This is a genomic window from Thalassospira sp. TSL5-1, assembly GCF_001907695.1.
Classification (GTDB): Bacteria; Pseudomonadota; Alphaproteobacteria; order Rhodospirillales; family Thalassospiraceae; genus Thalassospira.
Map to the genome: position 1 here is coordinate 402,701 of NZ_KV880637.1, position 115,343 is coordinate 518,043.

The 115,343-nt window shown below is 54.0% G+C and carries 98 protein-coding genes and 1 CRISPR repeat array; of the genes, 41 read left to right on the forward strand and 57 right to left on the reverse strand.

What is annotated here, in order from left to right; translation table 11 throughout:
* Nucleotides 1-301: 301 nt before the first annotated feature.
* The 6 genes from LF95_RS22890 to purD form a co-directional block, all read right to left on the reverse strand.
* The gene (locus tag LF95_RS22890) at nucleotides 302-475 is read right to left on the reverse strand and encodes a hypothetical protein (protein WP_168173642.1); all 174 of its coding nucleotides are present in this window, start codon (nucleotides 473-475) and stop codon (nucleotides 302-304) included.
* A 38-nt stretch (nucleotides 476-513) separates the two neighbouring features.
* A complete protein-coding gene (locus tag LF95_RS01940) occupies nucleotides 514-981 on the reverse strand; it encodes a hypothetical protein (protein ID WP_073953433.1) in 468 nt (155 codons plus the stop codon).
* 498 nt (nucleotides 982-1,479) lie between these two features.
* Complete coding sequence (locus tag LF95_RS01945; RefSeq protein WP_073953434.1) at nucleotides 1,480-1,944, reverse strand: hypothetical protein; 465 nt, start codon at nucleotides 1,942-1,944, stop codon at nucleotides 1,480-1,482.
* A gap of 281 nt (nucleotides 1,945-2,225) precedes the next feature.
* On the reverse strand, nucleotides 2,226-3,665 hold the full coding sequence (locus tag LF95_RS01955) for a sigma-54-dependent transcriptional regulator (RefSeq protein WP_073953436.1): 1,440 nt from the start codon (nucleotides 3,663-3,665) through the stop codon (nucleotides 2,226-2,228).
* Nucleotides 3,666-5,123, reverse strand: a complete 1,458-nt coding sequence (locus LF95_RS01960; protein ID WP_073953437.1) for a sensor histidine kinase — start codon at nucleotides 5,121-5,123, stop codon at nucleotides 3,666-3,668.
* Nucleotides 5,124-5,242: 119 nt separating this feature from the next.
* Nucleotides 5,243-6,526, reverse strand: coding sequence for a phosphoribosylamine--glycine ligase (purD, locus tag LF95_RS01965; protein WP_073953438.1), 1,284 nt, complete (start codon nucleotides 6,524-6,526; stop codon nucleotides 5,243-5,245).
* A 122-nt stretch (nucleotides 6,527-6,648) separates the two neighbouring features.
* Here purD and xseA point away from each other — a divergent pair, with 122 nt between their 5' ends.
* Genes xseA through LF95_RS01980 form a run of 3 tightly spaced genes read left to right on the forward strand, consistent with a single transcriptional unit; the run spans nucleotide 6,649 to nucleotide 10,735 of the window.
* The gene (xseA, locus tag LF95_RS01970; protein WP_073953439.1) at nucleotides 6,649-8,346 is read left to right on the forward strand and encodes an exodeoxyribonuclease VII large subunit; all 1,698 of its coding nucleotides are present in this window, start codon (nucleotides 6,649-6,651) and stop codon (nucleotides 8,344-8,346) included.
* Nucleotides 8,346-9,200, forward strand: coding sequence for a M23 family metallopeptidase (locus LF95_RS01975; RefSeq protein ID WP_073953440.1), 855 nt, complete (start codon nucleotides 8,346-8,348; stop codon nucleotides 9,198-9,200). The genes xseA and LF95_RS01975 overlap by 1 nt, the downstream gene beginning before the upstream one ends.
* Entirely contained in the window at nucleotides 9,197-10,735 is a 1,539-nt protein-coding gene (locus LF95_RS01980) for a gamma-glutamyltransferase family protein (RefSeq protein ID WP_073953441.1), read from the forward strand. The genes LF95_RS01975 and LF95_RS01980 overlap by 4 nt, the downstream gene beginning before the upstream one ends.
* 15 nt (nucleotides 10,736-10,750) lie before the next feature.
* Here the strand turns inward: LF95_RS01980 and LF95_RS01985 are convergent, their stop codons facing one another.
* The 7 genes from LF95_RS01985 to LF95_RS02015 form a co-directional block, all read right to left on the reverse strand.
* On the reverse strand, nucleotides 10,751-11,239 hold the full coding sequence (locus LF95_RS01985) for a MarR family winged helix-turn-helix transcriptional regulator (protein ID WP_073953442.1): 489 nt from the start codon (nucleotides 11,237-11,239) through the stop codon (nucleotides 10,751-10,753).
* A gap of 121 nt (nucleotides 11,240-11,360) precedes the next feature.
* Nucleotides 11,361-11,930: a hypothetical protein gene (locus LF95_RS01990; RefSeq protein WP_143181914.1), complete on the reverse strand. Its 570-nt coding sequence runs from the start codon at nucleotides 11,928-11,930 to the stop codon at nucleotides 11,361-11,363.
* A gap of 95 nt (nucleotides 11,931-12,025) precedes the next feature.
* Nucleotides 12,026-12,925 (reverse strand): lysophospholipid acyltransferase family protein, encoded by a 900-nt coding sequence (locus LF95_RS01995; protein WP_073953444.1) that lies wholly within the window; start codon nucleotides 12,923-12,925, stop codon nucleotides 12,026-12,028.
* A complete protein-coding gene (gene lpxK, locus LF95_RS02000) occupies nucleotides 12,915-13,889 on the reverse strand; it encodes a tetraacyldisaccharide 4'-kinase (protein WP_073953445.1) in 975 nt (324 codons plus the stop codon). Before lpxK ends, LF95_RS01995 begins: the two co-directional genes overlap by 11 nt.
* Nucleotides 13,876-15,165, reverse strand: coding sequence for a 3-deoxy-D-manno-octulosonic acid transferase (locus LF95_RS02005; protein WP_073953446.1), 1,290 nt, complete (start codon nucleotides 15,163-15,165; stop codon nucleotides 13,876-13,878). Before LF95_RS02005 ends, lpxK begins: the two co-directional genes overlap by 14 nt.
* Complete coding sequence (locus LF95_RS02010) at nucleotides 15,165-15,809, reverse strand: lysophospholipid acyltransferase family protein (RefSeq protein ID WP_252509628.1); 645 nt, start codon at nucleotides 15,807-15,809, stop codon at nucleotides 15,165-15,167. Before LF95_RS02010 ends, LF95_RS02005 begins: the two co-directional genes overlap by 1 nt.
* Before the next feature lie 124 nt (nucleotides 15,810-15,933).
* Nucleotides 15,934-17,748 (reverse strand): ABC transporter ATP-binding protein, encoded by a 1,815-nt coding sequence (locus LF95_RS02015; RefSeq protein ID WP_252509629.1) that lies wholly within the window; start codon nucleotides 17,746-17,748, stop codon nucleotides 15,934-15,936.
* 246 nt (nucleotides 17,749-17,994) lie between these two features.
* Here LF95_RS02015 and LF95_RS02020 point away from each other — a divergent pair, with 246 nt between their 5' ends.
* Nucleotides 17,995-18,822 carry a BUD32 family EKC/KEOPS complex subunit gene (locus tag LF95_RS02020; protein WP_073953448.1) on the forward strand — a complete coding sequence of 276 codons (828 nt, stop codon included), beginning with the start codon at nucleotides 17,995-17,997 and terminating at the stop codon, nucleotides 18,820-18,822.
* Between the two features lie 62 nt (nucleotides 18,823-18,884).
* Here LF95_RS02020 and LF95_RS02025 read toward each other — a convergent pair whose 3' ends face one another.
* Both LF95_RS02025 and LF95_RS02030 read right to left on the reverse strand, forming a co-directional pair.
* Entirely contained in the window at nucleotides 18,885-20,036 is a 1,152-nt protein-coding gene (locus tag LF95_RS02025) for a glycosyltransferase family 4 protein (RefSeq protein ID WP_083607459.1), read from the reverse strand.
* A complete protein-coding gene (locus LF95_RS02030; protein WP_073953449.1) occupies nucleotides 20,033-20,965 on the reverse strand; it encodes a UDP-2,3-diacylglucosamine diphosphatase in 933 nt (310 codons plus the stop codon). Before LF95_RS02030 ends, LF95_RS02025 begins: the two co-directional genes overlap by 4 nt.
* 205 nt (nucleotides 20,966-21,170) lie before the next feature.
* On the opposite strand from LF95_RS02030, the gene LF95_RS02035 reads away from it, so the two are divergent.
* Entirely contained in the window at nucleotides 21,171-22,139 is a 969-nt protein-coding gene (locus tag LF95_RS02035; RefSeq protein ID WP_073953450.1) for a diacylglycerol/lipid kinase family protein, read from the forward strand.
* Nucleotides 22,140-22,268: 129 nt separating this feature from the next.
* Here the strand turns inward: LF95_RS02035 and LF95_RS02040 are convergent, their stop codons facing one another.
* Both LF95_RS02040 and LF95_RS02045 read right to left on the reverse strand, forming a co-directional pair.
* Entirely contained in the window at nucleotides 22,269-23,975 is a 1,707-nt protein-coding gene (locus LF95_RS02040; protein WP_073953451.1) for a methyl-accepting chemotaxis protein, read from the reverse strand.
* A 299-nt stretch (nucleotides 23,976-24,274) separates the two neighbouring features.
* On the reverse strand, nucleotides 24,275-26,254 hold the full coding sequence (locus LF95_RS02045) for a BCCT family transporter (RefSeq protein ID WP_073953452.1): 1,980 nt from the start codon (nucleotides 26,252-26,254) through the stop codon (nucleotides 24,275-24,277).
* Nucleotides 26,255-26,754: 500 nt separating this feature from the next.
* Between LF95_RS02045 and LF95_RS02050 the strand changes: the two genes are divergently transcribed.
* Nucleotides 26,755-28,761, forward strand: coding sequence for a HAMP domain-containing methyl-accepting chemotaxis protein (locus LF95_RS02050; RefSeq protein WP_073953453.1), 2,007 nt, complete (start codon nucleotides 26,755-26,757; stop codon nucleotides 28,759-28,761).
* Nucleotides 28,762-28,854: 93 nt separating this feature from the next.
* Here the strand turns inward: LF95_RS02050 and LF95_RS02055 are convergent, their stop codons facing one another.
* Nucleotides 28,855-30,204, reverse strand: a complete 1,350-nt coding sequence (locus LF95_RS02055; protein WP_073953454.1) for a TldD/PmbA family protein — start codon at nucleotides 30,202-30,204, stop codon at nucleotides 28,855-28,857.
* A gap of 141 nt (nucleotides 30,205-30,345) precedes the next feature.
* On the opposite strand from LF95_RS02055, the gene LF95_RS02060 reads away from it, so the two are divergent.
* On the forward strand, nucleotides 30,346-30,588 hold the full coding sequence (locus LF95_RS02060; RefSeq protein ID WP_073953455.1) for a hypothetical protein: 243 nt from the start codon (nucleotides 30,346-30,348) through the stop codon (nucleotides 30,586-30,588).
* Here LF95_RS02060 and LF95_RS02065 read toward each other — a convergent pair.
* The gene (locus LF95_RS02065; protein WP_073953456.1) at nucleotides 30,585-31,478 is read right to left on the reverse strand and encodes an AraC family transcriptional regulator; all 894 of its coding nucleotides are present in this window, start codon (nucleotides 31,476-31,478) and stop codon (nucleotides 30,585-30,587) included. The genes LF95_RS02060 and LF95_RS02065 overlap by 4 nt on opposite strands.
* A gap of 215 nt (nucleotides 31,479-31,693) precedes the next feature.
* Between LF95_RS02065 and LF95_RS02070 the strand changes: the two genes are divergently transcribed.
* Both LF95_RS02070 and LF95_RS02075 read left to right on the forward strand, forming a co-directional pair.
* A complete protein-coding gene (locus LF95_RS02070) occupies nucleotides 31,694-32,239 on the forward strand; it encodes a hypothetical protein (RefSeq protein ID WP_143181915.1) in 546 nt (181 codons plus the stop codon).
* A gap of 61 nt (nucleotides 32,240-32,300) precedes the next feature.
* The gene (locus tag LF95_RS02075) at nucleotides 32,301-33,122 is read left to right on the forward strand and encodes a hypothetical protein (RefSeq protein WP_073953458.1); all 822 of its coding nucleotides are present in this window, start codon (nucleotides 32,301-32,303) and stop codon (nucleotides 33,120-33,122) included.
* A 13-nt stretch (nucleotides 33,123-33,135) separates the two neighbouring features.
* Here LF95_RS02075 and LF95_RS02080 read toward each other — a convergent pair whose 3' ends face one another.
* Both LF95_RS02080 and LF95_RS02085 read right to left on the reverse strand, forming a co-directional pair.
* Nucleotides 33,136-34,659 carry a UbiD family decarboxylase gene (locus tag LF95_RS02080; protein ID WP_073953459.1) on the reverse strand — a complete coding sequence of 508 codons (1,524 nt, stop codon included), beginning with the start codon at nucleotides 34,657-34,659 and terminating at the stop codon, nucleotides 33,136-33,138.
* A 204-nt stretch (nucleotides 34,660-34,863) separates the two neighbouring features.
* Nucleotides 34,864-35,334 (reverse strand): hypothetical protein, encoded by a 471-nt coding sequence (locus tag LF95_RS02085; RefSeq protein WP_073953460.1) that lies wholly within the window; start codon nucleotides 35,332-35,334, stop codon nucleotides 34,864-34,866.
* Nucleotides 35,335-35,580: 246 nt separating this feature from the next.
* Here LF95_RS02085 and LF95_RS02090 point away from each other — a divergent pair, with 246 nt between their 5' ends.
* Nucleotides 35,581-35,937, forward strand: coding sequence for a DUF4170 domain-containing protein (locus tag LF95_RS02090; RefSeq protein ID WP_073953461.1), 357 nt, complete (start codon nucleotides 35,581-35,583; stop codon nucleotides 35,935-35,937).
* A gap of 12 nt (nucleotides 35,938-35,949) precedes the next feature.
* Complete coding sequence (locus LF95_RS02095) at nucleotides 35,950-36,708, forward strand: hypothetical protein (protein ID WP_073953462.1); 759 nt, start codon at nucleotides 35,950-35,952, stop codon at nucleotides 36,706-36,708.
* 44 nt (nucleotides 36,709-36,752) lie between these two features.
* Here the strand turns inward: LF95_RS02095 and LF95_RS02100 are convergent, their stop codons facing one another.
* Both LF95_RS02100 and ubiA read right to left on the reverse strand, forming a co-directional pair.
* Nucleotides 36,753-37,460 carry a class I SAM-dependent methyltransferase gene (locus LF95_RS02100; protein ID WP_083607460.1) on the reverse strand — a complete coding sequence of 236 codons (708 nt, stop codon included), beginning with the start codon at nucleotides 37,458-37,460 and terminating at the stop codon, nucleotides 36,753-36,755.
* A gap of 109 nt (nucleotides 37,461-37,569) precedes the next feature.
* The gene (gene ubiA / locus LF95_RS02105) at nucleotides 37,570-38,514 is read right to left on the reverse strand and encodes a 4-hydroxybenzoate octaprenyltransferase (protein ID WP_073953463.1); all 945 of its coding nucleotides are present in this window, start codon (nucleotides 38,512-38,514) and stop codon (nucleotides 37,570-37,572) included.
* Nucleotides 38,515-38,572: 58 nt separating this feature from the next.
* Here ubiA and LF95_RS02110 point away from each other — a divergent pair, with 58 nt between their 5' ends.
* The 4 genes from LF95_RS02110 (at nucleotide 38,573) to fumC (ending at nucleotide 42,679) form a co-directional block, all read left to right on the forward strand.
* Nucleotides 38,573-39,373 carry a 16S rRNA (uracil(1498)-N(3))-methyltransferase gene (locus LF95_RS02110; RefSeq protein WP_073953464.1) on the forward strand — a complete coding sequence of 267 codons (801 nt, stop codon included), beginning with the start codon at nucleotides 38,573-38,575 and terminating at the stop codon, nucleotides 39,371-39,373.
* A gap of 11 nt (nucleotides 39,374-39,384) precedes the next feature.
* Nucleotides 39,385-40,755, forward strand: coding sequence for a glutamate--cysteine ligase (locus LF95_RS02115; RefSeq protein WP_073953465.1), 1,371 nt, complete (start codon nucleotides 39,385-39,387; stop codon nucleotides 40,753-40,755).
* A gap of 107 nt (nucleotides 40,756-40,862) precedes the next feature.
* Nucleotides 40,863-41,165 carry a chorismate mutase gene (locus LF95_RS02120; protein ID WP_073953466.1) on the forward strand — a complete coding sequence of 101 codons (303 nt, stop codon included), beginning with the start codon at nucleotides 40,863-40,865 and terminating at the stop codon, nucleotides 41,163-41,165.
* Between the two features lie 122 nt (nucleotides 41,166-41,287).
* Nucleotides 41,288-42,679 carry a class II fumarate hydratase gene (gene fumC / locus LF95_RS02125; RefSeq protein WP_073954773.1) on the forward strand — a complete coding sequence of 464 codons (1,392 nt, stop codon included), beginning with the start codon at nucleotides 41,288-41,290 and terminating at the stop codon, nucleotides 42,677-42,679.
* Between the two features lie 75 nt (nucleotides 42,680-42,754).
* Here the strand turns inward: fumC and LF95_RS02130 are convergent, their stop codons facing one another.
* A complete protein-coding gene (locus tag LF95_RS02130) occupies nucleotides 42,755-43,231 on the reverse strand; it encodes a DUF2867 domain-containing protein (protein WP_083607462.1) in 477 nt (158 codons plus the stop codon).
* Nucleotides 43,232-43,482: 251 nt separating this feature from the next.
* On the opposite strand from LF95_RS02130, the gene LF95_RS02135 reads away from it, so the two are divergent.
* The 4 genes from LF95_RS02135 to LF95_RS02150 all read left to right on the forward strand — a co-directional run bounded on the left by LF95_RS02135 (nucleotide 43,483) and on the right by LF95_RS02150 (nucleotide 45,880).
* Nucleotides 43,483-44,004 (forward strand): DUF2946 family protein, encoded by a 522-nt coding sequence (locus LF95_RS02135; RefSeq protein WP_143181916.1) that lies wholly within the window; start codon nucleotides 43,483-43,485, stop codon nucleotides 44,002-44,004.
* A gap of 40 nt (nucleotides 44,005-44,044) precedes the next feature.
* Entirely contained in the window at nucleotides 44,045-44,581 is a 537-nt protein-coding gene (locus tag LF95_RS02140; protein ID WP_073953468.1) for a copper chaperone PCu(A)C, read from the forward strand.
* 111 nt (nucleotides 44,582-44,692) lie between these two features.
* Nucleotides 44,693-45,187, forward strand: coding sequence for a cupin domain-containing protein (locus LF95_RS02145; RefSeq protein WP_073953469.1), 495 nt, complete (start codon nucleotides 44,693-44,695; stop codon nucleotides 45,185-45,187).
* A 48-nt stretch (nucleotides 45,188-45,235) separates the two neighbouring features.
* A complete protein-coding gene (locus LF95_RS02150) occupies nucleotides 45,236-45,880 on the forward strand; it encodes a LysE family translocator (protein ID WP_073953470.1) in 645 nt (214 codons plus the stop codon).
* A 124-nt stretch (nucleotides 45,881-46,004) separates the two neighbouring features.
* Here LF95_RS02150 and LF95_RS02155 read toward each other — a convergent pair whose 3' ends face one another.
* The 13 genes from LF95_RS02155 to tldD all read right to left on the reverse strand — a co-directional run bounded on the left by LF95_RS02155 (nucleotide 46,005) and on the right by tldD (nucleotide 64,120).
* Nucleotides 46,005-46,355, reverse strand: a complete 351-nt coding sequence (locus LF95_RS02155; protein ID WP_083607463.1) for a hypothetical protein — start codon at nucleotides 46,353-46,355, stop codon at nucleotides 46,005-46,007.
* 191 nt (nucleotides 46,356-46,546) lie between these two features.
* Nucleotides 46,547-48,448 (reverse strand): flavin monoamine oxidase family protein, encoded by a 1,902-nt coding sequence (locus LF95_RS02160; RefSeq protein ID WP_083607464.1) that lies wholly within the window; start codon nucleotides 48,446-48,448, stop codon nucleotides 46,547-46,549.
* Between the two features lie 286 nt (nucleotides 48,449-48,734).
* Nucleotides 48,735-49,730: a peptide ABC transporter ATP-binding protein gene (locus LF95_RS02165; RefSeq protein WP_073953473.1), complete on the reverse strand. Its 996-nt coding sequence runs from the start codon at nucleotides 49,728-49,730 to the stop codon at nucleotides 48,735-48,737.
* Nucleotides 49,730-50,719 (reverse strand): dipeptide ABC transporter ATP-binding protein, encoded by a 990-nt coding sequence (gene dppD / locus LF95_RS02170; RefSeq protein ID WP_073953474.1) that lies wholly within the window; start codon nucleotides 50,717-50,719, stop codon nucleotides 49,730-49,732. Before dppD ends, LF95_RS02165 begins: the two co-directional genes overlap by 1 nt.
* A 6-nt stretch (nucleotides 50,720-50,725) precedes the next feature.
* Nucleotides 50,726-51,670 carry an ABC transporter permease subunit gene (locus LF95_RS02175; RefSeq protein ID WP_073953475.1) on the reverse strand — a complete coding sequence of 315 codons (945 nt, stop codon included), beginning with the start codon at nucleotides 51,668-51,670 and terminating at the stop codon, nucleotides 50,726-50,728.
* Nucleotides 51,671-51,684: 14 nt separating this feature from the next.
* The gene (locus LF95_RS02180; RefSeq protein WP_073953476.1) at nucleotides 51,685-52,695 is read right to left on the reverse strand and encodes an ABC transporter permease subunit; all 1,011 of its coding nucleotides are present in this window, start codon (nucleotides 52,693-52,695) and stop codon (nucleotides 51,685-51,687) included.
* A 129-nt stretch (nucleotides 52,696-52,824) separates the two neighbouring features.
* On the reverse strand, nucleotides 52,825-54,432 hold the full coding sequence (locus tag LF95_RS02185; RefSeq protein WP_073953477.1) for an ABC transporter substrate-binding protein: 1,608 nt from the start codon (nucleotides 54,430-54,432) through the stop codon (nucleotides 52,825-52,827).
* A gap of 392 nt (nucleotides 54,433-54,824) precedes the next feature.
* Nucleotides 54,825-55,850, reverse strand: coding sequence for a threonine aldolase family protein (locus LF95_RS02190; RefSeq protein WP_073953478.1), 1,026 nt, complete (start codon nucleotides 55,848-55,850; stop codon nucleotides 54,825-54,827).
* Nucleotides 55,851-55,909: 59 nt separating this feature from the next.
* Nucleotides 55,910-56,926 carry a threonine aldolase family protein gene (locus tag LF95_RS02195; protein ID WP_073953479.1) on the reverse strand — a complete coding sequence of 339 codons (1,017 nt, stop codon included), beginning with the start codon at nucleotides 56,924-56,926 and terminating at the stop codon, nucleotides 55,910-55,912.
* A gap of 123 nt (nucleotides 56,927-57,049) precedes the next feature.
* The gene (locus LF95_RS02200; protein ID WP_073953480.1) at nucleotides 57,050-59,317 is read right to left on the reverse strand and encodes a CHASE2 domain-containing protein; all 2,268 of its coding nucleotides are present in this window, start codon (nucleotides 59,315-59,317) and stop codon (nucleotides 57,050-57,052) included.
* Between the two features lie 26 nt (nucleotides 59,318-59,343).
* On the reverse strand, nucleotides 59,344-60,936 hold the full coding sequence (locus LF95_RS02205) for a FecR family protein (protein WP_073953481.1): 1,593 nt from the start codon (nucleotides 60,934-60,936) through the stop codon (nucleotides 59,344-59,346).
* A gap of 13 nt (nucleotides 60,937-60,949) precedes the next feature.
* A complete protein-coding gene (locus tag LF95_RS02210; protein WP_073954775.1) occupies nucleotides 60,950-62,425 on the reverse strand; it encodes a tetratricopeptide repeat protein in 1,476 nt (491 codons plus the stop codon).
* Nucleotides 62,426-62,686: 261 nt separating this feature from the next.
* Nucleotides 62,687-64,120 carry a metalloprotease TldD gene (gene tldD, locus LF95_RS02215; protein WP_073953482.1) on the reverse strand — a complete coding sequence of 478 codons (1,434 nt, stop codon included), beginning with the start codon at nucleotides 64,118-64,120 and terminating at the stop codon, nucleotides 62,687-62,689.
* Nucleotides 64,121-64,305: 185 nt separating this feature from the next.
* Between tldD and LF95_RS02220 the strand changes: the two genes are divergently transcribed.
* Nucleotides 64,306-65,580, forward strand: coding sequence for a DUF3422 family protein (locus tag LF95_RS02220; protein ID WP_073953483.1), 1,275 nt, complete (start codon nucleotides 64,306-64,308; stop codon nucleotides 65,578-65,580).
* A gap of 22 nt (nucleotides 65,581-65,602) precedes the next feature.
* On the opposite strand, the gene LF95_RS02225 is transcribed toward LF95_RS02220, so the two are convergent.
* On the reverse strand, nucleotides 65,603-66,670 hold the full coding sequence (locus LF95_RS02225) for a COX15/CtaA family protein (RefSeq protein ID WP_073953484.1): 1,068 nt from the start codon (nucleotides 66,668-66,670) through the stop codon (nucleotides 65,603-65,605).
* 277 nt (nucleotides 66,671-66,947) lie between these two features.
* Between LF95_RS02225 and LF95_RS02230 the strand changes: the two genes are divergently transcribed.
* Both LF95_RS02230 and LF95_RS02235 read left to right on the forward strand, forming a co-directional pair.
* The gene (locus LF95_RS02230) at nucleotides 66,948-67,505 is read left to right on the forward strand and encodes a precorrin-2 dehydrogenase/sirohydrochlorin ferrochelatase family protein (RefSeq protein WP_073953485.1); all 558 of its coding nucleotides are present in this window, start codon (nucleotides 66,948-66,950) and stop codon (nucleotides 67,503-67,505) included.
* Nucleotides 67,505-68,248, forward strand: a complete 744-nt coding sequence (locus tag LF95_RS02235; RefSeq protein ID WP_083607466.1) for a phosphoadenylyl-sulfate reductase — start codon at nucleotides 67,505-67,507, stop codon at nucleotides 68,246-68,248. Before LF95_RS02230 ends, LF95_RS02235 begins: the two co-directional genes overlap by 1 nt.
* Nucleotides 68,249-68,387: 139 nt before the next feature.
* On the opposite strand, the gene LF95_RS02240 is transcribed toward LF95_RS02235, so the two are convergent.
* From LF95_RS02240 to LF95_RS02270, 7 genes are all read right to left on the reverse strand, one after another.
* Nucleotides 68,388-70,424 carry an amidohydrolase gene (locus tag LF95_RS02240; protein WP_073953486.1) on the reverse strand — a complete coding sequence of 679 codons (2,037 nt, stop codon included), beginning with the start codon at nucleotides 70,422-70,424 and terminating at the stop codon, nucleotides 68,388-68,390.
* Nucleotides 70,425-70,666: 242 nt separating this feature from the next.
* Entirely contained in the window at nucleotides 70,667-71,782 is a 1,116-nt protein-coding gene (locus tag LF95_RS02245; RefSeq protein WP_073953487.1) for a restriction endonuclease, read from the reverse strand.
* Nucleotides 71,763-72,668: an adenine-specific DNA-methyltransferase gene (gene yhdJ, locus LF95_RS02250; protein ID WP_073953488.1), complete on the reverse strand. Its 906-nt coding sequence runs from the start codon at nucleotides 72,666-72,668 to the stop codon at nucleotides 71,763-71,765. The genes LF95_RS02245 and yhdJ overlap by 20 nt, the downstream gene beginning before the upstream one ends.
* A 116-nt stretch (nucleotides 72,669-72,784) precedes the next feature.
* Nucleotides 72,785-72,940, reverse strand: coding sequence for a DUF2256 domain-containing protein (locus LF95_RS02255; protein ID WP_073953489.1), 156 nt, complete (start codon nucleotides 72,938-72,940; stop codon nucleotides 72,785-72,787).
* Entirely contained in the window at nucleotides 72,937-74,460 is a 1,524-nt protein-coding gene (locus tag LF95_RS02260; protein WP_073953490.1) for a cryptochrome/photolyase family protein, read from the reverse strand. Before LF95_RS02260 ends, LF95_RS02255 begins: the two co-directional genes overlap by 4 nt.
* Before the next feature lie 63 nt (nucleotides 74,461-74,523).
* On the reverse strand, nucleotides 74,524-75,963 hold the full coding sequence (locus tag LF95_RS02265) for a deoxyguanosinetriphosphate triphosphohydrolase (protein WP_073953491.1): 1,440 nt from the start codon (nucleotides 75,961-75,963) through the stop codon (nucleotides 74,524-74,526).
* A 127-nt stretch (nucleotides 75,964-76,090) separates the two neighbouring features.
* Nucleotides 76,091-76,522, reverse strand: a complete 432-nt coding sequence (locus LF95_RS02270) for a DUF4870 family protein (RefSeq protein WP_073953492.1) — start codon at nucleotides 76,520-76,522, stop codon at nucleotides 76,091-76,093.
* Between the two features lie 191 nt (nucleotides 76,523-76,713).
* Between LF95_RS02270 and gor the strand changes: the two genes are divergently transcribed.
* Together gor and LF95_RS02280 are read left to right on the forward strand one after the other, a co-directional pair.
* The gene (gor, locus tag LF95_RS02275) at nucleotides 76,714-78,075 is read left to right on the forward strand and encodes a glutathione-disulfide reductase (RefSeq protein WP_073953493.1); all 1,362 of its coding nucleotides are present in this window, start codon (nucleotides 76,714-76,716) and stop codon (nucleotides 78,073-78,075) included.
* A gap of 135 nt (nucleotides 78,076-78,210) precedes the next feature.
* Nucleotides 78,211-80,142 carry an ATP-binding protein gene (locus LF95_RS02280; RefSeq protein WP_073953494.1) on the forward strand — a complete coding sequence of 644 codons (1,932 nt, stop codon included), beginning with the start codon at nucleotides 78,211-78,213 and terminating at the stop codon, nucleotides 80,140-80,142.
* Between the two features lie 13 nt (nucleotides 80,143-80,155).
* On the opposite strand, the gene LF95_RS02285 is transcribed toward LF95_RS02280, so the two are convergent.
* A complete protein-coding gene (locus LF95_RS02285; protein WP_073953495.1) occupies nucleotides 80,156-80,620 on the reverse strand; it encodes an Lrp/AsnC family transcriptional regulator in 465 nt (154 codons plus the stop codon).
* A gap of 170 nt (nucleotides 80,621-80,790) precedes the next feature.
* Between LF95_RS02285 and LF95_RS02290 the strand changes: the two genes are divergently transcribed.
* The 3 genes from LF95_RS02290 (at nucleotide 80,791) to pbpC (ending at nucleotide 89,269) form a co-directional block, all read left to right on the forward strand.
* Nucleotides 80,791-81,807 (forward strand): 1-aminocyclopropane-1-carboxylate deaminase, encoded by a 1,017-nt coding sequence (locus LF95_RS02290; protein ID WP_073954777.1) that lies wholly within the window; start codon nucleotides 80,791-80,793, stop codon nucleotides 81,805-81,807.
* Between the two features lie 244 nt (nucleotides 81,808-82,051).
* Nucleotides 82,052-87,076, forward strand: coding sequence for an MG2 domain-containing protein (locus LF95_RS02295; RefSeq protein WP_168173644.1), 5,025 nt, complete (start codon nucleotides 82,052-82,054; stop codon nucleotides 87,074-87,076).
* A gap of 12 nt (nucleotides 87,077-87,088) precedes the next feature.
* Nucleotides 87,089-89,269, forward strand: a complete 2,181-nt coding sequence (gene pbpC / locus LF95_RS02300; protein ID WP_073953497.1) for a penicillin-binding protein 1C — start codon at nucleotides 87,089-87,091, stop codon at nucleotides 89,267-89,269.
* Between the two features lie 164 nt (nucleotides 89,270-89,433).
* Nucleotides 89,434-89,668: a CRISPR direct-repeat array (repeat unit 37 nt; unit sequence TATTGTAGCAGGTTCGATTTTAGAGGGTAGCTACAAC).
* A gap of 53 nt (nucleotides 89,669-89,721) precedes the next feature.
* On the opposite strand, the gene LF95_RS22895 is transcribed toward pbpC, so the two are convergent.
* The 6 genes from LF95_RS22895 to LF95_RS02325 form a co-directional block, all read right to left on the reverse strand.
* Entirely contained in the window at nucleotides 89,722-89,886 is a 165-nt protein-coding gene (locus tag LF95_RS22895; protein ID WP_168173645.1) for a hypothetical protein, read from the reverse strand.
* On the reverse strand, nucleotides 89,883-90,119 hold the full coding sequence (locus tag LF95_RS02305) for a type II toxin-antitoxin system Phd/YefM family antitoxin (RefSeq protein WP_073953498.1): 237 nt from the start codon (nucleotides 90,117-90,119) through the stop codon (nucleotides 89,883-89,885). The genes LF95_RS22895 and LF95_RS02305 overlap by 4 nt, the downstream gene beginning before the upstream one ends.
* Nucleotides 90,120-90,310: 191 nt before the next feature.
* Nucleotides 90,311-91,621, reverse strand: a complete 1,311-nt coding sequence (locus LF95_RS02310) for a TRAP transporter large permease (RefSeq protein ID WP_073953499.1) — start codon at nucleotides 91,619-91,621, stop codon at nucleotides 90,311-90,313.
* A gap of 50 nt (nucleotides 91,622-91,671) precedes the next feature.
* The gene (locus LF95_RS02315) at nucleotides 91,672-92,301 is read right to left on the reverse strand and encodes a TRAP transporter small permease subunit (RefSeq protein WP_083607467.1); all 630 of its coding nucleotides are present in this window, start codon (nucleotides 92,299-92,301) and stop codon (nucleotides 91,672-91,674) included.
* Nucleotides 92,302-92,441: 140 nt separating this feature from the next.
* Nucleotides 92,442-93,473, reverse strand: a complete 1,032-nt coding sequence (locus tag LF95_RS02320) for a TRAP transporter substrate-binding protein (RefSeq protein ID WP_073953500.1) — start codon at nucleotides 93,471-93,473, stop codon at nucleotides 92,442-92,444.
* 2 nt (nucleotides 93,474-93,475) lie between these two features.
* Complete coding sequence (locus LF95_RS02325) at nucleotides 93,476-94,090, reverse strand: gluconokinase (protein ID WP_073953501.1); 615 nt, start codon at nucleotides 94,088-94,090, stop codon at nucleotides 93,476-93,478.
* Between the two features lie 346 nt (nucleotides 94,091-94,436).
* On the opposite strand from LF95_RS02325, the gene LF95_RS02330 reads away from it, so the two are divergent.
* Together LF95_RS02330 and LF95_RS02335 are read left to right on the forward strand one after the other, a co-directional pair.
* Complete coding sequence (locus LF95_RS02330) at nucleotides 94,437-95,090, forward strand: SGNH/GDSL hydrolase family protein (RefSeq protein ID WP_073953502.1); 654 nt, start codon at nucleotides 94,437-94,439, stop codon at nucleotides 95,088-95,090.
* 22 nt (nucleotides 95,091-95,112) lie between these two features.
* A complete protein-coding gene (locus LF95_RS02335; protein WP_073954779.1) occupies nucleotides 95,113-96,153 on the forward strand; it encodes an HTH-type transcriptional regulator GntR in 1,041 nt (346 codons plus the stop codon).
* 21 nt (nucleotides 96,154-96,174) lie between these two features.
* On the opposite strand, the gene LF95_RS02340 is transcribed toward LF95_RS02335, so the two are convergent.
* Nucleotides 96,175-96,795 carry an IMPACT family protein gene (locus LF95_RS02340; protein WP_073953503.1) on the reverse strand — a complete coding sequence of 207 codons (621 nt, stop codon included), beginning with the start codon at nucleotides 96,793-96,795 and terminating at the stop codon, nucleotides 96,175-96,177.
* A gap of 38 nt (nucleotides 96,796-96,833) precedes the next feature.
* A complete protein-coding gene (locus LF95_RS02345) occupies nucleotides 96,834-97,577 on the reverse strand; it encodes a sulfite exporter TauE/SafE family protein (RefSeq protein ID WP_073953504.1) in 744 nt (247 codons plus the stop codon).
* Between the two features lie 112 nt (nucleotides 97,578-97,689).
* On the opposite strand from LF95_RS02345, the gene LF95_RS02350 reads away from it, so the two are divergent.
* The 8 genes from LF95_RS02350 to LF95_RS02385 all read left to right on the forward strand — a co-directional run bounded on the left by LF95_RS02350 (nucleotide 97,690) and on the right by LF95_RS02385 (nucleotide 107,122).
* Complete coding sequence (locus tag LF95_RS02350; protein ID WP_083607468.1) at nucleotides 97,690-98,226, forward strand: GFA family protein; 537 nt, start codon at nucleotides 97,690-97,692, stop codon at nucleotides 98,224-98,226.
* A gap of 289 nt (nucleotides 98,227-98,515) precedes the next feature.
* Nucleotides 98,516-99,898 carry a class II 3-deoxy-7-phosphoheptulonate synthase gene (locus LF95_RS02355; RefSeq protein ID WP_073953505.1) on the forward strand — a complete coding sequence of 461 codons (1,383 nt, stop codon included), beginning with the start codon at nucleotides 98,516-98,518 and terminating at the stop codon, nucleotides 99,896-99,898.
* A gap of 241 nt (nucleotides 99,899-100,139) precedes the next feature.
* A complete protein-coding gene (locus LF95_RS02360) occupies nucleotides 100,140-100,625 on the forward strand; it encodes a hypothetical protein (protein ID WP_073953506.1) in 486 nt (161 codons plus the stop codon).
* 114 nt (nucleotides 100,626-100,739) lie between these two features.
* Nucleotides 100,740-102,416, forward strand: a complete 1,677-nt coding sequence (locus tag LF95_RS02365) for an NAD+ synthase (RefSeq protein WP_073953507.1) — start codon at nucleotides 100,740-100,742, stop codon at nucleotides 102,414-102,416.
* 27 nt (nucleotides 102,417-102,443) lie between these two features.
* The gene (gene gltX, locus LF95_RS02370; protein WP_073954781.1) at nucleotides 102,444-103,796 is read left to right on the forward strand and encodes a glutamate--tRNA ligase; all 1,353 of its coding nucleotides are present in this window, start codon (nucleotides 102,444-102,446) and stop codon (nucleotides 103,794-103,796) included.
* A 71-nt stretch (nucleotides 103,797-103,867) separates the two neighbouring features.
* Nucleotides 103,868-105,253, forward strand: coding sequence for a cysteine--tRNA ligase (gene cysS, locus LF95_RS02375; protein WP_073953508.1), 1,386 nt, complete (start codon nucleotides 103,868-103,870; stop codon nucleotides 105,251-105,253).
* A 163-nt stretch (nucleotides 105,254-105,416) separates the two neighbouring features.
* On the forward strand, nucleotides 105,417-106,391 hold the full coding sequence (locus LF95_RS02380; RefSeq protein ID WP_073953509.1) for an aldo/keto reductase: 975 nt from the start codon (nucleotides 105,417-105,419) through the stop codon (nucleotides 106,389-106,391).
* Nucleotides 106,388-107,122 (forward strand): DUF6064 family protein, encoded by a 735-nt coding sequence (locus tag LF95_RS02385; RefSeq protein WP_073953510.1) that lies wholly within the window; start codon nucleotides 106,388-106,390, stop codon nucleotides 107,120-107,122. Before LF95_RS02380 ends, LF95_RS02385 begins: the two co-directional genes overlap by 4 nt.
* Here the strand turns inward: LF95_RS02385 and LF95_RS02390 are convergent.
* The 3 genes from LF95_RS02390 to LF95_RS02400 form a co-directional block, all read right to left on the reverse strand.
* Nucleotides 107,119-107,757 carry a LysE family translocator gene (locus tag LF95_RS02390; protein ID WP_073953511.1) on the reverse strand — a complete coding sequence of 213 codons (639 nt, stop codon included), beginning with the start codon at nucleotides 107,755-107,757 and terminating at the stop codon, nucleotides 107,119-107,121. The two genes, LF95_RS02385 and LF95_RS02390, sit on opposite strands and share 4 nt — an antisense overlap.
* Nucleotides 107,758-107,951: 194 nt before the next feature.
* Nucleotides 107,952-108,614: a DsbA family oxidoreductase gene (locus LF95_RS02395; protein ID WP_073953512.1), complete on the reverse strand. Its 663-nt coding sequence runs from the start codon at nucleotides 108,612-108,614 to the stop codon at nucleotides 107,952-107,954.
* Nucleotides 108,615-108,799: 185 nt separating this feature from the next.
* Nucleotides 108,800-109,057, reverse strand: a complete 258-nt coding sequence (locus LF95_RS02400) for a hypothetical protein (RefSeq protein ID WP_073953513.1) — start codon at nucleotides 109,055-109,057, stop codon at nucleotides 108,800-108,802.
* 327 nt (nucleotides 109,058-109,384) lie between these two features.
* On the opposite strand from LF95_RS02400, the gene cimA reads away from it, so the two are divergent.
* The 4 genes from cimA to LF95_RS02420 all read left to right on the forward strand — a co-directional run bounded on the left by cimA (nucleotide 109,385) and on the right by LF95_RS02420 (nucleotide 115,230).
* Nucleotides 109,385-110,998 carry a citramalate synthase gene (gene cimA, locus LF95_RS02405; RefSeq protein WP_073953514.1) on the forward strand — a complete coding sequence of 538 codons (1,614 nt, stop codon included), beginning with the start codon at nucleotides 109,385-109,387 and terminating at the stop codon, nucleotides 110,996-110,998.
* A gap of 287 nt (nucleotides 110,999-111,285) precedes the next feature.
* Nucleotides 111,286-112,989, forward strand: coding sequence for an Hsp70 family protein (locus LF95_RS02410; protein ID WP_073953515.1), 1,704 nt, complete (start codon nucleotides 111,286-111,288; stop codon nucleotides 112,987-112,989).
* Nucleotides 112,970-114,271: a hypothetical protein gene (locus LF95_RS02415; protein WP_143181917.1), complete on the forward strand. Its 1,302-nt coding sequence runs from the start codon at nucleotides 112,970-112,972 to the stop codon at nucleotides 114,269-114,271. Before LF95_RS02410 ends, LF95_RS02415 begins: the two co-directional genes overlap by 20 nt.
* A 173-nt stretch (nucleotides 114,272-114,444) precedes the next feature.
* The gene (locus LF95_RS02420; RefSeq protein ID WP_073953517.1) at nucleotides 114,445-115,230 is read left to right on the forward strand and encodes an RNA methyltransferase; all 786 of its coding nucleotides are present in this window, start codon (nucleotides 114,445-114,447) and stop codon (nucleotides 115,228-115,230) included.
* The last annotated feature ends 113 nt before the right edge of the window (nucleotides 115,231-115,343 follow it).

A 115,343-nucleotide genomic window follows, 5' to 3' on the forward strand; every position in this document is an offset into this window, starting at 1 on the left:
GACATCTGCTAAAGGAATTGCATATGCCGTGCCAAAAATTAAGTTATTGAAAAATAATGATTTTGTTTGATGTTGGCACAATGTCATCCGCAAGTTGGTGGTTATTTCCACCATTTGGCAGGTGTTTTGCGGGGAAGGGTGGTTCTTTTCACCCATCTGTTTGCGATCAAGGGGAAATGTTTCGCCCTGCCGGGCAGAAAATTTTGGTTTGGCGCATTTCTTTGGGAATGAAGGTAGCGTTAAACGCCATAAGGGCAATCTGTTTGCTGCCTTGATTTTCCCCAGGCATCTTTTTTTATTTTCAGTCCATGAAAACAAATGCCGGGCGCATAATGCGCCCGGCATGGAAGGGGTAAAATGAATGGCGGAGAATAAACAGGCTGGAATTGGCGAGGCGGAAAAGCACGAAGGTATGTGACAGCAGGTTCCGGGAGCGGGCGGGGATGACACGGCTGCCACGGGAAGGAGCACCCATGCCAGGTAGAACCTGCTGCAATACCATTCTATTTGGTTTTAATAATTACCAGTATTGGTCTGGCTGTTGGAATTTGACTGTGCCGAAGCGGCCTGTTTTGCCAGCCAGATGTCATGTTCCTTACGGGCACCGTTCGGGCCGGCATGGTTGTTCGGGACCACTTCATTGCTGACTTGCGCGGCGGTGTTGGGGTTGTAGGGCGTTTCCGGATGGCTTGCGAGCCAGATATCATGTTCCTTGCGGCCGCCATGTGCACCGGCCGTATTGTTCGGTACAATTTCATGACTGACCTGCGGGGCGGCATTTTGGTTGCTGGCGGTTTCAGGGTTTTGAGACAGCCAGATATCATGTTCTTTGCGCGCACCGTGCGGGCCAGCATGGTTGTTCGGAACAATTGCCGAATAGGTGCTGTTTTCGGCTGCACTGGCAATCGCAGGCGTCATGGCGAGACCGGAAACACCAAAGGCCAAAGCAACGATGGCAATATTACGCGACAGGGTTTTCATGATCATAGTCCTTTGCAATAACCCGATTGACTGAATGAACAGGCGGCCCGAGACGGGGTGATGGTCGGTGGGCCCTACTGCTTGTCGTTAATGCGACATCTGCCAAAGGAATTGCATATGCCATGCCAAAACGTAATGTATTGAAAAATAATGATTTTATTTAAAATTGGCATGTCGGTTTTGCCGAATTGGTGGTTATTTCCACCAATTGGTGGCGGATGGTTATTTTAACGCGGGGAAATGGAAAATTCTTTGTCTGTCGCGTTGGAAGTTTTTGTCCAAGGCATCATTTTTACGGTCAAGCCCGGTTTTTCCAAAAATCGTCATTACCCGCCGCAAAACAAATGCCGGGCGCATATTGCGCCCGGCATCCAAACGGTTTTACAGGATGTGATCAGATAAAATATCGGGTGTTTTTGATAGATGCTGTCTTAACACCGGAACCCTGTTTGATCAGTAACAGGAAGGGCGACTTGCCCGAAACGGGGCATTGTCTGTTTAGTTGTTGCCTGCTGCTGCGCTATCAGAGTTTGATTGTGTTTTGGCAGCCTGTTTTGACAGCCAAATGTCGTGTTCTTTGCTTGCACCATTTGGACCGGCATGGTTATTCGGAACCACTTCGACGTCCGCTTGTGGCGCAGTATTCGGGTTGTAGGCCGCGTCCGGGTGCTTTGCCAGCCACATATCATGTTCCTTGCTTGCGCCATTCGGACCAGCATCGTTATTCGGGACGACTTCATGGCTGACTTCCGGGGCGGCATTCTGGGCCGGGGCAGTTTCAGGGTGCGTTGACAGCCAGATATCATGTTCCTTGCTCGCCCCGTTCGGACCGGCATGGTTGTTGGGTACAATGGCTGGATAGGTGCTGTTGTCGGCGGCACTTGCGATGGCGGGTGTCATGGCGAGAGCGGAAACACCAAAAGCCAGAGCAACGATGGCAACATTACGAGACAGCGATTTCATGACGGTCGTCCTTTGCAATAACCCGATTGATCAAATGAACAGCTGGTCCAAGACAGGGTGTGGGTTGGTGAGGCCCTGCTGTTTGTCGTTGAAAACGACTTCTGCCAATGGAATTGCAGTTACTGTGCCAGAGTTTAATGTTTTGAAAATAATAGATTTTATTTGATTCTGGCATCCCGTCATATCGCCGATGGTGGTTATTTCCACCATCGTGAGCGGCGCTGCGGGTGAAGATGGTTCTTTTCACCCGCACTGGGTGTGAGATAGGCGAGGGTGCGGTGTTAGTCCGTTTGGCCAGACGGATCTTCCAGGCCGTATTTACGAATGCGATAGCGCAGGGTTTCGCGGGTGGTGCCAAGGGCGCGCACGGTTGCCATCACATTATAGTCATTCAGCTCCAGTGCCCGGCGAATGATTTTTTCTTCCATTTCTTCAAGCGATACCGACCCGTCAAGCGGTAGGGTGATGGCGTGAGACGGCGAAGACTGATCCTGGGTGAGAGCTTCGGATGCGGCGACGACATCGTTGGTTTGTGTGCCTATCGAGGGGGAAGAATGAATACCCAGCCATTCGCCCGGAAGATCAGGACCATTTGCCAACATGACGGATCGTTCAATCACATTGCGCAATTCCCGCACATTGCCCGGCCAGCTATAGGATTGCAGAATGTTCAATACGGATGCAGGCACCCGCTTTACCTGTTTTCCCGAACGTGCATTAAATTCGATAATCAGGCTTTCGACGATAGGAGCGATGTCTTCGCTGCGGCTTCGCAGGGCGGGCAGGGACAGTTCAAACACCGAAATGCGGTGATAAAGGTCGAGGCGGAAATTACCCTTGGCGGATTCAGCGCGCAAATCACGGTTCGAGGCCGCAACCAGCTGAATATCAACCGTTATTTTCTCTTCACCCCCCACCCGGCGAAAGCTTTGTTCCTCGATCGAGGTTAAAAGTTTGGATTGCAGGCCAATATCCATTTCACCGATTTCATCCAGGAATAGGGTGCCGCCATCGGCCTGTTCCATCAGGCCGCGATGGCGGCCCTTGGCCCCGGTAAAGGCACCCGATTCATGGCCGAAAAGTTCGGATTCCAGCATGTCCTTGGGGATGGCCGCACAGTTGAGGTCAATAAAAGGCCCTTCCTTGCGTCGCCCCGAATAATGCAGAATTTTTGCCACCAGTCCCTTGCCCGTCCCGGTTTCCCCGCCAATCAGAATGCTGGTAATGGGTACATCGCCAAGCTGTACCAGCATATTGCGGACTTGCTCTGCCGCATCGCTGGGACCGATAAAGCTTTGCGGGCTAAATTTTGAAACCGCCTGTTGGGTGGTGTCGTTAATGCGCTGGCGGGCCTGTGCGCCACGGGTGGCGGTGGCAATGGTCAGGTCTAGCTTGTGAAAGTCCAGTGGCTTTGCCAGAAAATCCAGTGCGCCCAAATCAGCCGCACGTTCAATATCCGTGCGCGTTCCATAGCCGGAAAGGAAAATCCATTCCGATTGCACATTTTGGGCCCGTGCCTCTTCCAGAAAATCCAGGCCATTGCCGTCGGGCAAATTCATATCGGACAGGACGATGGCCGGGGCAAAACCCAGCTCAATAAAAAGCCGCCTTGCATCCTCGATCCGCGGCGAGAGGGTGACGCGCCAGCCTTCACGCTCGAACCGGCGTTTCAGTTCGTTTCCCAAAAGTCTTTCATCTTCGATGATGGCAATGGTTTTCATTTATTTGCCCTCGCATGGCAGAATGATTGTTGTTTGCGCACCGCCCAGCTCGCTTTTATCCAGGCGCATTTCACCGCCGTGACTACGGACCAAATGGTCGATAATGGATAAACCAAGCCCGGCACCGTTGGGTTTGGCTGATTGCAGGGGGCGCACCCCTTTACCCAGTAAAGCTGCGGGATAACCGGGGCCGGAATCAGACAGGATCAATTGTGCATTTTTGTCATCCGTAACAAAACGAATGACGATTTTGCCTGCATTATCTCCCATAGCCTCGCAGGCATTTTTCAAGAGATTCAGCAAAATCTGGCGGACTGTATCACGCGGCAGGAAAACATCACCCGCCTCGATTTCCGATGTCATGGTGATATGTTCGGGCAGGCGATAGCCAAACAGTTTAATCACATCGCCAATCAATTGTTCCGCCGGGATCGTTACGGCTTCTTCATGCAGGAAGGGGCGGCTTTGCAGCAATGAATTTAGCAGCCGTGTGATGCGGTCCATTTCTTCGGTAATCAGGGTGATGCGTTCCTTGTGGTCGGCATCTTCTATTTCGATTTCCAGATTATGCAGCGCCATTGATATGCCGGAAATGGGGTTGCGCAGCTCATGGGCCAGCCGGGCGGAAAACTCGCCAATGGCTGCAAGCCTCGCACCATTTTCCAGTTCGTCCTGCTGGCGTAACAGGGTTTCGGCAGCGGCACGCACCTGTGCCTGCAATTGTTCGGTATATTCGCTTTGCTGTTTGGCCGCATCGCGCAGGCGCGTGGTCATATCGTTATAGTGGGCGTAAATCGGTGTTAGCGGATCATTGTCTGACAGCGGGCGAATATTGGAAAATTCCAGATTGCCGACATTATCAAGCAATTCGGACAGCCGGTTGACTGCGCGAAAGGACCGCCGCTGAAACCATACGATCAGGGCAAGTGAAAAAAGTGGAATGATCGCCAGGGCCACCAGCGCCACGGTCATTTCCTGATTGGCCGACTGGCGTGCATTTTTGACGGTTTGCTGTTGCAGGCGGCTTTCTTCGGCATTGATTTCGCGGATCAGCGATAATGCACCCACCAGATTGCTGCGCGGATTGTCGATTGGCGGTTTCAGATAGTCATCTGCGGCTTGCAGGTTTTGTGGTGTTGCTTCCGATAGTGCGCCACTTGCTGTTTGTAACTGTTCAATATTGCTACGAATACTTTGCAGTTCGGACGGGTCCGGCGGAACCTGGTTGCCAAGATGCTGCACCAGCAATTTGCTGATCCCCACATCAATTTGCTGAAGCTTGTGAAGGTAATGGATGTGATGTTCCAGCGGGTCAAGCCGACTTGCCGATCGCCACGCCGAAAAGGCCAGAAAGGCTAGCGAAATCATCAGTCCGATAGTGGCAAGCGTGATCGAAACTTTTAACGGACGCAGCAGTGTTTTTCGCGCCGATGCGTGACTTGCGCTGGGAGTTTTCATACAGGCTGTTCCTGAATAAGGCGGAAGTGCCGTGATCCGTTATGGTTAACGGATCACGGTAAAGGCAGGAACAGACTGTACTAAAAAAAGATTACGGCAAACAGATGATTGCCATCAGGTCAGTTCTTTTCGCGCGCAACAGCCCGCCAGCCAATATCACGGCGGCAAAAACCCTCCGGCCAGTCGATTTTGTCTACCGCTTCATAGGCGCGTTTTTGCGCTTCGCTAACACTGTTGCCCCGTGCGGTAACACCTAAAACACGGCCACCGGTGGCGGTCAGGCGGTCGCCATCCATTTTGGTGCCCGCATGCAGGATTTTAACCTTATCGAGCGCATCGGCTGCCGCAACATTGCGAATTTCCGTGCCTTTTTCATAGGATCCGGGATACCCCTTGGCGGCCATCACCACCACCATCGCGGTTTCGTCAAACCATTCGGGTTTTACCTGGTCCAGCGTGCCGTTGGCGGCCCCGTCGAGAATATCCAAAACATCCGACTTCAGGCGGCTCATCAAAACCTGGCATTCAGGGTCGCCAAAGCGGATGTTATATTCGATCAGCTTGGGGTTTTCGTTTTCATCAATCATCAAACCGGCAAACAGCACACCCTTGAACGGATGGCCCTCGGCGGCCATGCCTTTGACGGTCGGTACGATGATGTCACGCATCACACGTTCTTCAACGGTGGCGGTGAAAACCGGGGCGGGGCTATAGGCGCCCATGCCGCCGGTATTGGGGCCTGTATCGCCCTCGCCAACGGCTTTGTGGTCCTGGGCTGCGACCAGCGGAATAACATTTTTGCCATCACACACGGCAAAGAAGGAGGCTTCCTCGCCGGTCATAAATTCCTCGATCACGATTTCCGCACCGGCATCGCCAAATTTGCCGCCGACCATGCACTCGTCAATGGCAGCGTTGGCTTCTTCAACCGTCTGGCAAATTGTCACACCCTTGCCAGCAGCAAGGCCATCGGTTTTCACCACAATCGGTGCGCCCTGTTTTTCAACAAAGGCCTTGGCATCGGCAGGGGTGGTAAAGCGGCCATAGGCAGCAGTCGGCACGCCGAATTTGGCCACCATATCCTTCATGAAACCCTTGGAGCCTTCAAGCTGTGCGGCTGCCTTGGAACAGCCAAAGGATTTGATCCCGGCGTCATCCAGGGCATCCACTAGGCCCGCCACCAGCGGGGCCTCGGGCCCGACAACCACCAGATCAACGCCATTGTCGCGGGCGAAAGTGACCAGGCCAGGAATATCGCCATCGGAAATGGCGACACATTGTGCGGAATCGGCAATGCCGGCATTGCCCGGTGCACACCACAGTTTGGTTAAACGCGGGCTACGCGCAATGGCCCAACATAATGCGTGTTCCCGTCCACCGCCGCCAACGACCAGAACTTTCATGACTTTTACCCCGACTGCTTGATGGTCCAGATATGATCCTTTAGGCTTCACATCTTCAGTGCGTAACAAATTACGCAACCGCGTTAATAATTCACGCGGGCTTTTAGCATAAAGTAGCCTTGATGACGCAAGATTTGTTCGACCCATACGCCCCGCAACCGCAACAATCCGGCAACCTGCCGGAATTTTCGGTATCCGACCTGTCCAACGCGCTTAAACGCACGGTCGAGGATGCCTTTTCGTTTGTTCGGGTGCGCGGCGAAATTTCCGGTTTCAAACGTGCCTCCAGCGGCCATCTTTATTTGGCCCTCAAGGATGACAATGCCGTGCTGGATGCCGTTTGCTGGCGCGGAGTTGCCAGCAAACTTGGCATTTCCCCCGAAGATGGCATGGAAGTGATCGTCACCGGGCGCTTAACGACCTTTCCGGGCCGGTCCAAATATCAGATCGTGATCGACAGCATGGAAGTTGCTGGCGAAGGCGCACTTCTGAAATTGCTGGAAGATCGCAAAAAGAAACTGGCCGCCGAAGGCCTGTTTGATGCGGACCGCAAACGTCCCATTCCGTTTTTGCCCGAGGTGATTGGTATTGTCACTTCGCCTACGGGTGCCGTGATTCGCGATATCATGCACCGCCTGCGCGAACGGTTCCCGCGTCGCGTTCTGTTATGGCCCGTGCTGGTGCAGGGCAAAGGGGCAGCAGAGCAGGTGGCCCACGCCGTGCGCGGTTTTAACGAATTGCTGCCTTATGGCGATATTCCGCGCCCCGATGTGTTGATTGTTGCACGCGGTGGCGGCTCGCTGGAAGATTTATGGTCCTTTAACGAGGAAATTGTTGCCCGTGCGGTGGCGGAATCTACCATTCCCGTCATTTCGGCAGTCGGCCATGAAACCGATACCACCCTGATCGATTTTGTATCTGATCTGCGGGCACCGACACCCACCGGGGCCGCCGAAAAGGCCGTACCTGTGCGGCTGGATTTGCTGGCCCAGGTTAATGACGACGGCCAGCGCCTGATTGGTGCGGTGCGCCGATCGGCGGGTGATAAACGCATGGGGCTGGAAAGTGCCGCCCGTGCGCTGGGCGACCCGCGCCGTATGCTTGAAGATCGGGCACAAAGCCTGGATAACTGGTCGGACCGATTGCCACGTGCCACGCAATCTGTTTTGCAGCAGGCACGCGCACGGCTGAACGAAACCGCATCGCGCCTTGCAAGCCCGCGCGAACAGCTGTCGGAAAAACGCAACCGGCTGGGAAATGCCGGGCTGAAACTGCAAGCCGTGATTGACCGGCAGGTGCAGCAGCAAAAATCCCGCCTGGATCGCGCATCGGCAGGCTTGCGCCCCAACGATGCCAAAAACGATATTCGCCGTAATAACCGCCAGATCCAGGATTTAAGCGAGCGTTTGAAACGTGCCATGCAAAATACCCTTGTGCGGGAACGCGAAGGATTGGCACGGTATGACCGTTTGCTGGAAAGCTTTTCCTATCGCAATGTTTTAAAACGCGGGTTTGCCGTGGTGCGCGATGCCGATGGCAAATTGATCGATCATGCCGCCATGTTGGCAATGGGGCAACATTACCGCCTGGAAATGCAGGATGGCAGCGCGGATATGCAGCTTGCCGGGGATACATCGGCTGTAAACAGCCCTGCAACTGGTACCCCCGCGCCGCAGGTTGAAAAACCTTCGCAACCGGCGGCATCCGCCCCACAGGCGGAAGCCGCGGCCACCAGTCCTGCTGCGGAAAAGCCCAAAAAGCCGCGCCGTAAAAAAGACCCCACCCCCAAAGAAGATGACCGCCAAGGGAGCCTGCTATAATGCGTTCTAAATATGTTGCCGTTGCCTTAACCCTGATGGGGATTGTGGGTGCCATGCCGCTTATGGCGCAGGCGGCAGAACCCGTCTTTAAAGGCAGCTTTATCCAGGGCGGGATCGTCTTTGGCGAAACAACGCCCGGTACGGCGGTAGAACTGGACGGCGAAAAAATTGATACCATTGCGCCCGATGGCAATTTTGTGCTGGGTTTTTCGCGCGATTATGAAGGCCCGGCCACGGTGACGCTGCTGCACAAGGATGGCAGCACCGAACAGTTTTCCTATCCCGTCACCCATCGCACCTTTGACATTCAGCGCATTGATGGCCTGCCCAAAAAAATGGTTACACCTGACCCAGCCGTGATGGACCGCATCCATGATGATTCCCGTCAGGCCCGCGAAGCCAGGGTCGCTAGGTATGATCAGGAATATTATAAATCCGGGTTTATCTGGCCCGCGACCGGGCCGATTAGCGGTGTTTATGGTTCCCAGCGTATTTTGAACGGCGAACCGCGTGCCCCGCATTGGGGGGTGGATGTTGCCGTGCCCAGTGGCACGCCGATTGTTGCCCCGGCGGATGGCGTGGTCACTCTGGCTCATCCCGATATGTATTTTTCCGGGGCAACCCTGTTTGTCGATCATGGGTTGGGGGTTGTGTCGGCCTTTTTGCATCTGTCGAAAATTGATGTCAAAGTAGGTGATGTGGTCCATCAGGGCGAGGTGATTGCCCATTCGGGTGCCAGTGGCCGGGCGACCGGCCCGCATTTGGATTGGCGGGTCAATGTGGGCGCCACCCGCATTGATGCGGCCCTGCTGGTGCCGCCCATGAAACAGGTTTTGGCAGGGGCGAAGAAATGAAAACACGGGGTGCGGTGGCGGCAGGACATATTGAAACGGCCCGTGCCGCGCGCGACGTGCTGGAAGCTGGCGGCACGGCCTTTGATGCCGTTATTGCCGCCATGTGGGCCGCCTGTGTTGCCGAACCGGTTTTGGCCTCCCTGGGTGGGGGCGGTTTTTTAATGGCCCGCCCGGCAGGCAAACCGCCCCGTCTTTATGATTTTTTTGTTGAAACACCGCTGGCAAAACGCCCGGCAGAACAACTGGAATTTAAAAGCTGCATTGCCACCTTTGCCGGTGGCGTGGAGCAGGAATTTCACGGTGGTTATGGTGCGGTGGCAACACCGGGCGTTGTGGCGGGCCTGTTTGCCGTTCATCGCGATTTGGCCGGTATGCCAATGGCGGATTTGGCCGCCCCGGCGCGCAGCCTTGCGCGTGATGGTGTGCGAATTGACCCGTTCCAGCATTATGTGATGAATATCGTTACCCCGCTTTTGGGTTTTTGCGCGGAAACCCGCAAAACATATGGTGCACCTCAAAAAGACGACGATGATTTCAAGGTGATTGCGACCAATACCCGCCATCAGCAACCCGAACTGGCAGCATCAATTGATGAACTGGTGCAAAACGGAGCGGATAGTTTTTATCGGGGCGATTTGGCAACGGCGCTGATTGCGGCCTGTGCGCAATCGGGTGGGTATTTGACGGCAGATGATTTGGCGAAATACCGGGTTTTGCTGCGTGACCCGCTGCTGGTGCGCGGGCGGCAGGGCAAGTTTGTGCTTAATCCACCCCCGGCATCGGGTGGGGTTTTGGCGGGCTTTGGCCTTAAACTGGCACGTGACCTGGATTTGGGTTCGTTTGGTGATGCCCGCCATCTCGATATGGTTTCGGCCATTCTCAAAACGACATCGGTTGTGCGCGGCGAATTTGGCGCTGCCCCCTCCATTCTGGGCGATGAATTTTGCGAAGGATACCGCACGCTGATTGGCGACCGCCCCTTAACCCAAAATGGCACCACCCATATTTCCGTGGTCGATGATTTGGGCAATCTGGCGTCTGTCACCCTGTCAAACGGGTCAACATCCGGGCGCATGATTCCGGGCAGTGGCATTTTGCTTAATAACATGCTGGGCGAGGCCGATTTATCGCCTGAAGGCTTTCACGACTGGCCGTGTGGCGTGCGCATGACATCGATGATGACGCCCGCCCTGTACCTTGCCAATGACGGGGCGTTGGTGGCGCTGGGGTCGGGCGGGTCCAACCGCATTCGGTCCACCATGATGCAGGTTTTGCTGAACCTTGATGTGTTTGGCATGTCGCTGGAAGACGCGATTGTTGCCCCGCGCATGCACTTTGACGACAACCTGCTCTCGATTGAACCCGGTTTTGATGCCGGTCTTCTCGACCGGTTGCATTTAAACGAACAACATCGTTGGCAGGAAAGCGACATGTTCTTTGGCGGTGTTCACGCAGCATCCTTTAACAGTTTCGCCAATCGGCTTGATGCGGTGGGTGATGCGCGGCGTAACGGGCAAGGTTTTATTATCGACTGATCCTTGGTCCCGGCCTTAGTCCTGTGGCACAACGGCACCAACATCAAGCAAGGGGGCGGCATCAATCTTTTCCGCATTCATCATTGCAGCAACCCGTTGCAAAGATGACAGCATCTGGGTTTTTTCCCAGACGGGCAATTCTTCAAACTGGCGAATGAATTCTTCCTGCAGCAGGTCGGGGGCATTGGCGATGATGTCGCGCCCGGCCTGGGTCAGGTCGGTATTGACCACACGCTTGTCAGTTTGGGACCGTCGCCGTTCCATCAAACCGCGCTGTTCCAGGCGGTTTAGAATGGTTGTTACCGTAGCCTGGCTTAGCGATACATGGTTGGAAATGCGTTTGACTGTGACATTTTGCAATTCGTCAATCGCGCGCAAGACCATGATTTGCGGAATGGTCAGCCCGTAAATTTTCATGATGCGTTTGGAATGCAGGTCCGTCGCCCGGATAATCTGTCGTAGGGTGACAAGAACTTCCTGCCAATAGGGATGCTGCTGGTCCATTGGTTATTCTTTTATACTACATGTTTGGGGCACGGTTATCGAATAGGGTTTTGGGGCCCGATGCTGTGTTATCGGTTAACGGTGTTTGATCCGGGAATCAAAGAAAAAAAGGTAAAAAGTGTTAGCCGCGAAACCGGCGCAGATAAAAATACAGCATGCCAAAAACTGCGCATAAAACGGCAAACCCGCTGACAAAAACGACGATTTTTTCCCGCCATAATGAACCGGACCGGCGATCTTGCATATATGCCAGTACGCGCTTGCGCAGGTCGTCCATATCGGGTGTCAAATTTCGTGCTGGCACAAAAAGCGGCGCGCCTGCACGCGATAACAGGTCGTTGGCAGCATTGACCCGATCCGTATAAATCGCAAACCGTTCTTCTACCTTATCAAGGTCTTGCAAGGGGCTGTGTGGGGCCGGGGTGGACTGGGCCGGGGCCTTGCTAATGGTGATGGGAATTTGCATCAGGTTGTGATACGGCCCCTTAAGGCATTCCAGTAAGGTTCGGGGTTTTGATTTGCAGTCTATGACCTGATCGGGGGTGGTGTTGATGGCATCGCGCAGGCTGTGTTGTAAATTTTGCTCGAACCGGGCAATGGTCAGGCGTAATTCAACAGCCCGGTTCCGAATGCCGCTTTGTTCGGATGCGTGCACAGGCATGATAAAGGGTGCCATGAGCAACGGTGTCATAATCATAAGCAGGCCGCTCAGCAGGTATCGCAGGTGCACGGCAGGGTCCTTTCGGGCATATCGAGACCACGAAATATGCCGTTTGTGCCGCTGTCTTAATCGGGCCAGCGGCGATGTACCCACAGCCATTGTGCCGGGCGCTCGCGGATCCAACCTTCGATAATGGCGTTTACGTCCGTCATGATTTTCCGCATGTCAGCATGGCGATCATCTGTTTGAACGATATCGAGTTGCGGGTAAAACGTCATGCGGAAATATGCCCCTTGCAGGCGTTCAAGCCGGACCGGGACCGCAGGAGCATCGTATTTCAGAACAAATTGTGCCAATGCGGGGGCGGTCATGGCATCGCGTCCGAAAAAGGGCACGGCAATGCCGTCATTCATTTTCTGGTCCACCAGCATGGCAATGTGGCCGCCTTTGCGTAAAAAGGCTGTCAATTTGCGTGCACCCTCGGGTCCCTTGCGCACCAGTTCGCCTTTAAATCCGCGTCTGGCTTTGGTGAAAACACTGTCGACCCACGGATTATCCGGGGCGCGGTAGACACACATCATTTCCAAATCCATCGCGCGTGCCAGCAGCATGGCGACTTCCCAGTTCCCGGCATGGGCGGTGAAAAACTGCCCTGCCTTGCCGTCATTTTTGAGCGCTAGGCCATTTTCCAGGCCCACAACCTCCAGCCGGTCTGATCCGGGCTGGATTTTATGAATATGGGGCACTTCCGCGACACTGCGGCCCAGGTTTTCCCACATATCCCCCAGCATGGTTTCAATCTCTTCAGGGGATTTGTCGGGGAAGGCGCGTTCCATGTTGCGGCGCGCGCGGCGTGTTACTTTAATTTTTTTGCCAATTTTACGCCCGATCCAGCCGCCAATAGCCGATGCCGTATCAATGGGCATCATGGCAAAAAGCCAGTAAAACAGGTTCGTTACGAAGCCTTGCAGCGGGTAGCTGACGTAATATTGAAACGTGCTGATATTCGGGTTTTTACGCGCCATTGGCAAATACTGTTTCGATCAATTGGGTTATGCCCGGCAAATCATCAAATTCCAGGGCGATGCGCAGTGTCTTTATGCCGTGCCGATCGCCCAAGGGCAAGCGCATCAGATCTTTTTCCGTTGTGACCAGCAGGGCACCAGCCCGTGCGGCATCTGCGCGCAGGGCGATCAGTTCGTCAGGGCTGTAAAAATGGTGGTCGGCGAAATCGCGGGCAATGGCAACCTCCGCCCCACAATCGCGCAAGGATTTATAAAACTTCCCGGGGCGCCCGATGCCAGCAAAGGCGAGGACTTTTTGATCGGTAAAATCGCTCGGGTTTTCTGGCCGGACATTGGCGCTAAACACGGAAACATGTTTTGGCATGCGCTGGGCCAGGCCGGTTTTATCCTCGCCAATGATAATGGCGGCGCGGACCCGCGAAAACCCGCTTTTCAGGGTTTCGCGCAGGGGGCCTGCGGGCAGCACCCTTTCATTGCCAAACCCGGTGGCACCATCAACAACGACAATGCCCAAATCCTTGATCAGGGACGGATTTTGCAAGCCGTCATCCATAATGATCACATCGGCACCGGCCACGGCAATGGCGTCGGCCCCCGCCGCGCGGTTCCGTGAAACCCAAGCCGGGCCTTTCTGGCTTAGCAAAAGGGGTTCATCCCCGACATCGTGCGCGGTATCGGATGTCGGGTCTACCCGGTGGGGACCCTTCCGGGTGCCGCCATATCCCCGGCTTAGGAAATGCGGCTGATGACCAAGGCTTGTGAGAATATCATATATCGCCTGTGCCGACGGGGTTTTGCCCGCCCCGCCAACGGTAAAATTGCCCAGACAAATAACGGGGCACCCCGGATGCAAGGCCGTTGTGGTGGCATTACGCCAAGCTGCCCCGGCCCGCCACAGCCAGGATGCGGGCGAGAGGGCACGGGCAATCATATTATCGGTTTGCCAAAAATCAGGGGCGTGCATGTGGCCCCCGACTTGCCACCATCAAATCGTTAATCGCCGACATGGTTCTTTCCAGAACCTCGGCTTTGCTATTGGCGTAATTGCGTGCCGCATCGGTCAGGGCATCACGGGCGGGCTGGTTGGTCAAAAGCTGGTCAAGCTGGCGTTCAAGGTCGGCTTCATCGGTGCAGGGTCGTGCAGCCTGTTCCGATAGCATTTCCTGGCTGATTTCGGCAAAATTGCTCATATCCGGGCCATGCAGGATGGCGCATCCCAGGCGGGCGGGTTCTAGCGGGTTTTGCCCGCCGCCCACACACAGGGTTTTGCCGATAAAGCAAATCGGTGCCAGCCGGTAATAAAGGCCCATTTCGCCAATAGTGTCGCCCAAAAACACATCGGTATCGCGTGATATAATATGGTCCATGCTGCGCCGGGCCACACGCAGGCCTTTGCCCATCAGGGTGGCTTCCACGCCGGTTGCGCGGTTGGGGTGGCGTGGCACGATGATGGTTAAAAGGTTGCGGTGTTTTTCGCGCAGACGCGCATGGATGGAGGCGGCAATGCTTTCTTCCCCTTCAAAGGTGCTTGATGCCAGCCATACCGGGCGATCACCAATCTGGTCGCGATATTTACGCAGTATTTTATCTTCGACCGGCAAGGGCAGGGCGGCAAATTTCAAATTGCCGGTTGTGATCACATTTGGGGCACCCAGTTCGATAAAACGGGCGGCTTCCGTGTCGGTTTGCGCCAGAACAACGCTAAAACAGGCCATCACCGGGCGAATAAAAGACGGGAACCGGCGATAGCTTTTAAAGCTGCCTTCGGAAATCCGGCCATTGAGCAGAGCGATTTTGGTGCCTGCCTTGCGTGCACGGGTCAGGATATTGGGCCACAGGTCACTTTCCAGCCACAGTGCGACATCGGGTCGCCAGTGATGCAAAAAGCGGGCGACATAAACCTGCCGGTCCACCGGAATAAACTGGTGAATGACATTTTGGGGCAGGCGTTCGTGCATCATGCGGGCCGATGTAACCGTGCCCGTCGTTACCAAAATGGCAAATTCCGGATAGTCCCTTTGTAACCGGTCAATCACCGGCAGGGCCGAAAGGGATTCGCCCACACTGGCACCGTGAATCCAGACAAGCGGGCCGTCAGGGCGGCGATGGCCGGGATGGCCAAATCGTTCGCCAATGCGGCCCGGGTCTTCCTTGCCGCGGTTTTTACGCCGGTGCAAATACAGGCCCACAATCGGGCCCAGTATCCGTGTTGCTGCACGATAGGCGTAAAACAGGGGCATTATTCGCTCTCTCCGGCATCGCGTGCAGCGCGTTTCTTTTTAACTGGCTCGTCTGGTCCTGCCGGTTCGATCACCTCAAGGCCATAATACCGGTCATGTTCCTGGGTCAGCTTGATCATGCTGTTTTCCAGTTCCAGGCGCTTGGCTTCCAGGCCGTCATTATCCATGTCGGTGGGTACATAAATGGGCTCGCCCCAGCAAAATACACCGCGCGAAAACGGCAGTGGTAGCACAAAACGGTCCCAACTGCGCATGACCCGGCGTTTCGATGTGGAAAAAGTCAGCGGAAAAATGGGAACACCGCTCAGGCGGGCGGCCGATATAATACCGCTTGAGGCGTGCATGCGTGGCCCGCGTGGCCCATCCGGCGTCATGCCAATGACATGCCCGGCCTTGAGCGATTTTAAAATGGCGCGCAGGGCATTTGCCCCGCCTTTTCCCTTGCCGGTGGACCCGGCAATGGTGTGTATTCCGAAATGCCCGATGGTGCGTGAAATGATTTCGCCGTCACGGTGTGATGAAATCAGCATGTTAAAGGGGGTATCCCCGCCAACCACCCGCCAGGTATAGGGCATCATCAACAGGCGCTGGTGCCAGAAGGCCACAATAAAAGGTTTGCCCTCAAGCAGCATCTCGCGGGGCAAATCGGTTCCTTTTTGTTCCCACCTTCCGGTGTGCCGAATAACCCGAATATAAAAGGCAGCCAGGCGGCATAAAGTGGCCCGTGCCTGACTGCTTTTGACAATTCCCTTATACCACTTCACGCTTTTAGTCCTGATCTTTCACCAGATGGGTGTGTTTGCCCGGTTCTTCGGAAAACTGCAGGTTATAAAGGTTGGCATAGGCGCCGCCAAGTGCAAGTAATTCTTCGTGTTTTCCTTCTTCAATCAACTTGCCACGATGAATGACGCAAATTTTGTCTGCATCGATAATCGTGGAAAGTCGATGGGCAATCACCAGTGTGGTGCGGTCCTTCATCAGCCGGGCAAGGGCGGTTTGGATGTGGCGTTCGGATTCCGTATCCAGGGCCGATGTTGCCTCGTCCAACAGCAGGATCGGGGCGTTTTTCAGCATCGCGCGTGCAATCGCAATACGCTGGCGCTGCCCGCCCGAAAGCTTCACCCCATGTTCACCAACAATGGTGTCATAGCCATGTTCAAGTTCCATGATGAAATCGTGGGCTGCCGCATTGCGGGCGGCTTCCATAATTTCTTCCTCGCTGGCACCGTCACGTCCATAGGCGATATTGGCGCGCACGGTATCATCAAACAGCGATACTTCCTGACTGACGAGCGCGGCTGCACTGCGCAGGGTCGCCAACTGCACATCGCGAATATCCTGGCCGTCAATCGAAATGCTGCCATTATTGATGTCGTAAAACCGGGGAATCAGGTTCAGGATGGTTGATTTCCCGGCACCAGACTGCCCGACAAGGGCCACCGTCTGCCCGGCGGCAATGTCGATATTGATGTCGGTAAGGGCGCTGATATCGTCATCGCTGTTATAGGCAAAATCAACATTCTTGAACTTAATGCTGCCGCCCGAAACCTTTAATGGTTTGGCATCGGGCTTGTCTTTAATGTCGGGCTCTAGGTCCAGAATGGTGAAAACGCGCTGTGATGCGGCAAGGCCAGCCTGCAAATTCATATTGATATTGGCAAGGCGTTTAACCGGTTCATAGGCCATCAAAAGGGCGGTGATAAAGGCGAAAAAGCCGCCTGCATCGTTGCCCCCTTCAATCACGCGATAGCCGCCATAAACAATGATCACGGTCACGGCAACGCCGCCCAGTGTTTCCATGATGGGCGATGACCGGGCGCGGACCTTTTGCGCCTTGAAATTCAGGCGGAAAATATAATCAACCAGTTTGCCAACCCTGGAGCATTCATATTCTTCCATGCCATAGGCCTTGACGTGGCGCACGCCATGAAAGGTTTGCTCCAGCAAGGTGGCAAATTCGCCGATTTGCTGCTGGGTATTGGCCGAAACCTTGCGCATCCGGCGGCCCAGCTTGGCAATGGGCATAATGGCAAGCGGGAAGACAAAAATCGCGATAAAGGCCAGTTGCCAGTCTTTGGAAAACATCACCCCGATCAGGAAAATCGCCGACATCAGGTCTTTGCCAAAGCCGGTCAGGCTTTCGGACACGGCCGAGCGCATGGCGCCAACGTCGCTGGTAAAGCGCGCAATCAGCTTGCCGGTATTCGTGCCGTGGAAAAAGTCGATATCCAGGCTCATGACCTGTTTATACAACTTGTTCTGGATATCGGTCAGAATGCGCCCGCCAACATAGCTCATCATCACCGATTGGCCGTAATTGCCAAAACCCTTAAGGGCAAAGGTAATCAGCACGGCGGCACCAACGGGAAGCAGCATGGCACCGTTTTTATTGATGAAAATCTCGTTGATGACCGGGTCCATCAGCCATGCCGATGCACCGGTTGTCGCGGCAACAACAACCATAAAAAACAGGGCCAGAACAATTTTGCCGATATAGGGGCGGACCGCTTCGCGAACGATCCGTTTGACCATCGGCCAGGTGTCCCAGTGATCGGCGGTATGATCGATATTCTGTTTGGACAAAAAGATATTCCTGACTTTTGTGCACAAGGTGATAACCAGCGCCGACAAAGGCTGTCGGGGTGCCTCGATTTTGCCTTTTATCAAGGCCTGATTATGCCTGATTTTACGTGCAGTTTGCTATCATGCTGATGGCGTTACGGCAAGCATCCGTATATTGAAAGATATTCATCAAAATGTCACAATAGAATATGGGAACGCTCGCGTTAAACGCGAGTTCCATTGAATATGGTTGATTAAAAAATTAAAATGAGCAAACAACTTAAGTCCGAAATTGAATGCACCCTGTCAACGGGCGCTAAGGGGCGTGTATTCCCATTGCACTGGCAAGGCCAGGATTTATGGGTCAAACAGGCTGTCGTGTCCAAGCATAAAGTCTGGCACCGTGTGCAGCGTTTTGCCGCGGGTTTGCTGGTTATTCCCATGTTGCGCCCCACCGTTTCACCCGGGGGTAAATCCGGGCTGGATGAAGAAGCCAGCCATCTTTTGCGGATGCGTGAACATGGTGTGCAGGTTCCCGAACTGGTCATGACCGGGGAGTCCTGGATCGTTCTGGGCGACAATGGCAGTATCCTTAAGGATCATGTTAAAACCGCCCTTGCCGATGGCGAAGATGGCAAAGCCCGCGACCTGATTGAAAAGGCAGCCCGTGGCCTGGCTGATTTGCATTTGCGCGGTTGTGCGCATGGCGCGCCGCTTTTGCGCAATATGACCCTGCGCCACGACGGCAGTATCGGTTTTATTGATTTCGAGGAAGATCCCGAAGGATGTATGCCGGCCGCCGATGCGCAGGCGCGTGATGTTTTGCTGTTTTTGTTTTCCATTCAGCGCGAAATTAAAAAACGGCCCGACCTTTTGCATGTGGGCTGGGAAGCCTACCTTGACCATGCAGGGGAACAGGCTGATGCCCTGCGGCCTTTATCAACGGTGTTGCGCCGGATTTTCCCGGTTTACCTGGTGCTGATGTTGTTCCGCCGCTGGCTGGGAACGGATGCCTTGAACGCCGTGCAGACATATCAGATCCTGTGCCGCGATATCGACCCGCGCCAGTTAATGCGCAAGCAGCGGGCTGCCTGATTTTGGTGTGGATTTTCACAGGCAAGGTTATCTGATCGATTTTTTGCGACAGTGGGTTTGCCTTATTGTGCCGGTTGAGGGTGCGGGGTGCCGATATTTTGATCACCGGTTTTGGGGCCACCTGATGACATATCTTGCTGTTCAGATATCTCGGCAGTGGCCGCAACGCCTTCCCTGACGGAGATGCGTGTTGCGCTTTCGCCGTTATATCCGCCTGAAAACGGGGCAAGATTATACAAAAACTGCTGGGCTGAATTATGCCAGCTATAGTGCTCGGCCAGCGCGCGGGCGTCCTTGCGGTCCAGTTTCAGGGCATCAAGGGCGGCTTGGCGCAAGTCATTGTTAATGGCACCCGCCTTGGTGTCGCGCACAATATCGGCCGGGCCCTGCACCGGGAAAACGGCAACCGGTGTGCCCGAGGCCAGGGCCTCGAGAATGACCAGGCCAAAGGTATCGGTCTTGCTGGGAAATACAAAAACATCGGCCGAGGCAAAGGCAACCGCCAAGTCTTCGCCGGTCTTTTTGCCGAGAAATTGTGCCTTGGGATATTTCTGTTTTAAATCATTTAACTGCGGGCCATCGCCGACGACAAATTTGGTGCCGGGCAGGTCAAGATCCAGAAAATGGCCGATATTTTTTTCCACCGCGACCCGGCCGACAAACAGCCAGTGGGGTTTGGGAAAATCGCCAAAGCTGGCATCTTCACGCGGATGAAACAGCGACAGATCCACCCCGCGTGACCAGATATGCAGATTTTCAAAGCCCCAGTTTTTCAACTCGTCGCGCAATGATTCGGTCGCGACCATGACCGATTGTGATTTGCCGTGAAAACGGCGCATCCCGCGATAGGAAATTGATAGCGGCAATTTGGTGCGCGCATGAAGATATTCGGGAAAGCGGGTGTGATAGGCGGTGGAAAAAGGCAGTTTGCGCTTCAGGCAATAGGCGCGTGCGGCCTGGCCCAGCGGCCCTTCGGTGGCGATGTGAATGGCAACAGGCTGCATCGCGTCAATCATGCGCGATAATTTGCGCTTGGCAAAAATCGCCAGCCGGATTTCCGGATAGGTGGGGCAGGGAATGGTTTTAAACTGGTCGGGCGAAATGATGCGAACATCATGACCCTGTGCAATCAGTTCAGCACGAACCGTTTCCAGCGTTCTGACAACACCATTGATCTGCGGGCGCCAGGCATCGCTGACAATCAGTATTCTCATGCTGTTTTACCAATCGCATTATTGTTTTGGGGGCTGTTTGTCATGACGCGGGCATTGGCGGCCGACGGCGCATTGTCCGGGGTGGTGGCGCTGCGAAACAGCGACATCAAACGACCCAGGCCCGCACTTGCCGGGCTGCTGGCGGAATTGCCACCAATATAGGTCATCGCCATATTGCGCATATCGGCCCAGTGCAGCAGTTCCAGCTCGCCATCCTTGTGTTCGACAAGGGCCGTACAGCTTTCAACCCAGTCACCGTCATTGCAATACAGCACATTGCCGATCATGCGTTTTTCGGCATGGTGGATATGGCCGCACACAACCCCGTCCACCTTGCGTTTGGTGGCGGCATGGGCCACGGCATTTTCAAAATCGCAAATGAACTGAACCGCGTTTTTAACCCGGTTTTTCAGATAGGCCGACAGCGACCAGTACCCGTATCCCAACTTGCGCCGGGCGGCGTTGAAATACCGGTTGAGCATGATGGCAAAGTTGTAGGCGGTATCGCCGAGATAGGCCAGCCAGCGGGCATATTTGACAACCCCGTCAAATTCGTCGCCGTGAATGACCAAAAGGCGTTTGCCATCGGCGGTGGTGTGAATGTCGTTCATCCGCACATCGACATGGCCGAATGTCATATCCACAAATTCGCGGGCAAATTCGTCATGGTTGCCGGGCACAAAAATCACCTTGGCGCCGTTTCTGGCTTTTTCCATGATATTTGTGATCACGGCATGGTGGCTTTCGGGCCAATACCAGCTTTTCTTCAGGCGCCAGCCGTCTATGATGTCGCCCACCAGATAATAGGTGTCCGCCGTGACTTCGTTGAGGAAATCTACCAGCAGTTCCGCCTGGCAGCCGCGTGTGCCCAGATGCACATCTGAAATCCATACCGTGCGGTAGTGGGGTTTCGTGTTCATTGCTGTCATCGTCGCCCTCCAGGTCCCCATGCAAAGGATGGTCAGGCACCTTAATTATTGGGCTCGACCAATATCTGAATAAAACAAAAGGCGCGAATATATAACCCGTTCACAGAAATTTATCAGTGTTGAAAGGATTTTGTTACATAATTACTTTTCTATGGGATGTTGATCGAAAGTATTTTTCAGTTTTATTACAGGTAATATTTGTTTCATGGTCAATGACGGCATTACCATTATTTTTAATCCGCGTGCCGGGGGCAACAAGCAGCGTTTCCTGTCGGCTATCCTGCAACGTGCGGGGGTAAAGGCAGAATTATTACAGACCACCCATCCCGGTCATGCCCGTGAATTGGCGCGGCGGGTGCGGGCCGGGCGCAGGCTGTATGTGGCCGGGGGCGACGGGTCGCTGAACGAAGCCCTGAATGGTTTGCTGGATGCCCAGATCGACGGGCACGAGGTGCCGCCTCTTGGCATTATTCCGCTTGGAACGGCCAATGTTCTGGCTGTCGAGGTCGGATTGGGGGTGAATACCCGTGCTGTTGCCAGCTACATCAATGATCCGGTTTATGTCTGGGTGCGGCCGGGATTGCTGAACGGTCGGGCATTTTTTCTGATGGTGGGCATTGGGGCTGATGCCGATACGGTTGCCAATGTATCGCTAAGGTTGAAACGCCTGATAGGCAAAGGGGCCTATGTGCTTGAGGGCCTGCGCAACATCGCCTTTCCCCGCCATCGCGATTTCGAGGTGCATATCGGCCGGGAGCAATACCGTGTTGCCGGGGTTGTGGCTACCCATGCCAGCCATTATGGCGGCAAATTTATCATTTCACCCGATGCGTCGCTGACGGATAATAAACTTGATGTCGTGATGATGCCCGCCAGCGGCAGCCTGGCAACGGCACGCTATGGCCTGGCCTTGACGATGAACCGCCTGTTTCGCCAGTCCGATGTCAGTGTCGTGCGGACCGAACGGTTAACGATCACCAGTCATTGCGGGCCCGCGCCGGTGCAAATTGATGGTGAAAATGCCGGAGCCTTGCCCTGTGAAATCAGTTTGTCGCCCTATCCGGTTCGGCTGCTGGTTCCGCGCGCCTATTTCGAGGCAACAAACAGTCGGGCGGGGGGCGAACTGGGGGGCGAACCATCCGAACCTTTGCGCCTTTCCAATCGCGAAACATGACGAATGGTGCGTTGGTAACGTTTCAAAGGCGACCGGGAGATGATTAACCCTGTCGCCTTTGTCGTGTTAGAAGATACGGTGCTTTGTCCCATTCCGGGAATTTGCGCCTTTGGGATTTTTCACGAAACTTTATCCGGCACGGACTTTGGCGATAAACGTGTCTACTTCGCGTCGCAGGTTTTCCGCCGATGTTGAAAGTTCCCGTGCGCTTGACAGAACCTGTTCTGCGGCGGCGCCGCCTTCATTGGCGGCTTCGCTAACCTGGGTAATTGCACTGGAGACTTCCTGTGTCCCGGCGGAGGCCTGGGCGACATTCTGGGCGATTTCCTGGGTGGCGGTGTTTTGCTCCTCCACGGCAGACGAAATGGACGAGGCCGTTTCGCGGGTGCGCGAAATTACTTCGGAAATATCGCGAATGGCATCCACAGTGGTGTGGGTGACTTCCTGCACTTCGGCAATGTGATTGGTGATGCTTTCGGTGGCTTTTGCCGTCTGGGTTGCAAGGTTTTTGACTTCCGACGCAACAACGGCAAAGCCTTTGCCGGCTTCGCCCGCGCGGGCCGCCTCGATGGTGGCGTTCAGGGCCAGCAGGTTGGTTTGGGCGGCAATGTCCTGGATAAGGTTCACGACCTCGCCAATTTTTTGCACCGATTCAACAAGCCCTTCGGCCGTGCGTTGGGTTTCGGCCCCTTTTTCCACCGCAATTTGCGTGACATCGGATGAATGTACAACCTGTTCACCAATCTGGCGCACGGATGCGGCCAGTTCTTCGCAGGCGGTGGCAACGGTTTCAACATTGCTGCTGGCCTGTGTTGCCGCAGCCGAAACGGTGCTGGATTGTGTATTTGTTTCATTGAGCGAACTGGTCAGGGTTTGGGCGGCTGTTTCCAGTTCGGTCGCGGTCGAGGCGACAATCGTCACGATGGCACCAACAGTCTGGTCAAACTGGTTGGCAAGCTCGTTCATGGCGCGTTTCTTGTCTTCAATCGCCTTTTGTTCCGCACGCTCGGCGGCTTCTTCCATTTCGCGGTTGCGGATCATATTGGTTTTGAAAACTTCCATTGCACTGGAAATTTCACCAATTTCATCGCGCCGGTCGGTGCCATAAACATCGACATCCAGTTTGTTATTTGCCAGGGCATTCAAGGCACCAACAATTTTGCGAATTGGCTTCACAATGCCGTATTGCGCAATGATAATCCCCAATCCGATGCCAAGTGCCAGGCCAACAATGGCGACAATGATCATCACCGACATGCTGTTGGCAAAGGTGTTATTGGCGGCCACGACGGCATTTGACAATCTGTCCTGGGCATAGCTGACATAGGTGCGAATACTGTTATTGAGGTCTCGTGCCTCTTCGCGGTTGTCGCGGGCCTGTGCAAGAAGGCTGCGGGCAAGAGTTTGGCTGTCGGTACTGGCATCCCGGGCATTGGCGATGGACAGAAGCTTGTCAATGCTGTGTTCATAAATTTCGTAACGTTGTTTTACATCATTTAACAGTTCAAGTCGCCTTGGACCTGCCGTTTTTGATGTTTCCTCAATTATGGCCTCAAACTCGGCGGTTTCGCGGGAAATGGTATTGTTAAGGTCCGCAATGGTGTCTGGTGAAGGGTCTGCTGCAATACGAAATTCGGCACGGTTTAACGAAGTGATCAACCTGGTCAGGCGCAAGCCATCCATGGCCTCGTTTGCGGCAGTCTCCTGTGTTTGGGAAGACTGGTTCATGGAATTCAAACCATGATAACCGTTAGCGGATACGGCGATTATCGCAATCGCCAAAACCGTGATAATGGCAAATATTTTGGTGGCGATGCCGAATTTTCCAAGTTGCATGTGTCGTCTCCCGGTTAAAGAAAAACGTAACCGGTTTTAGCCGGTTCTCCAGATTATGGATTATCGATGCCATCCCTATTTAAGGTATATGTTTATACTATACATTCAGCCATAAATTGATGCTGTGGGAAAGCAAAAAAAACGACCCAGAGATGTATCCGGATCTTTTTGCAACCGGGGAAATAACGGGAGACTGCCTTATTTTTGCGTTCTGGATTGCCAAAACGCAAAATAGCTGTAACTGCCCCAAACAAAAACACCCCGGCCAGTGTGTGGCCGGGGTGTTATTTTGTGGGATGTTAAGAGGTGGAAAGCAGGAAGTGACGATGCTTTTCGTAGTGGTTCAGCACATCGGCAATAACCTGTTCCTTGTTATAGCCGTAAATGTCGTAATCCTGCCCGCCATCAAGTAAAAACACCTCGGCGCGATAATATTTGGAGGATTTTTCCGGTGATTTGAACTCGGGAAAGGCGAATTCAGGCATGGTGTAGCCCCGCAGGCGAACGCCATAGACAAAGTCCTGAACATCCCCATGCGAGATTTCCAGCCGTACTTCGGTATCGCTATGGGTGACATCTACCTGAAGTTCCGTTTCGCGCAATTCGTTTGCCACACCTTCAAGCGCCGGGATAGCGGTTTGGGTTAGAAACATTTTGCATTTATCCAGGCGTGGATAGCTGACAATGGTTTGCAGGCGGGATTTCCAGGGGACATGTGCACCGTGAACCGCTGTCGATGTTGCCATCCCCATGCTGTATTTTTTCCGCTTTTCCAGGCGCAAGCCTTTTAGCAGGCCATAACAGACAAACAGCATGACGGCCGAAAACGGCAGGGCGGCTGTTAGCGATGCGGTTTGCAGGGCTTTCAGCCCGCCCATGACCAGCAAGACTGCGGCCACAACGCCTTCGGTAATCGCCCAGAATACCCGTTGCCATACCGGCGGGTCTTCCTGGCCACCTGATGTGATAATATCGATCACCAGCGACCCTGAATCCGACGATGTGACAAAGAAGGTAATCACCAGAAGTGTCGCGATCAGCGATGAAACACTGGCGAACGGGAAGTTTTCCAGGAATTTGAACAGGGCGGTTGAAATATCGGCCCCGACGGCATCCGATATGGCACCTGCAGCAGGGCCCATATCCAGCCACATGGCAGCATTGCCAAAGAAAGTGAGCCAGATAAAGGTGAAGCCGACCGGCACAAACAGAACGCCAATCACAAACTCGCGAATGGTACGACCGCGCGAGACGCGCGCGATGAACATGCCAACAAATGGCGACCACGCAATCCACCAGGCCCAGTAAAACAGGGTCCAGCCACCAATCCAGTCATTGGGTTCATAGGCAAACAGGTTAAAGGTCTTGTTGACCACTTCGCTAAGATAAAGGCCGACATTTTGAACCAGTGTTTGCAGTAGATAAACCGTCGGCCCGACCAGCAGCACAAACAGCAGCAGGGCAAGTGCCAGAAACAGGTTCAGTTCCGAAAGACGTTTAATGCCGCTATCCAGACCGGCAACAACCGACAGGGTGGCACAACCGGTAATGACAGCGATCAGAACAAGCTGGGTGATTTCGGATTGCGGAATATCAAAAAGGTAATTCAGCCCGGAATTAACCTGTAACACGCCCAGCCCCAGCGAGGTTGCCACACCAAACATGGTGCCAAGAACGGCAAAAATATCCACGGTGTGACCAATCGGGCCGCGAATGCGTTCGCCAATCAGCGGATAAAGCGCGGACCTGATGGTGAGCGGCAGGTTATGACGGAAACTGAAATAGGCCAGCGACATGCCAATAACGGCATAAATCGCCCAGGCATGGATGCCCCAGTGAAAGAATGTCGTCGACATGGCCTCGCGTGCAGCATCCATTGTGCCACCCGCGCCTATCGGCGGGTTGTCAAAATGCAGGATCGGTTCTGCAACGCCGTAAAACATCAGGCCGATACCCATACCGGCACTAAACAGCATGGCAAACCAGGATGTGTAGCTGTAATCGGGTTCGGAATCATCCGGTCCCAGCTTGATTTCCCCATAGGAGCTAAAGGCCAGCCCCAACGAAAAAATCAGGAAAACAGCAACACTTAGCATGTAAAACCAGCCAAAATTACTGGTTAGCCAGGCTTGTACGGTATTAAAAGTTGTGTTGGCGGTTTCTGGCATGACGATGGTAAAAAGAACCACCAGAAAAATTAAAATCGCAGAGCCAAAAAACACTGGCGGTGAAAGCTGCGACTTTGTTTTTTCAGCCACGCCGTTTTCTGACGTTGACATAAAATTTGCTCCAGATAATCGGTTTTCTCGACAGGTTCCGCGTTCGGAACCAGCGTGTTTCGCCGTTTCGGGAGTGCATCGTTGCGACAGTGACAGAATAAAAAAGTCCCGTCACGTTTAGGCATTGTCGGGCTGCGGCCCGACTGCCAAAGCAGTCGCGGATCGAAACATTGCCTCTGACGCAACTGTCCGCGTGGCGCAGTTTATGCGCTATCCACCGGTCAGAAATTTATAGTCAGATGCTCCCTGAATATGCCAACGCAGGCCACGTGCTGATTGTTCCAGTTCAAACAGGCAGAACCGAATGAAGACGCGATAAAGCGGTGGGCGTTGATGTTTTGTCTCAAAATCCGTCATATCGCGTGGCGCGCATTTTCCTCCCCAAATGTGGATATTTTGACCTGAGAGGACGAGCTAGGCTGGCTGCACGAAAAACTGTGGTCAACTGGCAATGGTAAAAAATTGTTGCCGGTATCAGGGCCTGATTTGGAAAATATGTCATGTCTGATTTGAAGATCCGGACCAAAATCTTGTTGGGGTTTGCCGTTGTCCTGGCAGTTTTACTCTCTGCGTTGGCGTTTTCTGGCTACAGTTTTTTGCATGTTTCGAAAAATGTCGATAAATTTGCCCTGAGCGTAGAGGAAGCTTCGCTGATTTCCCAGATCGAGACCCGTTTTGTGAATCTACGTCTTCGCGCCAGAGAGTTTGCCTATAGCGGTGCCGAAAAAGATTCTGACGCGGTGCATGCCATTGCCGCAGAGCTAAAACCCTTGCTGGAAAAGGCTCAGCAACTGGTTGTGGATGCGAAATATATTCGTAGCCTCAAAGTCATGGAAGAGCATCTCAGCCTTTACCTGACCGATTTCACCAAAGCTGAAAAGCTCAGCAATGAATATCGCACTGCTATTCTCGAACAGCTTGAACCCAGTGGCGAAAAAATGGTTTCCAATCTCGACCGTATTGTTGAAATGGCGGAAAAGCAGGGGGATATTGGCAGCCTGATGAATGCAACTGGTGCGCGCGAACATGCGCTTTTATCCCGTCTTTACGCCAATATCCTGATTGGCCGAAAGGATGACAGTTTTGGCGAGCGGGTGATAAATGAGTTTTCGTCCCTGAATGAAACCCTGGCACTGCTTGAGAAAGCAGACCTTTCGACAGAACAGCGTGTGATCTTGGAGCAGTCACGCCAGGTGTTTTACGAATACCGGCAGGCCTTTGACCTGATCTTGCGCGACGAACAGCAGATTATCGCCCTTGTTGATGGCGAAATGGCACAGGCTGCCCAGGAAATCGTTGCTTATGCCGAAGCTCTTTTGCATGATTTTCAACAGATCGAACATGCCATTCTCGCCGAAACGACCGATACCATTGCCACGACCATGACCGAAATCATTATTGCCGGTTTGGTGGGGGTTGTTCTTGGCATTGCGATCGCCCTGATCCTGGGAGTGCGGCTGTCACGTCCGGTGATGAAAATCGCCGATATCATGCATCGCCTGGCCGCAAATGATTTTGATGTGGTTATTCCCGCAACACGGCAGAAAGACGAAATAGGTAGTATGGCGCGCTCGGTCGAAGTGTTTCGCGAAAACACCTTGCGTGCCCGTGCTCTGGAGCAGAAAGCCGAAGAACAGGAGCGCCGCAATGCCGAAGAACGCCGTGAAATGATGCGTCGTACCGCGGAAAACTTTGATCAAAATGTGGGGGAAATCCTGCATATCGTGGCAGCGGCATCAACCGAATTGCAATCAACCTCGGCAAGCATGCTTGGGTTGGTTAACCAGGCTGGCAGCCAATCAACCACTGTGGCAAGTGCCACCGAAGAGGCCAGCGCCAATGTTAGCTCGGTTGCAGCAGCCACCGAACAGCTGAACGTATCGATTAACGAAATTAACCGTCAGGTGGCCTTGTCTACTGCGGTGATGCATGATGCCGTAGATCAGGCCAGCAACAGTCAGCTTACCATGGAAGAGTTGTCGGCCGCAGCCGAAGGTATTGCATCCGTTCTGGAATTGATTACCGATATTGCCGAACAAACCAACCTTTTGGCGCTGAATGCGACAATCGAAGCGGCCCGCGCCGGCGAAATGGGCAAGGGGTTTGCAGTGGTTGCCTCCGAGGTCAAAAGCCTTGCCAGCGAAACAGCAAAGGCAACCAAGGAAATTACCGAGCAAATTGCCAATGTGCAGAAAAAAACCGGCGACGCCGTGGAGATGGTTTCGGCGGTTAGAAAATCGGTTGGGAAGATGGAAGGTATTTCGTCGTCAATTGCTGCCGCCATCGAAGAACAAAACGTCGCAACCAAGGAAATTGCCTATAATATTTCCCAGGCAGCCGAGGGGACCCGCGTGGTTAGCGAAAGTATTGGTAATGTAAACGAGGCCGTGGGCGAAGTGGGCGCTGCCTCAGAAGCGGTGCAGGTCGCCACCGAAAGCCTGTCGCGCAACTTTGCCAGTTTGCAACAGGCGACCCGCAAATTTGTGTCGGTTATCCAGGCAGCTTAAACAGCAAAGTCATTTTAAAGTGCCCCGCATCCTGTTTGGATTGCGGGGCGTTTTAACTTTTGGCTGACGAAATGTTTTGCTGCCAATAATTGGTTACTGGCCAGCCACCGTCATGCCATCAATGCGCAGGGTCGGGGCGTTGGTGCCATATTTGAAGGTCAGGTCATTGGCCGGGCTGACGGCCTTGAACATTTCCTTGAGGTTGCCAGCCACCGTGATTTCGGAAACCGGATAGGCCAGTTCGCCATTTTCAATCCAGTAACCCGATGCGCCGCGCGAATAATCACCCGTAATGCCATTCACGCTGCTGCCGATCATTTCCGTAATATACAGGCCCTGCTTGACATCAGCGATCATGTCCTGCGGCGAAATAAGGCCCGGTTCCATATAAAGGTTGGTGGTGGATGGCCCCGGCAGGCTGCCTGCCCCGCGCGAGGCATTGCCGGTTGATTTCAAACCAAGCTGGCGGGCAGAGCGCAAATCAAGGATCCATCCCTTGAGGATCCCATTTTCAACCAGGTTGCGCTTGGCGTTGGCCACACCCTCGGCATCAAATGGTTTGGAGCGCAGGCCGCGTTTGCGGTGCGGGTCATCGACAATGGTGATGTTGGGGGCGAAAATTTCCTTTTCCATCATGTCGATCAGGAAACTGGTGCCGCGCGCAATGCCGGAGCCATTAATTGCACCGGCCAAATGCCCGACGATGGAGGCCGATACCCGCGGATCCATGATAATCGGCACTTGTGTGCTTTTCACCTTGCGCGGATTCAGGCGGCGAAGTGTTTTTTCGGCAGCCATGCGGCCAATGTCGGCCGGGTCGCGCAGGTCGGTTGAAAAAACCGCGCTGTCATAATCATAATCGCGTTCCATTGCCGTGCCTGTCCCGGCCAGGACCGAAACCGAAATATGGCTGCCACTACCAGCATAGCTGTTGGCAAAGCCGTTGGTGGCCGCCAGGGTGATTTGGTGACGGCCCCAACCAGCATCCGACCCTTCGGAATTGGTGATGCCCTCAACCGAACGGGCGGCTTCCTCGCAGGCACTGGCCCAGGCGATCAGTTTGTCCTGGTCCACTTCGCCTGGTTCGCACAGTTCTAACCCGTCAATATCAAAGGTTTCGGCCAGCTCGGATGGGTCGGCAATGCCACAAAACGGGTCTTCTGGCGCATTTTTTGCCATCGCAACACAGCGTTCCACAAGTTCATCAAGCGCGGCATCACTGGTATCGGATGATGAAACAACCGCCTGCTTTTTGCCAATCAGCACCCGCAGGCCCAGATCGGCCCCTTCGGATCGTTCCAGTTTTTCAAGCTTGCCCAATCGTTGCGACACCGAAAGCGAGGTGCCTTCGACGTAAACGGCATCCGCGTCGTCTGCGCCCGCCTTTTTGGCGCGGTTCAGAAGGTCATTGATGCGATCAAGCGTCATGTCAGTTTTGGGCATTGATATTCCTTTTCACACAAAGTGTCTTACCACCGTTATAGGTAGCCAAAGGCCAATGCGCAAAGGGGAACCGCCTAATTTACCGGTTTCACGGCAAATTTATCGGCTTGCTGGCGGTAAAAACAATTTTTCGGGGGAAAAATGAAAGGCACCATTTTGGAAAATGCCGGGTGGGCGAAACTGTATCAGGCGCCCTTTGTTCATGCCGTGATCGACGATGCCCTGGACCCGGCCCTGTTTGCGCAGTTAAAGGCCAGCCGCCCGACAATAGCCGGCCAAATGGCGCACGCGCAGTCAAAGGGAACACATCCGCCGCCCGGCAGAACTGCAATGGATTTGATCCTTAAACCGGGCGACGGATTTTGGCGGACGGAATTGGTTTAGGCCGCCTTTTCAACAGGTATCCAGATTTCAACCGTACCATTACCGGTTTCGGGGTCAAATTCCCGGCCATAACATTCAAATTCGGGGGCAGACAGGGGTTTTAGGTTCGATTTGGGTAAATAATCGTTCCAGATGGTGTAAGTCGTGGCGCGAATGCCTGAAATATGCCCGCGATGGGTGAAAACCGCGTAGGTTTGCGGGGCAATCTCAATGATGGTTAATTCAGGGGCACTGATGTCCGTCTGGCCGGAGATGGCAACACCACAAATATAGTCAAAACACATGGCGTTGTCGTTCTGATCCGATGCGGAGGTGTCGTTTGTGATGTTGCTGCAAACGCCATAGGTTTCATACCCGATTTGCCCATCTATGTTGCCAATCCAGGGAATGAATTGCTGCCATTGTGCGGGGATGGCAGTGCTGCTTTCCACACTATAGCTGCGTTTTAGCCCTGCGATGCGCAAATGGTCGCGTTTTTCAAAGCGCGGTTCTTCAATTTTCACAATCATATGGTCCGACATGCGTAAACACTCCTGCAAAACAAGGGGGTCAAGATGTCCACGACGGCGCAGTTCTTCGGGGGTTATCGCGAAATAGTCCCGAAAGGCCCGGCTGAAAGCCTCGTGCGAGGTATAACCGGCTTCAAGGGCAATGGTCAGAATGTTTCGCCTGGCAAAATCCGGATGCACCAGTTTTTGCGCTGCGTGCGATAATTTGCGTGCCCGTGCATAACGCATCACCGACATGCCCGTGGCAATCGCAAAGGCCCGCATCAGATGCCGCGCCGAGATGCTGCATTTTTCGGCCAGTTCGGTTAAATCCGGGCTGGTTTCGGCATCGGCCTCGATATGCGTTTCAATCAGCCAAACGGCCTTTTCTGCCGGTGTCATGCAACCTCCGTCGTGGATACGTGTCTGCTATAACGGATCTTCAAAATGCCGATTTGATCAAAAGCGACGCTTGCCATGCTTTTGCCAGCCTTTTTTAACTTTACCCTGTAATAGTCCTGCCAAAGCCCAATCCAGCATCCGAATGAAGATCCCTGACGGAGAGCGCAATGTCCAAATTTGCACCCTTATTTCTTTTATGTGCCTGTGCCGGAAGCATGACCACATCTGCCCCGGCACAGGCACAGGCGACAAAGGATGCAACATCGTTTGCAAGCCAACAGGTAAAAGAACCGGAAACAAAACCGGCAACGGGGCCAGTGACGGATACTGACCTTTACCGCGAAATGCGCCTTCAGGCCGGGCAGCATGCCGCGCAAAACCGCCACCAAATTTTGGTGGGGGACTTTACCTGTGACGGGCAGACCGACCGTATCGCGGGATGGGTGGACCACGATAATCCCGACGGACCGTTTTTTGATGTCCTGTTTGTCACCCAGGATGGCGGAACGTTAAGTTCGGAATTAAAGCACATACCCTTTGCCCAGGATAAACAGTTCGCCCTGTGCGTGGCCGATGATACCGCCCCGCCGCCCATGAGCTGGCAGCAGGTGGAACCCGATTATGTGCGTGAGGTTGTTGGAAATGCTGGTCTGTGCACCACGGCAGTCCGGATCGAGGATTTCATGTGTGATGCCCCGCAATTTTACTGGAACAAAACAGCGGATAAAAACGGCGATCACTGGGTTTTTTATCGTAACTAACTCTATAGATTGTTATTGTTCCCAATGTTCTATGTTTAATTGATTATTGGAGTTCTGGTCGATGTTGAATATTGCCACCGTTTCTATGATGCGGTGTTACGGGGTGAATCGTGCCAGTAAGAAAGCAAGAATTGAGGTTCTTCTGCAGATTCTGGAATCATCAGATGCTCCGGATCTTATCGTCTGTGCAAGTGATTATTTCAGTTCAAAGAAACACTTGGAAGAGTTTTCTAATATTATAAAAGACACTGGCGGTCGATCCACTCATATCGTTACAACGGTTGGTAGTTCGAGAAAAGGCAAGGAATACCAAAAGAAATTTTCCGCGAAATATAAAAGAAACGATCAAGTGTATGTCATTTTCCCGGATGGCACCTACCGGCAGCTGGCGCAGCAGTGTTTTTCAACCCGCGAAAATTACAGGGTCGGTGAAGCTGCGTTTATAAATAGTTTGGAAAACCGAACTTTCAAATTGCCTATTGGTGAGAAAAATCTTTCTTGTTCTGTTCTGTCCTGCGGAGAAATCAACGCATTTCACGGAAGGGATCATGTGGTGCCGATACATTCCGAGATCGGTAAATATTTTAATCACATCGATATCATTTGTAATCCGACGCATGACCGAATGGGGAATGACGGCACGTTGCATGCCAAAAGGTTATATCTGTCGAGGAAAATAGGCACACGCCACAGATGTTATATTGGTGTGTCAAATTGGGAAGTTGGCAGTAAATCACAGGCAAAAGATGCCGAGACATTGCACAGTATTTATTCTTCCAAATTTGGCAAGGGATATGGGCGTCGTAACGAGACAGCTGAGCGGCAATCTGTTGAGGGTTTTGACGAAATTTTTGAGTATCGCCGCTCTACTGTTTCTTTTTGATGGTGCTTAGGCCTTACTTCCAGATTTTGCGACCGCTGCCGGGCAGGCCGTAGCGGTCCCATTTTTCATCAACGCGGTCGATGATGTCATCGGGCATATAAAGCTTTTCGCCCCATTCACGGTGGGTTTCCGGGGGCAGCTTGTTGGTGGCATCCATGCCCAGTTTGCCGCCCAGCCCGCTTTCGGGTGATGCGAAATCCAGATAGTCAATTGGGGTGTCGGTGATGGTGGTAATGTCGCGCACCGGGTCCATGCGGGTGGATATTGCCCACATCACGTCTTTCCAGTCGCGCACATTGATGTCGTCATCCACCACAATGACGAATTTGGTATACATAAATTGCCGCAGGAACGACCAAACCCCCATCATCACGCGCTTGGCATGGCCGGGATAGGCCTTTTTCATTGATACAACGGCAATCCGGTAGCTACATCCTTCCGGCGGCAGCCAGAAATCGACGATTTCGGTAAATTGCTGTTGCAGTAACGGCACAAAAACATCGTTCAAGGCTTCGCCTAAAACCGACGGTTCATCTGGCGGGCGGCCGGTGAAGGTTGAAAGATAAATCGGCTTTTTGCGCATGGTGATGGCGGTAATGGTGAAAACCGGGAAGCTTTCGACCGAATTATAATACCCGGTATGGTCGCCATAAGGGCCTTCGGGCGCATATTCGTCCAGCGAGACATGCCCTTCCAGTACGATCTCGGCGGTGGCGGGGACTTTTAACGGAATGGTTTTGCATTCCACCAGTTCCACCTTTTCGCCGCGCAAAAGCCCGGCAAACTGATATTCCGACAGGGTATCGGGCACGGGGGTGACGGCGGCGAGAATGGTGCCGGGGTCGGCCCCCAGAACAACCGCACAGGGCAGGGGCTCCTGTTTGCTGTTTTTCCAGCGGGCGTGATGCTGCGCACCGCCGCGATGCTTGAGCCAGCGCATGATCGCCTTGTCCCTGCCCAGCACCTGCATGCGATAAATGCCCAGATTGAACACATCGCGTTTGTCACCGCCCTTTTCGCCCACAGACGGCCCCTGCGTTACCACCAGCGGCCAGGTAATCAGCGGTGCGGGTTCGCCGGGCCAGCATCCCTGAATGGGCAATTTGCCAAGGTCGATGTCATCGCCGGTCAGCACAATTTCCTGGCACGGGGCCTTGGAAACCGTTTTGGGCTTCATCGCCATTACGGTTTTTGCCAATGGCAGCATCGAAAAGGCTTCGCGCAAGCTTCCCGGGGGTTCAGGCTGTTTCAGGAAGGCCAGGGTTTCGCCAACCTCGCGCAGTTCTTCGGTCTTGCGGTTCATGCCCGCTGCCACACGTTCAACCGTGCCAAACAGGTTGACCAGAACCGGCATGTCATATTTGCGGCCATTGTCATCAACGACATTTTCAAAAATAACCGCCGGTCCCCCTTCGGCCAGAAGGCGGGTCTGGATTTCGGTCATTTCCAGATGGGGCGAAACCGGTTCGCTCACACGAACAAGCTGGCCTTTTTTCTCAAGGTCTTCAATGAAATCGCGCAAAGACTGATAGGGCATGGCACCGCAATCTTGTGGGGCGGGCGATGTGCCGCCCGCGTTTCAAAACATGGTCACAGGTGGTAATACGATGCGCAGGACTTGTCCAGTATGTGGCGCTTTTGCCAGGATAGATAAAATCCCGTGCAAACACCTGTCTGCACGGGAATGGATTTGGGGGCTGTTGCCTGATAGAGCGGGTTTAACGCGCGGTATCGAGCGAAATTAGGACCCGGTCATATAATGAATGTCGCCATCGTTATCGACGGTGGCAAGCTGGCCTGCCTTGCTAAAGACCGTGGCGCATTCATCTTCCTCGCTGCGGTCCCACAGGCACAGATATTTGCTTTGCTCAACGCTCCACAAACGCTTTTTCATGCCGCGATCGCCGTCATCATCGTTCCAGGTTAGCGAGGCAACGCCATTTTCAAAATAGGTGATGTTGACATTGGCATCGTTCTCGCCATCCCGATAGGAGAAGGTGTGATTGGCGATTTCCGAGGCTAACGATGTGCCTGTTACGGGCTGATAGCCCTGATTGACCAGCACGGTGCCTGCTTCGGTCATGTCATCGCTGTCAACGTCGATATCGGTGCTGTTGACGGTGGTCGTAGACCCACAGGCGGAAAGGGCAAGGGCCGCCCCAAAGGAAATGACGCCAACCATACCGAATTTTTTAATCTGCTTTGCTCGCATTATTCTTCTCCTTGTTCTGTCGTCCGAAACAAGTTCTGGGGTGGTTTGCCGTGCAAACGCGCCGTAAGTGAAAGATTTGCCCGCAAACTTGTCGATTCCGCGACGGTCATGCGACACTTGCATGGCAATATTATTGAAATTGTCGGTTTTGGTTCTTATCTCGATTGGTTATACAGTGGTCAGAATCGATCGCATTTCCCACAGATGCGGTATTTCACATCATCAAGACAACGTAAGGACGCACAGATGGCCAATTATTGGGTTATCGGGGGCACCTATCAGGATACCGGTTTTGAAAAGCCGATTGGCGAAGAAACCAAAGTAGGCCCGTTCGGAACATTTGAAGACGCCGAAAAAGAATGGTCAAAGCTGGCCTGGCAGTCGGTTGACGATGCCAATTCGCGTTATCGCATCGAACGGCTTGACGAATACTGGGTCGTCGGCGGTGAATATGAAGATACCAGCTTTGAAAAGCCGGTTGGCGGTTCGGAAGAACGCCACGGTCCGTTCGGCACGTTCGAGCAGGCCGAAAAGGAATGGTCGAAACTGGCCTGGCAGCATGTCGACGACTGCAATTACCGTTATCGCGTCGTTGAAGGCTGATGACCTTTAAAAATGTTTGCGGTTTCCGACACGCATTTGCTTGAAGACGAACATCTTCGCCAGCAGGTCGAAGGCCATCCGCGCGCGCAGGAACTTCTGCGCGCGCTTTTATATCCTTATGCGGCACCGGATCATGACTATATTTTGCGCAACCGGGCCGTAACCCCGCTTTATACGCGCAACAAGTTTGACCATATCGATCGTTTGCTTGGTGGGCGTGTTCCGGTGATTGCGGCGGGCTCAAACCGCTCGCCCCGGCAATTGGCGCGCAAATTTTCCCGCTTTTCCGAAGCCGTTGAAATACCGGTCACGATGGGCTGGATGCAAAATTACGATATCGTTTATTGCGCCCATCTCACCAGTTATGGCGCGGTGCCGGCAACGATCCTGCAATCGCCCGGTACTGTGGTTCGGGTGGCCATAAACTGGTTGTTGCCCGACCAGCTTCATCATATGCACGCCACCGAAAGCCTGGGCGATCATTACGATTACCGGCAAATTCCCTCGGCGGGCATCACCCTGGATTGCGGGCTGACGGTGCAGCGAGCCGGGGCCTATATTGCACGTTACGGGGTTGAGTTTTCGACAGGCGATATTTTCACCCTTGCCGATATCAAGGCCGAAAACCGCCGCCTTCCCGAACGCAATCAATGGCAAATGCTGCAATATGTCGCCCGCCGCGCCGGACTGGTCGCCCACCCCGATTTTATCCTGCGCATCATTGACGACGAAAAATTCCGCCGCGCGCAGAACGGCAGGCGACCGGCCTGATAATGCGGTGCCCCGGGCGGTGAAGCCCTGTTATTATCGCCCTGTTAAAAGCCACGATCCGGCAGTAATTGCCATACGCGGGTGAATTTAGTTTCTTTATCCTCGACCGCAACATCAACCGGCACGTCATAAGTTTCCAGCTCGTCGATATTGCGCGTCGGGGCATAGGTGCGGCCGGGGTCAGCTAGGATAACCCGTGTGCCCAGCAACGCTTCGCCCATCAGCCATTTTAAAACCGCATCGGCCATGTCCTGCTGGTAACAGACATCACCGGCAAAAATCACATCCCAGCGTTTTTCCGGCCCGTTTTCACCCACAAGGTTATCGGTCACGGTGGCAAAGCTGACATTGTTGCGTGCCGCATTCAGCCGGGTGGCGGTAATGGCAACCGGGTCAATGTCGTTTGCGGTCACGTCGGCGGCTCCCATCATGGTCGCGGCAATGGCCTGCATCCCGCCGCCACAGGCAAAATCCAGCACCTTTTTGCCGCGAACCAGTTCGGGGTTATCCAGGATATAGCGGGTAATGGCCTGCCCGCCGGGCCAGGCAAAGGCCCAAAAAGGTGGGGGAATATCGAGCACACCCAAAATATCCTCGGTCGCCTGCCATAGCGGCGTGATGTGGGTTGCCAGATACATTTCAATTTCTGGCGCCAGCGGCACACGCGCCGGCACGGTAAAGGTGGCAATCAGCTCGGCAAATTGCGGATCATCCACCTGGGGGACCAGCGCATCGGCAAAGACATTTTCCATTGTGCGCGTTTTCCTGTGTTACCGCGATAAGGCTGCGCCCACTTACGTGTTTTGTACCTATCATGCAACAGCCATGATAGGGGCATGATAGGGGAACGAGGAGGGGACGTTAAAATGCCCCGCTATGGCCGACCACGTTGGCAATGATGATGGCAGCCGTAATCATCAGGGCAAAATCGCGGTTGGACTTAAACCGTTTCAGGCAATTGGCGGCATCGTTTAGATCCACCGTTTTGACCTGCCAGACCAGATGCAGGCAGCTTGCGGCCAGAAGCGGGAAATAAATCCAGTGCAGCCCGGCAAGGCCCCCTGCAACCGCCAGCATCGAAGCTGTAACGCAATAAAACCCCAATGCCCATTGTGGTGTGGTATCACCTAGGCGGAGTGCGAGCGATTTGACGCCGATTTTAATGTCGTCATCCTTGTCCTGGTGGGCATAGATGGTGTCGTAACCCAGCGTCCAGAAAATGCCGCCAATATACATGGCAACGGCGGCCGGCGCGATGGTGCCGGTGACGGCAGCCCAACCGACAAACGCGCCCCAGTTAAAGGTCAGCCCCAAAAACGCCTGCGGCCAATAGGTGATGCGTTTCATAAACGGATAGGTAAAGACCAGCGGCAGCGAACAGATGCCAACAATTATCGCTTCGATACGAAACTGGACCAGCACAGCAAGGCCGATCAGCAATAACAGGCATAAAAAGGCAAAAGCCTGCCAGATTTTAACCTGGCCCGAGGGTATGGGGCGGGTCGCGGTGCGTTCCACCTTGCCATCATAATTGCGATCCGCCAGGTCATTTACCACACAGCCTGCCCCGCGCATGACAAGGGCACCAATGGCAAACAGCACAAACATCAACCAGTTCGGCGCGCCGTCGGATGCCATCGCGGTGGACCACCAACAGGGCAGTAAGACAAGCCATGTGCCAATCGGCCGGTCCATGCGCGCCAGCTTCAGATAGGGCCGCATGGGGGCGGGCATGTATTTATCAACCCAGCCATCGGTCGGCATATCGTTTTTCGTCCGATTTAACGGTTGGTTGACCTGTGCCATAATAACCCTAAACCTTGTAAGATGTTTGCCAGTTTCAAATCTGTTCCGGGAAGGCCCGATGCACCAAGATACACCACGCGCCCGCCAAAGACTGTTCGTTTCCGATGCCATCACCGCCGGGGCGGAAATGGCATTGTCGCCCGAACAGTCTCATTACCTTGAACATGTCATGCGCCTCAAGCCCGGAACGCCGGTAAAAATATTTAATGGGGCCGATGGCGAATGGCTGGCCACCATTTCCGAACTGCGCAAAAAGAAGGGCGCTGTTACGGTTGAAAGCCGCTTGCGTGACCAGCAAAACAGCACAGGGCCAGCCTTGGCCTTTGCGCCGATCAAAAAACAGCGCCTGGATTTCCTGATTGAAAAATCGGTTGAACTGGGTGTGACGCGCCTGATGCCCATTATCACCGCGCACAGCATTACCGACAAGGTACGGCTGGATCGCCTGCAGGCCCAGGTGATCGAGGCCGCCGAACAAAGCGAACGCCTTGATGTGCCCGAAATTGATGCGCCGGTAAAATTATATGACTGGCTGGCAAATTGGCCGGAAAACAGCCACTTGCTGTTTTGTGATGAAACTGGCTCGGGATCACCGATTGGTGAATATCTGACAGAATCCTTGGCAAAACCTGCTGGCTCGGTTATCGACAACAACAATGTTGTTAACCATACACTCGTGATAGGACCCGAAGGCGGCTTTGCCCCAGACGAAATAGACCGGATCAGAAAACAGTCCTTTGCCACGGCTGTCAGCCTTGGCCCGCGCATTTTGCGGGCCGAGACGGCAGCCATTGCCGCATTGGCAGTTTATCAGGACCGGATCGGCGACTGGTCAACCCGCCCCGTCACGAGAGATTAAGGAAGACCCTTATGAGTGTCAGTGCCGCTACCGGGGACAGCCCGGAAATTGAAAGCCGGGCGCAGCTTGTGGAATGGTTCGAGTCCGGGTGTAAACCCAAACGTGACTGGGCCATTGGAACCGAGCACGAAAAATTTGCCTTCACCCGCGAAGATTTGCGCCCGATCCCCTATGAAGGGGAACGCGGTGTCAAAGCCCTGTTGACCGCCCTTGCCGAGCGTTTTGACTGGGACCCGATCCTTGAAAATGGCAACGTGATTGCACTTTCCAAGGAAAAATGTTCCGTCTCGCTGGAGCCGGGCGGGCAGATTGAACTTTCCGGCGCGCCGCTTAAAAATATTCACCAGACCTGTGGTGAAGTGCACCAGCACCTGCATGAAATTCGCGAAGTTTGTGCCGGGCTGGATATTGATATGCTCGGTGTCGGACATAACCCAAAATGGGCGCGCGATGACATCCCCTGGATGCCCAAGGGGCGGTATGACATCATGGGCAAATACATGCCCAAGGTGGGCACGCTGGGCCTGGATATGATGCTGCGCACCTCGACCATTCAGGTCAATCTGGATTTCGACTCCGAATCCGACATGGCGCAGAAATTCCGCACGTCCCTGGCATTGCAGCCGGTGGCAACCGCCCTGTTTGCCGCATCGCCCTTTGTTGATGGCAAACCCAGCGGGTATCTGTCGTCACGGTCCCATGTCTGGACCGATACCGACCCGGACCGTTGCGGCATGCTGCCTTTCGTGTTCGAGGATGGTTTCGGCTTTGAACGCTATGTCGAATATATGCTCGATGTACCGATGTATTTTGTTTATCGCGATGGCAAATATATCGATGCGTCTGGCAAGTCGTTCCGCGATTTCATGGCTGGCAAGCTTGATGTGCTGCCCGGTGAACGCCCGACCATGAATGACTGGTCGGACCATATGACAACCGCGTTTCCCGAAGTGCGCCTGAAAAAGTTCCTTGAAATGCGCGGGGCCGATGGCGGGCCGTGGCGGCGTATTTGTGCCTTGCCGGCCCTGTGGGTTGGCCTGCTTTATGACAGTGCCAGCCTGGATGCGGCCTGGGATCTGGTCAAGGATCTGAGCGTTGCCGAACGCGAAGCACTGCGTAATGACGTGCCGCGTCTTGGTATGCAGACACCGTTTAAAAACGGGACTGTTCAGGATTTGGCAAAGGATGTTTTGGCGATTTCCAAACAGGGCCTGAAAAACCGGGCCAAGCTGGATGGCTATGGCGATGATGAAAGCCATTTTCTGGAAAGCCTGGAGGATGTCGCCGAGAGTGGTCGCACGCTTGCCGATGAATTTCTTGATCTTTACGAAACCCGTTGGGAAGGGTCGGTTGATCCGCTGTTTCGTGAATACGCCTATTGATTTGAAGGCTGTATTAAAATGCTTCAAGGGCGGTGGTAAATCCACCGCCCTTGTTGTATCAGGCTGTAAATCCAATCTGTTTGCCCACCGAAAAAGGATGCCGGGTTATGAAAGCTGTGCCGTGTGAAACCATGCAGGAAGTCCGCGAGAATGTGGACCGTCTTGATCGGGTTTTGGTGGGCTTGCTTGCTGAACGGCTGGGCTATATCGAACAGGCGGCCCGCATCAAACAGTCCCGCGATGCCGTGCGTGATGAAGACCGTATCGAGGACGTAATTGCCAAGGTCAAAGCCCAGTGCAAAATTGACGGGCTGGATGAAAACATTGCCGAACGCCTGTGGCGCTTCATGATGGAAGATTACATCGCCCATGAGTTTGTTAAATGGGACGAAATCCGCAAAGACGGCTAAATCGCGGATCATAAACAACAAAATCCTGCCTGCCGCTGGCGCTTGAAAAACCCGGTACTATATCTGGCGCAATGCCGGGTTCCCGCCCCGGTCAGTATGTTCTGACACGGAGGATTTTTATTGTGACCAATCAAACCAGCACCCGTACTGAAAAGGATACGATGGGCGAAATCGAGGTTCCGTCGGATCGGTATTGGGGCGCGCAGACCCAGCGTTCAAGCGAGAATTTCCGCATTGGCGGCGAAAAGATGCCCGAAGCCCTGATCCGCGCCTTTGGCCTGCAAAAGCTGGCAGCGGCACGGGCCAACCTGGCCTTGGGTAATTTGGAACCAAAAATTGCCGATGTTATTCAGGCTGCCGCCCGCGAGGTGGCCGATGGCAAACTGTCGGATCATTTCCCGCTGGTGGTATGGCAAACCGGCAGTGGCACGCAAACCAACATGAATGCCAACGAGGTGATTGCCAATCGCGCCTGTGAATATCTGGGCGCACCAATGGGGCAGCGTGAACCGGTCCACCCCAATGACCATGTCAATCGCGGGCAATCCTCGAATGACAGTTTCCCAACCGCCATGCACATTGCCGCGGTGATCGAGATCGAGGAACGTTTAAAACCAGCCCTGCGTCATTTGCGCGAAACGCTGGAGGCCAAAAGCAACGCCTTTGCGAAAATCGTCAAAATTGGCCGCACCCATATGCAGGATGCCGTACCGGTAACTTTGGGCCAGGAATTTTCCGGTTACGCCGCCCAAATCGAACTGGGCCTGGATCGTATCGAAGATGCCCTGAAACGCCTGACCAAACTGGCCCAGGGCGGCACAGCACTTGGCACCGGCCTCAATGCGCCCGAAGGGTTTGACGAACAGTTCGCCCAGGAAATCAGCAGCCTGACTGGTCTGAAGTTCGAGACCGCAGCCAACAAGTTTGAGGCCCTGGCGGCCCATGATGCCTGTGTTGAAATGTCGGGTGTGATGAATGTGCTGGCCGCATCCCTGATGAAAATTGGCAATGACATTCGCCTGCTGGGCTCTGGTCCGCGTTGCGGGCTGGGTGAATTGATTTTGCCCGCCAATGAACCGGGGTCGTCGATTATGCCGGGCAAGGTCAACCCGACCCAGGCCGAAGCCCTGACAATGGTTTGTGCCCAGGTGATGGGCAACCATGTTACCGTGTCGGTGGCGGGCTCCAATGGGCACTTGGACCTGAATGTATTCAAGCCGGTGATCATTTATAACCTGCTGCAATCCATCCGTTTGATTGCCGATGCGTCGGTCAGCTTTGCCGATCATTGCATTGCCGGGATCGAAGCGGACGAAGAAAAGATTAAAATCTATGTCGAACAAAGCCTGATGCTGGTCACCGCCCTTGCCCCGCATATTGGCTATGATAATGCCGCCGCCGTTGCCAAAAAGGCGCATAAGGACCGGTCCAGCCTGAAGGAAGCCGCCGTGGCGCTGGGGCATTTGGATGCCGAAAAATTTGATGAACTGGTGCGCGCCGAAGACATGATCTGACCTGGCTTTATCCAGGCCGTGATACGGCAATGATTTTAGCTTTTATTTGGCCGGGTTGTTAACGCCCGGCCATTTTTATTGCGGAAACGCCGCCTTAAGCATGGTGGGAACAATGACCCGGTGAAACGGCATGATGGTTGCCAGATAGGCACGGCCAAACATGTTGTGGCGCTTTGTCAGTGTTGTGGTTCGGATCAGGGTTTGGTCGGGGCTGTCATGTTGAACTTCCACCACCAGCCTGAAATCAAGGTGCTTGTCATCCAGGCCCAGCGTGATGGAGTTTTCTGATCGCGCCATGATGGGAAAAATGCCGATAATATTTGGGTCTGTGCTGTCCCTTGCCCCCGATTTCAAGCCAAACGGACGAACGACCAGATCGCGAAACCGCATTAAATGCACAACCCAGTCTGGTCTGTTCGACATGATTTTGTGAGCAGCCATTTCGGGCGTGATGGCGTGGCTTGATGTGCGAATGGCAAAGGCATCGGCCCAGTCGGCATTTGGCATGGCAACATGCGGCAGGGAGACCGGAACAAAAGAGGGTTGGGCCACTTGGCAATCCTTTTTGGATGAGGCGATGCGGCACTAAAGAACTGTCGCATCAAGTGGCAAAACCATATCGATAAAATGCTGATTTGTCTGGTTTTATGCGGTTTTTCCCGGTTTTTGTGTGATGGCACATGCAAAAATCCCTGAAAAATTGCGCTGATTAGAATTTAATAGCGCCGAATTGATATAGGATATTGCCGGGAAACCATCGATTGGGCATATCTTTTCTCATGACAGCAGGAATTTCAGCATGTTTGTCGTTTCCTGCCACAATGCCCCTGGCAATGCTGGCACGGTTACGACGCACCCTGGACGGTGTTCAATGCTCCCCGCAACATGGTCTGCGGGTGTGGGGGCTGATTCTTGTTGTCTTGCTGGCCTCCCTGACACAGGCGGGTGTCCCGCTTGCCCTGCATGGGGCAGATGGCAGCGGGCCAGGCTCCCGGCAGGCTGCTTCGGATATTATTTATATCTGTACCGGCAGCGGCATACAGCCTGTTCGTCTTTCGTCAATTGGGGATGGTCAAACGGGTATTCCCGCCACACTGGCGAGTGATGGTGACGATACCCGATCTGGCGGCAAACCCGCCGCGTCACATGCCTTTTGTGCCCATTGTGCCTTTTGTCATGTGCTGCCGGTTGTGATGACCGGTTTTTGGTGGTCGCATCCTGTTGGGCAAATCCGCTTTGTGGTTTTCCCGGTGGGGGTTGATGCGCGCTATATCATGGCGTCTTATGGTTTTGATGCTAGGGGGCCGCCTGTCGTTCCTGCCTGAACTTCCCTTACATTATTTACATTCAGACAGGTAGAGCATCATGCGTAAATCATTCTTCGCCGGGGCCACAATTGCCGCAGCTTTGCTGGCATCGTTTCCGGCTTTTGCCAATGACATTTCCATTTCAAATGCCTGGAGCAAAGAATCCATTGGCCGTGTGCCCAATGGGGCCGTGTTTTTCAATATTGAAAATGCCGGTGCCGAGGACCGGGTTATTGGCGCAACATCCGATCTGGCGGACAGAACCGAGCTGCATACCCACATCATGGACGGGAATGTGATGAAGATGCGCCAGGTGAAAGACGGTGTGGCGGTACCCGCCCACGGGGCCGTGGCCTTTAAGCCGGGCAGTTATCATGTGATGTTATTGGGCCTGCATGATCCGCTCAAGGCGGGGCAGCATATTGCCTTGACCCTGCAATTTGAAAAGGCAGGCGATGTTCCGGTGGATGCCAAAGTTCTCACCCTTGATGACGCCTCCAAAATGGCGGTGCCTGGTACCATGAACATGAATGCGAAACAGGGCATGAAAGGTGCGATGGATCCTTCCGGTGGCATGGGCAAAATGAAAAACTGACGGCTGTAATGAACGGCAGTTGACAGATAGTGAAAAAAGGGGAGGCGGATTGAACTGCCTCCCTTTTGCCGTCATGATCGATTTTTGTTTTCTGATCAGGACGATGCCCCGATGCCCACAATTGACGAACTGATTGCCCGGCTGAACCTGGTGCCGCATCCCGAAGGCGGTTATTTCGCCGAAACATTTCGTGCCAGCGAAACCACCAATCCCGCCGGGCGCTATCCGGCGGCGCGCGCGACGGGCACGGCGATATATTATCTTTTAACCCCTGATACCTTTTCGGGGATGCACATCCTGACCTCCGACGAGATTTTTCATTTCTATATGGGCGACGCGGTGGAGCAACTTCAGCTTTTTGCCGATGGCCGCCACGCCCTTGTTGAAATTGGCACCGACATTACCGCCGGGCAGCGCCCGCAAAGGGTGGTGCCAAAAAATGTCTGGCAGGGTGCGCGTTTAAAACCGGGCGGCACATTTGCCCTGCTGGGCTGTACCGTGGCCCCGGGATTTGACTTTGCCGATTTTTCGATGGGCAAACGCGCCGACCTTGTGGCCCGCTGGCCCGCGGCGCGCGATATGATAACGGCCTTGACCCGGGACTGATTTTAAGGCGCAATTATCAGAATAACTTTGTGGCGGATCGGGGGGAAGATGTCGTTAGATACATGGCTGGTTTTTATGGGCGCGGCCTTTGCGCTGTCCATCGCGCCAGGGCCCAATAACCTGATGGCAATGTTTAATGGCGCACGTTATGGCGTTGGGGCCTCTGCCTTTGGCGGTATTGGCCGTTTGATTGCATTTGCCCTGATGATTGCCATTACCGCAACCGGGCTTGGCGTGGTGCTGGCAACCAGCGAACTTGCCTTTGTCGTCATCAAATGGGCCGGGGCAGCCTATCTGGTTTATCTGGGCATCAAAACCTGGCGCAGCACTGTTGCATCGGCAAATACGGACGATGCGGCCCCCGCCGAAGACGCGGTTTTGGGGCGGCGTCCGCGCGCCATTGACCTGGCCCGGCGGGAATTTTTAACCGCAATGGGGAATCCCAAGGCGATCCTTATTTTCACGGCATTTTTCCCGCAATTTTTGAATGCACAGCATTCCTACGGCCTGCAATTTGCCATTATGGGCGTGACGTTCCTGGCAATGGAGGCCTGCGTATTAATGGCCTATGGTTTGGTGGGCGGGCAGGTAAAGGGCTTTGTGCGCTCTGCCCGGCATTTGCGCATTTTAAACCGTGTGAGTGGCGGTGTGCTCATTGGTGCGGGGGCGATGCTGGCTGCCGCGCGTCGCTAATTGGTTTGTGTTGCAAGCGGGCTGAAGTTGAAAATGTAACATTGCTGGCGATGTCTGGCGATGTCTGGTGATGGCAGGTAAAAAACGGGCTGTCGGTCTTGGCAGCCCGTTTTGTTTGGATAAATTAAGTGCTGCTGCCAAAGAGGCTCATCAGGCAGGTGACGAATAGAACCAGTGTTAAAATGGCTAAAATATAGGCCCAATACCGTACCTTGATGAAAAAGATGCTATCACCGCGTTTAAGCAACACCAATTCCCCGGTTTTTTCGTCGCGCAATTCGCGGCCCTTGTCGGAACGTTCCAGCCAGCGCACGGTTTGGAACGCGGCCAGTGTTGCGCCCAGCGCGACAATTGCGGGGAATATTTGTTGGGGAACAAATTGTTCCAGCAGTGCGCAGGCAAACATGGCAATCATCGCGCCAATCAATGCGCCCAAGGGCAGTAAAATGCCCCATCCTCTCCAGATTATAAACATGTAATCCTCTGTGTTTGCTGTTTTTATTTTTAAGCTCGATGCAGGGGATATATGACTCAGGATTGTTTTTCTGGAAACATGAAAGTGCAGGGGACAGGATAAATTTCACATTGCGGAGAAAAGGGACGCATTGGTGTGATGCGTCCCCTGGTGTCCTTTGGTGAAAATTGGTTTGTTTGCTGGTGGCAGGTTTAATTGCTACCGGTAAAACAGGCGCTGACGGCAAAGGCATTATTGGCCGGGTCCATTGCATGGGCGATGGCGTTTATGGCGCAATAGGCAGATGCCACCGACCCTTCCTGCCAGCCGGGCAGATAACTCCAGGTGTCGCCCGCGCAATAAAACCGGCTGTTTTTGGCAAAGGTCGTGATTTGTTTGTACACATCCGGGGTTTCGGTTGCCGTATCCGATGCCCAGCCGCCAACCTGGTGGGGCATATATTGCCAGGCAATCGACATGCCGTGACCCACCTTGTCCTCATTGCCCGGATGCAGCAGCGCCAATCCTTTTCGGGCTGTATCCAGGCGTTGCTGATTATTCATTTGCGCGTATTCCGCTGCGTTTTCGCCCCGGTTATAGGCCCCCGTCAGGATGCCGGTATGGGCGGTAAAATCTTCGGACGGATACCAGATCTGGCCGATTTTATTGGTGGTCCAGGAAATGCCGCCATAAATTTCATCTTCGGTTTCCCAGAACCGTTCCATGCCTTGCCAGCCGACCTTGATGGCAGGTGTCCAGAGGTTGGGGGTAGGGTCGCTATTGCCCCAGCTTCCGGTTTCTGAAAATGCTTGCAGGCCTCTGATAAACGGTCTGGGTGCGGCGGGATAATCCAGTACCTTTTGCAGCAAGGACGGTGCCATTGTAGAAATGCAGAAGTCAAATTTGACACCAATCCAGTTTTTTTCATTTTTAGGTGTGTAGCGAACTTGAATACTGTCTTCTCTGACGATGATATCCTGTGTCGGACTGTTCAGTGAAACAAGGTCGCCCACACGTGGGTCGGAACTGGCATTTTCCCGGTTACCATTAACGCGGGAATCAATTGCGCTGGCCGGAATTTTTTGCAGTAAAAGCTGCTGCCAGATCCGGTCCATGCCGCCGATGGGCTGCATCAGGGTGGGCTGCCAGTCGATATTGAAACTGTTAAACAGGAACGAGCCTGGTGAAAGTTCGGGGTTGGCATCGGCATCGCCAATGAATTGCGATTTTAAAATGTCATCCAGGCTTATTTGCGCCCGGCGTTTGCCACCATCGCGCCAGCCGCCGGGCATTTTATCGTACCCGGACCGGGGGGACCCGTTGAAGCGTCCTGCCTTGTCAAGGTCGCCAAACAGACGCGCGAGGTTTTCAAGCTGCTTTTTATCCGCATCGGAAAGGCTTTTACCCTGCAACATGCAGCCTTCACGAATGGCGCCATACATCATTTCGGCCATTTCACCATACAGGTTGTAGGTGACGTCGCCTATCGCTGCGGGGTTGCCATTATTATAGGTCGGGCTTTGCATCAGGTTGGACATGGACTGGAAAATATAGGTTTCCAGATCAACACCGATTTCCTGGCACAGGGCAATTAAATTAACATGGTTGGAGGGAATACGCCCCGGCCCCGCATTAAGAAACAACTCAACCGGGTCGCCCTGATAGCCAGCTTTTTGCCATTTATTATCCATGAAGCTACAGGTTTGTACTTCCGGTGCCGGGCTTTCTCGCCGTTCCTGATAGCGATCTGCATACATGGCGGGAAACAGATGGGCATCCTTGTGGTTTTTAAACCACCAGTCCTTATAATGCGTGTCGCTGGGGCGCGCTGTCAGGCTGCGGCCGCCGTAACGGCTGTCCGCCTCGAACACGGCAACCTTGAAACCGGCATTTGCCAGCCGATACGCCGCGGTTAACCCTGCAACCCCGGCACCAATGATGGCAACCGATTTGCCTTTGCCAAATCCCGGCGGCAAATCCGGCATTGTTGTTGGATAAGCCGCCTGGGCATTCCGAAAACCGGTTAAAAGTGACGGTGCGGCATAGGCCCCGGCCAGGGCTGTCAGCCCCTTTAAAATTGTGCGGCGCGAATAAGTGTGCTGAGACTTTGACATTGCTTTTCCCCATCCTGTTGCAGCGGCGATCCAGGTTAAAAATCCCGTATATATTTCAACTTTAAATCGAGAAAAATAATAGCGGCTATTAAGATTGGGTCTTCTCGATTGGATAGACTGGTTGACGCATCAACCTGAAATACGTGACGTTTTTGCAGTCTGTTTTTGGGGAAAACAAAAATTCAGACAGGAATGGATTACAAAAACCCAAGGGCGCAGTCAGTTAAACTGCGCCCTTGGGGGTGTTTTATGTTTGATCCGGCTGACCGGATCATACTGCGTCGTCTTAGCTAATTTCCTCGACCCGGTGGCAGGCCACCTCGCGGCCTTCAATCATGCGCAGTTCCGGGCGGACCTGGGCGCAATGCTCGGTCGCAAACGGGCAGCGTTTATGAAAGGCACAGCCTGAGGGCGGATTGATCGGCGAGGGGAGTTCGCCGGTCAGCGGTTCCGATTTGACGCGGTGAGCCGGGTCAATTTTCGGGGCTGATGCCAAAAGGGCGCGGGTGTATGGATGCAGCGGTCGGTTAAACAGATCTTCGGTCGGGCCTTTTTCGGCAACCCGGCCCAGATACATCACCATCACATCATCGGCAATGTGCCGGACCACCGACAGGTCATGCGAAATGAAAACATAGGCGACATTCATTTCATCCTGCAGGTCCATCATCAGGTTTAAAACCTGGGCCTGCACCGAAACGTCGAGGGCCGAAACCGGCTCGTCCGCCACAATCACCTTGGGTTCCAGGATCAGTGCGCGGGCAATGGCAATACGCTGTCGTTGCCCGCCTGAAAACATGTGCGGGTACCGCCCGTAAAATTCCGGGCGCAGGCCCACCTTTGCCATTGTGTCCCGTACACGTTCCTGCCGTTCCTTGCTGCCCAGCTTTTCCATGTTCAGCAGAACCGGTTCTTCCAGAATTTGCCCGACCTTTTTACGCGGATTAAGCGACCCGTAAGGGTTCTGGAAAATCATTTGCACGGTGCGACGAAACAGCTTGGCATCCTTTTCCGAAAGGTTGCCCACTGCATCACCATTGATTTTAAGCGCGCCCGATGACGGCTTTTCAATCAGGGTCAATTGACGACCCAGGGTGGATTTGCCGCAGCCCGATTCACCGACCACCGCCAGGGTTTTACGGGATTCAAGCGAAAATGATACCCCGTCCAGCGCCTTGACCGTGGCGGTCTGTTTGCCCAGACCACCACCGACCGAATAATGCCGCGCCAGATTGTCGCATTCCATCAGGGCAACACCGGGTTTTGACTCAAGAAAGCTCATTATGCGATCCTCCCGGTCGGCTGGCCGTTATCATCAAGCGGATAGAAGCACCGCACATCGCGGCCATAATAATCACTTACCGCCGGCTGCTGGTTGATACACTTATCGGTGGCATAGCGGCACCGTGGTGCCAGCAGGCAGCCATCCGGGCGGTCATGGGCGCCGGGAACCACGCCGGGAATGGTGCGCAGGCGATCATGGCCTTCGGACCGTTCCGGCAGGGCTTCCAGCAATGCCTGGGTATAGGGGTGGCGCGGGGCGGCAAACAGGCCGTCCGCCGGGCCACTTTCAAATAATTGCCCCGCATACATCACCTGAATGCGGTCTGCCGCCTCCGAAACCAGGGCAAGGTCATGGGTGATCAGGATCAGGGCCATGTCGCTGTCGGCCTGCAATTTCAACAGCAAATCAATGATCTGGGCCTGAATGGTCACGTCAAGCGCGGTGGTCGGTTCGTCGGCCACCAGCAGGCGCGGGTTACAGGCAATGGCCATTGCAATCACGATACGCTGGCTCATCCCGCCCGAAAGCTGGTGCGGGTAGGCCGTCATGCGCGATTTCGGGTCAGGAATGCCCACCTGGTTCAAAAGGTCCAGTGTGCGTTCACGGCGCTGGCGTTTGTTCCCGCCTTCATGCACCTTCAGGGCTTCCATGATTTGCGCTTCAACCGTGTAACACGGGTTTAAGGCCGACATCGGGTCCTGAAAGATCATGGCAATGTCCTTGCCAGTGATTTTGCGGCGTTGGCGCGCGGGCATGCGCAACAAATCCTGCCCGTCAAAGGTCAGGCTGTCGGCGGTGACGCGGCCGGGATAGTCGATCAGTCCCATCAGGGCGAGCGAGCTTACGGACTTGCCCGAGCCCGATTCACCAACGATGCCCAGAACTTCCCCACGATCGACCGAATAGCTGACAGAATCAACAGCCCGAAACGGATTGTTTTCCGAGCCAAATTCGACCGACAGGTTTTTTACTTCTAACAATGCCATGACGATTTACCGCTTCATCTTGGGATCAAGGGCATCGCGCAGGCCATCCCCCATCAGGTTGAAGGCGAGCACGGTGATCAGGATGCACAGCCCGGGCAAGGTCACGATCCACCAGGCCGAACCCACGAATTCGCGGGCATTTGCCAGCATCGACCCCCATTCCGGCGTCGGTGCCTGGGCCCCCAGGCCCAGAAAGCCAAGGGCGGCTGCATCCAGAATGGCATTGGAAATGCCCAATGTGCCCTGCACGATCAGCGGGGCGGCACAGTTGGGCAGGATGTTGACAAACATCTGGCGCAGCGCACCGGCACCGGCAATTTGGGACGCAGTGACATATTCCTTGTTGAGCTCTGAAATCACCGAGGCACGGGTAAGGCGCACATAATGCGGCAACTGGACAATGGCGATGGCCAGCATCGCATTGGTCAGGCTGGGCCCAAGAATGGTGACAATCGCGAGCGCCAGAACCAGGCTGGGAATGGACAGCATGATGTCCATCACCCGCATGATGCCAACTTCAACCCAGCCCCGGAAATACCCGGCTGAAAGACCCAGGGTCACGCCAAAGACAACGGAAATGACAACAACGAACAGGCCGATAAAGACCGAAAGTTGCGCGCCATAAATCAGGCGCGACACCATGTCGCGGCCGACGGCATCCGTGCCCAGCAAATATTGTGCATTGCCGCCATCCTGCCAGGCTGGGGGCATCTGAATGGCAGAGCGATCCTGGGCAATGGGATCATGCGGGGCAACAACCTGGGCGAAAACGGCCAGAAAAACAACGATTGCCACGACAATCAGGCCTGCAAGCGCGCCCCGGTTCTGCCGGAAATAATGCCAGAATTCGGCCAGCGGCGAGGGCGGCTTTGCCACGATGCTCGCTTCAAGCTCCTGCAGGGCGGCATCATCCTGATCGGTCGATGTGGCGGGATTTGTGGGTGTATTCATAACTTTGCCATCCCTTAGCGCGTGTGACGAATGCGGGGATTGATCACGCTGTAGGTCAGATCCACCATAAGATTGACCATCATGATCATCATCGCGATCAGAAGAATACCGCCCTGAATGGTCGGATAATCACGACGGCTGACGGCTTCAACGATCCATTTGCCGATACCCGGCCAGGAAAAGATCGTTTCGGTCAAAATGGCACCTGCGACCAGCACGCTCACCTGAAGGCCAATCACGGTGACAACCGGGATCAGCGCATTGCGCAGGGCATGCACGATCACGACCTTGGCGGGGCTTAGCCCCTTGGCACGGGCGACACGGATATATTCCTCGCGCAGAACTTCCAGCATTGAAGAACGGGTCATGCGGGCAATGACAGCCATCGGAATGGTGCCCAGCGCGATGGCGGGCAAAATCAGATGCTCCACCGCATCAATAAATGCGCCCTTCTGGTCGCTCAGAAGCGTATCAATCAGCATGAAGCCGGTGGTCGGTTCGATAAAATACAGCACCGACAGGCGGCCTGAAACCGGTGTCCATCCCAGAAAGACGGAAAAGAACATGATCAGCATCGTCGCCCACCAGAAAATTGGCATCGAATAGCCAGCAAGCGAGATGGTCATGGTGGTATAATCAAAAATGCCGCCCCGGCGGACCGCGGCAATCACACCCAGCGGCAGGCCAACGACAAGCGCAAACAGGATCGCAACAACGCCAAGTTCAACCGTGGCCGGGAACAGCGTTATGAATTCTTCAAGGACGGGTTTTTTCGTCACAAACGATTTGCCAAGATCCCCCTGGAAAACGTCCAGAAGGTAATGGAAATATTGCATGATCAGAGGCTGATCAAAGCCGTATTGTGTCTTTAACTGCGCATAGCGCGCCGCATCAATACCGCGTTCACCGGCCATCATCAGGATGGGGTCGCCGGGAATCAGGCGGATCAGGAAGAAGACCAACAGGGTAACGCCGAGAAATGTCGGGACGATATCACCCAGTCTGCGGAAAAAGAATCCTAGCATGCCTTGGGGCCTTTTTGCTCATTCAGGCACGCAATGATTGTGCGCCCTTGAACGTTCTCTCTCTTGTTTTGTCCAGGAATGCGAAGAGGCCCGGAGAAAACCGGGCCTCTCGACATTATGATGGTGCGATTATTCCTTGATATCGACACCGTAGAAGATGTGACCGCCAAACGGGTCAATCTTGTAGTTTTCGACTTTAGAGCTGATCGGCTCGAACACGATCGAGTGTGCAATGGTTGCCCACGGGTCCTGTTCTTTGAACACAACCTGTGCCTGTTCATACAGGCGGGTACGTTCCAGAACGTCCGAGGTGGTCTTTGCCTGCTGAATCAGGTCGTCGAATTCCTTGTTGCACCAGCGCGAACGGTTGGACGACCCAACAGCATCACAACCCAGCAGAACGGCCAGGAAGTTGTCGGGGTCGCCGTTGTCACCGGTCCAGCCCATCAGGAAGGTGCCCTGTTCGCCCTTCTTGGTGCGTTCCAGATACTCGCCCCATTCATAGGAAACGATTTTCGCCTTGACGCCAATCTTGGCCCAGTCCGCCTGGATCATTTCGGCCATACGGCGTGCATTCGGGTTATAGGGGCGCTGTACCGGCATCGCCCAGATATCGGTTTCAAAACCGTCCGGGAAACCGGCATCGGCCAGCATCTTTTTGGCGGCTTCAGGGTCATAGGGGTCATCAACAACGTCGTTGTTATAAGACCAGATCGTCGGCGGAATCGGGTTTTTCGCCTTGGTACCGGCACCCTGATAGATGGCTTCGATGATGGCATCCCTGTTAATCGCCATCGTCAGCGCCTTGCGGACTTCGGTTTTGTCCAGCGGTGCTTTTTCGGTGTTGTAACCAAGATAGCCGATATTCAGGCCTTCCTGGCTCATCAGGTTGATCGACGGATCGGCATCCATCGCCTTGAGGTCGGCCGGGTTCGGATAGGGCACAACCTGGCATTCGCCCGCCTTGAGCTTCTGGAAGCGCACCGTGGCGTCCGGCGTGATGGCAAAGATCAGGTTGTCAATCGGTGCCTTGCCTTCCCAGTAGTCCGGGTTGGCTTTGTAACGGATCACGGCGTCTTTCTGATACTGAACAAACTGGAACGGGCCGGTGCCGACGGGCTGCAGGTCAACCTGTTCCGGGGTACCGGCTTCCATCATTTTATCGGCATATTCGGCCGACAGGATGGAGGCAAAGTCCATTGCCATATTGGCAATAAACGGTGCTTCCGGGCGGTTCAGAACGAATTTCACGGTGTAATCGTCAACTTTGACGATGTCCTTGATCAGTTCGGGCATCGACATGGCGTTGAAATATTCGTACGAGCCGCCGCTGACGCCATGATAGGGATTTTCTTTGTCCCACATGCGGTCAAAGGAATACATCACGTCGTCGGCGTTGAAATCGCGGGTCGGCGTGAAGAAGCTGGTGGTCTGAAACTTCACACCTTTGCGCAGATGGAAGGTGTATTCCATGCCGTCAGCCGAAACATCCCAGTTGGTGGCCAGGCCCGGAACGATGGTGGTCGTGCCACGCTTGAACTGGACCAGACGGTTAAAGATGTTCTTTGACGTCGCATCAAAGGTGGTACCCGTGGTGTAAAGCTGCGGGTTGAAGCCTTCCGGGCTTGCTTCCGAGCAATAAACCAGGGTTTTTGCCGAAGCGGCGCTCGGTGCGGCCCAGGCCGTCGTCGCAACAAGGGCCGCGCCCAAAGTCGCTTTGACCAAAGTCGATTTCATTTATATGCCTCCCTCAAGGCTGGTCCGAACCTGTTACCATCGCATGCAGTCTCACCCGCTGCCGGGATGGTGGCACATGTCCGGGCTGGTTAACCCGATCCAACACGAATGCTGGTCATCGTCGTGCGAAAATAATCAGGGTTTTTGCGTACCGTCAACGGTTCCTGAGGGATTTTACGTATCTTAAAATGCCGCTTAACTCATGAATTTATGTCAAGTGTTTGTTATTTTTATGAAATTATCCGCAATTTTTTTCGTTGGCAGCTATGCGTTTTTTTCGCGGCAGCTTGTGCCGTGACGTAAAAATGCGCCTCCGTCATGTGAAAACGGGGCGCATTTTATTTTTTATCCCGCGTCGGGATTCGTTCTTTTTTTCAGTTGATTAGTTAAAATCAACCATGCTGGAGCCGGGTTTTAAGGGCTTGTATCGCGTCAATGTCGCTGTTCCATGCCGTCACAAATCGGTAGGCCTGACGGCCCAGTGACGGCCAGTTATAGAAAACAAGCCCGCATTCGCGCAGGCGGGCGGCGGTTCCATCAGGCAGAGAGACAAAAAGTTCGTTTGCGGAGCCATTGATCAGCAATTCACCCCCCTGTTCTTTCAGCAGAATGGCAAGTTCCCGCGCTGCCTCATTGGCATTGCGGGCATTTTTGAGCCACAGATCATCCTGGATATAGGCGGCAAGCTGTGCCGCAAGATAGCGGTGTTTGGAGAGCAAATGACCACTGCGTTTGCGGGCCAGTTCGGCCTTTTCGCGCAGGGACGTGTCAAACAGGATGATGGCCTCAACCGCCAGAGCGCCGTTTTTTGTGCCCCCAAAACTCAGCGCGTTGACACCGGCCTTCCAGGTAATGTCTGCCGGGCTGCAATCCAGGGCCGCAACCGCATTGGCAAAGCGGGCACCATCCATGAACAGTTTTTTGTCGAACTGCCTGCAGACATCACCAATCGCGGTGATTTCGTCTTTGTTATAAACGCCGCCCAGTTCGGTTGACTGGGTCACAGCAACACATTCCGGTGTGACAGAATGTACCCCGCGATCTACCCGGCTTTCCAGATAGGTGCTTAAGGTTGCGGCTTCCAGTTTGGCGGCAGGGCCATCAATTGGCAGCAATTTCGCGCCACCGGTAAAATGGGCCACAGCGGTGGATTCATCTTCGTTGATATGGGCCTCGTGATGGCAAACGATACCGCCATAAGGCGATACCAGTGTGGACAGGCTAATGCAGTTTGCCGCTGTGCCGGTACTAACGGGGATGACTGCGACCTCGCGCTCAAACAGGTCGGAAAAGGCGTGATCCAGTGTTGCCGAGACATCATCGCCGCCATAGGCCGGGGCATTGCCCTGGCATTGAGCATCAATCGCGGCCTGGATTTCGGGGCAAACCGGCGTGACATTGTCAGAAGCAAAGTTCATTTTTGGGTATTCCTGTTGGTGGCGTTGATTTTGGGTTTAGCTGGGTTAATACCATTTGGCTAAAGATTTTGGGGCAGGGCGGCAATATCCTCAAGCGGGCTGTTCCATGCGGTGACAAAGCGATAGGCCCCTTTGCCAACGGCAGGCCAGGGCCGAAAGATGATACCTGCAGCACGCAATGTCGCAGCCAAATCATCCTCGATCCACATAAACAGCTCGTTCCCCTGGGGCGGGTGGGCCACACGGGCCCCAAGGCTGCCGAGCGATTGCGCCAGCAGTTTGGCCGCCATATTGGCGTGGCGGGCGTTTTTCAGCCACAAATCGTTTTCCAGATAGGCCAAAAGCTGCACAGCCAGATAACGATGTTTGGAAAACAGGTGTCCGCCACGTTTACGGGCTTTTTCCGCCTGTTTGCGCAGGGTTTTGTCAAACAGGACAATGGCATCCACCGCCAGTGCGCCGTTTTTGGTTGCGCCAAAGCTCAGCACATCCACTCCGGCCTTCCATGTGATGTCCGCCGGATGGCAGTTTAGTGCGGCCACCGCATTGGCAAAGCGTGCCCCATCCATAAACAGGCGCATATCATGTTCTTTGGCGACCTGGCCAATATCCTGAATTTCCGCGACACTATAAACCGCGCCAAATTCGGTGGCCTGGGTAATGGCAACGCATTCCGCCTCGACGGCATGAACAGGGCGATTGCGGTGTGCGGTCAAAAAGGCATCCAGCTCTCCTGCTTCGATTTTCGCCGACGGGCCATCCATCGTCAGCAATTTTGCCCCACCACCATAAAAGGCAACACCGGTTGATTCCGTCTGGTTGATATGGGCTTCATGGTGGCACACCACACCGCCATAGGGGGACACCAGGCCCGAAAGGCCAATCAGGTTGGCGGCTGTGCCCGTGGCAACAGGGATGACACAGCATTCGGTTTCAAACAGGTTGGAAAAGGCAGCATCAAGCTGGGCTGAATCGTCGTCCTGCCCGTAAGGCAGCGCGCTTTTTTCCGATTGGGCGGCAATGGCGGCAAGGATTTCCGGGCAAACCGGCGATACATTATCGGATGAAAAATTCATTTGGGTCCGCTTACATAAACTGGCTGGTTGCCTTTACCATTGGCGGATACAGGCTGAAATGCAAGCACAACAAAACCCGCCAACATGATGCTGGCGGGCCTGGCAAGGTCCTGGCAAATGGTGTTATTTGCTGGTGGCGACAAACACGCCGTCCCAGTCCGGCCCCGGCGGGTTTTGCCGGAAGGCGGCAATGCGTTCTTCATACATGTCATAAAGCACGGAAAGATCGCAGACGGTATTTTGGCGCAGTTCCGCCAGCAGATTTTTCACCTGATCCCAGTTTTGGGCGCGATAGGCCTTAATCATGGCATCATGCGTGTCGGCCAGGGCTGCAAAGCCCTCGTTTTCGCGCAGGTCGTGGTCGCCCAGCACGGTAAAAATCTCGACAGCTTCGCTTTTGCCCTTAACGGCAATCAGGTCCAGTTGCAAAACGGCAAAACGCTGCGATACCGTGGCGGCGGTCTCCTGACCAATCACAATATCAACGCCATAATTTTTCGATTGCCCCTCAAGGCGCGAGGCCAGATTAACCGCATCGCCCAGCACCGAATAATCAAACCGCTGGTCCGATCCCATATTGCCGACCACGCAGGTGCCGGTATTAATGCCAATACCAATATTGAGCGGTAAAAATGCTTTACCCTCCGCTTTGGCCTCTGCCTCGCGTTCATCATTGAGCGCACGCAGGGCCACAAACATGGCAAGGGCGGATTCACAAGCCTTTTCCGGGTGCAATGGCACATCCAGCGGTGCATTCCAAAACGCCATGATGCAGTCGCCCATATATTTGTCGATGGTGCCATCACGCTGCAAAATACAGCTTGTAAGCGGGGTCAGCAGGCGGTTGATCAGTTGGGTTAAGCCTTGCGGGTCGGATTTGAAACTTTCGGAAATGGTGGTAAAGCCGCGCACATCACAAAACAGCAATGTCATGTCACGCATTTCCCCGCCCAGTTTAAGGCGCTCGGGGTGTTGTGCCAGTTGCTCCACCAATGCCGGGGACAGATAGGTTGAAAAGGCCCCACGGACCTGGCGTTTTTCGCCTTCTGTGCGCATAAAGCCGATCAGGCTGCCGGAAAGATAAACCAGAATGGTTGCAAGGCTGGCATAAAGCGGATCAATCAACATATGATGGGTGCGAAAGGCCCACCAGGAAAATCCGATTGCCCCGCCAATTAACGTGATCCCGACAATTGCAGGCCAAAGCGCGCCCAATCGCGGAATGGCAATAACAAAAAACAGACCAATGATGACGATTGCCAGCGTTTCGGCCTGCGACGCCCAATAGGGCCGCGACAGAAATTCCTGTAACAGCATCTGTTCCATCATTTCCGCATGGACCTCGACCCCCGGTAAAACCGGGTTTAACGGCGAGGAGCGTAAATCAAGCAGCCCGGCGGCACTCGCACCGATTAACACCGCCGTGTCCTGAAGCGCGCCTTCGGGCACATTGCCGTTTATGACATCGGCAGCGGAAATATAGCGTTGCGGTTCATGCCCGGTGAAATAAACCCACATATTGCCTGTGGCATCGGATGGAATGGTTAATTGCCCGACACGAATGGCATCCACCCCGTCCGATGTGGTCCAGCTTGCTGCCCCGCTGGCACCGGAAAGGCGCACATTCATGGTGCGCGGGGCATCCTGCATCACGCGCAGCATTTCCATGCTCAGCGTCGGATAGACCGGCTTGCCAATCACTGGCTGTTTGGCATCAAGGGCCAGTAAAAGGGGCACGCGGCGCACAATACCATCCGTTCCCGGTGTCACATTGATCAGGGCATTGCCCGCTGCAGCCTCCTCGATTGCGGGCAGGTTGGCTGCCGCCCCCGAAAGGGTCGGGATATATTCGGCAATGTTGCGCCCTTGTGCCCCGGCAATCGCAAAATTGCCGACCTGCCGCGGAATATGAACCAGTTTCCCGTCCGTAAGCTGGGTGGCGGTGACAATTTGCCCAACACCGCCAATAAACTGGGCAAACAGGGCATCATGGTCCGGCAGGTTGGCGGCAAGCTTGCGAATTTCGGCGGTATTGTCATCCTGCGGCCAGTCTGCCACCACCCGGTCTGGCGATGTGCGGTCCGGTTCGGCAAAAATGATGTCAAAACCGACAACTGCCGCGCCCGCCATGCGCAATTTGTAAATCAGCTCGGCCAGGCGGGTACGTGGCCACGGCCATTGGCCCAGTTCGGCCAGGCTTTTATCGTCAATATCAACAATACGCACCCCTACATCCTGAAATTCGCGCGGGGCGATGCGTTGATAGGTATCAAACACATTCATACGCAACTGTCCGACCAGCGGCACATCCTGCCAGCGAAAAACAACACAGGCCATCAGTACCAGCAGCGGAACCAGATAATGCAGAATGCCGGACAGCTTTTTACGCATGAAAATTCCGTTATTCGATCAGGGGGTTATTGCCCTGGTCCTGTTGGGGGAATATTTCCGGGGCCTTCTTTGGTCAGGTCATATGCCCCTTTAACCGGCGTAGTAACATTGTCGGTGGAAAGTTCCACCTTGACGCTGGTGGGTGTTTTGAAGACCACCTTGCCATCACAGCCGATCTGCATACAGCCTTCACTGATGTCCTGGAAATCCTTGGTGGTAAAAATGACCAGGCCACTGCTCTCGCTGTCGTAATACCGGAACATGTCCATGCTATATGTTGCATTGTTTGTCATAGAGCCGATGGCTTCGGAATCGACGATGTTGTTGAAACTCGCAGAAATCGTACGATTGCTGAAATCGACATTTGTTTCCGAAAAATAGGTTAGGCCAACTCCCTCAACCGATTGAGAACCCGAATAAAAACCGGAACTAATGCCGCGCATTGCGTCATAGGTCGCAGCTTCCGCCGATGTTCCCTGATTGTTAATATCCGGGTCGTTGTGAATGTCAGTATTGGTTTGCGAGGTTTCGTTGCTTGTCGTGCTGGAAGTTGTGGTGACATTGGTTTGTGTCATCGCAACATCCAATGTTCCGGCCACGGTTTGACCGGTCTGATTGTTGGCCGTCGACATTGTATCAGGGCCTAGCGTTGCTGGCTGGCCGCCGCCGGACGAATTGGCGCCAGAAGACGTCGCGTTGCTGCTGTTGTTATTGGTATTATTGCCGTTACCGCCAGTGCCGCCATTTCCGTCAACATTACCACTACGGTTATTCGGGGACGGACCTGTCATCAGGCTGCTCATATCCAGCCCGGCCAGTTCGGTAGGAAAGCGGGTCGGTGTGGTGACAGTATCGCCGGTGATAAAGGCACCAAATCCTTCGCTGGAAAGGGGCTGGGTCACACCGTTGAGTGAGCGTAATTCCACTGCTCCGGGGCGGGAGCCGGAATCATTTCGGTCTACCCCCGGGCCGAGATTGACAACCCCGACAATCGGTCCGGTCGGGGTTTGGCCGCCCAACTGGTTTTGGGCAAATTGCATTGTTTGTGACGACCAGTTGCCACCCGGACCTACTGGGCCGCTGCTACCGCGATTGGCAGGCGACGGGGTTTCAATCGACACCAGAAACTGTGTGCCCCGAATACCGATGGATCCCACCGGCAGGTTGATTTTCATGGTTTTGGGGTCGTTATGGGCAAGCTTGCCGGTCAGAACACGCACAACGCCGCGCGTGATGCTGGCCGTCATGTGGCCCTGATTATTTGACGGGTCATACACAAAATCATCAATCGCGATTTCGCTATTGGGGCCGATGGTAAAAACCGTTTCATCCATCAGCAAGATTTGCATGCCCGAGCCTGCCGAGGAGGTAATATAGTCGCCCAGATAAATCGGCTGGCCGCTTTCAACCTGGGTGCCAACGATGCCCTTGGCCTCGGCCAGTTCAACTTCGCCGCGTACAGCGGCACTAACACCGGCCTGTTCGCCGCGGGCAAAGGCGGGTTGGCTTGAAAGAATACTGCCAACGGCCAAAAGGCCCAATGTGCCCCGTATAATCGGGCCGGGGCGGAGGCTGCCTGACAGGCGGGTCACAGCATGAGGAACGATTGATCGGGTCATATCGCGTCTCCGGTTAAAATGCCCAACGGCGTGATAGCAGGAATTGTGTGCGCCAGTTGTCATAGTCGTAGTTGGCAATATTCGATGAAGTCGCCTGATATTCTTCGGTAATCGACCAGGAAATTGGGGCGAGGAAGTTATATATGCTTTGGCCGGTTTCGCCTTCAAACCATGATGCCTTCATCAGGTTTGACAGATTGGAGCCATAAGAAATCCGGGCGCGCAGAGGGTAATCCTTGCGTGTGATCGGGTTGCTGCCCGTAACAAGCGAGTCTGCGTTCTGATAGCGGTCTATGCCATAGGAAAAACTGCCCAGAATATATCTGCCGCCTTCAAGAAGCAGCGTATGGCTGAGTTCAGCCTCGACCGTGCGATAGGTATAATAACTGCGCGCGGCTTTTTTGCGCGCAAGCGTCATGCCAAATGTGGTGCGGTTCTGGTTATTCCAGGCATAGGTCACCCCCGCCTTGCCCTGATAGCGCTGGCCGGATCGCAAGGGCAGGGCCGCAGAATCCGGTGTGGCGCCATAGCGTTCATCGAAATAGCTGGTTTGCCCCCATAATGTCGTATCGGGCTCGACTTTCCAGTCTGCACGAAGGCGTGCTCCGCGTGAGGTCAGGAATTTTTCGTTGTTCAGTTCGGCTGTTGTCTGGATCAGGGTCGGGGTGATGGTCAAATAAGGGCTGCGCCAGTGACCACCCACTTCAAAACTTGCGGTGCCGACATCAAGATTATCCAGCCGAACCTGATCGTCATAATAGCCGGTGACACCGGCAAAAATGTCATGTCCTGCCTGATAGCCCAGGTCATAGGTAATGTCGTAATGGGCCGCCGCCATATAGCCGACATCGGACTGATGCCGGTCTTCGGTGTTGGTGATTGGCTGTAGCGAACCCAAAACAAGGCGTTCATCATCGGTCGGCGCGGAATTGCGGTTGCTGTCGTAATGCACCCCAAAACTGACTGACAGGGTTTGTTTCAACCGCTGGCGGCGTTTTTTGATGGCATCAAGATATTGATCAATCTGGGCGGCAACCTCGGGGCTGATCGGCAGGGCGCGCAGTTTTTCAAACTGGGTCTGGGCAATATCCAGGCTATCGAGGCGATATTGAATGATCGCGTAATACAGGCGAACGGGGGCGAGGTCCGGGTCCAGGATCAGGATGCGTTCCAGCGTGGCCGATGCGCCGCGAATATTGCCCTGCGCCATCTGTGCCTTCGCCCAGCGGAAATTCAGAACAATATTGTCCGGGTCACGCAAAATATCGGCATAGGTTATGCCTTTGCCATCATCGGTACTCAGCAGAAATTGCGATTTTTCCGCCGCATTGGACAGTTCCTGAAACTGTTCCTGCATTTCGGCAGATCGTTGTGCCGCATCAACGGCAGAAGGTTCCTGCGCCTGTGCAACCCCCAAGGCAAACAGCGAAATACCAGCACAAATGCCAGCAGCGGCGTACCTGCCGCACCGTAAATTTGATAAGGACAAATCAAGACCCCAGTTTTCAGGTTGGCGCAGCGGTGCTTTATGAAAATGCACAATTTGGCGCGTCAACTCTCCCCACAATATTTATTGAGGATAAACGCAACGGGACTTGTTGAAAAGTTCTAGATGACTACTCGTTTGATTGGATCGGTCTAAAAAATTTATGCTTTCGTATGCAAAAAGCGGTTTCGCAGCCAAAACAAAAAAGGTGCGACCTGAAAAGACCGCACCTTGTAGCAGACTGGTTATAAATGACCGGTGATTTTACATCGCGGTGCCACCAACGGTCAGCCCGTCAATGCGCAGGGTCGGCTGGCCCACACCCACTGGTACACCCTGTCCATCCTTGCCGCAGGTGCCAATACCGTCATCCAGTTTCATGTCATTGCCGATCATGGAAACCTTGGTCAGGCTGTCCGGCCCGTTGCCAATTAGGGTGGCGCCCTTTACCGGCGCGCCCAGTTTGCCATTTTCGATCAAATAGGCTTCCGATGCCGAAAACACGAACTTGCCCGATGTAATATCGACCTGTCCACCGGCAAAGTTCACGGCATAAATACCCTTTTTCACCGACGCCAGAATTTCATCTGGGTGATGGTCGCCGCCCAGCATATAGGTGTTGGTCATGCGGGGCATGGGGGCATGGGCATAGGATTGACGCCGCCCGTTACCGGTGGATTTTACTCCGGTCAAACGGGCATTCAGGCGGTCCTGCATGAACCCTTTTAAAATGCCATCTTCGATCAGCACCGTGCGTTGGGTCGGTGTGCCTTCGTCATCAATCGACAGCGACCCGCGACGGTCATGAAGGGTGCCATCATCGACCACGGTAACACCCGGTGCGGCAATGCGCTGCCCCAAAAGCCCGGCAAAGGCCGATGTGCCCTTGCGGTTAAAGTCACCCTCAAGGCCGTGACCAATGGCTTCATGTAGCAAAATGCCCGGCCAGCCCGGCCCTAAAACAACGGTCATTTCACCGGCGGGGGCGGCAACGGAATCAAGGTTCACAATCGCCTGGCGCAGAGCCTCGTCCACGGCGGATTTCCATGTTTTTTCGTCAAAAAAGCCATCAAATCCAATGCGCCCGCCTTGCCCGTGCGACCCGCTTTCCATGCGGTCACCATCCTTGACAACGACGGAAACGTTAAAGCGCACCAGCGGGCGAATGTCGCCAATGCGTTGGCCGCCGGACCGCCAGATTTGCACCGCCTGCCAGTTGCCGGAAATCGAGGCCGAAACCTGCGACACACGCGGGTCTTTGGCGCGTGCATAGGCATCGATCTTGCCCAACAAATCCACCTTGGCTTCAAAGGTGGCTTCGCCCAGCGGGTTTACATCGGTGTAAAGCGAGACATTGGTGCCAATTGACCCCAAATCCACCTTGCCAGAGCGGCCCGAGCCAACCGCCTTGACGGTTTCAGCCGCACGCCCCACCGCTTCATTGGAAAGCTCGTTGGAATGCGAAAAGGCGGTGGCTTCATCGGCCACGGCGCGCAGGCCAAAGCCCTGGGCGGTATCAAAATTGGCACTGCGCAGGCGGCCATCATCCCAGGTCAGGCTTTCGGACTGGCGATATTCCAGAAACAGTTCACCGTCTTCGGCAGCAGACAACGCGTCATTCACCTGGCTTTCCAGCCGGTCACGATCCAGTTCGCCCTTGGCGAAAAAGAGGTTATCGGTTTTGTTCAGATCGGTCATAAAACCTCCTTGTCCGTCACAGGCGCGTTGCGCAAATGACGCGTGATCCTGCCCTGTATGGTGCAAAATCCCGGACAGTATTTTCCCTTACGGTTTCGGGCTATCTGCTATCACGGCTTTTGGCTATACAGGTTCTATAATCATCCTATATAGACCGGCAAAGACGAAGATGAAAGCCCGTGGCAATGTTTGTTGAACATCCCCTGCGTGTCGCCCTTCACAATGAAATCCATGCCCGTCCTTTTGGCGGGGTTGAAAGTCCGGTGCGTTGCACCTGTCTGGCCTTTCACGCGGGCGAGGACCTTGATGGCGAGGTCCGCGCGCATTTTCGCGGTTTTTGCGAACGTTACACCCTGACACCGCCCGCCGATGACCAAAAATATTTCGAGGCATCGTGCGACGGCTTTACCGTTATCTGGGAACGCCACGCCGAATTTACCGTCTATGTTTTTAAACGCCAGGCGGCTTTTGATCAGCCCTTTGATGATCCGGTAATTAATTTGATCCCGCGTGACTGGCTGGAATCAACACCGGGGCAATTGCTGGTTGGCCTGCATATTGCCATGGACCAAAGGGATCGCAGCGTCGACGATATTGCCCGGCTGTTTGATTATAATGGCCTGACCGGCAGCCGTGTTTTGGGGCGCGGGGCCCTTATATGGACCGATTTTCGCCTGCATGGCGATGGCTTTGGCCGCATCCTTATTCGCGATAACGGGTTGAAACGCCTTCAGGCAGGCCGATTGATCCAGCGGCTACAGGAAATCGAAGTGTACCGCATGATGGCGCTGCTGGCCTTCCCGCTGGCCCATGCGGCGACGCCCAAGGTCTCGGAAATTGATGCGCGCCTGTCGGCGATTACCGCCGAAATGGCCAGCAAGACCCACACCAATGACGAAGAAACCCTGCAAAAACTGACCGACCTTGCAGCACAGACCGAAGAAATGGCCGCGTCGCTGAATTACCGCTTTGGTGCGGCCCGGGCCTATTACCGCATTTTGCAGGCCCGCCTCGTTGAACTGCGTGAAGACCGCATCGAAGGCATGCAAACCTTAAACGAGTTTATGGAACGCCGCCTGGCCCCGGCGATGCGCACCTGCCAGAATATCGGCGACCGGCTGGAGGTCTTGTCCAAACGGGTGGCACGCGCCAATAACCTGTTGCGTACCCGGGTGGATATTTTGCTCGAAGCGCAAAACCGCGACCTGCTTGCCAGCATGGACCGTCGGGTAAAGCTGCAATTGCGCCTGCAACAAACCGTCGAGGGATTATCAGTCGCCGCCATTACCTATTATGCCGTCGGCTTGCTCGGCTATCTGTTCAAAGCCCTAAAAGGGGCTGGCATCCCGGTCAACGATGCTGTTGCCAGCGGCGCATCGGTGCCGGTGGTACTGGCAATCATCTGGTTTTCCATGCACCGCATCAAAAAAGCCCTGCACCGGGATGACGGGCAGGGCTAGATCTCTTTTAAGATAAATCCTTTTAAGTAGGCTCACGCAGTTTATAGGCGCAATATGTGGTGGCCGCGATGAGCAGTACCGCACCGGCCTGGTGCGCCACACCCAGTGGCAGCCACACCACGCTGAGCAGGGTGGAAATGCCCAGGGCGACTTGCAGGGAAACGGCGGCCAGCATCAGGTGGCAGGCGTGTTTCTGATCGGCGGCAATCTCCAGCCGGGTGGTGCGCCACCAGAAAAACAGCACAACACAGAAGGTCAGTTTTGCCAGCCAGCGATGGTCAAACTGGATGGTTTTAATATCCTCGAACGGGGCCAGCCAGGCCGGGTCATAAGCAAACAGCCCATTCGGGATCAAATGCCCGTCCATCAGCGGGAAGGTATTGTAAATAAACCCGGCATTGGTCCCGGCAACAAAACCACCGGACAGGGCGGTCAACAGGATCAGGGCGAGTACGCCCAAAATACGCCGTGATTTGGCCGTTCCCACCGGGCGTGGCGCATATTGCTGCAGGCCGACCCATAACAGGGAAATGAAAATAATCAGTGCCAGGCCAAAATGCGCCGTTAAGCGATACTGGCTGACATCGGGGCGGTCCACCAGGCCGCTCATCACCATGTACCAGCCCATCAAGCCCTGCAACCCGCCCAGTACAAACAGCCCCGCCAGCTTCCATTTGGTGGTGCCATCAATGCTGCGTTTTGCCAGAAACCACACAAACGGGATAAAATACACCACACCAATCAGCCGCCCCCACAGGCGGTGAATAAATTCCAGCCAGAAGATTGACTTGAAGTCGGCCACCGACATCCAGGCATTGATTTTCTGGAATTCGGGATATTGGCGGTATTCCTCATACAGGCGTTGCCAGTCGGCCTCGTTTAGCGGCGGGATAATGCCGGTAAAGGGATGCCATTCCACAATCGACAGACCCGATTCCGTTAAGCGGGTCAGCCCGCCAATCACCACCATGACAAACACCATAAAGGCGGAAAAAAACAGCCACAGGGCAACGGCACGATTGGATTGCAGGGCGGGGCTGCCGGTCAGTTCTGCGGTCGGGTGAAGAATGGGGGAAGCACTGCGTGACATCGAATCCTCTGGCTTGGCACGGCAAATTTGAGAGGCACTATAGGCTTAAAATGCGGCTTTTTGTACGAAAAGCGGCACCGGATGGCTTTTCGGGCCCGATCACAAAATCGTCATTGCCAGCGGGTCTTTAGAAATCATCTTTTTTCAAGAACATAACAATATAAACACTAAAATTTTGTTTAATACAAATAAAACACATAAAAAATGTATTGAATTGAATAAACCACAGCTTCATAGTGCAATCAACAAACATAAAACCGTATTCAGAGGATCGACGATGTTTCCCATCAATCTGGACCTGGGCCGCCTGTCGGTGGCGCTGGTCGGCAATGGCGAGGCGACATTAAACCGTTTGCGCCAGCTTGACGGTGATGGGGCCAGATTTGTCACCGTTTACAGCGAAGAGCCGAGTGCCGAACTGGCCGACCAGGCGGGCGACCGCCTGCACCGCTACCTGCCCAATTCTGCCGATATTAATGCCGTTGCCATCCTGTTCGTGGTGGACTTGCCCGAGGCCAAAGCCGCCGAACTGGCGACCACCGCCCGCGCCGTTGGCACGATTGTCAATGTCGAGGACGTAAAGGACTATTGCGATTTTTTTAACCCGGCCCGTGTTCAGCGCGGTGATCTGGTCATCACGGTATCGACCAACGGCCACAGCCCGCGCCTGGCAGGGCGCATTCGCCGGGCGATTGAAAACTGGCTCTCCCCGCATTGGGCTGACCGGCTGGGGGAGCTGGCAAATCAGCGGGCCAAATGGCGCAAATCCGGGGCTGATATGAAACAGCTTGTCCGCCTGACCGACGATTATATTGATCAACGGGGGTGGTTATAATGCGCGTGATGAGAGAGGACGACATTGTCACCGGCGGCAGCATGACGGTGGATGAAACCACCGAACGGGCGCGCAAACTGCTGGACCGTTACGGCCATTTACAGGGCATTTCCCTGATCGAGCCGATGGTGCACGAGGAATTTGCCGGTAAAATCACCATGACCTCGTCCTTCGGGACAGAGGCCGCAGCCCTTTTGGCCCTGGTGGCCGAAGTGGACCCGCACCTGCCGGTGATTTTCCTGGATACCCGCAAGCTGTTTGGCGAAACCCACCGGTATCGTGAACAGTTGGTGGATCAACTGGGCCTGACCAATATCCGCATCATGCGCCCGGACGAAGAAAAGCTGAAAGCCGAGGACCCGGAAGGCATGCTGTTTGCCAAGGATGGCAATCGCTGCTGCTTTATCCGCAAGGTCGAACCGCTGCAGCGCGCCTTGCAGGGCTATGATGCCTGGCTGACCGGGCGCAAGCGTTTTCATGGTGGTGAACGCGGTGCCCTGCCGGTGATCGAAACGGCCGGGACGCGCATCAAAATTAACCCGCTGGCTGGCTATAACCGCCAGGACATAGAGGATATTTTTGAAAACCGTGCCCTGCCACGCCATCCGCTGGAAGCCGAAGGGTATATGTCAATCGGCTGCATGCCCTGTACGGATCGTGTTGACCCGACTGTTTCGGATGTCCGTGCCGGTCGCTGGGCCGGGCAGGACAAAACCGAATGCGGCATTCATTATATCATCTAAATCACCCTGTTTCTGCTGAACCTCCCGTTATCAACCGCAACTTGCCCTGCCCGGTTTCCCGGACAGGGCATTTTTTTTGCGTTGTGATCACGCTGCGAACCGTTGATACATTTTTGTATCAAGCATCAACATTGATGTATCAGCTATCAAGTGCGCTACGACCGCCAATCAGCACGGTTTCAACCTTGATATCGCGCATTTTCAGATAGGCGGTTTCGGCATCCAGTTTGACCGGGTCTTCGGCCAAAATCACCAGATCGGCGAGTTTGGAAGGTTCGAGTGACCCGACGAGATGCTCGGCATGGCACTGCCAGGCGGCATTATAGGTTGCCGCCGCCAGGGCCTCGGCCGATGTGATGCGTTCGTCCTCATTTAATACGCGGGCATCGGGAGAGCCCTCCATTTTCCGCGTCACGGCCTGTTCCATCATGCGCAGCGGGCCCAGCGGCGATACCGCACAATCGCTATGCAGGCTAAAGCGGATTTCACGTTTCTGGCTGCTCTTGCAGCGATCAAGCTGGTCTTCGGCCAATTTTTCAAAAATATAATTGCGGAACGTCCAGCCCCAATAGCCGACATGGCCGATCAGATAGCTGGGATGGATATGGGCATCTTTGATCCGGTTGAGCCGCTCGTCGGTCAGAAGCGAGCAATGTTCGATCCGGTTACGCAGGCTTTCCGCGGAAATGTCGCCATTGACTTTGACCGCTTCCTCATAAGCCTCAAGGGCATAATTAATCGCCCGTTCGCCATTGGCATGGAGCATGAGCGGCCATTTTTTCCCCCAGGCCGTTTTAACAAGTTCGATGATTTCTGGCGGTGCCTTTTCTGGCGTGCCTTTATCTGAATCAGTCTTGTTGACTGGGAAATTATACAGGCCGTATTCTTTAGGCGCGCAGCAATAGGGTTTGATCTGATAGCCGGTAAGGCCCTGATTGGACCCGTCTGAGACGATTTTCAGGCTGCCATAATAGAAATTGAGCGAGCCGAGTTGGTAAGGGTCATCCGCGGAAGGCCGGGTTGGCTTGGCAAAGGAGAAATCTGTGGGGATGTCACCGATTTTGTTGACCAGATGTGCCATGCCGATGCGCGGGCTTGGCCAGTCAGGTTGCTCGTTCCGATAGGTTTCCAGATATTCGTGGATAGGTCCAACAAATCTGTCTTGCATGGCGGCATCGTAAACCAGGGTGACACCACGTTTTTGCGCAACCTTGAGCATCCGAATCAGATTGTTTGGCAGATTTTTCTTCAGATATTCAAGCTGCTCCTCATGAACCGCCTCAAGGGCTGGCACGACCTGGTCCATTTCCTGCAAAACACCCGATGATTTGTTCAGGAAGTTCTCTTCGGTCTGGTATTCTGCCGTAAGCTTATCCTTATAGGTTTCCCAGATGATTTTCAGGGTCGGGGTATTGACATAGGCCGTATGCTCGGAGGCGGCGACCAGCAGGATCGGGGTCTGATCATCAATCGGATCCAGGAAGTTTTTATCAATGCAATCAAGCAGGGTTTTACCCTTGGCATGATTGGGGAAGTCGCTCATGAGGGAGGTATCAACCCCATCGCCGAGCAACCACCAGCCTTTCTTGTTCGGATCGGCCTTCAGCTTTGCCACATCAGCTTTCAGGGCATCCTTCAGTTTGGCCAGGCAATAATTGGGGCGCAGGTTTTGTGCCTCCATTTCGGCGGAGGGATCGTCTGACGGGCCATCTTCGCCCAAAGCGGTATCGCCAAAGGGTGAATAATTTTCCCAGTCGAGCATCAGGGGAGATGTGGTGATATGAACATGCGGTTCGATCAGGCCAGGAACCACGCATTGCCCGTCCTTAAGGGCAATGGTTTGCAAGGCCGGGGCATCCGGGTGCTTTTGGGCAAGGGATGCTGCGTTGGCCCTGGCATCCTTTAGTGGGCCGGTGAAATGAATCTTGTCGTCAAAAATAACCAGTGCCTCGACGGTGGCATTACCATCGCCCGCAGCAACCGTGCGAATAACCCCTTTGCCGCCATTATCATGGATCAGCATGAAGGGCTTTGGCGAAGTTACGGGCTTCGCTGCCTTCGGCGCGGCCTTTGTGGCCGGGGCCGCGGATGATTTTTGAACAAACATTTTAAACAGGGCTTCTGCCGTGGGGTTATGACACCCGCAGCTCAGGCCGTGATCACAATCATGTGTCATCTTGATGCTTTCCAAATCGGATTTTTACATATCCGCGCCAACCCATTGAACTGGCTGCGAACGATTCAGAAAGCAGACGTTTCGCCACGCCTTGTGTGATTGTATTTATGTTCGGAAAGACACGCCGTTGCCGTAATTGTTATTTAAAATATTGAAGATTCGATTTTAATTTTTTATATTATATTTGGTCTATTTTGGGGGGGCAGAAGGAAATGCCTGGAAAATTTGATCTTATAAATATTTTATTCCTCTTCCATGTTGAATTCTAATCTGCTTTGAAGTACGATTTCGTTGAAAACGTATCTCTGCTGCTCTCGCAAAAGCACCTCATCAAAGCATTCAATTAATCTGGGGATGTTAATGATTTCTTCGATGCAGATCATGTAGCGATTTACGATTCTTTCAATTCCGTATTTCATTGATGCTTGAAGTTTTATTCGTTCTCTGATGGTTTCTGGTCGTTCATTTGTTTTTACCACAAATGTAATCGGGAATCTCTGGACCTTGTCAATGTCAAGAAAATACTTCCCTGCATCTACGGTTTCCGTGACCTGGAAAAATCGCCCTAATGGTTTCATCACGAAATCAATGCCGCCGTCATTGGCATTTGTTCTGCCCGTTTTATATAGTTTGATTTCTTCTTCTTTTAAATCATATTTTTCAAATCCCCAATATATTTTGTGATTTATATAGTATTGTTTTAGTATCGCATAGCTTACGATTTCAAAAATTCTTGCATCAACATTTGGTCTAAGTAGGTTTATTATAAATTCAATTGCTGAGTTGTCATCTTTGTTGGTGATTTCAAGAACTTTCCTGCATTCTTCCATAAATGAGTTGAATGATTTCATTCTCTCATCAACATACTTTTGAATTATATCGAGAATGGGTCGGGCGATGTTAAAGTCTCTTCTCGAAATTTGAGGTGTAATTAGTTTTTCGTTGATCCAGTATCTGTTCGTATTAATATCGCGAATAATGGGATTTTCTTCTTCTGTCGGAAAATATTTTCGGAATTCTTCGTTCAGTCGGCTATTCAGGGCGTGGTTTTGCAGCTTGCTGCCGAAGGGTAATTGTCGTTGTCTGTTGAGTAGGTTTGAATATTGAGCGCCTTCATAACGTGAATAATCAGTTTTGTTTTCAAATCCATTGTTGATATAATCTTCTGAGAGAACGTAAATCGCATAAATATTAGCGAAGCTGGCCCGTGATTTTGATCCGCGATTAGCGGCTTTAGTCTTGATGTTTAAGTATTTTAGAAGAGGGCTTGCTTCGATTAACTCTTCGCCCATGCCTGGGAAATAACTGTTCAGGATATCGATGATTTTATCAGTGAAGTCATGCTTTATAAACGACATGAAATAGATCCTGATTGTTTTCCGGTTTTATATCTTTTGATGAACCGCCTTTTACGCCGTTTGCGTTTTTTCTGCTATTATTCTTTTTGGGGGGATATAGTGCGCGACCCTCGAACTCGCTTAATCCCAAAACCCGTCTGAGGCCGATGTCAATATAGGCCTGCTCTCTCTCAATGCCGATGCTGCGTCGGCCAAGCCGTTTGGCAACGGCGGAGGCTGTAAAGGTTCCGGCAAACGGATCCAGTATAATGTCCCCTTTATTCGAGCTTGCCAGGATTATGCGTTCCAAAAGGGCTTCCGGCTTTTGGCTTGGGTGCTCTTCATACTCTTCCATCCGGTACCGGACACGGGCAAAATCCCATACATTTCCCGGAACTTTTTTGCTGTTGTAAGGGGCAGGTACGGGTTTGCGGTAATCAATGAGCTTCCGCTTTGCACCTGTTTTTGCCTCAACAGCAATATCATCTGAATTGAATGTATATTGCTTTGGGTTTTTCACGCCAAATATTAGGGGTTCATACATTGACCCATAATAACGCTTCGCCTGAACGCCAGAGCTGTCATACGACCATACAATCCTGCTCATGATCTCGATTTTGTCTCTCAGAAAAATATCGAGATAGGGCATTGCCTGGGTGCTGGTCATGACATAGAGCGAGCCGCTTGGCTTCAATTTTTTGATCAGGAGCAACAGCCACTTTTCACACCATTCTGCATATGCCTTGTCAGACGGCCATTTGTCATGGAAATCGCCAAATCTCTTGCCGATATTGTAGGGGGGATCTGCAAAAGCGAGATCAACGGAATTGTCTTCAATTTCATTTGCCAGCACGTCCAGTGCATCGCCATGATAAATAGAATGTCCGTCGTTTTTATGGGCGCGCATGTTGCTCCGTCACCTTTTTGGCCTGCTCTGTTTGCAGGCGTATATCTCAAGTTTGCGGTTTGTCGTCTACCCTATATGGGTCGCTTTGGTTCGCCAAGTTGCAAGTCCTTTGAGGCTTACGGTAAGGCTGTATTTTCCTTCGATCGTCCCCGTCTGCACCGTTCGGAGCAATATTTGACGTCCGGCCAGCAATCTTTCCATTTTTTGCGCCAGGCAAAGCTGCGCTGGCAGACCGGGCAGGTTTTGGTCGGCAGGTCGGCTTTTTTCTTCATGACAGGCTTTTGAGAAAGCGGTTGGCGTCATCGGTGATGGCCTGTTTTTTATCCTGTCCCATGCGGTCATAGGTTTTATACATCATGCCCACGCGCGGGTTGTCGGCCAGTTTGGCGCGGTTGCGGGCCAGAAAATCCCAATAGAGGTAATTGAACGGGCAGGCCTTGGGGCCGTTCTTCTTGCTGACCTGATAGGAACAGTTTTCGCAATAGTTTGACATCTTGCTGATATAGCCGCCACCCGCCGCATAGGGTTTGCTGGCAAGAAAGCCGCCATCGGCAAACAGGATCATGCCGCTAACATTGGGCATTTCCACCCATTCATAGGCATCGGCATAAACAATTAAAAACCATTCATTGACCGCCGCCGGCGAAACACCGGCCAGCAGGGCAAAATTGCCCAGAACCATCAGGCGCTGGATATGGTGGGCATAGGCGTTTTGGCGGGTTTCAAGCACGCATTGGCGCAGGCAGTTCATTTTGGTGTTGGCGGACCAGTAAAATTCCGGCAAGGGCGCGGTCGCCTCAAAAAAGTTTTCATCGGCGTAACCCGGCATTTTCAGCCAGTAAACACCGCGCACATATTCCCGCCAGCCCAAAATCTGGCGGATAAAACCCTCCACTGCGTTTAGGGGGGCATCGCCCCGATAATAAGCATTTTCCGCCGCGCGAAGACATTCCAGCGGCATTAACAGCCCGCAATTCAAATAAAACGCCAGATGGGAATGAAACATCCAGGGCTGGTCCTGGATCATGGCATCCTGATAATCGCCAAACTGTGACAGGCGCTGGTCGATAAACTGATCGAGCGCATTGAGCGCCTGCTGGCGCGTCACCGCAAAATGAAACGGCTTTACGTCGCCAAAATGGTGTGCAAACCGTTTTTCCACCAGATCAATCACATCGCGGGTAATGTCATCAGGTCGCGAGTGATGCGGGGCGGGAATATCAAGGCCTTCCCTGGGTGGTTTGCGGTTCTCGGCATCAAAATTCCACTGCCCACCCACCGGATTGCCGTTTTCCAGCAGGATGCCGTGTTTTTTGCGCATCTCGCGATAGAAATATTCCATGCGCAATTGCTTGCGATCCTTCGCCCAGTCGCGAAAGTCATCCAGACTGCACAGGAACCGGTCATCCGCGCGAATCTCAACCGGCAGGCCAAAGGCTTTTTGCCAGCTTTTCGCATCCTGCAACACGCGATATTCACCGGGATGGGTCAGGATGATGCGATCGGGATTGTGCCGGGCAATGGCGCGTTTGACCTCGCCCTTAAAGGAGCCGCTATTTTCAGCGTCATCAAGTTTGATGTAATCAACGCGATAGCCCGCCTTGCGCAAGTCAGCTGCAAAATGGCGCATGGCGGAAAACAGAAAGGTGATTTTCTTTTTATGATGGGCGACATAGGTGGCTTCATCCCACACTTCGCACATCAAAATCACATCGCGGGATTGATCACATCCCGCAAGGCAACTGATGGTTTCCGAAAGCTGGTCGCCCAGAATGACGCGCAAAGTTCCCATGACATAACCCGTATTGAAAAGTCTGCCTTTCTATACGGATATGGGGGCTTGCCTGGTTCAGGCCTAGATCGTGATGCCCTGTAATTTGCGAAACAGGGTGACGGCATAGCGGTCTGTCATGCCGGAAATATAATCCATCACCCGCATCAGGCGGCCATAAAGGTCGTTGGCTTCCTTGAGCTTGCCCGATAGCAGTTTGTCGATGCGGTCTGCCTGTGGCGGCAGGCGTTTGCCGTGGTTTTTATGTTCTTCAATATCAATGGCAGCCCGCACAAAACTGTCGAGCAGGCCGTGAATAACCTCGAACCCGGCAATTTCAATCGGCAGGACATGCTGGGCGTTATAGATTTTCTGCACCGCCAGCTTTTTGCAATATTTGGCATCCGTCCCCAGCGGCGTATTTGCCAGAAGGTCGCCCTCAAGCCTTCCGGCCAGCAATTCATCCTCATGGGCGATAAAGGCATCAACCGCCGCCTTGACCAGATTGCCAATCGCCTTGCCGCGCAAAAAGCCGATGCGGTCATTTTCGGATTTCTGTTTGTACCAGTCCTCGCCGCGCAGGGTTTCCCAGCGTTGTTGGGCATCGCCGTCATATTTGTCGGGGTGTCGCGCAATCGGGGCCAGGGCACGTTCAACTTCCTCGAACGTCACACAGCCCAGCTCCCAGCCATCTTCCAGGTCCACGACCGAATAACAAATGTCGTCCGCCGCCTCGACCAGGTAAACCAGCGGATGACGCCGCCATGCGCCATCCAGCCCCTCATGGGGCAGAAGGCCGCATACTTTGGCAATCGCCTGGGCGATATGGCGTTCAGCCTGGTAATAGCCGGGCTTTTTAAGGCCGGTATAAGTGCCGGTATGCGTCGCGGACAGGCTGGTGGCGCGGGGATATTTGATGAAGGTCCCCAGCGTGCCGTAAGTCAGGTTCAGCCCGCCTTCAAAGCGCATCATTTCAAGCTGGCTGACAATGCGCAGGCCCTGGGCATTGCCCTCGAAATGGCGCAAATCCTCCAGCTCCGGGCCGGACAGGCGCGATGTCAGCTCTTCCTTTGCCAGGCGCGATGTTTTGAACCATTCATTGATCGCATCCTCGCCGGAATGACCAAAGGGCGGATTGCCAATATCGTGCGCCAGGCAGGCCGCCTGCACCATATAGCCAATATCGGCCACCGTGACCGGGCTATTGTCGCCCAGTTGCCGGGCGATATGCGCCCCCGCCATCAAACCCAGCGACTGCCCGACGGAGCCGACCTCGATGGTGTGGGTCAGGCGAGTATGCACATGGTCGTTATCCGAGAGCGGATGAACCTGGGTTTTGTTTTGCAGACGCCGGAAGGAGGATGAAAAAATCACCCGGTCCACATCAATCTGAAACGGGCTGCGGCCATCGGCTGCCGGGCGGGCCGGACCCTCGGGCAGGGAAACACTCCCGTCACGAACAGCAAGCCTGTGGGCCGATAACAAATCTTCCCAGCGCATTTTGGTGCCTGCTGTCTCGTTCATAAGGCTGTTTGTCCCTGTGATTGTTGTCCCGCAAGCGCGACTTTAACGGGGGCGCGTGGCCGGTGCAATCCTCCTGCCACACGAAACCCGGAAAGCAATCGCCCCAGAAAGGCCGGGACGGAAATGCCTAGCCGAAAAACCAGCTTTGCGGATCGTTTATTGGTTTGCCTTCCAGCGCGCGCAGCAGGCCAATCACATTGCGGCCAATAAACCACGCCGCGGTATAAAGACCCATCAGCCCCATCACCGCCCAGCCGACAAAAGGGATCCACCAGACAAAAAAGGTCACAATCCCGGTGAGGATGGCATAGAGAATGCTGATCCAGAAGGTGCGGATGACAAAGGTGTAATGGCTGTTGGTCCAGTGCCCGTCATCCTCGCGTGCGACATAGGCCACGATCAGGGCAATCAGCCCGGTGGCATAGGCGGTAAACAGGGTCGCAATCATCAGCCCGTAACAGACAATGGCCGTATTGCCGCTGCGTTCTTCGGCAAATGCCTGCTGTCCTGGCTGATAGCGCGCATCTGTCGGATCTTGGGAAAAACGGGCGTCGCTCATTTGTTTCTTCCTGTGTGGGGCATTCATACTGTTCGTCTGATTATATAGGACAATGCAGGCAAAACGCTATTGCTGGTTGCGCATCACAAAGCTGTTTTCGACAATTGAAAACTCTGTCCTAGACTCTGCCGCAGACATCCTTACATTTGGCCCCATGTAGCGGAGATTATTCAACGCAAGGATGAATATAAATGTCAGACTATGATTATGATCTGTTTGTGATCGGGGCCGGGTCGGGCGGTGTGCGCGCAGCCCGTGTAGCCTCGGGCTATGGCGCAAAGGTTGCGATTGCCGAAGAAAGCCGGGTGGGTGGCACCTGTGTCATTCGCGGTTGTGTGCCGAAAAAACTGCTGGTCTACGGTGCCCATTTCGCCGAGGATTTCGAGGATGCCTCCGCCTATGGCTGGACACTGCCCGGCGAACCAACCTTTAGCTGGCAAACCCTGATTGCCAATAAGGACAAGGAAATTGACCGCTTAAACGGCATTTATCACAAATTGCTGGCCGGGTCCGACGTGGCCCTGTTTGAAGACCGTGCCGTGTTCAAGGATGCCCATACCCTTCAGGTTGGCGATAAAACCGTTACCGCCGAACGTATTTTGATTGCGGTGGGTGGTCATCCCACCGTGCCCGATATTCCCGGCATCGAATATGCCATCACATCAAACGAAGCCTTCCACCTGGAAGACCAACCCAAGCGCATCGCCATTGTCGGCGGCGGCTATATTGCGGTGGAATTTGCCGGTATTTTTGCCGGTCTGGGGTCGGACGTGTCGCTGCTCTATCGCGGGGATCAGATTTTGCGGGGCTTTGATCGCGACATTCGCGACCATCTGGCCGCCGAAATCATTAAAAAGGGCATCGACCTTCAGGTTGAAACCAATGTTAGCGCGATTGAAAAACAGGCCGATGGCCGCCTGAAACTGACCCTGACGACAGGCAGCGACATGGTGGTTGATGCCGTGATGTTTGCCACTGGCCGTGCGCCCAATACGGCGGGCCTGGGGCTGGATGCCGCCGGGGTAAAAACCGACCACAAGGGTGCGGTTATCATCACCAAGGGCCTGCAAACCAACATCGATAACATCTATGCCGTGGGCGATGTGACCGACCGGGTGCAGCTCACCCCGGTTGCGATCAAGGAAGGCATGGCCTTTGCCGATACGGTTTATGGCGGCAAGCCCTGGCACATGACCTATCAGGCCATCCCGACAGCGGTCTTTTCCCAGCCCCCCGTTGGCACCGTGGGCTTAAGCGAGCAGGAAGCCCGCGCCAAGGGCTGCGATGTCGAAATTTACCGCTCTACCTTCAAGCCCATGCGCCACACCCTTTCCGGGCGCGATGAAAAGACCCTGATGAAGCTGATCGTCGATAAAACCACCGATGTGGTTTTGGGCGCCCACATGGTCGGCCCCGATGCCGCCGAAATCATTCAGGGCATCGGCATTGCCGTGCGTTTGGGCGCCACCAAAGCCCAGTTCGACCAAACCGTCGCCGTCCACCCCTCGGCCGCCGAGGAATTTGTGACGATGCGCACACCGGTTGGCGGTTGATTGCCGGAATTAACTGGAAGCTAAAATGTGAAAGGCGGTTCCGGTTTGGGGTCGCCTTTTTGTTTGTTTTCTATATCCATATTGTGTTTATATTTACGGGTGAATTTTGCATATGTTCTTTTAAGGGGGAGAAACATGCAGCAGTCTGATTTATTTTATGACGAGAGATTTCTTGAGAGTTGGGCTGGTTCTATTATTTCTGTTCCAAGTACAGCTTTGGTCGAGTTGGTGGCTAATTCTTGGGATGCGTATGCTACTAAAGTTGATATTATTTGTTCGAACTATAAAAATAATCAACATTTCTCTATTGTTGATAATGGAAGAGGGATGACCAGGGAGGAGTTTGAGTTCATCTGGAAGACTATGTCTTACAACCGTTTAGCTCATGGAGGGGATTCGGTCTTGCCTCCAGCTGGGCAGACTGGAAATCCTCGGTCGGTTTTTGGTCGAAATGGCAAAGGGCGTTTTGCGGCATTTTGCTTTTCTGACGCTTATATTGTTAAGTCAGCAAAAGATGGGGAAGAGTTTGTCTGTCGTGTTTCTCGAACCCCTAGCAACCCTTTGGTTGTTGAGGATCTGAGTAAAAAGTCCTCAGGAGTTCAATGGAGAGGTACTGAAATACGAGGTGTTGGAAAGATTCATCAACTAAAATTTTCTGAAGATGATGCGAGGGAAATAATAGGTGGTAGGTTCCTCGCAAACCCAAGTTTTGAGGTTTTTGTAAATAAAAAAAGAGTTACTTTTTCAGATTTATCCTCAGAATTTTTAAGGACGTTGAAGGTCGATGTTCCTGGATATGGTGAAATTGAAATTATTCATATAGATGCTAGGCAGGCTGACAAAACAACGAAACAACATGGAATAGCTTGGTGGGTTTCTGGTCGTGCGGTAGGCGAATGTCGATGGAGTGGAAGTGATCTTGAGCGTATTTTAGATGGTAGGACTAACGAGGCAAAAAGGTTTACTTTTATTGTTAAGGCAGATTTTTTGAAGGATTTTTCTGCGGTTGAAGCAGATTGGTCTGGTTTTGTTGAGTATAACCAAGCATGGTTGGCAACGCGGGATATTGCTCAAAGAAAAATTAAAGAGATTATTGATGGGGTGAATTTTGCAGAGAAAGACGCACGAAAAAATTCTGTGATTGAAAAAATCGGTAGTGATGTTGGTCGACTTGCCCCACTGAGTAGGGACCGTGTTTCAAGATTTGTGAATGAAGTTGTTGATCAGTGTCCGAGTTTGCGAGAACAGGATGTTGTTCATTTGAGTTCTATATTGGCAAATCTTGAAAGAAGCACTTCTCAGTACGGATTGCTTGAGCTTTTGCATGACCAAGACCCCAATGATTTGGATGCGCTGCATGACATTCTTACTAGATGGTCAGTTGGTATGGCCAAAATTGTTTTGGATGAAATTCAAACTCGTTTAAAAATAATTCATGAATTAAAAGAGAAAGTTCAAATAAATAGGGTTGATGAGGTCCACGAGTTGCAGCCGTTGTTCGAGAAGGGGCTTTGGATGTTTGGGCCTCAGTTTGAGTCTATTGAATTCACGTCGAATAAAGGTATGACTACCGTTATTAGGGAAGTTTTTAAGGACAAGCATACTAAAGGAAACAGGTCGAGGCCTGATTTTGTAATTAGATTTGATTCCAGTGTTGGTTTTTACTCTCGGAATTCTTATGATGATGATTATAATGAGAACGGCGTTGGGCATCTGGTTGTTGTCGATTTGAAGACGACGGGTCTTGCTCTTGGGAGTTCGGAAAAAGATCAAGTTTGGAAATATATAAAAGAATTAAAGAAAAAAGGAAAGATTCAGCTTGGAACTAAAGTGGATGGTTTCATTCTTGGTACAGAAATAGAAAGTGGTGAAGGCGAGGTTACTCGGCATGGTGATAATGTTCGAGTTACTCCAATGCTTTATGATACAGTTCTAGCGAGGGCTGAAACAAGACTTTTGAATCTTTATGCTAAAGTTAAGGACGCACCTTTTTTAGCTGAACACGCAAGTGAGATTGAAACGTTCGATCAAGAAGTTGCAAAAAAACAGGAGCGTTTAAAGGTTTGATTTTTTAGCAACATCAAAACGCCAACGGCGCATTATCCACCACCTCTTTCATTACGAAAAACGTGCGGGTTTGGCGGATGCCGGGCAGGGCGATGAGTTGGTCGCCGTGCAGGTGGTTGAAATTTGCCATGTCGCTGACGCGGATTTTCAGGAAATAGTCGAAATCGCCCGCGACCAGATGGCAGTCGAGGATGAAGGGCAGTTTGCGGCAGGCATTTTCAAATTCGGCGAAACTTTCGGGGGTGGAGCGGTCCAGCACCACGCCGAGCATCACAAGCGCACCGCGTTCCACCTTTTTCGGATCAATCATGGCGCGAACGGAACTGATATAGCCGTCATCAAACAGCCGTTGAATGCGGCGGTGGCAGGTGGCGGGGCTGACATTGACGCGCTTGGCGATTTCGGCATTGCCCATGCGGCCATCGCTTTGAAGCAGACGGAGAATTTTCTGGTCGATGCGGTCGAGCGGCTGTTCCATGATGGATTATTCCATAAATTATCCAGATTATGAAAATATAGCCACATATTTTGCGCGATGTGAATGAATGTGTGAAAAATTTGCGTAAATTTTGAGAGCACCTTTCATGCGATAATCGCTAGCATTCTCTCTGCCATGATTGCCAGACAGGGAGTGCAAAAGTGAAAAAGATGAATCTCGGCAAGTTTGAAAAATACAGCCTGACTTTCGGCCCGACCCCGATTGAGGCCCTGCCGCGCCTATCCGCGCATTTGGGTGGGGATGTGGAACTTTATGCCAAGCGCGAGGATTGCAATTCCGGCCTGGCCTTTGGCGGTAACAAAGTCCGCAAGATGGAATATATCATTCCTGATGCCATTAAATCCGGGGCTGATACGCTGGTGACGATTGGCGGTGTGCAGTCCAACCATACCCGCCAGGTCGCGGCAATTGCCGCCAAAATTGGCATGAAATGCCGCCTGGTGCAGGAAAGCTGGGTACCGTTTAACGATGCGGTTTATGACCGCGTTGGCAATATCCTGATGAGCCGCGTCATGGGGGCCGAGATCGAGCTGGTTGATGAAGGCTTTGACATTGGCATTCGCGAAAGCTGGGAAGCCGCCCTTGAAGATGTGAAGGCCAAAGGTGGCAAGCCTTATCCGATCCCCGCGGGCGCATCGGTGCATAAATATGGCGGGCTGGGTTTTGTCGGCTTTGCCGAGGAAGTCCGCGCTCAGGAAGCCGAACTGGGCTTTGAATTTGACTATATCGTGGTCTGCACCGTGACCGGTTCGACCCATGCCGGGATGGTTGTGGGTTTTGCTGCCGATGGCCGCGCCAACAAGGTTGTGGGTATTGATGCTTCGGCAACGCCAGAGCAAACCCGTGCGCAGGTTTTGGCCATTGCCGAAAAAACCGCCGATCTGGTGGAACTAGAAGGCGGCGTTTCGGATGCGGATATTACCCTGATCAATGATTATGCCTATCCGGCTTATGGGGTGCCTTCAGATGAAACCAACGACGCCATCCGTTTGGCCGCGCGCACCGAAGGCATGATGACCGACCCGGTTTACGAAGGCAAATCGATGCAGGGCATGATCGATCTGGTCAAAAAGGGCTATTTCCCCAAAGGATCAAAGGTTTTGTACGCCCATCTGGGCGGTGTACCGGCGATTAACGGCTATAGTTATCTCTATCGCAACGGCTGATCACTCAGTCGGCGAATATTTTGGGCGGCAGGGGCAGCTTCATGCCCCTGCCGTTTTTGTTTGGGCGCGGGGGAAAGGGGACCAAAACCGCAGGGTGCAATTTTTGCGTGTTGCGTAACCGTAAAAAAACCGTTTTTCTACATTGGTTTGTTTATTCTGCCAGATCAATTCCTGCGACATCGAGGTCCTGATGCCCTGCCAAAAACGGCTTGCCGCGCTTTGTTTGTTTATTTTTGCGTTTTTAATGCCCAATCTGGCCCGTGCCAGCGAAACCTTCCCCACCAGTTTCCCCTGCGCGCAGGCATCCATCGCCATTGAAGAGGCGGTGTGCCAGAATGCCGACCTGGCGGCACTCGATGTGAAAATGGCGCAAACCTATCAGCAGGCCCTGAACACGTTGGACGAGCTGGCAAAAAACGCCCTGCAAACGGACCAGCGGGCCTGGCTGCATCTGGTGCGCAATGGCTGCAAATTGCAAAAGGATGAAAAACCCGATGCCCTGCGCCCCGAAACGCAGCAATGCCTGATACAGGCCTATCAGGGCCGTATTACCGATATAAAGGCAAGTCTGGCAGGGGACATTAAAATTACCAAGGTCACGACCAACGCAGATAAGGCCGTGAGCGAAACCTGCTTTGCCTTTGATCATGATCTAAGTGCCGATCAGCCGCTCGATGTGCGGTCCTATATCGAATTGTCGCCCGCGCGCGATTATTCCGCCCGCATTGCCAATGGCAAGCTGTGCCTGATGGGTCTGCCGCATTCACAAACCACCAAAGTCACTTTGCGCAAGGGATTGAAGGGCATTTTTGATTTTGCCCTGGCAAAGGATGTGTCGCGGGATGTGACGATCGGCGCGCGCAAGGCGGAGATTACGCTGGGCACCAATAATTATGTGCTGCCCAAAAGCGATAGCCCGGTGATCCCGATTACAACGGTGAACCAGGACCATGTGGCGCTGCGGTTTTTCCGCATTGTCGAACGCAATCTGGTCAATACCCTGACCTCAAACCTGCTTGCCCATCGTCTTGATAATTGGGACATGGATACGATCCAGGATCGCACCGGCGAGGAAGTTTGGGCCGGGACCCTTGATGTGCGCAATGTGCCCGACCAGGACGTGGTGACGCAAATTCCGCTGCGTGAAATGGTGAAGGATTTTAAGCCGGGCCTGTATGCTCTGGTGGCAAGTGCGCCCGATGATGATGACCGTTGGGGCAACAAACCGACCCAGTGGGTGGTGGTCACGGATTTGGGGCTGTCGGCCTATAACGGCGAGAAGGGCCTGTCGCTTCAGGTGCGATCCCTGCGCAGTGCCGCGCCGGTTGACGGGGCAAAAGTAACCCTTGTGGCACGCAACAATGCCGTGCTGGGTACCGCCGTTGCCGATGATGAGGGCTGGGCTGATTTTCCCGGATCATTGCTGGCGGGCAAGGGCGGCAAGCAGGCGCTGTATGTCACCGCCGAAACGAAGGATGGCGATTTTTCCTTTATCTCGCTTGATCAATCGCCGCTGGAATTGTCGGATCGGGGTGTTGCGGGCCATGAGCCGCCCGGTGCCCTGCAAACTTATTTGTATGCCGACCGGGGGATTTATCGCCCCGGCGAAAAAATCCATTTGGGTTATATGCTGCGCGATGATTTATCCGCCGCACAAACCGGCGTGCCGGTGACAATTGTGCTGTATCGGCCTGATGGCAAGGAAGCCTTTAAAACCGTGCAGCAACCCGATGATGCCGGGGGCGGTACGCTTGATATTCCCCTTGCCAATGCGGCGGCTACGGGCAAATGGCATATTTCCGCCTATAGCGACCCGAACGGTGCGCCGATTGGCGATTTGTCGGTTCAGGTCGAGGAATTTGTGCCCGAACGGCTGGAGGTCAAGGCCAGCACCACAGCCCCCTATATGGTTTTTGACCAGGCCATGCCACTGGATGTGCAAACCGATTATCTGTTTGGCGCGCCGGGCAGTGGATTGATGGCGGGGGGTAATGCCTTTTTGCAGGTGGATCATCATCCCTTTGCCGATTTGAAAAACTATTATTTCGGCCTGCAGGATGATGTCGCCCAGGTGCGTAAAAACTTTGATGGCGTGAAAAGCAATGCCAGCGGCTATGCCGACCTTAGGGTGCCTGCCTTTGAACGGGTGGATTTATCGTCACCCCTAAAGGTCAGTTTGAATGTGGAAGTGGCCGATATTGATGGCCGCCCGTCGCGCACCCGGCTGAGCCTGCCTTTGCAGGCCAATGACAGTTTGGTCGGCATCCGCCCCGGTTTTGATGGCGATTCCCTGACATATGGGCAGGATGCGCCCTTTGATGCCATTGTGGTAGATGCCAAGGGCCAGCCCCTTGCCCATCGTAAACTGGTGATAGACTGGGTGCGAGAGGAACGGACCTATAACTGGTATTATCAAAACGGCGAATGGCAATCGAGCTACGATAAATATGACGTGCCGGTAAGCCATGAAAATGTCACGGCGGATGCGGATGGCAAGGTGCATTTCGCGCAATCCTTTGACCATTGGGGCTATTACCGTGCGGTGGTGCGCGACCCGATAAATGGCAGCGCGGCGGACCATACCTTCCGTGTGGGCTGGTGGGCCAACGGCCAATCGCCTGACCGGCCGGATCAGCTGAATATGAGCCTTAAATCCACCGATATTGATGCCAGCGGACAGATTGACGGTTTCATCAAGGCGCCGTTTAAGGGCCAGTTGGTGGTAACGGTGGCGCAGAAAAATGTGCTGTGGCGCCAGGATTATGAAATGTCGGGCGATGGGGTGGAATTCCATATTCCGGTAGACCCGAAATGGGGCAATGGGGCCTATGTGCTGGCAACGGCCTATCGCGCCGGGCTGGACCAGCAACAACCCGGTGCGATGGGGCCGGTGCGCTCCGTTGCAGCACAATGGGTCAGCTTTGGCAAACAGGACCGGATTTTGAAAGTCGGGCTGGATGTACCAGCCGAAATTCGCCCCGATACCAGCCTGGATGTGCCCGTCATGGTTACGGGCAAGGCCATTGGCGCGGGTGAAAAGGTGCGGGTGAATGTTTTTGCCGTCGATGAAGGCATTTTGCGCCTGACCGGCTTTAAGGCCCCCAAACCCGAAGACGCGCTGTTGGGCCAGCAATTATTGCAACTGTCCTATCATGACCTTTATGGGCACCTGATTGCGCCGTTAAAGGGTGATTTGGGTGTTTTGCGATCCGGCGGTGATGAAATGGGCGATGGCAACCAGGCCTCGCTGACATCGCGGGTGTTTAAAACCGTCGCCCTTGCCAGCGATACCGTGCTGCTTGATGGCGACGGCAAGGGTGTTGCGCATTTTGATGTGCCGGACTTTAACGGCAAATTGCGTGTGTTCGCCGTGGCCTATAGCCAAACGGCAATGGGGAGTGGTGTGACCAACATGCTGGTACGTGCGCCCGTGGTGGCCGATTTGCTGCCGCCGCGCTTTATGGCACCGGGCGATCAGGCCGATTTTGCCCTGCGTTTGCAAAATCTAAGCGGGCCGGATGGCAGTTATAAAATTCGTTTGGCAACGAACGATATTTTGACGGTGAAAAATCCGGGCTGGCAGGGCGATCTTGCCCCAGGCAAGCAGATGGAAAACCGCTTTGATGTGACGGCTAACCGTGTGGGGCAGGGCAAATTGACCCTGAATATTGACGGGCCCAATGGTTATCATCAGGTGCGGTCGTGGGATATGGAAGTCCGCCCGGCCCAGGCCTGGAGCACCAATTTTGGTCAGCAAAAACTGGCGGCGGGTGACGTGCTTAATCTGGATAGCGCGTATCTTGATATGTTCCGCCCGGAAACGGCATCGCTTGATGTGGCCTTGGCTTCGGTCCCGGCAATTGATGTGCAACATCTTATCACGGCCCTGGACCGGTATCCCTATGGCTGCCTGGAGCAAATCACCAGTCGGGCCTTTCCGTTACTCTCCTTCCGCGATGCGAAGGACCGGTTTGCCGGGGTGACATTCGATGAAAACAACCTGGATGACAAAATTCACGATGGCATTGCCGGTGTGCTGGCAAAACAGCGCAGTGACGGCAGCTTTGGCCTTTGGAACCGCCAGAGCGACGCCGAACCCTGGTTAACCGCCTATGCGATTGATTTTCTGACCACCGCACGGGCCAAGGGTTATGACGTGCTTGATGCCCGGTTTAACAGTGCACTCGACTGGATGCAGAATGTGGTGCGGTCCGAACAATATTCGCCCGAAGCCCGCGCCTATATGGTGCTGGTGCTGGCCCGCAATGACCGTTATTCAAAATCGGCACTGGATTATGAAGTCACCCGGATTTTGAAGGGTAAAATCGGCTCGCTGGCCTGGGCGCAGCTTGCGGCAGCACGGGTGATCAATGGCGGTACGGTGGATGGCTTAACCTTTGATAATTTCACCTATTTTGTCGGTGATCATAAGCGTTATTACCACAGTTACGGTTCGCCACTGCGCGACCTTGCCGCGATTTTAACCCTGCCAGCGGGCATTTTTGCCAGCGATAATGAACGTCTGTCGCTGTTAACCACGGTCACCGATGATGCCGAAAACCAGCATTATACCAGCACGCAGGAAAAGGCCTGGCTGTTGCAGGCGGCAACCGCCATTGCAACGGGGGCGGGCAAAAGCCTGTCCTTGCGGGTTAATGACCAGCCAGCGCAAGCGCTGCAAAGCTACCGTGTTGGCTTAACACCGGCACAGCTTCAGGAACCTTACCGGATCGAAAATACCGGGCAGGGCACGGCCTTTGTCACCTGGTCGGCGACCGGCATTCCGGCAAAGCCAATGGCGGCGGCGTCCCAGGGCCTTTCAATCCAGCGGCAGTATTTTGACATGGAGGGTAAACCCGCCAAACTTGATCAAGTGAAAACCGGCGATCGCTTTATTGTTGTGTTGTCGGGCGCGGCAAAGGACCGGCTTTCGCACCGGGCATTGGTGGTGGATTTCTTGCCCGCCGGGTTCGAGATCGAGGCCAATGCCCGCTTCCCCGAACTGGGAAAACGCCTGTCGATTACGCCCAATGACCTGTCGGCAACCGAATTTATTGCCGAACGTGACGACCGTTACGTCGCGGCGGTGAATTTGGGGGCGGACCGTTATGGCGATGACAAAGGCGCGAAATTCCGCCTGTATTATGTGGTGCGCGCCGTCACACCGGGGCACTATGTGCATCCGGCCCCGTTTGTCGAGGATATGTATAAACCGGCGTACTTTGCCCGGGGGGCTATGGGCTCCCTTGTGGTTTCACCAGCGAATTAGGCCTTGCGGGATATGCGCGGTTTGCTGTCATTCGCCCCCAAATGGGGCAAAAACAAACCCGTTCGTATCTCCGGCGCATTGCTGGGGATGGGGGCGGTTTTGGCTTTGGCTTTGGCTTTGTGGGGGCTGGACCGCGCCTTTCCGCCCAACCTGTCGCGGTTGGACCATATTTCGGCAGTGGTGGAGGGGCGCAACGGGCAACCCTTGCGCATGTTCTCCACCGAAGGCGGGTTGTTGCGCCTGCAAACCCGTGTGGAGGGGGTGGATCCCAAATATCTGCGCTTTTTAAAAAGTTACGAGGATCGCCGGTTTGATCACCATTGGGGCGTGGACCCGGCGGCATTGCTGCGCGCAAGCTGGCAATGGCTGCGGGCCGGGCATATCGTTTCGGGCGGTTCCACCCTGACCATGCAGGTGGCACGGTTGTTGGAGCCGCGTGATCGCACCCTTGTTGCCAAGGGCATCGAGATTCTGCGCGCCCTGCAACTGGAATGGCATTATTCCAAAACCGATATTTTAAATATGTATGTCACCCTGGCCCCGTTTGGCGGGCGCCTTGAAGGGGTGCGCAGTGCCGCCAATATTTATTTCCGCAAGGACCCGGCGCATCTTACCATTGCCGAGGCCGCGTTATTGACCGTTCTGCCGCAAACGCCCAGCACCCTGCGGCCAGACCGTTTTCCCACCCGCGCCGGTGCCGCCCGGCAAAAGGTGCTGGGGCGCCTGCTGGGCGAGCAGGTGATCACGCAGGCCGAATATGACGAAGCCAATGCCGAACCACTGCCCGACCGGCAGTTTCCCGTGCCGATGCTGGCGCCGCATCTGGCGGAACGGTTGGTGGCGTCCCATCCCGGCCAGCATCGTATTACCACCACCATCGAACCGTGGTTACAGGGCGATATTCAAAAGCTGGTGGAATATTATGGCGGGCGGAACAGGTCACAACGCTCCGTGGCCCTGATGGTGGTGGAAAACAAAACCGGCAAGGTGCGGGTTCATTTGGGATCACGCGATTATCTTGACCGCACCAGCCACGGCTTTGTCGATATGACGCAGGCGGTGCGGTCGCCGGGATCCACGTTAAAACCGTTTATCTATGCCCTGTCATTTGATGCCCGGCAAACCCACCCTCAAACGCTGATCTGGGACCGGGCCATTGCCGATGGCGGCTATCGACCGGCCAATTTTGATCATGGCGAGGCAGGCGAGGTCAGCATTGCCGATGCCCTGCGCTTTAGCCTTAATATTCCGGCCGTCAAGGTGCTCGAACGCTTTGGACCCATCCGTTTTAGCGAAACCATGCGCCATAATGGCCTTGATTTACGTCTGCCCCATGAAGGTGATGTGCCCAACCTTGCCATTGCCCTGGGTGGTACGGGCATTCGCCTCGATGAAATGACGCAGTTTTATCGCGGGCTGGCAACGGATCGTAAAAACTGCCCTTTGACATATCTGCAAAATGCGCCAGCGCAGTCATGCGCCAGTCCGCAGGACATGTTTTCATCCCGGACACAAAACTGGATTACGGGTATTTTGCAACATACCCCGCGCCCCGATGGCTACCGGGCACAGGCAGCATATAATGCCACCCGTAATGCCGCCCCCATCGCCTTTAAAACCGGCACATCCTATGGCTATCGCGATGCCTGGGCCTTTGGCTACACGGCGGATTATACGGTCGGTGTCTGGGTCGGGCGGGCATCGGGCGAGCCGGTGAATGGTCAGACGGGGCTTAACAGTGCGGCCCCCCTGTTATTTTCCGTGTTTGAAAAACTGCCGCCCTTGTCGTACCCGGGGCAAAATACCAGCGCCAATGACTGGCAAAATCCCGCCCCCATTGGTCTTAAATATTTTGGTATCAAACAGGCCGATCCGGTTTTTCAGGCGGCAAATGCGCTTGATATTGAATACCCTGCCGATGACAGCATTTTCATGGCAAACAGCCTTGGCTTGCGTGGCCTTGTTTTGCGCGCCCGCAATGGTGAACGACCCCTGGTCTGGATGGTCAATGGCGTGCCGTTACCCTCCGACCCGTGGCAGCGCCATGTGCGCTGGCAACCCGACGGGCCGGGTTTTTATGACATTACGGTGCTCGATAAAAACGGCGTCGCCCGCCACCGCCATGTCACCATCCGGGCTAACGCTCCCCTGCTGTCCCCAATCCATCCCGTTTCACTTTCCACCTCACGGTAAAACTGACGGCCATGTGTCGTAAGTCGGCATGAAAATTGCCGGTTTCCACCGATCAAAAATGAGTCATTTTTGCAAAAAATCAGCGAAAAATCGGGCGAAAATGCTGGTTTTTGACTCAAAAAAATCCCGCAACATACTGAATATGCTGCGGGATTTGGTGTTCCTATTGTAGCAGGTTCGATTTTAGAGGGTAGCTACAACTCGGCTGGCGCGGATTTCGTCGGCCACATATTGTAGCAGGTTCGATTTTAGAGGGTAGCTACAACAACAACGCGCTTGATAACGAAACTTCACGCATTGTAGCAGGTTCGATTTTAGAGGGTAGCTACAACAACTATTGGAGGACGAGGAAGAATGATCATATTGTAGCAGGTTCGATTTGACGGGCTATTGCAATCACCATCAATAAATGGATGGTTTCTGGCAATACCTTCCGCATAGCCAGCAGCGAGTTAAAAAGTATCACTCTCGCCATAGGCATATTGATTTTTGGGGCGCGCCAACGCCGATTCCAGCAGGGACGCATCACGTAAACCTTGTGAGCCACCCGCCAGATTTACCACCGTTTCATGAATATGTTCGACGTTCTGGCGCGACAACCATTTGGGATGACTCACCGTTTGGCCAATTCGACCAGAGTGTCTTTGTGGTGGTTTGCACGACGATGGACAAGATCCTGGAAATCATCATCCCGATGCTGATCCTTGCCTGTCAGCCGGTGGTATTCTTCCGCCGAGATCAGAACCAGATGGTCACGGTTTTGATTGGTGATAATGACGGGTTCACTGATCGCCGTATTGCTGAATGTGCTGATGTCTTTTTCAAATTCGGTGGCTGTAATCCGTGTCATGGCCGTGTCCCATTTCTTTAAATGCCGCAGAATGTCGAGAAATCCTGCGGGATTCGCTGTTCTAATTGTAGCAGGTTCGATTTTAGAGGTGGTGATTATTTGGCAGCCAGAAAGTGGGGATGACAAGCCGAAATGAACAAGGCGGGGTGCCTTGGCACGCCCGCCTTGGGTGTTGGTTTTGTGTGGCTGGTTTATCGCCCGGTAATGCCGGGGAAGATGATCAGGATGGCGACCGCCAGAATTTGCAGGCAAATAAAGGGTGCCAGGGAGCGGAAGATCGTGCCAAGTGATATATCGGGCGGGGCCACCGATTTAAGGTAGAAGGCCGCCGGGCCGAAGGGCGGCGAGAGGAAACTGACCTGCATGTTCATGGCAAACAGAACGCCAAACCAGACCGGGTCAAAGCCAAGCTGTTTTACGATGGGAACAAAGATGGGCATGGTCAGAAGGGCAATGCCGACCCAGTCCAGGAACATGCCGAGGATAAACAGGATCAGCATCATCACCAGAATGACCACGGTGGGGTCATCGGAAATGCCGGTGATCATGCCTGAAACGAACTTGATGCCACCCATCAGGTTAAACACACCCACCAGGGCCGATGCGCCGATACCGATCCAGACGATCATGCCGCAGGTGGACAGGGTTTGCATTGCCGCGCCCTTGAGCATGGTGAGCGAAAATTCGCGCCGCAGGATGGTAGAGGCAATCACCCCGGCAACGCCAACAGCCGATGCCTCGGTCACAGAAGCGATCCCGCCATAAATGGAGCCCAGAACGCAAATCACGACGACGATGGGCAGGAACAGGCCCTTGAGCAGGCGGAGCTTTTCGGAGGTCGGGATTTTTTCGGTCTGTGGTGGCGGGGCGACATTATCGCCGAAATAGCAGCGAAACAGCACATAGGCGACATAAAAGCCCGCCAGCATGAAGCCGGGAATAAAGGCCGAGGTAAACAGATCACCGATCGAGACATTGGCCGTTAAGCCATAAATGATCAGAACAATCGAGGGCGGGACCATCGTACCGAGCGACCCACCGGCACAAACCACCCCAATGGCCAGTTTTTTGTCATAGCCCTGGCGCAGCATTTGTGGCAACGCCAGCAGGCCGAGCAGAACAATTTCGCCGCCGATAATGCCGCTCATGGCAGCCAGGATAACGGCAACAAAAATGGTTTGAACCGCAACGCCACCCTTGAGCCGCCCGCCAAACAGGCGCATTGCCTCGAACAAATCGCGCGCGATGCCAGACCGGTCCAGCAGGGCCGCCATCATGACGAACATGGGGACGGAGACAAAAACGAAGGAGGAAACAAACGAATAAACCCGGCTGGTGATGAGCTGTACCACCATCACATTGTCGAACCAGCCAAGGGTGAAAATCAGGGCGACCAGCAGGGTGACAAAGGCCAGCGGCATGCCGGTCAGCAAAAAGCCGATCAGCATGACAAACATCGCCAGCGTGCCGTATTCAATGCCCAGTGATTGCAGATGTAACATGGGGTAATTTCCTGATGCGTCAAAGACGCAGGAGATGAAGCGGGAAACGATCAGCGGCGCGCGGGCGCTTCGCTGGCGGAGATTTCGGGTTTTTGCCGGAAATAATTCCAGGCGAGGATCAGAAACTGCACCGTCAGTACAGCCATCACCACCAGCATGAAAATTTTGATGATGGCGGGGAAGGGCGGGTTCCAGGCGCTGCCGCTGGTTTCCAGGCGAATGTCGCCGGTAGGGGCAAAGGCAGCCTTTTTGACCATCAGCCAGGCGGCAAAACTGAAAAAACCGGTCGAAAGTGCGCAAATGAGCGAAATGATGATATTCAGCACGCGCCGCGCCCCCGGCCCGACCATGTCATAAATAATCACCACCCGGATATGCTGATTGCGCGAGGCGCAAAACAGACCGGCAAAGACAAAGCCCATTGCGCATAAAAACGTCGTCGTTTCATGGGCCCAGATGGTGGGGGCATCAAAAATATGCCGCATGCAGATTTCAAAAATCAGGGCAGCCATCGAACACAGAAAACCGACAGCGAAAATGATGCCCAACCGATTGACGATACGGCCCAAAAGGCCGGATTCCGCCGGTAATACCGGGGCATTATCATCCATTAGTTCGGCCACGTTCCCTTCGGAGGTACCAAGCGGCAGCTCTGGGTCGTGATGAGGCGTGTGGGTCATGAAACCATTCCTTTAGCGGGGCACGCGCATGGCAAGGTGTTGCATTGACCGGGTATGACAGAAAGCGCACGTCGTTTACGCCGGTATCGCAATGCAATACCCCCGGTCATAGAATGGACCGGGGGTGATAACAGGCTGACTTATTGCAGCAGACCCTGGGATTTCAGGTATTTGGTCAGGGTGTCGTAAACTTCCTGGGCATTGTCCGAACGCTCGGCAACCTTTTTCCACTGTTTCATGGCAATGGCGCGGAACTTGGCGCGTTCTTCATCCGACCAGTTGGTGATTTCGATGTCGCCCTTTGCCATATCCTTGGCCACGGCTTCACGGTCCTTCATTTGTAGGCGGGCCACCAGGTCCTGGGACAGGTCACGCACCGAAACCGTCAGGATTTCCTGCAAATCCTTGGGCAGGGCATCCCATTTTTCCTTGTTCATCGATATTTCAACCAGCGGCATGGAATGGAAGCCCGGATAAACAGGGTGTTTGGCAATGTCATTCAGGCCCATGGCCGAGTTTGTGGCATAAACCGTGGCATCCGCCGCATCGATAACCTTTTTGTCAAGCGATGTATAAACTTCGGATTGCGGAATATTCACCGGGGCGGCACCGGCTGCGGCAAACACTTCCTGTACCATGCCTTCGGGCGCACGCACCTTAAGGCCCTTAAGGTCGGCAACACCATTTAGCGGGACGGATGACACAAAGGCTTCAAGACCCGGCGTGACCGCACCGATAAAGTGCAGGCCATAGGGTTCTTCAAGTTTGTTCATCAATTCCTTGCCGCCCCCATAATTGATGAAGCGGAACATTTGCTGCGGGTCGGACCAAGCACCAATCGGGTTGGCGATCAGGCTGAATGCCGGGTCCTTGCCGGAAAAATAGCTGACATCGGTGATGTGCCCATCGAGGATGCCTGCGGCAATCGCATCCTGGGTTTCGGAATGTTCAACGATGGAGCCGACGGGCAGCAATTCGATCTTGATGCGGCCATTGGTCATTTCCTCGACCCGTTTGGTCCATTCCTGATCGATTTCAAAGGTCGGCGTGCCGGAATTGTCGCTCGACTGGAATTTCCATTCATAGTCTGCTGCCTGAGCGCTGAGCGACGTTGTGGCAGCCAGAGCAACGGCAAAGGCCGCGCCAAGAAGTGTTTTGATCGGCGTATTCATGGTCATCCTCCCTTGGATGTGGTTTTTTCATCGGCGGATACGGAAGGTTCCGTTCCGCTTTCTCGATCGTTACGTGCAGTCAGATCATCCAGCACCTGCCAGACGATGTCGTCTATCGGGGCCATAATCGAAACAGTCAGCGGATCTTCGTCAGGCCCCAGGGGTTCAAGATCAGCAAGCTGGCTATCGAGCAGGGCGGCGGGCATGAAATGCCCGGCCCGGTTGTTCATCCGGTCCAAAATCAGGTCGCGCGGGCCATCGAGAAACACAAAAATCAGGTCGGCCCCCAAATGGTCGCGCAAATAATCGCGGTAGCGCCGCTTCAGCGCGGAGCAGGCAATAAAAATGGGCGGGGCTGACTGGCCCGCCGTGATGCCGCACGATGCCAGCTCATTGCGGGTGGCAATAGCGGCCTTGCACAGGGCGTCAAGCCAGGGCCAGCGCATGGCGTCATTCAGTGGCAGACCGCGCCGCATATGGTCGACATTCTCTGCCGGATGGTGGTCATCGGCATCAAGCCAGGCCCCTTTGGTGGCCGTGGCAAGGCGACGGGCGGTTTCGGTTTTACCCGAGCCGCTAACCCCCATGACAATGACGAATTTCGCAAGGCTGTTCATTGGTAAAGACTGTTTCCCCAGAGACCGAAAGGCGCGGATTTTTGGTTCCTGCCTGTTTTGTTAGCGCTAACATAATGATAGCGCTAACATTGAGTCAACAGATTTTCCCGTTGCAAATTTGCGAGCATTCTTCATTGCTGAAATCGGTAAATTAGAACAATTTAAATATTAGTGAGTTGTCATGAGCGACGAGTGATGCGAAAAACAGGATACGCGTCACACCTATTGCGCGAAAGACATTATTGCGACTGTCAAAGCTGGAAACGGGAACCAGCCTTAATTGATTAACCCTTTGGGGAGAGGTCCCTTTAAAGGATTATTTGGAGATTTCTTCGGGAATAGCGCCATGTATAAAAAAAACGTGCTTGCTTATGGGGATAGTCTGACCTGGGGGTATCACCCCGAACATGGTAGACGCCACCCGTTTGACGATTTGTGGCCAACGGTGTTGGGCGCGGGGCTGGTGCATCAGGCGCGAGTGATTGGCCAGGGGTTGAGTGGACGGACCACAGCATTTGACGATCATACCGCCCCGGCAGACAGGAATGGCGCACGGATTTTACCCACTCTTTTAGGCAGCCATGACCCGCTGGACCTGGTGATTATCATGCTGGGTACCAATGATTTGAAGTCCTTTATTTGTGGCGATGCAAGGGGGGCTACGGTCGGTATGGCACGGCTGGTGGACCTTGTGCGCAGCTATCCCTATCAGGCCGGACCCGCACCGGAAGTCATGGTGATGGCACCGCCGCATCTGTGTGAAACCGACAAGGTCGGTGGGACCTTGCCAACCTCGCATACCATTGCCGAATCGCGAAAACTTGCCGCCGCCTATCAGTCTCTGGCGCAGCAAAAGAACTGCCATTTTTTTGATGCGGCGACTGTTGCCGTGGCATCACCTGTTGACGGCGTGCATCTGGATGCGGCTAATACACGGGCAATAGGGGCTGCGCTGGTTCCGTTGGTTGACGGAATATTGCGTGGTGGCCCGCAAGATTGAGGTTAATGGCAGTCAGGCAGGCATGAGAAAACGTAAAGGGGCCGGGCGGCCGACAATTGCCGACGTTGCCGCCCAGGCAGGGGTGAGTTCGATTACCGTGTCGCGGGCCTTGCGTGACCCGCAAAAGGTATCGGAGCGGCTGCGCGGTAAAATCGACAAGGCGGTGCGCGCGCTTAATTACATCCCCGACACCCATGCCAGTGCGTTGGCATCGTCGCGGTCCAATGTGGTGGCGGTGCTGGTGCCATCGCTCACCAACAACGTTTTTTCCGATACCCTTCGCGCGATTTATGATGCGCTGGATGCCAGCCCGCTTCAGGTGCAGTTGGGCAATTCGCGCTATTCCGCCGCAGAGCAGGAACGCCTGATTGGCATCTTTTTAAGCCAGCGCCCCACGGCCGTAATTGTTTCGGGCATTGATCAAACACCTGTGGCGCGCAAAATGCTGGAAGAAGCAAACTGCCCGGTGGTGCAGATCATGGAAACCGGGCCGGACCCGATTGATATGATGGTGGGATTTTCCCATTACGAGGGCGGGCGGGCCGCAGCCCAGCATTTGATTGATCAGGGGTATCGGCATATCGGTTTTTTGGGGGCCCGCATGGACCCGCGCACAACCCGGCGTCTGGCGGGGTTTCGCCGTGCGCTCGAAGATGCCGGAATGTTTGACCCGGATCTTGTGAAAACCACCACCACATCCTCCAGTGTTACGCTAGGCGGGGTGTTGTTGCGCGAACTGGCCCGCCACCGGCCCGATCTGGATGCGGTTTTTTGCAACAATGACGACCTTGCGCTGGGTGCTCTGTTTGGTGCGCAAAAGGCGGGCATCTCCGTGCCCGACCAGTTGGGGATTGCCGGGTTTAACGACCTTGAAATGATGCAGGCGGCCTGTCCGTCACTGACCAGTATTCGTACCGATCGCTATGGCATTGGCCGTCATGCGGTCAATATGATCCTGGCTGTGCTGGAGGACACGCCGCTGCCCGAAAAGATTATTGATCTGGGGTTCGAGTTGCAAAGACGGCAAAGTACGGATCGGAACCGCCAGATTTGTAAGGCGTAGCCAAAGGCTGCGACGACTTGGTTATGACGGGGCCTGGTTACTCTCTTCATTGTTTTCGGTATCTGTGCTGCCCTCTTCATTTGGCGGCGGGAAGCGGCGGGCAAGGTCGGCAACAATGTCGCGCGGGCCGCTGATTTCGATCAGGCTGCCCAGGGTGTCGAACTGGCGATCCAGCACTGTAATGTCGGGCCGGGTGCAGGCCTGTTCCATATTGCCGGCATTGGCAAAGGTGGCAAAAAGGCGTGTTGTGCCCTGCGGGATATAGGGAATGATTTTTGCCGTGTCACACACTGCCTGCGTTGCCCCGCTATAGGCGCGTACCAGCCCGCCCGTGCCAAGTTTGGTGCCGCCAAAATACCGCGTGACAATCACGGCAATATTGACCAGGTCGCGCCCCTGCAACACCTTGAGGCACGGCATGCCCGATGTGCCCGATGGTTCGCCATCATCCTTGCCATGTTCGATTAATTGTTCTTCGTCATTCAGGTAACGATAGGCGGTGACGTGATGATTGGCTTTGGGATGGGCCTTGCGCAGATCGGCCAGGGTGTCGTCAAATTGCGCATAGGGCACCAGCGTTGCCAAAAAGCGCGATTTCTTTTCTTCGGTTTCGCAAAAGGAAGGATGTTCAATGGTGTTCATGGCTTTGTCTTAGCAGAGCGGAAAGGTTCAGAATAGCCTTAAGCCAGCAGGGCTTTGCCAATCAGGATGATGCCAAATAAAATCAGCATCACCAGCACCAGCTTGCGAAAGGTTTCGGCTTCCAGTCGCGCCCGGACAAAGCTGCCCGCCTTTACCCCCAGAAAAACCGGTATCAAACCGGCCAGCGAAATCAGCGCGCTATGCCAGGTCATCAGGCCAATGCGGCTAAGCCCGACGGCCATGATCAGGCTGGACAGGGTAAAGGATATATTCACCCCCTGTACAAAGCGTTTGGGATCCAGCCGTAGCGAGAGGAAAAACGGCAGGATTGGCATAACCTGCGACCCGGTCATGCCATTGACCAACCCGGTCAGAAAGCCGGAAAAGGGGGCAATGCGGTTTGCCAGCCGGTCGGGAATGTAAATGGCGGGGCGGGCAAGGGTGATCACGCCATATAAAATAAGCACCAGGCCCAAAACGGCCCCGGCCACCAGCCCGTTAACACGGTCCAGGATGATCAGCCCGACAATCAGCCCGGGAATGGTGGCGACAAACATCGGCCAGAAACGTCGCACAGTTTCGCGAAAATGCCCTGCCTGCACCATGACGATCACATTGCTGACAATCGATGGAATAATCACCAGTGGCATCGCCGATTTAAGGCCCAGACCGATCGTCATCACCGGCAGGGCGGATGTGGAAAAACCAAGACCGGTGGCCCCTTTGACAAAGGCGGCAATGAAATAGGCACAGGCAACGATGATGGCGGTTTCAAGGGGCATGGGGCGTTCCGAAAATCAGGAGATACGACAGGTTGGTCTCCTGCCATATCTGGCAGCAGGTCAGCTTGCGGCGAATTGAACCGGGGCGCAACTGTTTCGGAATAATGATAGAATGTTGTGGAATGGCACCGCCCATTTTACCGATGATGGGGGAGGGCTGATGAATATGGAGACTTCGTCGCACAGCAAAGGATGGATGGGGATGACACAGGCACTTTCACAGCCAGGGGATGCCATAACGGGCGGGTGCCAGTGTGGGGCCGTGCGGTATCGCCTGGATGGGGCGGTTTTGAAAACCTATATCTGCCATTGCCGGGAATGTCAGAAACAGTCCGCCTCCGCCTTCGGAATTTCGGTTCGGGTGCACGGTGCGGATATTGTCATCACACAGGGGCAGGTAAAAACATGGCAAAGACCAACCGATAGTGGCCGGGTGCTGGCGTGTCATTTTTGCCCTGATTGCGGGTCGCGCCTGTTTCATGGCGACCTTGTCGGTGACGAACCCGTTAGCATCAAAGGCGGATCGCTCGATGTGATGCCGGATCTGTCAGGGGTGGATCATATCTGGATTGCGCGACAGATTCAGGGGATTGCGATTCCGACGGATGCACGCACACATTTTGGTGAACCGGAAGATGAAACGGGCTGAAACCCGCGTGGATTCGCATTTTTCATGTGCTTTTTGCGCGTAATATCTGGGCTCTGTTTCATCTATTGGTGGTTAAATTGGGTGGAATTTTGCGCGTAATTGCGCAGGATTGGCAAAAATTTGCCATTTTTCTGTTGTCGCAGTGCGGGAAAGACTGGAAACGGCGGCGTAAAACCCTTATCTAGTTGGACCCGGCAAATGGCTGGTTTGCGCCTGTAATGTGGGGCGTATGATAGAAATGATGTTATGCTAGGGATGTTGAAAGAGACATCCGATGGAGAGGAAGCAAATGAGCAAGAGCTGGAGCACTGATAGTTGGCGGAACCTGCCTGTAAAGCAGATTCCGACATATCCGGATGCACAGGCCCTCAAGGCCGTAGAACAAGAGCTCGGCAGCTATCCTCCTTTGGTATTTGCTGGCGAGGCGCGTGCGCTTAAGGAAAAACTTGGTGCGGTTGCAGAAGGCAAGGCCTTCCTGCTTCAGGGTGGTGACTGCGCGGAAAGCTTTAAGGAATTTCATCCCAACAATATCCGCGACACCTTTAAGGTCATGTTGCAGATGGCGGTTGTACTGACCTATGGCGCATCGTGCCCGGTGGTCAAGGTGGGCCGTATGGCCGGCCAGTTTGCCAAACCGCGTTCGGCCGATATGGAAACGATTGATGGCGTCGAACTGCCCAGCTATCGCGGGGATAACGTTAACGGGATCGAATTTACCGAAGAATCCCGCACGCCGGACCCGCAGCGCCAGATCCGTGCCTATAACCAGTCCGCATCGACGCTGAACCTGTTGCGGGCCTTTGCCCAGGGTGGTTTCGCTGATCTGACGCAGATTCATCGCTGGAACCTGTCCTTTGTCGATAACAGCCCCGCGGGGGAACGATATCGTCAGATGAGCACCCAGATCGACGAAGCTGTCGCCTTCATGCGTGCCTGCGGCATTACCCCGGAAACCGCGCCGCAAATGCGCGAAACCGACTTTTATACCTCGCACGAGGCATTGTTGCTGGGTTACGAGCAGGCCCTGACCCGTCAGGACAGCCTGACCGGCCAGTATTATGATTGCTCGGCGCATATGCTGTGGATTGGCGACCGTACCCGCCAGCCGGACGGCGCACATGTTGAATTCCTGCGTGGGGTGAAAAACCCGATTGGCCTTAAATGCGGCCCGACGCTTGAGGAAGATGAACTGATCCGCCTGATCGACACCCTGAACCCGGCCGACGAAGCGGGTCGTCTGACCTTGATCTGCCGTATGGGGTCGGGCAAGGTGGCGGAACATCTTTCGCGTCTGGTGCGCCGTGTGAAGGCCGAAGGCCGCAAGGTTGTGTGGTCGTGCGATCCGATGCACGGCAACACGGTCAAGGCCAGCAACGGGTACAAGACCCGTGCCTTTGATTCGATTCTTGGCGAAGTCAAAACCTTCTTTGACATTCACAAGGCCGAAGGCACCCATGCCGGTGGCGTTCATTTTGAAATGACCGGCCGCGATGTGACCGAATGTATAGGTGGCGCACAGGCGATTACCGAAGACAGCCTGTCGGATCGTTACCACACCCATTGCGACCCGCGTCTGAATGGGGCCCAGGCCCTTGAACTGGCCTTTTTGATTGCCGAGATGATCAAACAGGAACGGGACAACATTCGTGATGAATTGCTGGCAAGCGCCTGATCTCTCTGATTGATCAGGCGGTCGGGAATTTTAACTGCCCAAAAGGGTGTCCGGGATATCGGGCACCCTTTTTCGTTGTAGAATTTAATAAACTCTCTAAAAAGCCGGGATGAGACCTAAAAATCTGTCAAAACATCCCCAATTGGGAATTTGTTTCAGATTGATATTGATGCGATGCTTATCCTTTCGCATATAAAAGAAACGGGGCGCACTTGCAGGCGAGAGAGGGATAGACGCGAACATGGCCGCAGATGACGATTTTGCAATCTGGCAAAAGAAGGTCGAGGGGACGAACATTTCCTCTGCAACGCTGCTTGCAACGGATTACCTGAATCATTTCAACGAAATCGTGATGTTGCTTGAAATGGTTCCGGACATGCCCGACATGCTTGAGGATTGTCGGGAATGGGCACCGAAAAGCTATCAGCAGCATTTTCAGGACAGCGCCTTTTCTGACCGCGAACTGGCGATTGAGGCCTATGATCATGTGCCGGAAAAATTCCGCCGTCCGTTCGAGGAAACCATCGAGCACATGAATGCGCTGGTTTTGCGTGCAAACGAGCAGTTGGAAGTTGTGATCAATGAGGGCAACCCCGAGGTTATCCGCATGACGGCCAGCAGCACCACGACGGCATTGCAACGGTTTATGGATGTTGCCAGTTCGATTATTCACGGATCGGCCAAAACCATGAGCCAGGAAGAAATCGACGCGGCGATGGCGCTTTAGGTGGTTGGCGTGTAGTCTTGTGCCCAATCGTGGCCGAACGGGGTTGTAAAACCTTCGGGGGCTATTGCAATTTCCGCAATTGACTTGCGGGCGGACCCCTCCTATTCCAAATACATGAAAAACAAACTCGCCATTGCCATTGCCCAGTTGAATCCGATTGTCGGCGACATTGCCGGGAATGCGGAAAAGATTGTGGCTGCCTGGGAATCTGCGGCTGATCAGGGCGCGGATATTATCCTGTATTCCGAACTGGTTTTGTCGGGCTACCCGCCCGAAGACCTGGTGATGAAACCATCCTTCATGCGCCATTTGCGCGACGCGGTAGATGATATTTGCAAGCGTACCGCTGCACGTAAAAACGGCCCGGCCCTGTTGCTGACAACCCCGTGGGAATTTAACGGTGTGCGGCATAATGCGGTTTTGCTGGTCGATGGCGGCAAAATTGAAACCGTGCGCGCCAAAAACGACCTGCCCAATTACGGCGTGTTTGACGAAAAACGTGTTTTTGCTGCAGGCCCGATGCCCGATGTGGTTGATTTTCGCGGCATCAAGCTGGGTGTTCCGATTTGCGAGGATGTCTGGACGCCAAAGGTGGTGGCCCATTTGGCCGCACGCGGGGCGGAAATGATGCTGGTCCCCAATGGATCGCCATTTGAGGCAGGCAAAGACGGCCTGCGTCGCCAGCTTATTCGCGACCGTGTGCTGGAAGCCGGCGTGCCGATGATATATTGCAATCAGGTCGGCGGGCAGGATGAACTGGTGTTTGATGGTGGCACATTCGGCCTGAATTTTGATGGCACCCTGGCCGTTGCCCTGCCGGGTTTTGCCGAAACCGTGCAACTATCGCACTGGTCGCGTGATGGCGATGGCAAATGGTATTGCGACGATGCCAAGCCCGATGCGCATTACCCGTCCGGGCTGGATGCGATTTATCAGGCGCTGGTTTTGGGCCTGCGTGATTATGTGAATAAAAACCGTTTCCCCGGCGTTGTTATTGGCATGTCCGGCGGGATTGATTCGGCCCTGTCTGCTGCCGTGGCGGTCGATGCCTTGGGGGCGGATCGCGTGCGTCTGGTGATGATGCCATCGCCCTATACCTCGGCTGATAGTCTGGAAGATGCGCAAATTTGTGCCGATATGCTGAAAACCGGTATTGAAAGCATTAATATCGGTCCGGCAATGGAGGCGTTTGGCCGCATGCTGGCCCCGGCCTTTACCGGTCGCGAGCCCGATATTACCGAAGAAAACATTCAGGCGCGCTCGCGCGGGATTATCCTGATGGGCATTTCCAACAAGTTTGGCCATATGGTGCTAACCACGGGCAACAAATCGGAAATGTCGGTGGGCTATGCTACGCTGTATGGTGATATGTGCGGTGGCTATTCGGTTTTGAAGGATTTGTATAAAACCACTGTATTCGCCCTGTGCAGCTGGCGCAATTTGCATCGCCCGCAAGGGGCGCTGGGACCAGAGGGCATGGTCATCCCGCAACGGATTATCACCAAACCGCCCTCGGCCGAATTGCGCCCAGATCAGAAAGACGAAGACAGCCTGCCGCCCTATGATGTTCTGGATGATATCCTGAGCCAGATGATTGAAGGGGAACGCAGTGTTGCCGAGATCGTTGCCAGTGGCCATGACGAGGCAATTGTGCGCAAGGTCTGGCGATTGCTGGACCGTGCCGAATATAAACGCCGCCAGGCCCCGCCAGGGGTGAAAATTACCCCGCGTGCCTTTGGCCGTGACCGGCGTTATCCGATTACCAATGGCTTTACCAATCTGGTAAGCTGACACATATATTGTTTGAAAAATATTGATATGAAAAAACCTGTATTACGTTTTGCCCCCAGCCCGACCGGCCTGCTTCATGTCGGCAATGCCCGTGTCGCCATGATGAACTGGCTGTTTGCCCGCAAACATGGTGGTGAATTTATCCTGCGTTTTGACGATACCGACCCCGAACGCTCCAAGGATGAATATGTTGATGCCATTCGCGAGGATTTGCGCTGGCTCGGCATTGACTGGGACCGCGAAGAACGCCAGTCCCTGCGCCAGGACAGATACGATGTCGCGATTGAACAGCTTAAATCCGAAGGGTTGCTGTATCCGTGTTATGAAACGGAAGGCGAACTGAACTGGAAGCGTAAAGCCGCCCGTCAGCGCCATCAGCCCTTTATTTATGACCGTAAGGCCCTGTTGCTGGACCCGGCAGAAATTCGCGCGCTGGAAGCCGAAGGTCGCAAGCCGCACTGGCGTTTCAAACTGCCCGATGGTGTGGTGGAATGGGATGACATGTGCCGGGGCCTGTGTCATTTCGATACCCAGCACGTTTCCGACCCGGTTTTGATCCGTGAAGATGGATCGCTGCTTTATATGCTGGGTTCCGTCGTCGATGATCTGGAAATGGGTGTCACCCATATCATTCGCGGTGAAGACCATGTGACCAATACGGTTGCGCAAATTCTGGTTTATATGGCGCTTGGCGGCCAGCCCGGCGGGCTGGATTTTGGTCACACGCCGCTTTTGGCCGGGCCGGGTGGATCGCAGCTGTCAAAACGGCTGGGCAGCCTGTCGCTGCGTGAATTGCGCAATGACGGGTTTGAGGTTCCGGCGCTGGTTGGCCTGCTTACCGGGCTGGGCGCATCGGACCGGATCGAACCGGCCACCATGCTTGAAGCGATTGAAACCTTCGATATTTCGGCTTATGGTCGTTCTACACCCAAATTCGATCCGGCGGATCTGGCATCGCTGAACGAAAAAATCGTTCATGACATGCCTTATGATCAGGCCCGCGACAAGTTGGTCGCTGCCGGAATGGAGGGGATGGACGAAGCCTTCTGGCAGGCGGTGCGTGGCAATTGCTGGCGTGTTGCCGAAGCCCGCGAATGGTGGGATGTTGTCCATGATGCGATTGTGCCGGAAATTGACGATGAAGATCGTGAATTTTTGACCCAGGCCGCAGATATGCTGCCGCAAGGTGACTTGGATGGCACAAGTTGGAAAAGCTGGACCGGGGCCGTGAAAGACGCCACCGGTCGGAAAGGAAAACAGTTGTTCATGCCGTTACGCAAGGCCCTTACCGGGCGCGAACATGGTCCTGAAATGTCTGCATTGCTGCCGATGATCGGCAGCGAAAAAGCCCGTGCGCGTCTGTGTGGTCAGGCGGTCTGACATATTTGTGTCGGATCGCCGTAAAGAAATTGTGCCACACAAAGACGCGATGATTTAACGGACGAAAAAAAATGACGGATATTTCAGCGGATCTGCGTATTTACGACAGCATGAGCCGCCAAAAGCAACGCTTTGAACCGATTGACCCGGCACATGTGCGTTTATATGTGTGCGGACCGACGGTGTATGACTATGCCCATGTCGGCAATGCCCGCCCGGTGGTGGTGTTTGATACGCTGGTACGGCTTCTGCGTCATATCTACCCCAAGGTCACCTATGTGCGGAACGTCACCGATGTTGATGACAAAATCAATCAGCGGGCGCGTGAAAGTGGCGAGCCGATTTCGGTGATTACAGCCCGCACACATCAGGCCTATCTGGATGATATGGGCGCATTGAATGCTCATAAGCCCGATATCGAACCGCGCGCGACAGAGCATATCGGCGACATGATCGCCATGTGCGAAAAGCTGATTGCGCAGGGGTTTGCCTATGCTGCCGAAGGCCATGTGCTGTTTTCGGTTTCCAAATACGGTGAATACGGCAAATTGTCGCGGCGTAACCGCGATGAAATGATTGCCGGTGCCCGTGTTGAAGTTGCGCCTTATAAACAGGACCCGGCAGACTTCGTGCTTTGGAAACCGTCTGACGATGACACTCCGGGCTGGGATAGCCCGTGGGGCCGGGGGCGACCGGGCTGGCATATTGAATGCTCTGCCATGTCCACGCGCTATCTGGGTCAGGAATTTGATATTCATGGCGGTGGGATTGATCTGGTCTTTCCGCATCATGAAAATGAAATCGCCCAAAGCTGCTGCGCCAATCACGGGTCCAGCTATGCCAAATACTGGATGCACAACGGCCATTTGATGGTTGAAGGCGAGAAAATGTCCAAATCCCTGGGCAATTTCGTGACCGTGCATGAATTGCTGGAAAGCTGGCCTGGCGAAGCCGTGCGTTTGGCGATGATGGGCACCCATTATCACCAGCCGATTAACTGGACGGCGGAGAACCTGCGTCAGGCCAAAGAGGCGCTGGACCGTTTTTATACTGCCTTGCGCCAGACAGCGGCCATAGCGCCAGCAGATGTTGATATGCCTGCCGGTGTCCTGAATGCGCTGTGCGATGATTTGAACACACCGCTTGCGATTGCCGAGTTCCATGAACTGGTCACACAGTTGAACAAGGCTGGGTCAGATACCGAAAAGGCCGAGGCAAAGGGCCGCGTTTTGGCTGCTGCCAGCCTGTTGGGTATTCTGGAACAGGATGTGGATGGCTGGTTTACCGGTGGCGGCGATGACGGCGAAGCCGCCGAGATCGAAGCATTGATCGTGAAACGGGCAGATGCCAAGAAAAACCGCGATTTCGCCCTGGCCGACCAAATTCGCGATGATCTGAAGGCACGCGGTATTGTGCTGGAAGATTCAAAGGACGGGACGACCTGGAAACGGGCTTAAGCCGGTTTTCACGTAATCATCATTTTATAAGACAAAGGCGCTGTCTGGCAAAGGCAGCGCCTTTGTCGTTTGTGGATAGAAAAGCCCGCGCCTTGCACCGAATGGCAAATTGCGGCACCCTTGTTACTTATTTGTGAATGCGACGATCAAGGGGAATGGTGACATGACCCGTGACTATATCACGCGGCGCACGTTTCTGGCCGGGGCAGGTATGTTGGGCATTGGTGCGTTGGCCGCAGCGCGGCTGCCGGGGGCTGGCTTTGCGCAGGCGGCATCGGGCGCGCAGCCTCTGCTTCATGCTATTCCCGGTACCGAATACGCCCTGCCTGCGGTGGGATTGGGAAGCTGGATTACCTTTAATGTCGGCAATGACCCGGTTTTATTGAAAAACTGTACCGATGTGATGGCGGCGTTTTTTGCCGCTGGCGGGAAAATGATTGATTCATCGCCGATGTATGGATCATCCCAGGCGACCATCGGTCACGGGTTGGCGGCACTTGGCATTGATCGCGAACAGGTTTTTGCCACCGATAAAGTCTGGACCAGTGACGAGGATGGCGGACCAGAGCAGATTGACGAGAGTGCCCGTCGCTGGGGCATTCGCCAGTTTGACCTGTTGCAGGTTCATAATATGCTGGATTGGGAAAACCAGTTGCCGCTTTTGCAGGATATGAAAGCCGCCGGGGCACTGGGCTATACCGGCATTACCACATCGCATGGTCGCCGCCATGATTTGCTGGGTATTATCATGGAACGCGAGGCAATTGATTTTATTCAGGTGACCTATAATCCGCTGGACCGCGCGGTGGAGGACAGGATCTTGCCGATGGCGCGAGAGCGCAACATTGCCGTGATCATCAATCGGCCCTTTCGCGGCGGGCGGCTGACAGAGGCCCTGCGGAGGGTGCCGCTGCCGGGGCTTGCGGCGGATTATGGGGCGCAAAGCTGGGCGCAACTGATTTTGAAATATATCGTCTCGCATCCGGCGGTGACATGCGCCATTCCCGCCACCACCCGCGTGGATCATGTGCGCGAAAACATGGCCGCGATCACCCCAATGCCCGACAGCAGTGTGCCAGTTTTGCCCGAAGGGGCAGAGCGCCATGCCATTGCCAAAGCCGTCGAGGCGGCATTATGACCGCGTGGTGGGATTATAACCTGATCGATTTTTTGCTGTTTTCAACCCGGGTGTATTACCGGCTGTTTGAGAGTTTCAACACCACATTTTGGCCGGTTAATCTGGCGCTGTATCTGGCCGGGGCCGGGTTGGTTTTGGCTGTTTTGCGCAATGGTCGCTATCGCCAGCGTGTAGTGCCGGTGGTTTTGGCGCTGATGTGGGCGTGGTCGGGCAGCATGTTCATGTGGCACTATTACCGGCCCATCAATTGGGCGGTGCCTTATGTTTTGCCGGTTTTTGCCTTTCAAACGGCACTGCTGGTTTTGTTTGCCCTGCGACCCAAACCGCTGTTTTTTGCCTGGCGCGGCGATTTTTCCAGCATGGCGGGCATGGCCCTGCTGGTGCTGGCCATTCCGGTTTATCCGTTTTTCAGCCTGCTTGCCGGGCGCGATATGATCTCGGCCGAATTGTTTGGCAGTGCGCCGGACCCGACAATAATTGGCACATTGGGGTTTTTGCTGCTGGCGCGTGGAACCTGGCGCTGGCTGTTATTGCCCGTGCCCGTTTTATGGTGCCTGATCACAAGCCTGACCCTGTGGGCCATGAACCAGCCCGTGACATGGTTGCCGGTGATTGCCGCGTGGCTGTCGGTGTTGGGTGGCTGGATGGATGCCAAAAATGGCGTCACCCGCAAACCGCCAACAAGGGAGGCAGGCGATGTTGTCGACGAGCAACAGGGTTTTAGCCGTTAGCGGCTGAAAATCAGCTTCAGGCCCAGGACGGCAAAAAACACGCCAAGAATGGCATTGATCCAGCGGGCGAGGCGACGATAAAGGGCAATGACGGGCCGGGTTGAAAAGGCCGTGGCATAGAAAAGATGAACAAGGGTCGAGATCAGCCCGCAGCTTGCTACGATGACAACCCCCACCCACAGTGGTGCGCCCGGATGAAACCCGATGGAGATAATGGCAATCCAGGTCAGGATGGCTTTGGGGTTGGTCAAATGCAGGGCCAGGCCGCGGCTGAAATAATGCGCGGCGGATTGTTGGGGGTCGTTATCGGCCCTGGCGGGAATACTTGCCGGGTGGGCGGCCGCCTTCAGGGCCTTAAACGCCATCCAGAGCAAATAACATCCCCCGGCAATGCGAATGACATACATGGCATCGGCATAGGCCAGCAGCAAGGCCGACAAGCCCGATAATGTCAGAATGCCAATGCACAAAGAGCCCGAGCCAATGCCAAGGGCGAAATAACGCCCGGCCCGGCGGCCATCCCCCAGGGAAACGCCCATTAGGGCCATAAGGGCGGGGCCAGGGCTGATCAGGCCCACCATAAACGCGGCATAAGCCAGCAATATGCCCGGAAGATAAGTGAGAAATTCTGCCATGACGCCCACCCTTTTTAAATTATTAAAAATGATAGCGCACTGGCAGGGCCGGGTCGATTGGGAAAACCCCATATTCAAAGATTGCTGACATGATATGTCAGGCGCAAGAAGGGCTGAGGCGGTTATGACAAAGCCCGACCGTTGTGTTTCGGTCGGGCTTTGGGTTTGCGGCCGTAATGTAGTGTTAAAACCGATCAGGCTTCTTCAACGCCACGCGCGATTTCAGAAAGCGCCTGTTCAAAAACTTCGGGCGGGTGGCCGCCAGAAATGGCGTATTTGCCATTGACCACATAGGTCGGCACCGAGGTGATGCCGGCATTTTTAAACTCTTCTTCCTCGGCGCGGACTTCGCTTGCGAATTTGTCGCTGGCAAGAATTTCGGCGGCTTCTTCCGGTGACAGGCCCACTTCCTCGCAACAGCGTTTTAACACGCCATGATCTCCGGGGTTTTCGGCTTCCTGAAAATATGCCGCAAACAGGGCCAGTTGCAGTTCGGTCTGTTTACCTTTCTTGCCCGCCCAATAGAGGACGCGATGGGCATCAAAGGTGTTATAGATGCGACTGTCCGAACTAAAACGGATTTCAAAACCGGCATTTTCGCCCATCGTTTGGATACGCGCACGGTTTTCAGCGCTTTGGTCCGGGCTCAGACCAAATTTTTCATGAATATGTTCTTTCAAATCCTGCCCGTCCGGCCCCATATCGGGGTTTAGTTCAAACGGGTGCCAGCGCAATTTGGCATCAATCTGACCGTCGAGATTCGCCAGCGCCTGTTCCAAATGCTTATAGCCGATAATGCACCACGGGCAGACGACGTCGGAAACAATGTCGATCTGCATTTTGGTCGGATGGGACATGCGGAGACCTTTTTTAGTGAAACAATCTGCCCCAGAAATAAGCCCTTATACGCGGAACGCAACCGTTCTTGTTCAGGCGGGTGGAATTGGGGCAATTAAAAGCATTCACTTTACCGTCTGCCCGTCTTGCGGCAACATCCCGGTTTGGGCAAAGCAAGCGGTCAGCATGATGCTTGGCAGCACAATCAGTCGATTTCCAGCCTGGCGTGACGAACCTGGTCGATCAGATATTCGGCATAGGTTTCAATCGTCGGGCAGGACCATTCCGCCCGGGTTTTGATGCCGTTGCGCATCCAGTAACCATGCCATCGCTCATCTGGCTTGCGGCAGATGGTGTATTCAGCAAAACGGTCGGCGGCGCGCCAGCAATGTTTGCCGTCACGGTACCAGGTTAGCCCGCCCAGAAAAATCAGATCGTCTGATATGGAAACGCCGCGGTCCATCTGACTGATTCCTTAAAATACCAAAGAAAGTCTGCATCCGCACGGATAGCAACGCTACGTTGAGGTGCTGAAATATCCGGACCTTAAAAACGAACTCACAATATAGTGCCACCTTGACGTGTGGCACAATCATGCAGGGGGACAGGGTTGCTACTCTAAAGGCGGAGAAAACGTGGATTTTGCCGTTTTTTTGGGATAGATGGCAACGAGGTTGCGTGCCGCGCTGTTTTGCGGCAATTTGCCAGACCGACCCGGCATCGGCTGCCGGGATATTCCCGTTTTGACCGGCGTTATGTGCGCCGCATTCTATGCAGATTTGGAACCAGTATGTCTGACAAGCGCGTCTATCTCTATGACAGTACCTTGCGCGATGGGCAACAGACCCAGGGCGTTGATTTTTCAGCCGCGGATAAAACCGCGATTGCCAAGGCACTGGACGAGCTGTCGATTGACTATATTGAAGGTGGCTGGCCCGGGGCAAACCCGACGGACGATGCCTTTTTTGCCAATCCACCCAAACTGAAAAATTCCCGCCTGACCGCCTTTGGAATGACACGGCGCGCCGGGCGCTCCGCCTCGAATGATCCGGGCCTGACGACGCTTATTCAGAATGCCCCGGTGGTGTGCATGGTGGGCAAAAGCTGGGATTTTCAGGTGACAGAGGCGCTGGGCATCGAACTTGATGAAAACCTGGCGATGATTTCGGAATCCGTTGCCCATGTAAAACAGCATAGCGAAGAAGTGCTGTTTGATGCCGAGCATTTCTTTGATGGTTACAAGGCCAACCGGGACTATGCCCTGTCGGCTATTCAGGCGGCCTATGATGCCGGGGCCCGCTGGGTTGTGTTGTGCGATACCAATGGCGGCACCCTGCCAGACGAGATTTTTGACATCGTGATCGATGTTTGCGCGCGCATTCCCGGCAGCCATGTGGGCATTCACTGCCACAATGATACCGAAAATGCGGTGGCGAACTCGCTGGCGGCGGTGCGCGCCGGGGCCCGGCAAATTCAGGGCACGCTGAATGGTTTGGGCGAACGGTGTGGCAATGCCAACCTGATTTCCATCATTCCGACCCTGATGCTGAAAATGGGATATGACGTGGGCATTTCGCCGGAACAACTGACCCAGTTGCGCCGGATTTCTTCTATTCTGGATGAACGCCTGAACCGCGAACCCATGCGCCAGTCCGCTTATGTTGGTGAATCCGCCTTTGCTCATAAGGGCGGCTTGCATGTGTCGGCGGTCGAGAAAAACCCGACCTGTTATGAACATATTGAACCGGAAAAGGTCGGTAATCAGCGCCATATTCTGGTTTCTGACCAGGCCGGGCGGTCCAATATTCTCGCCCGTTTCCGTGAAATCGGGGTTGAGGTTGACCCGAAATCCGAAGCGGTTGGCAAGCTGGTGGAACTGGTCAAGCAGCGCGAGTTCGATGGTTACGCCTATGATGGGGCCGAAGCCAGCTTCGAGCTTTTGGCCCGCAAGGCCATGGGCCAGCTGGAACGCTATTTCCGTGTGACGTCCTTTCGCGTGATCGACGAACGCCGCTGGGTGGATGAACAGGACGAACAGGTCATCACCATGTCCGAAGCGACTGTTAAGGTCGTGGTGGGGGATGAACAGTTCATGTCGGTGGCCGAAGGGAACGGTCCGGTTAACGCCCTGGATGCGGCGCTTCGTAAAGTGTTGCTGACCGTGCCGGAATACCGCGAAGTCATCGCTCCGATCGAACTGATAGATTACAAGGTGCGCATCATAACCCGGGGTGATGGCACCCGTGCTGTCACCCGCGTGATGATCGAAAGCCGCGATGCCGAAGGCAACAGCTGGTCCACCGTGGGTGTTTCAACCAACATTATCGAGGCGTCCTATAACGCACTGCGCGATTCCATAAGCTATAAACTGTTCAAGGCCGGGATTCGTAGCCAGCATTCGTAACGGTGCCGGGAAATATCGGTGCAGTCTTAAAGCAGACAGATGATTTTTGAGAAGCCAGCGGATCAAGGTCCGCTGGTTTTTTTTATGGCCGTTTGAAAACTGTCAGTTCCGGAGCCTGTAGCGCCCGTAGAGCACGATCATGCCCGATTGCGATTATACTCTCGGGGGATGTTATATCCTGTGATGGATAATTCATAAAAAGAACAATTTTGGGTATATGTTTTTATGGAACCAGCCATTTAAAGTATTGACGCCGTTCGGAAAGCTGAATTTCTGGAAGATATGACATGACCCATGTGCCTATTGGAATCGATCTCGGGACGACAAATTCTCTGGTTGCGGCTTTTATCGATGGGGAGCCAAAACTGATTCCCAATGCGCTGGGGAACTATTTGACCCCGTCGGTGGTCTCAATCGAGAATAATGAATTATTGGTCGGGCAGGCCGCGCGGGAAAGGTTGCTTACGCATCCGAAAAATACGGCTGCCGTTTTCAAACGCAAAATGGGCACGGATGCCAGTCTTCGTCTTGGCGGGGTTGCTTATTCGCCCGAGGATCTGTCATCGCTGGTCCTGGCAAAGTTGCGCCAGGATGCCGAGGCGTATCTGGGCTGCGAAATCCGTGATGTTGTTGTGTCGGTGCCGGCCTATTTTAACCAGACACAACGCCAGGCAACGAAAAATGCGTGTGCCTTGGCCGGGTTGAATCTGGTGCGCCTTGTTAACGAACCAACAGCCGCTGCCCTGGCCTATGGGGTGCATCAGCGCGATGCCGAAACCCAGTTCCTGGTTGTTGATCTGGGCGGAGGCACCTTTGATGTCACTATTCTGGAGATGTTTGACGGTGTCATGGAGGTCAAGGCTTCGTCTGGCGACGCCTTTTTGGGGGGCGAAGACTTTACCGAGGTTCTGGCCAAGCTGATTTGCGAGAAACTGGATTTTCCCTGGGCCAAACTCGGGGCAAATTTGCAGTCCGAAATCCGGGCGCGGGCGAATACCGCGAAAATCAGGCTGAGTGACGACGATGCCTGGACGGTCTCCCTGCAAATCAAAAATGAAATGCACGAAATCGTTCTCAGTCGCCAGGCCTTTGAAGAGGCCGCGAAACCGATCCTGCGTCGTATGCTGGTGCCGATCGAACGGTGCATGTATGACACAGGGCTGGATCATCATGCGCTTGACCGTATTCTTTTGGTCGGCGGTGCGACCAGAATGCCGATGGTGCGGCATATGGTGACGCGATGTTTTTCCAAATTCCCCGAATTCGAGATTGACCCGGACCACGCGGTGGCGTTGGGGGCGGCGGTTCAGGCAGCCCTGGCAAGCGAGGACCGCGCACTTGATGATATTGTTGTCACGGATGTCAGTCCGTTTTCCGTGGGGATCGACGTTTCCGAAGAATTGCCCGATGGCAAATGTGTGCATGGCCTGTTTGCGCCAATTATTGAGAGAAATACGCCCCTTCCCGCCAGCCGGAACGAGGTGTTCTATGCGAGGAATGCGCGACAGCGCAGCGTGAGTACCAAAATTTATCAGGGTGAATCGGCGTATGTGTCGGAAAATGTCCTTCTTGGTAAGTTTCGGGTGAAATTGCCAAGAAAGCTTGACGAAGCGGAATGCGTCGATTTGCTGATAACGTATGATACCTCGGGGCTTCTGGAAGTTGAGGCAACCGTCCTGAGCACCGGGGAAAAAACCGGTATGGTGATTGAGGCGCTGGCGGATGGATTGTCGGAACAGGATGTGGCGGCGCGATTGGAAAAGATGAAAGCCTTGAAAGTTCATCCGCGCGACAACGAGGTCAATCAGGCCTTGCTCTCCCGGCTAAGGCGCGTTCACGAGATGGCACTGGGAAACACCCGCTCACAAATTCTCACGATGATTGCGCAGTTTGATGCGGTTTTGAACGGACGGGATCCGAAGGAAATCGAGCGTGTGAGAGGTGAATTGGAAGAGATACTGGACGCGTTTGATGACCTCTATGTCAGCTAGTTGGCCCTGGTCCGTGCTTGGCTTGTTCGGCCCGACGGATGAACGGGCCGTGAAAAAGGCCTATGCGCTGCGGTTAAGAGAGATCGACAGGCAGGATGCCGAAGAATTCCAGCAGTTGCGCGAAGCTTATGATATGGCCAGATCTCTGGCGCGTGATATTGCCCGGCATGACGAGGTTTCGAGAGAGGAACCGTATTTTGAGAAGAGCGGGCAAGGAGCTAAACAATGGCGGCCTTGCGGGGGGGGAGGCGAATATTTTGATGATGCCGTCAAAGTAGAAGATGTGGCCTGGTCAGAATTGGAGAACCCGGATCGGCATGCCGATGGCAATGCTGATGTTTCTTTGTCTCAGGCGGAAACGTCTTTATCTGCTTCCCGGTCCGATTTTGCCGTGCGTGTGCATCAGATCAAAAACTGTACTTTTGACAAGAAAGAGGCGGATCACTTTAAATCCATTCTTGATCAGCTCTTGGCGGATTATCCGCAGCGCAAGGAAGACGTCGAAAATACCGTGATGGGTGTTCTTTCGGAAAAGATGAACCAGGATCCATCTTTTGTATTGTCTAAAGAATATGTTGCCCTTTTCGAGGATCATTTCAAATGGGCTTCTGATGGTGTCCGTTTTTTGAAAAAAACAGAGAAAATCGACGTATCCGGAATGCTTTTTTCGTCTATCGCAAAACGCAAAACGGATTTTTTGTTTTTTATACTCAAAGCCAGGTCTGGGTGGGTCTCATCTTTTTTTATATTTCCACTAAAAATACTTTTTTACGTTTCACTTTTTGTTTTTATGTTTTTTTCACATTGTCTCATATTTGTTCTCGGTTTTCTCTTTCTTCGTTCCGAAAATGTAACGCCGATAGATCACAAGTTCAGAAAGGTTTTTTCTATCGGCGTTTATAGAAATAATTTTGGCAACTTTGTTCTCTGGTTGCGGGGGGCTTTTTTGTTTCTTGCCCTTTGTCAGGTCTCTGTTTGGTGGACGGATCGTACCGGGACATCGAATATTGAGCTTCAAAGATGGTTTACAGCAATTGTCCTGTTTGTCGCGTTTATGTATGCCGTGAGAATTTCGAGTGAGATTCTCTCCCGGGCCTCAATTATTATAATTCAACAGGTTCGGGATGCTGTCCGTGACTATTTCGTGTTTGGCCCCGATTTTTTGACAGATACCTGGCGGCCCACATCCGAGAATTGGTGGCTGTGGATACAGATTGTGGTTCTTTTTGTCGTCTCACTGATCTTTTTATTTTTAAATACATCTGCTGATGTGGTGAATTGACATAGCGGGCCAGTCAGCAGGTAGCGGCCCTGATCGCGGTTTTTGCTCAGGATGGGCGGCGTGTAAAAGGGCGCTTCGTCCTCCCACCACGGATGCTGGCATATAGGGAAAGGATTTGCTAAAGAGGCGGACCGAATTTAGCGAATTTCGCGCGCAACTGGAGAATCCCGGACATGAGCGGCAGCCCCGGCAAGGTGGATGTATCAAGAACAGGTGGTGTGGAAAATCCGCCGGTGATCATTCTGATCGAACCGCAGCTTGGTGACAATATTGGCAAGGCGGCCCGCGCCATGCTCAATTGTGGTCTGGTGGAATTGCGTCTGGTGCGCCCGCGGGATGGCTGGCCCAATGAAAAGGCGGTCGCCAATGCCTCGGGTGCCGATATTGTTATTGAAAATACCCGGATTTTCGAGCGCGAAGAAGATGCGCTGGCCGATTTGAACCGCATTTACGTGACGACAGCGCGCACCCGCGATGCGGTAAAACCGGTTTTCACCCCGCGCGGTCTTGGCCCGGAAATGCGGGCCAATATTGCCCGTCACGAAAAAGTGGGCGTGATGTTTGGTCCCGAACGCACCGGGGTGCGCAACGAACATGTTGCGATGGCTGATGCGGTGGTGACGGTGCCGCTTAATCCCGGTTTTACCTCGCTTAACCTGGCACAGGCGGTGTTGCTGATTGGCTATGAATGGTGGCAGGCCGGGGTGGATGTGCCTGATTACCAGATGATGCTCAATGATTCCTTCCCCGCCACCCGTGACGAGGTGGAACGCATGTTTGTGCATATGGAAGAAGAGCTTGATGAATCTGGTTTCTTCCGGGTGGCTGAAAAACGACCGGCCATGATGCGCAATATTCGCAATATCTTTAATCGTGTTGGCATCACCCATCAGGAAGTTCAAACCATTCGCGGGATGCTGGTCGCATTGCGTGGCGGGAAACACAAACCCCGCACCTGACAGATAGTCTGATACTGCGTTTTCGACACCCGGCCCTGTGCCGGGTGTTTTTGTTCGCGGCTGCGGGTGGACCAGAAGCATTGATGGAAAGGTTATATTTTGTTTAACTTTAA

Excerpts from the sequence above, each read along its gene's own strand:
- LF95_RS02195 (WP_073953479.1), bottom strand. The coding sequence starts at position 56,926 with ATGAATTTTTCATCCGATAATGTATCGCCGGTTTGCCCGGAAATCCTT.
- LF95_RS02345 (WP_073953504.1), bottom strand. The coding sequence starts at position 97,577 with ATGCCCCTTGAAACCGCCATCATCGTTGCCTGTGCCTATTTCATTGCC.
- LF95_RS02235 (WP_083607466.1), top strand. The coding sequence starts at position 67,505 with ATGCGCGTGATGAGAGAGGACGACATTGTCACCGGCGGCAGCATGACG.
- LF95_RS02385 (WP_073953510.1), top strand. The coding sequence starts at position 106,388 with ATGACCGCGTGGTGGGATTATAACCTGATCGATTTTTTGCTGTTTTCA.
- LF95_RS02155 (WP_083607463.1), bottom strand. The coding sequence starts at position 46,355 with ATGTTTATAATCTGGAGAGGATGGGGCATTTTACTGCCCTTGGGCGCA.
- LF95_RS02325 (WP_073953501.1), bottom strand. The coding sequence starts at position 94,090 with ATGAACAGCCTTGCGAAATTCGTCATTGTCATGGGGGTTAGCGGCTCG.
- LF95_RS02165 (WP_073953473.1), bottom strand. The coding sequence starts at position 49,730 with ATGAGCTTTCTTGAGTCAAAACCCGGTGTTGCCCTGATGGAATGCGAC.
- LF95_RS02020 (WP_073953448.1), top strand. The coding sequence starts at position 17,995 with ATGAGCAAACAACTTAAGTCCGAAATTGAATGCACCCTGTCAACGGGC.
- LF95_RS02415 (WP_143181917.1), top strand. The coding sequence starts at position 112,970 with ATGACCTCTATGTCAGCTAGTTGGCCCTGGTCCGTGCTTGGCTTGTTC.
- LF95_RS02205 (WP_073953481.1), bottom strand. The coding sequence starts at position 60,936 with ATGACCCGATCAATCGTTCCTCATGCTGTGACCCGCCTGTCAGGCAGC.
- LF95_RS02150 (WP_073953470.1), top strand. The coding sequence starts at position 45,236 with ATGTCGTTAGATACATGGCTGGTTTTTATGGGCGCGGCCTTTGCGCTG.
- LF95_RS02180 (WP_073953476.1), bottom strand. The coding sequence starts at position 52,695 with ATGCTAGGATTCTTTTTCCGCAGACTGGGTGATATCGTCCCGACATTT.
- LF95_RS02145 (WP_073953469.1), top strand. The coding sequence starts at position 44,693 with ATGCCCACAATTGACGAACTGATTGCCCGGCTGAACCTGGTGCCGCAT.
- LF95_RS02400 (WP_073953513.1), bottom strand. The coding sequence starts at position 109,057 with ATGGACCGCGGCGTTTCCATATCAGACGATCTGATTTTTCTGGGCGGG.
- LF95_RS02090 (WP_073953461.1), top strand. The coding sequence starts at position 35,581 with ATGGCCAATTATTGGGTTATCGGGGGCACCTATCAGGATACCGGTTTT.
- LF95_RS02365 (WP_073953507.1), top strand. The coding sequence starts at position 100,740 with ATGAAAAACAAACTCGCCATTGCCATTGCCCAGTTGAATCCGATTGTC.
- LF95_RS02410 (WP_073953515.1), top strand. The coding sequence starts at position 111,286 with ATGACCCATGTGCCTATTGGAATCGATCTCGGGACGACAAATTCTCTG.
- LF95_RS02095 (WP_073953462.1), top strand. The coding sequence starts at position 35,950 with ATGTTTGCGGTTTCCGACACGCATTTGCTTGAAGACGAACATCTTCGC.
- LF95_RS02390 (WP_073953511.1), bottom strand. The coding sequence starts at position 107,757 with ATGGCAGAATTTCTCACTTATCTTCCGGGCATATTGCTGGCTTATGCC.
- LF95_RS02060 (WP_073953455.1), top strand. The coding sequence starts at position 30,346 with ATGAAAGGCACCATTTTGGAAAATGCCGGGTGGGCGAAACTGTATCAG.
- LF95_RS01995 (WP_073953444.1), bottom strand. The coding sequence starts at position 12,925 with ATGGCGCGTAAAAACCCGAATATCAGCACGTTTCAATATTACGTCAGC.
- cysS (WP_073953508.1), top strand. The coding sequence starts at position 103,868 with ATGACGGATATTTCAGCGGATCTGCGTATTTACGACAGCATGAGCCGC.
- LF95_RS01980 (WP_073953441.1), top strand. The coding sequence starts at position 9,197 with ATGAAAACACGGGGTGCGGTGGCGGCAGGACATATTGAAACGGCCCGT.
- LF95_RS02190 (WP_073953478.1), bottom strand. The coding sequence starts at position 55,850 with ATGAACTTTGCTTCTGACAATGTCACGCCGGTTTGCCCCGAAATCCAG.
- LF95_RS02185 (WP_073953477.1), bottom strand. The coding sequence starts at position 54,432 with ATGAAATCGACTTTGGTCAAAGCGACTTTGGGCGCGGCCCTTGTTGCG.
- LF95_RS02175 (WP_073953475.1), bottom strand. The coding sequence starts at position 51,670 with ATGAATACACCCACAAATCCCGCCACATCGACCGATCAGGATGATGCC.
- LF95_RS02360 (WP_073953506.1), top strand. The coding sequence starts at position 100,140 with ATGGCCGCAGATGACGATTTTGCAATCTGGCAAAAGAAGGTCGAGGGG.
- LF95_RS02070 (WP_143181915.1), top strand. The coding sequence starts at position 31,694 with ATGACCACATCTGCCCCGGCACAGGCACAGGCGACAAAGGATGCAACA.
- LF95_RS02100 (WP_083607460.1), bottom strand. The coding sequence starts at position 37,460 with ATGGAAAATGTCTTTGCCGATGCGCTGGTCCCCCAGGTGGATGATCCG.
- LF95_RS02320 (WP_073953500.1), bottom strand. The coding sequence starts at position 93,473 with ATGAATACGCCGATCAAAACACTTCTTGGCGCGGCCTTTGCCGTTGCT.
- LF95_RS02025 (WP_083607459.1), bottom strand. The coding sequence starts at position 20,036 with ATGAGAATACTGATTGTCAGCGATGCCTGGCGCCCGCAGATCAATGGT.
- LF95_RS02055 (WP_073953454.1), bottom strand. The coding sequence starts at position 30,204 with ATGCCCAAAACTGACATGACGCTTGATCGCATCAATGACCTTCTGAAC.
- LF95_RS02120 (WP_073953466.1), top strand. The coding sequence starts at position 40,863 with ATGAAAGCTGTGCCGTGTGAAACCATGCAGGAAGTCCGCGAGAATGTG.
- LF95_RS02005 (WP_073953446.1), bottom strand. The coding sequence starts at position 15,165 with ATGCCCCTGTTTTACGCCTATCGTGCAGCAACACGGATACTGGGCCCG.
- LF95_RS02045 (WP_073953452.1), bottom strand. The coding sequence starts at position 26,254 with ATGTCAACGTCAGAAAACGGCGTGGCTGAAAAAACAAAGTCGCAGCTT.
- LF95_RS02315 (WP_083607467.1), bottom strand. The coding sequence starts at position 92,301 with ATGACCCACACGCCTCATCACGACCCAGAGCTGCCGCTTGGTACCTCC.
- LF95_RS02075 (WP_073953458.1), top strand. The coding sequence starts at position 32,301 with ATGTTGAATATTGCCACCGTTTCTATGATGCGGTGTTACGGGGTGAAT.
- LF95_RS02115 (WP_073953465.1), top strand. The coding sequence starts at position 39,385 with ATGAGTGTCAGTGCCGCTACCGGGGACAGCCCGGAAATTGAAAGCCGG.
- LF95_RS02305 (WP_073953498.1), bottom strand. The coding sequence starts at position 90,119 with ATGACACGGATTACAGCCACCGAATTTGAAAAAGACATCAGCACATTC.
- lpxK (WP_073953445.1), bottom strand. The coding sequence starts at position 13,889 with ATGCACGCCCCTGATTTTTGGCAAACCGATAATATGATTGCCCGTGCC.
- LF95_RS02065 (WP_073953456.1), bottom strand. The coding sequence starts at position 31,478 with ATGACACCGGCAGAAAAGGCCGTTTGGCTGATTGAAACGCATATCGAG.
- LF95_RS02260 (WP_073953490.1), bottom strand. The coding sequence starts at position 74,460 with ATGGGAACTTTGCGCGTCATTCTGGGCGACCAGCTTTCGGAAACCATC.
- LF95_RS02350 (WP_083607468.1), top strand. The coding sequence starts at position 97,690 with ATGTTGTGGAATGGCACCGCCCATTTTACCGATGATGGGGGAGGGCTG.
- ubiA (WP_073953463.1), bottom strand. The coding sequence starts at position 38,514 with ATGGCACAGGTCAACCAACCGTTAAATCGGACGAAAAACGATATGCCG.
- LF95_RS02140 (WP_073953468.1), top strand. The coding sequence starts at position 44,045 with ATGCGTAAATCATTCTTCGCCGGGGCCACAATTGCCGCAGCTTTGCTG.
- tldD (WP_073953482.1), bottom strand. The coding sequence starts at position 64,120 with ATGACCGATCTGAACAAAACCGATAACCTCTTTTTCGCCAAGGGCGAA.
- LF95_RS02285 (WP_073953495.1), bottom strand. The coding sequence starts at position 80,620 with ATGGAACAGCCGCTCGACCGCATCGACCAGAAAATTCTCCGTCTGCTT.
- LF95_RS02270 (WP_073953492.1), bottom strand. The coding sequence starts at position 76,522 with ATGAGCGACGCCCGTTTTTCCCAAGATCCGACAGATGCGCGCTATCAG.
- yhdJ (WP_073953488.1), bottom strand. The coding sequence starts at position 72,668 with ATGCGCGCCCATAAAAACGACGGACATTCTATTTATCATGGCGATGCA.
- LF95_RS02255 (WP_073953489.1), bottom strand. The coding sequence starts at position 72,940 with ATGAAGAAAAAAGCCGACCTGCCGACCAAAACCTGCCCGGTCTGCCAG.
- LF95_RS02050 (WP_073953453.1), top strand. The coding sequence starts at position 26,755 with ATGTCTGATTTGAAGATCCGGACCAAAATCTTGTTGGGGTTTGCCGTT.
- LF95_RS02030 (WP_073953449.1), bottom strand. The coding sequence starts at position 20,965 with ATGACAGCAATGAACACGAAACCCCACTACCGCACGGTATGGATTTCA.
- dppD (WP_073953474.1), bottom strand. The coding sequence starts at position 50,719 with ATGGCATTGTTAGAAGTAAAAAACCTGTCGGTCGAATTTGGCTCGGAA.
- LF95_RS22890 (WP_168173642.1), bottom strand. The coding sequence starts at position 475 with ATGGGTGCTCCTTCCCGTGGCAGCCGTGTCATCCCCGCCCGCTCCCGG.
- LF95_RS01975 (WP_073953440.1), top strand. The coding sequence starts at position 8,346 with ATGCGTTCTAAATATGTTGCCGTTGCCTTAACCCTGATGGGGATTGTG.
- LF95_RS01940 (WP_073953433.1), bottom strand. The coding sequence starts at position 981 with ATGAAAACCCTGTCGCGTAATATTGCCATCGTTGCTTTGGCCTTTGGT.
- LF95_RS02240 (WP_073953486.1), bottom strand. The coding sequence starts at position 70,424 with ATGACACATGATTGTGATCACGGCCTGAGCTGCGGGTGTCATAACCCC.
- LF95_RS02230 (WP_073953485.1), top strand. The coding sequence starts at position 66,948 with ATGTTTCCCATCAATCTGGACCTGGGCCGCCTGTCGGTGGCGCTGGTC.
- LF95_RS02220 (WP_073953483.1), top strand. The coding sequence starts at position 64,306 with ATGTTTGTTGAACATCCCCTGCGTGTCGCCCTTCACAATGAAATCCAT.
- LF95_RS02225 (WP_073953484.1), bottom strand. The coding sequence starts at position 66,670 with ATGTCACGCAGTGCTTCCCCCATTCTTCACCCGACCGCAGAACTGACC.
- LF95_RS02380 (WP_073953509.1), top strand. The coding sequence starts at position 105,417 with ATGACCCGTGACTATATCACGCGGCGCACGTTTCTGGCCGGGGCAGGT.
- LF95_RS01960 (WP_073953437.1), bottom strand. The coding sequence starts at position 5,123 with ATGAAAACTCCCAGCGCAAGTCACGCATCGGCGCGAAAAACACTGCTG.
- gltX (WP_073954781.1), top strand. The coding sequence starts at position 102,444 with ATGAAAAAACCTGTATTACGTTTTGCCCCCAGCCCGACCGGCCTGCTT.
- LF95_RS02035 (WP_073953450.1), top strand. The coding sequence starts at position 21,171 with ATGGTCAATGACGGCATTACCATTATTTTTAATCCGCGTGCCGGGGGC.
- pbpC (WP_073953497.1), top strand. The coding sequence starts at position 87,089 with ATGCGCGGTTTGCTGTCATTCGCCCCCAAATGGGGCAAAAACAAACCC.
- LF95_RS01955 (WP_073953436.1), bottom strand. The coding sequence starts at position 3,665 with ATGAAAACCATTGCCATCATCGAAGATGAAAGACTTTTGGGAAACGAA.
- LF95_RS02080 (WP_073953459.1), bottom strand. The coding sequence starts at position 34,659 with ATGCCCTATCAGTCTTTGCGCGATTTCATTGAAGACCTTGAGAAAAAA.
- LF95_RS02280 (WP_073953494.1), top strand. The coding sequence starts at position 78,211 with ATGCAGCAGTCTGATTTATTTTATGACGAGAGATTTCTTGAGAGTTGG.
- LF95_RS02355 (WP_073953505.1), top strand. The coding sequence starts at position 98,516 with ATGAGCAAGAGCTGGAGCACTGATAGTTGGCGGAACCTGCCTGTAAAG.
- LF95_RS02245 (WP_073953487.1), bottom strand. The coding sequence starts at position 71,782 with ATGTCGTTTATAAAGCATGACTTCACTGATAAAATCATCGATATCCTG.
- LF95_RS01990 (WP_143181914.1), bottom strand. The coding sequence starts at position 11,930 with ATGACACCGTTGCTCATGGCACCCTTTATCATGCCTGTGCACGCATCC.
- LF95_RS02040 (WP_073953451.1), bottom strand. The coding sequence starts at position 23,975 with ATGCAACTTGGAAAATTCGGCATCGCCACCAAAATATTTGCCATTATC.
- LF95_RS02395 (WP_073953512.1), bottom strand. The coding sequence starts at position 108,614 with ATGTCCCATCCGACCAAAATGCAGATCGACATTGTTTCCGACGTCGTC.
- LF95_RS02265 (WP_073953491.1), bottom strand. The coding sequence starts at position 75,963 with ATGAACGAGACAGCAGGCACCAAAATGCGCTGGGAAGATTTGTTATCG.
- LF95_RS02310 (WP_073953499.1), bottom strand. The coding sequence starts at position 91,621 with ATGTTACATCTGCAATCACTGGGCATTGAATACGGCACGCTGGCGATG.
- LF95_RS02330 (WP_073953502.1), top strand. The coding sequence starts at position 94,437 with ATGTATAAAAAAAACGTGCTTGCTTATGGGGATAGTCTGACCTGGGGG.
- LF95_RS01985 (WP_073953442.1), bottom strand. The coding sequence starts at position 11,239 with ATGGACCAGCAGCATCCCTATTGGCAGGAAGTTCTTGTCACCCTACGA.
- LF95_RS02200 (WP_073953480.1), bottom strand. The coding sequence starts at position 59,317 with ATGCGTAAAAAGCTGTCCGGCATTCTGCATTATCTGGTTCCGCTGCTG.
- LF95_RS02290 (WP_073954777.1), top strand. The coding sequence starts at position 80,791 with ATGAATCTCGGCAAGTTTGAAAAATACAGCCTGACTTTCGGCCCGACC.
- LF95_RS02160 (WP_083607464.1), bottom strand. The coding sequence starts at position 48,448 with ATGTCAAAGTCTCAGCACACTTATTCGCGCCGCACAATTTTAAAGGGG.
- LF95_RS02335 (WP_073954779.1), top strand. The coding sequence starts at position 95,113 with ATGAGAAAACGTAAAGGGGCCGGGCGGCCGACAATTGCCGACGTTGCC.
- LF95_RS02340 (WP_073953503.1), bottom strand. The coding sequence starts at position 96,795 with ATGAACACCATTGAACATCCTTCCTTTTGCGAAACCGAAGAAAAGAAA.
- LF95_RS02085 (WP_073953460.1), bottom strand. The coding sequence starts at position 35,334 with ATGCGAGCAAAGCAGATTAAAAAATTCGGTATGGTTGGCGTCATTTCC.
- cimA (WP_073953514.1), top strand. The coding sequence starts at position 109,385 with ATGTCTGACAAGCGCGTCTATCTCTATGACAGTACCTTGCGCGATGGG.
- purD (WP_073953438.1), bottom strand. The coding sequence starts at position 6,526 with ATGAAAGTTCTGGTCGTTGGCGGCGGTGGACGGGAACACGCATTATGT.
- gor (WP_073953493.1), top strand. The coding sequence starts at position 76,714 with ATGTCAGACTATGATTATGATCTGTTTGTGATCGGGGCCGGGTCGGGC.
- LF95_RS02295 (WP_168173644.1), top strand. The coding sequence starts at position 82,052 with ATGCCCAATCTGGCCCGTGCCAGCGAAACCTTCCCCACCAGTTTCCCC.
- LF95_RS02110 (WP_073953464.1), top strand. The coding sequence starts at position 38,573 with ATGCACCAAGATACACCACGCGCCCGCCAAAGACTGTTCGTTTCCGAT.
- xseA (WP_073953439.1), top strand. The coding sequence starts at position 6,649 with ATGACGCAAGATTTGTTCGACCCATACGCCCCGCAACCGCAACAATCC.
- LF95_RS01945 (WP_073953434.1), bottom strand. The coding sequence starts at position 1,944 with ATGAAATCGCTGTCTCGTAATGTTGCCATCGTTGCTCTGGCTTTTGGT.
- LF95_RS02420 (WP_073953517.1), top strand. The coding sequence starts at position 114,445 with ATGAGCGGCAGCCCCGGCAAGGTGGATGTATCAAGAACAGGTGGTGTG.